Source organism: Intestinimonas timonensis (assembly GCF_900626145.1).
GTDB lineage: Bacteria > Bacillota > Clostridia > Oscillospirales > Oscillospiraceae > Intestinimonas > Intestinimonas aquisgranensis.
Genome location: NZ_LR130817.1, coordinates 861,409 through 973,055 on the forward strand (window position 1 = coordinate 861,409; position 111,647 = coordinate 973,055).

General features: G+C 57.2%; 117 protein-coding genes, 2 tRNA genes, 5 pseudogenes and 2 other annotated features (2 of these 126 only partly in view). Of the genes and pseudogenes, 67 read left to right on the forward strand and 57 right to left on the reverse strand.

The window, feature by feature from the left end; genetic code table 11:
- The 14 genes from E0E29_RS10870 to E0E29_RS10935 form a co-directional block, all read right to left on the reverse strand.
- Positions 1 to 349 carry the 5' portion of a gamma-glutamylcyclotransferase family protein gene (locus tag E0E29_RS10870; protein ID WP_130849874.1) on the reverse strand. 155 nt of this gene lie to the left of the window's left edge, so only the first 349 of its 504 coding nucleotides appear in the window; its start codon is at positions 347 to 349; its stop codon lies off the left edge, out of view.
- A 1-nt stretch (position 350) separates the two neighbouring features.
- The gene (locus E0E29_RS10875) at positions 351 to 599 is read right to left on the reverse strand and encodes a hypothetical protein (protein ID WP_116722042.1); all 249 of its coding nucleotides are present in this window, start codon (positions 597 to 599) and stop codon (positions 351 to 353) included.
- Between the two features lie 5 nt (positions 600 to 604).
- Complete coding sequence (locus E0E29_RS10880; RefSeq protein WP_118624466.1) at positions 605 to 1,567, reverse strand: amidoligase family protein; 963 nt, start codon at positions 1,565 to 1,567, stop codon at positions 605 to 607.
- On the reverse strand, positions 1,564 to 2,709 hold the full coding sequence (gene dcm, locus E0E29_RS10885) for a DNA (cytosine-5-)-methyltransferase (protein WP_130849875.1): 1,146 nt from the start codon (positions 2,707 to 2,709) through the stop codon (positions 1,564 to 1,566). Before dcm ends, E0E29_RS10880 begins: the two co-directional genes overlap by 4 nt.
- A gap of 14 nt (positions 2,710 to 2,723) precedes the next feature.
- Positions 2,724 to 3,026, reverse strand: a complete 303-nt coding sequence (locus tag E0E29_RS18740) for a hypothetical protein (protein WP_242622462.1) — start codon at positions 3,024 to 3,026, stop codon at positions 2,724 to 2,726.
- Entirely contained in the window at positions 3,016 to 3,942 is a 927-nt protein-coding gene (locus E0E29_RS10895; RefSeq protein WP_130849876.1) for a ParM/StbA family protein, read from the reverse strand. Before E0E29_RS10895 ends, E0E29_RS18740 begins: the two co-directional genes overlap by 11 nt.
- The gene (locus E0E29_RS10900; protein ID WP_242622463.1) at positions 3,939 to 4,994 is read right to left on the reverse strand and encodes a DUF4240 domain-containing protein; all 1,056 of its coding nucleotides are present in this window, start codon (positions 4,992 to 4,994) and stop codon (positions 3,939 to 3,941) included. The genes E0E29_RS10895 and E0E29_RS10900 overlap by 4 nt, the downstream gene beginning before the upstream one ends.
- Complete coding sequence (locus tag E0E29_RS10905) at positions 4,981 to 5,409, reverse strand: synapsin-1 (Synapsin I) (RefSeq protein ID WP_130849877.1); 429 nt, start codon at positions 5,407 to 5,409, stop codon at positions 4,981 to 4,983. The genes E0E29_RS10900 and E0E29_RS10905 overlap by 14 nt, the downstream gene beginning before the upstream one ends.
- Entirely contained in the window at positions 5,360 to 6,310 is a 951-nt protein-coding gene (locus E0E29_RS10910; protein WP_242622464.1) for a ParB N-terminal domain-containing protein, read from the reverse strand. Before E0E29_RS10910 ends, E0E29_RS10905 begins: the two co-directional genes overlap by 50 nt.
- Entirely contained in the window at positions 6,310 to 6,684 is a 375-nt protein-coding gene (locus tag E0E29_RS10915) for a single-stranded DNA-binding protein (RefSeq protein WP_130849878.1), read from the reverse strand. Before E0E29_RS10915 ends, E0E29_RS10910 begins: the two co-directional genes overlap by 1 nt.
- A gap of 83 nt (positions 6,685 to 6,767) precedes the next feature.
- Positions 6,768 to 10,034 carry an S-layer homology domain-containing protein gene (locus E0E29_RS10920; RefSeq protein WP_130849879.1) on the reverse strand — a complete coding sequence of 1,089 codons (3,267 nt, stop codon included), beginning with the start codon at positions 10,032 to 10,034 and terminating at the stop codon, positions 6,768 to 6,770.
- A gap of 55 nt (positions 10,035 to 10,089) precedes the next feature.
- Positions 10,090 to 11,007 carry a toprim domain-containing protein gene (locus E0E29_RS10925; protein WP_242622465.1) on the reverse strand — a complete coding sequence of 306 codons (918 nt, stop codon included), beginning with the start codon at positions 11,005 to 11,007 and terminating at the stop codon, positions 10,090 to 10,092.
- Positions 11,008 to 11,123: 116 nt separating this feature from the next.
- Complete coding sequence (locus E0E29_RS10930) at positions 11,124 to 11,555, reverse strand: translation initiation factor 2 (protein ID WP_242622466.1); 432 nt, start codon at positions 11,553 to 11,555, stop codon at positions 11,124 to 11,126.
- Positions 11,556 to 11,940: 385 nt separating this feature from the next.
- Positions 11,941 to 12,017: transfer RNA gene (locus E0E29_RS10935), tRNA-Pro, on the reverse strand.
- A 174-nt stretch (positions 12,018 to 12,191) separates the two neighbouring features.
- Between E0E29_RS10935 and glmS the strand changes: the two genes are divergently transcribed.
- The 28 genes from glmS to E0E29_RS11075 all read left to right on the forward strand — a co-directional run bounded on the left by glmS (position 12,192) and on the right by E0E29_RS11075 (position 37,282).
- A complete protein-coding gene (gene glmS, locus E0E29_RS10940; RefSeq protein ID WP_130849880.1) occupies positions 12,192 to 14,027 on the forward strand; it encodes a glutamine--fructose-6-phosphate transaminase (isomerizing) in 1,836 nt (611 codons plus the stop codon).
- Positions 14,028 to 14,041: 14 nt separating this feature from the next.
- Positions 14,042 to 15,643: an ABC transporter substrate-binding protein gene (locus tag E0E29_RS10945; protein WP_242622467.1), complete on the forward strand. Its 1,602-nt coding sequence runs from the start codon at positions 14,042 to 14,044 to the stop codon at positions 15,641 to 15,643.
- 95 nt (positions 15,644 to 15,738) lie between these two features.
- Positions 15,739 to 16,695, forward strand: a complete 957-nt coding sequence (locus E0E29_RS10950; protein WP_130849882.1) for an ABC transporter permease — start codon at positions 15,739 to 15,741, stop codon at positions 16,693 to 16,695.
- A 4-nt stretch (positions 16,696 to 16,699) separates the two neighbouring features.
- A complete protein-coding gene (locus E0E29_RS10955; protein WP_242622468.1) occupies positions 16,700 to 17,539 on the forward strand; it encodes an ABC transporter permease in 840 nt (279 codons plus the stop codon).
- Positions 17,540 to 17,679: 140 nt separating this feature from the next.
- On the forward strand, positions 17,680 to 18,624 hold the full coding sequence (locus E0E29_RS10960; RefSeq protein ID WP_242622469.1) for a stage III sporulation protein AB: 945 nt from the start codon (positions 17,680 to 17,682) through the stop codon (positions 18,622 to 18,624).
- Positions 18,618 to 19,133 (forward strand): stage III sporulation protein AB, encoded by a 516-nt coding sequence (locus tag E0E29_RS10965; protein ID WP_130849884.1) that lies wholly within the window; start codon positions 18,618 to 18,620, stop codon positions 19,131 to 19,133. Before E0E29_RS10960 ends, E0E29_RS10965 begins: the two co-directional genes overlap by 7 nt.
- A 46-nt stretch (positions 19,134 to 19,179) precedes the next feature.
- On the forward strand, positions 19,180 to 19,374 hold the full coding sequence (spoIIIAC, locus tag E0E29_RS10970) for a stage III sporulation protein AC (RefSeq protein WP_130849885.1): 195 nt from the start codon (positions 19,180 to 19,182) through the stop codon (positions 19,372 to 19,374).
- Between the two features lie 6 nt (positions 19,375 to 19,380).
- Positions 19,381 to 19,767 carry a SpoIIIAC/SpoIIIAD family protein gene (locus E0E29_RS10975; protein WP_130849886.1) on the forward strand — a complete coding sequence of 129 codons (387 nt, stop codon included), beginning with the start codon at positions 19,381 to 19,383 and terminating at the stop codon, positions 19,765 to 19,767.
- An 18-nt stretch (positions 19,768 to 19,785) separates the two neighbouring features.
- A complete protein-coding gene (locus E0E29_RS10980; protein ID WP_242622470.1) occupies positions 19,786 to 20,883 on the forward strand; it encodes a stage III sporulation protein AE in 1,098 nt (365 codons plus the stop codon).
- A complete protein-coding gene (locus tag E0E29_RS10985) occupies positions 20,880 to 21,371 on the forward strand; it encodes a stage III sporulation protein AF (RefSeq protein ID WP_130849887.1) in 492 nt (163 codons plus the stop codon). The genes E0E29_RS10980 and E0E29_RS10985 overlap by 4 nt, the downstream gene beginning before the upstream one ends.
- Entirely contained in the window at positions 21,368 to 21,901 is a 534-nt protein-coding gene (locus tag E0E29_RS10990; protein WP_242622471.1) for a stage III sporulation protein AG, read from the forward strand. The genes E0E29_RS10985 and E0E29_RS10990 overlap by 4 nt, the downstream gene beginning before the upstream one ends.
- 15 nt (positions 21,902 to 21,916) lie before the next feature.
- Positions 21,917 to 22,507 carry a SpoIIIAH-like family protein gene (locus E0E29_RS10995; protein ID WP_130849888.1) on the forward strand — a complete coding sequence of 197 codons (591 nt, stop codon included), beginning with the start codon at positions 21,917 to 21,919 and terminating at the stop codon, positions 22,505 to 22,507.
- Positions 22,508 to 22,614: 107 nt separating this feature from the next.
- On the forward strand, positions 22,615 to 23,001 hold the full coding sequence (locus E0E29_RS11000; protein ID WP_130849889.1) for an Asp23/Gls24 family envelope stress response protein: 387 nt from the start codon (positions 22,615 to 22,617) through the stop codon (positions 22,999 to 23,001).
- A gap of 167 nt (positions 23,002 to 23,168) precedes the next feature.
- A complete protein-coding gene (gene nusB, locus E0E29_RS11005; protein ID WP_130849890.1) occupies positions 23,169 to 23,663 on the forward strand; it encodes a transcription antitermination factor NusB in 495 nt (164 codons plus the stop codon).
- Positions 23,660 to 24,598, forward strand: coding sequence for a Kae1-like domain-containing protein (locus E0E29_RS11010; RefSeq protein WP_130849891.1), 939 nt, complete (start codon positions 23,660 to 23,662; stop codon positions 24,596 to 24,598). Before nusB ends, E0E29_RS11010 begins: the two co-directional genes overlap by 4 nt.
- Entirely contained in the window at positions 24,595 to 25,806 is a 1,212-nt protein-coding gene (xseA, locus tag E0E29_RS11015; protein ID WP_130849892.1) for an exodeoxyribonuclease VII large subunit, read from the forward strand. The genes E0E29_RS11010 and xseA overlap by 4 nt, the downstream gene beginning before the upstream one ends.
- A complete protein-coding gene (gene xseB / locus E0E29_RS11020) occupies positions 25,806 to 26,042 on the forward strand; it encodes an exodeoxyribonuclease VII small subunit (RefSeq protein WP_130849893.1) in 237 nt (78 codons plus the stop codon). The genes xseA and xseB overlap by 1 nt, the downstream gene beginning before the upstream one ends.
- A 4-nt stretch (positions 26,043 to 26,046) precedes the next feature.
- A complete protein-coding gene (locus tag E0E29_RS11025; protein ID WP_130849894.1) occupies positions 26,047 to 26,931 on the forward strand; it encodes a polyprenyl synthetase family protein in 885 nt (294 codons plus the stop codon).
- A gap of 4 nt (positions 26,932 to 26,935) precedes the next feature.
- Positions 26,936 to 27,400, forward strand: a complete 465-nt coding sequence (locus E0E29_RS11030) for a divergent PAP2 family protein (RefSeq protein ID WP_242622472.1) — start codon at positions 26,936 to 26,938, stop codon at positions 27,398 to 27,400.
- Between the two features lie 33 nt (positions 27,401 to 27,433).
- Positions 27,434 to 29,281, forward strand: coding sequence for a 1-deoxy-D-xylulose-5-phosphate synthase (gene dxs / locus E0E29_RS11035; RefSeq protein ID WP_130849895.1), 1,848 nt, complete (start codon positions 27,434 to 27,436; stop codon positions 29,279 to 29,281).
- Positions 29,274 to 30,086, forward strand: a complete 813-nt coding sequence (locus tag E0E29_RS11040) for a TlyA family RNA methyltransferase (protein ID WP_130849896.1) — start codon at positions 29,274 to 29,276, stop codon at positions 30,084 to 30,086. Before dxs ends, E0E29_RS11040 begins: the two co-directional genes overlap by 8 nt.
- Entirely contained in the window at positions 30,083 to 30,949 is an 867-nt protein-coding gene (locus E0E29_RS11045; protein WP_130849897.1) for an NAD(+)/NADH kinase, read from the forward strand. Before E0E29_RS11040 ends, E0E29_RS11045 begins: the two co-directional genes overlap by 4 nt.
- 6 nt (positions 30,950 to 30,955) lie before the next feature.
- On the forward strand, positions 30,956 to 31,408 hold the full coding sequence (locus E0E29_RS11050; RefSeq protein ID WP_130849898.1) for an arginine repressor: 453 nt from the start codon (positions 30,956 to 30,958) through the stop codon (positions 31,406 to 31,408).
- A gap of 18 nt (positions 31,409 to 31,426) precedes the next feature.
- Positions 31,427 to 33,121, forward strand: coding sequence for a DNA repair protein RecN (recN, locus tag E0E29_RS11055; RefSeq protein WP_130849899.1), 1,695 nt, complete (start codon positions 31,427 to 31,429; stop codon positions 33,119 to 33,121).
- On the forward strand, positions 33,118 to 33,651 hold the full coding sequence (locus tag E0E29_RS11060; RefSeq protein WP_130849900.1) for a YcxB family protein: 534 nt from the start codon (positions 33,118 to 33,120) through the stop codon (positions 33,649 to 33,651). Before recN ends, E0E29_RS11060 begins: the two co-directional genes overlap by 4 nt.
- 35 nt (positions 33,652 to 33,686) lie before the next feature.
- Positions 33,687 to 33,924: a binding site (T-box leader), on the forward strand.
- 369 nt (positions 33,925 to 34,293) lie between these two features.
- Complete coding sequence (locus E0E29_RS11065) at positions 34,294 to 34,734, forward strand: NUDIX domain-containing protein (protein ID WP_165449877.1); 441 nt, start codon at positions 34,294 to 34,296, stop codon at positions 34,732 to 34,734.
- On the forward strand, positions 34,731 to 35,957 hold the full coding sequence (gene tyrS, locus E0E29_RS11070) for a tyrosine--tRNA ligase (protein ID WP_130849902.1): 1,227 nt from the start codon (positions 34,731 to 34,733) through the stop codon (positions 35,955 to 35,957). The genes E0E29_RS11065 and tyrS overlap by 4 nt, the downstream gene beginning before the upstream one ends.
- A 134-nt stretch (positions 35,958 to 36,091) precedes the next feature.
- A complete protein-coding gene (locus E0E29_RS11075) occupies positions 36,092 to 37,282 on the forward strand; it encodes an AI-2E family transporter (RefSeq protein WP_423202442.1) in 1,191 nt (396 codons plus the stop codon).
- 46 nt (positions 37,283 to 37,328) lie between these two features.
- Here E0E29_RS11075 and dapB read toward each other — a convergent pair whose 3' ends face one another.
- From dapB to asd, 3 genes are all read right to left on the reverse strand, one after another.
- A complete protein-coding gene (gene dapB, locus E0E29_RS11080; protein ID WP_130849904.1) occupies positions 37,329 to 38,111 on the reverse strand; it encodes a 4-hydroxy-tetrahydrodipicolinate reductase in 783 nt (260 codons plus the stop codon).
- A gap of 73 nt (positions 38,112 to 38,184) precedes the next feature.
- A complete protein-coding gene (gene dapA / locus E0E29_RS11085; RefSeq protein WP_130849905.1) occupies positions 38,185 to 39,093 on the reverse strand; it encodes a 4-hydroxy-tetrahydrodipicolinate synthase in 909 nt (302 codons plus the stop codon).
- 73 nt (positions 39,094 to 39,166) lie between these two features.
- Entirely contained in the window at positions 39,167 to 40,252 is a 1,086-nt protein-coding gene (asd, locus tag E0E29_RS11090) for an aspartate-semialdehyde dehydrogenase (protein WP_130849906.1), read from the reverse strand.
- A 253-nt stretch (positions 40,253 to 40,505) separates the two neighbouring features.
- Between asd and E0E29_RS11095 the strand changes: the two genes are divergently transcribed.
- Together E0E29_RS11095 and queA are read left to right on the forward strand one after the other, a co-directional pair.
- Positions 40,506 to 42,146, forward strand: a complete 1,641-nt coding sequence (locus E0E29_RS11095; protein WP_130849907.1) for a SpoIID/LytB domain-containing protein — start codon at positions 40,506 to 40,508, stop codon at positions 42,144 to 42,146.
- 28 nt (positions 42,147 to 42,174) lie between these two features.
- On the forward strand, positions 42,175 to 43,200 hold the full coding sequence (queA, locus tag E0E29_RS11100) for a tRNA preQ1(34) S-adenosylmethionine ribosyltransferase-isomerase QueA (protein ID WP_130849908.1): 1,026 nt from the start codon (positions 42,175 to 42,177) through the stop codon (positions 43,198 to 43,200).
- 43 nt (positions 43,201 to 43,243) lie between these two features.
- Here the strand turns inward: queA and spoVAE are convergent, their stop codons facing one another.
- Both spoVAE and spoVAD read right to left on the reverse strand, forming a co-directional pair.
- Positions 43,244 to 43,612 (reverse strand): stage V sporulation protein AE, encoded by a 369-nt coding sequence (spoVAE, locus tag E0E29_RS11105; protein ID WP_130849909.1) that lies wholly within the window; start codon positions 43,610 to 43,612, stop codon positions 43,244 to 43,246.
- Positions 43,613 to 43,615: 3 nt separating this feature from the next.
- Positions 43,616 to 44,635 (reverse strand): stage V sporulation protein AD, encoded by a 1,020-nt coding sequence (gene spoVAD, locus E0E29_RS11110; protein WP_130849910.1) that lies wholly within the window; start codon positions 44,633 to 44,635, stop codon positions 43,616 to 43,618.
- A 160-nt stretch (positions 44,636 to 44,795) separates the two neighbouring features.
- Between spoVAD and E0E29_RS11115 the strand changes: the two genes are divergently transcribed.
- The 13 genes from E0E29_RS11115 (at position 44,796) to E0E29_RS11175 (ending at position 62,354) form a co-directional block, all read left to right on the forward strand.
- Positions 44,796 to 45,407, forward strand: a complete 612-nt coding sequence (locus E0E29_RS11115; protein WP_130849911.1) for a hypothetical protein — start codon at positions 44,796 to 44,798, stop codon at positions 45,405 to 45,407.
- Positions 45,408 to 45,410: 3 nt separating this feature from the next.
- A complete protein-coding gene (locus E0E29_RS11120; protein WP_130849912.1) occupies positions 45,411 to 46,166 on the forward strand; it encodes an acyl-[acyl-carrier-protein] thioesterase in 756 nt (251 codons plus the stop codon).
- Between the two features lie 61 nt (positions 46,167 to 46,227).
- Positions 46,228 to 47,703 (forward strand): IMP dehydrogenase, encoded by a 1,476-nt coding sequence (gene guaB, locus E0E29_RS11125; RefSeq protein ID WP_130849913.1) that lies wholly within the window; start codon positions 46,228 to 46,230, stop codon positions 47,701 to 47,703.
- A gap of 65 nt (positions 47,704 to 47,768) precedes the next feature.
- Complete coding sequence (locus tag E0E29_RS11130) at positions 47,769 to 51,113, forward strand: PD-(D/E)XK nuclease family protein (protein ID WP_130849914.1); 3,345 nt, start codon at positions 47,769 to 47,771, stop codon at positions 51,111 to 51,113.
- The gene (addA, locus tag E0E29_RS11135; protein ID WP_242622473.1) at positions 51,106 to 54,717 is read left to right on the forward strand and encodes a helicase-exonuclease AddAB subunit AddA; all 3,612 of its coding nucleotides are present in this window, start codon (positions 51,106 to 51,108) and stop codon (positions 54,715 to 54,717) included. The genes E0E29_RS11130 and addA overlap by 8 nt, the downstream gene beginning before the upstream one ends.
- 144 nt (positions 54,718 to 54,861) lie before the next feature.
- A complete protein-coding gene (gene rpmE, locus E0E29_RS11140; protein WP_130849915.1) occupies positions 54,862 to 55,068 on the forward strand; it encodes a 50S ribosomal protein L31 in 207 nt (68 codons plus the stop codon).
- Positions 55,069 to 55,159: 91 nt separating this feature from the next.
- A complete protein-coding gene (locus E0E29_RS11145; RefSeq protein WP_130849916.1) occupies positions 55,160 to 55,666 on the forward strand; it encodes a flavin reductase family protein in 507 nt (168 codons plus the stop codon).
- A 22-nt stretch (positions 55,667 to 55,688) separates the two neighbouring features.
- Positions 55,689 to 56,948 (forward strand): GTPase HflX, encoded by a 1,260-nt coding sequence (gene hflX, locus E0E29_RS11150; RefSeq protein ID WP_130849917.1) that lies wholly within the window; start codon positions 55,689 to 55,691, stop codon positions 56,946 to 56,948.
- Positions 56,949 to 56,966: 18 nt separating this feature from the next.
- Positions 56,967 to 57,611, forward strand: a complete 645-nt coding sequence (locus E0E29_RS11155; protein ID WP_130849918.1) for a YigZ family protein — start codon at positions 56,967 to 56,969, stop codon at positions 57,609 to 57,611.
- A 125-nt stretch (positions 57,612 to 57,736) separates the two neighbouring features.
- On the forward strand, positions 57,737 to 58,741 hold the full coding sequence (locus E0E29_RS11160) for a deoxyguanosinetriphosphate triphosphohydrolase (protein WP_130849919.1): 1,005 nt from the start codon (positions 57,737 to 57,739) through the stop codon (positions 58,739 to 58,741).
- 59 nt (positions 58,742 to 58,800) lie between these two features.
- Entirely contained in the window at positions 58,801 to 60,555 is a 1,755-nt protein-coding gene (dnaG, locus tag E0E29_RS11165) for a DNA primase (protein WP_130849920.1), read from the forward strand.
- Positions 60,556 to 60,583: 28 nt separating this feature from the next.
- Positions 60,584 to 61,879, forward strand: coding sequence for an RNA polymerase sigma factor RpoD (rpoD, locus tag E0E29_RS11170; RefSeq protein WP_417093068.1), 1,296 nt, complete (start codon positions 60,584 to 60,586; stop codon positions 61,877 to 61,879).
- 10 nt (positions 61,880 to 61,889) lie between these two features.
- Positions 61,890 to 62,354, forward strand: coding sequence for an NUDIX hydrolase (locus tag E0E29_RS11175; RefSeq protein ID WP_130849921.1), 465 nt, complete (start codon positions 61,890 to 61,892; stop codon positions 62,352 to 62,354).
- Positions 62,355 to 62,722: 368 nt separating this feature from the next.
- Here the strand turns inward: E0E29_RS11175 and E0E29_RS11180 are convergent, their stop codons facing one another.
- From E0E29_RS11180 to E0E29_RS11195, 4 genes are all read right to left on the reverse strand, one after another.
- Entirely contained in the window at positions 62,723 to 62,905 is a 183-nt protein-coding gene (locus E0E29_RS11180; RefSeq protein WP_130849922.1) for a hypothetical protein, read from the reverse strand.
- Positions 62,902 to 63,219, reverse strand: a complete 318-nt coding sequence (locus E0E29_RS11185; RefSeq protein ID WP_130849923.1) for a hypothetical protein — start codon at positions 63,217 to 63,219, stop codon at positions 62,902 to 62,904. The genes E0E29_RS11180 and E0E29_RS11185 overlap by 4 nt, the downstream gene beginning before the upstream one ends.
- Before the next feature lie 98 nt (positions 63,220 to 63,317).
- Positions 63,318 to 63,509 carry a hypothetical protein gene (locus E0E29_RS18450; RefSeq protein WP_130849924.1) on the reverse strand — a complete coding sequence of 64 codons (192 nt, stop codon included), beginning with the start codon at positions 63,507 to 63,509 and terminating at the stop codon, positions 63,318 to 63,320.
- Between the two features lie 193 nt (positions 63,510 to 63,702).
- Positions 63,703 to 64,014, reverse strand: coding sequence for a hypothetical protein (locus tag E0E29_RS11195; RefSeq protein WP_130849925.1), 312 nt, complete (start codon positions 64,012 to 64,014; stop codon positions 63,703 to 63,705).
- A gap of 300 nt (positions 64,015 to 64,314) precedes the next feature.
- On the opposite strand from E0E29_RS11195, the gene E0E29_RS18745 reads away from it, so the two are divergent.
- Positions 64,315 to 64,713, forward strand: coding sequence for a hypothetical protein (locus E0E29_RS18745; RefSeq protein WP_242622474.1), 399 nt, complete (start codon positions 64,315 to 64,317; stop codon positions 64,711 to 64,713).
- 4 nt (positions 64,714 to 64,717) lie between these two features.
- Positions 64,718 to 65,293 (forward strand): Uma2 family endonuclease, encoded by a 576-nt coding sequence (locus E0E29_RS11205; protein ID WP_130849926.1) that lies wholly within the window; start codon positions 64,718 to 64,720, stop codon positions 65,291 to 65,293.
- A 343-nt stretch (positions 65,294 to 65,636) separates the two neighbouring features.
- Here E0E29_RS11205 and E0E29_RS11210 read toward each other — a convergent pair whose 3' ends face one another.
- The 5 genes from E0E29_RS11210 to E0E29_RS11230 all read right to left on the reverse strand — a co-directional run bounded on the left by E0E29_RS11210 (position 65,637) and on the right by E0E29_RS11230 (position 68,038).
- Positions 65,637 to 66,038, reverse strand: coding sequence for a terminase small subunit (locus E0E29_RS11210; RefSeq protein ID WP_165449878.1), 402 nt, complete (start codon positions 66,036 to 66,038; stop codon positions 65,637 to 65,639).
- A complete protein-coding gene (locus E0E29_RS11215) occupies positions 66,035 to 66,433 on the reverse strand; it encodes a hypothetical protein (RefSeq protein ID WP_130849928.1) in 399 nt (132 codons plus the stop codon). Before E0E29_RS11215 ends, E0E29_RS11210 begins: the two co-directional genes overlap by 4 nt.
- Before the next feature lie 18 nt (positions 66,434 to 66,451).
- Positions 66,452 to 67,222, reverse strand: coding sequence for a sigma-70 family RNA polymerase sigma factor (locus E0E29_RS11220; RefSeq protein WP_130849929.1), 771 nt, complete (start codon positions 67,220 to 67,222; stop codon positions 66,452 to 66,454).
- Between the two features lie 197 nt (positions 67,223 to 67,419).
- Complete coding sequence (locus E0E29_RS11225; protein ID WP_130849930.1) at positions 67,420 to 67,857, reverse strand: hypothetical protein; 438 nt, start codon at positions 67,855 to 67,857, stop codon at positions 67,420 to 67,422.
- 1 nt (position 67,858) lies between these two features.
- Positions 67,859 to 68,038: a helix-turn-helix domain-containing protein gene (locus E0E29_RS11230; RefSeq protein WP_130849931.1), complete on the reverse strand. Its 180-nt coding sequence runs from the start codon at positions 68,036 to 68,038 to the stop codon at positions 67,859 to 67,861.
- Positions 68,039 to 68,175: 137 nt separating this feature from the next.
- Between E0E29_RS11230 and E0E29_RS11235 the strand changes: the two genes are divergently transcribed.
- Together E0E29_RS11235 and E0E29_RS11240 are read left to right on the forward strand one after the other, a co-directional pair.
- Complete coding sequence (locus E0E29_RS11235; RefSeq protein ID WP_165449879.1) at positions 68,176 to 68,754, forward strand: helix-turn-helix domain-containing protein; 579 nt, start codon at positions 68,176 to 68,178, stop codon at positions 68,752 to 68,754.
- Entirely contained in the window at positions 68,732 to 69,919 is a 1,188-nt protein-coding gene (locus E0E29_RS11240) for a tyrosine-type recombinase/integrase (RefSeq protein WP_130849933.1), read from the forward strand. The genes E0E29_RS11235 and E0E29_RS11240 overlap by 23 nt, the downstream gene beginning before the upstream one ends.
- Before the next feature lie 78 nt (positions 69,920 to 69,997).
- On the opposite strand, the gene E0E29_RS11245 is transcribed toward E0E29_RS11240, so the two are convergent.
- Positions 69,998 to 70,071: transfer RNA gene (locus E0E29_RS11245), tRNA-Gln, on the reverse strand.
- 142 nt (positions 70,072 to 70,213) lie between these two features.
- Positions 70,214 to 70,936 (reverse strand): Bax inhibitor-1/YccA family protein, encoded by a 723-nt coding sequence (locus tag E0E29_RS11250; protein ID WP_242622475.1) that lies wholly within the window; start codon positions 70,934 to 70,936, stop codon positions 70,214 to 70,216.
- Between the two features lie 161 nt (positions 70,937 to 71,097).
- Positions 71,098 to 71,343: a binding site (T-box leader), on the forward strand.
- An 83-nt stretch (positions 71,344 to 71,426) separates the two neighbouring features.
- Between E0E29_RS11250 and leuA the strand changes: the two genes are divergently transcribed.
- Positions 71,427 to 73,112 carry a 2-isopropylmalate synthase gene (gene leuA, locus E0E29_RS11255; protein ID WP_130849934.1) on the forward strand — a complete coding sequence of 562 codons (1,686 nt, stop codon included), beginning with the start codon at positions 71,427 to 71,429 and terminating at the stop codon, positions 73,110 to 73,112.
- Positions 73,113 to 73,298: 186 nt separating this feature from the next.
- On the opposite strand, the gene E0E29_RS18750 is transcribed toward leuA, so the two are convergent.
- Positions 73,299 to 73,664 carry a hypothetical protein gene (locus E0E29_RS18750; protein WP_242622476.1) on the reverse strand — a complete coding sequence of 122 codons (366 nt, stop codon included), beginning with the start codon at positions 73,662 to 73,664 and terminating at the stop codon, positions 73,299 to 73,301.
- 662 nt (positions 73,665 to 74,326) lie between these two features.
- Here E0E29_RS18750 and nrdR point away from each other — a divergent pair.
- A complete protein-coding gene (gene nrdR / locus E0E29_RS11265) occupies positions 74,327 to 74,782 on the forward strand; it encodes a transcriptional regulator NrdR (protein WP_130849935.1) in 456 nt (151 codons plus the stop codon).
- Between the two features lie 375 nt (positions 74,783 to 75,157).
- Here the strand turns inward: nrdR and E0E29_RS11270 are convergent, their stop codons facing one another.
- The 3 genes from E0E29_RS11270 to E0E29_RS11280 form a co-directional block, all read right to left on the reverse strand.
- Entirely contained in the window at positions 75,158 to 77,443 is a 2,286-nt protein-coding gene (locus tag E0E29_RS11270; protein ID WP_165449880.1) for a 5'-nucleotidase C-terminal domain-containing protein, read from the reverse strand.
- 139 nt (positions 77,444 to 77,582) lie between these two features.
- Entirely contained in the window at positions 77,583 to 77,963 is a 381-nt protein-coding gene (locus E0E29_RS11275) for a DUF4363 family protein (protein ID WP_130849937.1), read from the reverse strand.
- 1 nt (position 77,964) lies between these two features.
- Positions 77,965 to 78,642, reverse strand: coding sequence for a DUF421 domain-containing protein (locus tag E0E29_RS11280; RefSeq protein WP_130849938.1), 678 nt, complete (start codon positions 78,640 to 78,642; stop codon positions 77,965 to 77,967).
- A 175-nt stretch (positions 78,643 to 78,817) separates the two neighbouring features.
- Between E0E29_RS11280 and E0E29_RS11285 the strand changes: the two genes are divergently transcribed.
- The 8 genes and pseudogenes from E0E29_RS11285 to guaA all read left to right on the forward strand — a co-directional run bounded on the left by E0E29_RS11285 (position 78,818) and on the right by guaA (position 89,615).
- Complete coding sequence (locus E0E29_RS11285; protein WP_165449881.1) at positions 78,818 to 79,954, forward strand: S-layer homology domain-containing protein; 1,137 nt, start codon at positions 78,818 to 78,820, stop codon at positions 79,952 to 79,954.
- Positions 79,935 to 80,701, forward strand: a pseudogene (locus tag E0E29_RS11290) (IS5 family transposase). Before E0E29_RS11285 ends, E0E29_RS11290 begins: the two are co-directional and overlap by 20 nt.
- Positions 80,702 to 80,897: 196 nt before the next feature.
- Complete coding sequence (locus E0E29_RS11295; RefSeq protein ID WP_130849940.1) at positions 80,898 to 81,596, forward strand: hypothetical protein; 699 nt, start codon at positions 80,898 to 80,900, stop codon at positions 81,594 to 81,596.
- Positions 81,597 to 81,777: 181 nt separating this feature from the next.
- Complete coding sequence (locus E0E29_RS11300) at positions 81,778 to 82,620, forward strand: metallophosphoesterase (protein WP_130849941.1); 843 nt, start codon at positions 81,778 to 81,780, stop codon at positions 82,618 to 82,620.
- 181 nt (positions 82,621 to 82,801) lie between these two features.
- Entirely contained in the window at positions 82,802 to 83,887 is a 1,086-nt protein-coding gene (locus E0E29_RS11305) for a carbamoyl phosphate synthase small subunit (RefSeq protein WP_130849942.1), read from the forward strand.
- Positions 83,887 to 87,156 (forward strand): carbamoyl-phosphate synthase large subunit, encoded by a 3,270-nt coding sequence (gene carB, locus E0E29_RS11310; RefSeq protein ID WP_130849943.1) that lies wholly within the window; start codon positions 83,887 to 83,889, stop codon positions 87,154 to 87,156. Before E0E29_RS11305 ends, carB begins: the two co-directional genes overlap by 1 nt.
- A gap of 13 nt (positions 87,157 to 87,169) precedes the next feature.
- Positions 87,170 to 87,820, forward strand: coding sequence for a hypothetical protein (locus tag E0E29_RS11315; protein WP_130849944.1), 651 nt, complete (start codon positions 87,170 to 87,172; stop codon positions 87,818 to 87,820).
- 253 nt (positions 87,821 to 88,073) lie between these two features.
- Positions 88,074 to 89,615: a glutamine-hydrolyzing GMP synthase gene (gene guaA, locus E0E29_RS11320; RefSeq protein ID WP_130849945.1), complete on the forward strand. Its 1,542-nt coding sequence runs from the start codon at positions 88,074 to 88,076 to the stop codon at positions 89,613 to 89,615.
- 197 nt (positions 89,616 to 89,812) lie between these two features.
- Here guaA and E0E29_RS11325 read toward each other — a convergent pair whose 3' ends face one another.
- Positions 89,813 to 90,301, reverse strand: a complete 489-nt coding sequence (locus E0E29_RS11325; protein ID WP_087232410.1) for a helix-turn-helix domain-containing protein — start codon at positions 90,299 to 90,301, stop codon at positions 89,813 to 89,815.
- A 302-nt stretch (positions 90,302 to 90,603) separates the two neighbouring features.
- Between E0E29_RS11325 and E0E29_RS11330 the strand changes: the two genes are divergently transcribed.
- From E0E29_RS11330 to E0E29_RS11340, 3 genes are all read left to right on the forward strand, one after another.
- A complete protein-coding gene (locus E0E29_RS11330) occupies positions 90,604 to 90,798 on the forward strand; it encodes a helix-turn-helix domain-containing protein (RefSeq protein ID WP_130849946.1) in 195 nt (64 codons plus the stop codon).
- Between the two features lie 78 nt (positions 90,799 to 90,876).
- Positions 90,877 to 91,464 (forward strand): hypothetical protein, encoded by a 588-nt coding sequence (locus tag E0E29_RS11335; protein WP_341273105.1) that lies wholly within the window; start codon positions 90,877 to 90,879, stop codon positions 91,462 to 91,464.
- A gap of 451 nt (positions 91,465 to 91,915) precedes the next feature.
- Positions 91,916 to 92,161: a DUF6061 family protein gene (locus tag E0E29_RS11340; protein ID WP_130849947.1), complete on the forward strand. Its 246-nt coding sequence runs from the start codon at positions 91,916 to 91,918 to the stop codon at positions 92,159 to 92,161.
- 29 nt (positions 92,162 to 92,190) lie between these two features.
- Here the strand turns inward: E0E29_RS11340 and E0E29_RS11345 are convergent.
- A pseudogene (locus tag E0E29_RS11345) lies at positions 92,191 to 92,956 on the reverse strand (IS5 family transposase).
- A 73-nt stretch (positions 92,957 to 93,029) separates the two neighbouring features.
- Between E0E29_RS11345 and E0E29_RS11350 the strand changes: the two are divergent.
- From E0E29_RS11350 to E0E29_RS11370, 5 genes are read left to right on the forward strand one after another with little or no spacing between them, the layout of a single operon-like run.
- The gene (locus tag E0E29_RS11350; RefSeq protein ID WP_207303599.1) at positions 93,030 to 94,196 is read left to right on the forward strand and encodes an AIPR family protein; all 1,167 of its coding nucleotides are present in this window, start codon (positions 93,030 to 93,032) and stop codon (positions 94,194 to 94,196) included.
- A gap of 9 nt (positions 94,197 to 94,205) precedes the next feature.
- Complete coding sequence (locus E0E29_RS11355; RefSeq protein ID WP_130849949.1) at positions 94,206 to 94,406, forward strand: BsuBI/PstI family type II restriction endonuclease; 201 nt, start codon at positions 94,206 to 94,208, stop codon at positions 94,404 to 94,406.
- A 17-nt stretch (positions 94,407 to 94,423) separates the two neighbouring features.
- The gene (locus E0E29_RS11360) at positions 94,424 to 95,569 is read left to right on the forward strand and encodes an SAVED domain-containing protein (RefSeq protein WP_165449882.1); all 1,146 of its coding nucleotides are present in this window, start codon (positions 94,424 to 94,426) and stop codon (positions 95,567 to 95,569) included.
- A complete protein-coding gene (locus E0E29_RS11365; RefSeq protein WP_130849951.1) occupies positions 95,559 to 96,719 on the forward strand; it encodes a nucleotidyltransferase domain-containing protein in 1,161 nt (386 codons plus the stop codon). The genes E0E29_RS11360 and E0E29_RS11365 overlap by 11 nt, the downstream gene beginning before the upstream one ends.
- On the forward strand, positions 96,709 to 97,182 hold the full coding sequence (locus tag E0E29_RS11370) for a type II CBASS E2 protein (protein ID WP_130849952.1): 474 nt from the start codon (positions 96,709 to 96,711) through the stop codon (positions 97,180 to 97,182). The genes E0E29_RS11365 and E0E29_RS11370 overlap by 11 nt, the downstream gene beginning before the upstream one ends.
- Positions 97,183 to 97,525: 343 nt before the next feature.
- Here E0E29_RS11370 and E0E29_RS11375 read toward each other — a convergent pair.
- From E0E29_RS11375 to E0E29_RS18755, 7 genes and pseudogenes are all read right to left on the reverse strand, one after another.
- Positions 97,526 to 97,816 (reverse strand): annotated as a pseudogene (locus E0E29_RS11375) (IS66 family transposase); the annotation flags it as partial.
- A pseudogene (gene mobQ / locus E0E29_RS11380) lies at positions 97,789 to 98,313 on the reverse strand (MobQ family relaxase); the annotation flags it as partial. The pseudogenes E0E29_RS11375 and mobQ, both read right to left, overlap by 28 nt.
- A 115-nt stretch (positions 98,314 to 98,428) precedes the next feature.
- Complete coding sequence (locus E0E29_RS11385) at positions 98,429 to 98,860, reverse strand: DUF6442 family protein (protein ID WP_130849953.1); 432 nt, start codon at positions 98,858 to 98,860, stop codon at positions 98,429 to 98,431.
- The gene (locus E0E29_RS11390) at positions 98,857 to 99,060 is read right to left on the reverse strand and encodes a helix-turn-helix transcriptional regulator (protein WP_005603655.1); all 204 of its coding nucleotides are present in this window, start codon (positions 99,058 to 99,060) and stop codon (positions 98,857 to 98,859) included. The genes E0E29_RS11385 and E0E29_RS11390 overlap by 4 nt, the downstream gene beginning before the upstream one ends.
- 351 nt (positions 99,061 to 99,411) lie before the next feature.
- Entirely contained in the window at positions 99,412 to 99,726 is a 315-nt protein-coding gene (locus tag E0E29_RS11395; RefSeq protein WP_130849954.1) for a DUF3847 domain-containing protein, read from the reverse strand.
- Positions 99,723 to 100,061, reverse strand: a complete 339-nt coding sequence (locus E0E29_RS11400; protein ID WP_130849955.1) for a DeoR family transcriptional regulator — start codon at positions 100,059 to 100,061, stop codon at positions 99,723 to 99,725. Before E0E29_RS11400 ends, E0E29_RS11395 begins: the two co-directional genes overlap by 4 nt.
- A complete protein-coding gene (locus tag E0E29_RS18755; RefSeq protein WP_172455309.1) occupies positions 100,062 to 100,253 on the reverse strand; it encodes a hypothetical protein in 192 nt (63 codons plus the stop codon).
- Positions 100,254 to 100,786: 533 nt separating this feature from the next.
- Between E0E29_RS18755 and E0E29_RS11415 the strand changes: the two genes are divergently transcribed.
- Complete coding sequence (locus E0E29_RS11415; RefSeq protein ID WP_130849956.1) at positions 100,787 to 101,608, forward strand: helix-turn-helix domain-containing protein; 822 nt, start codon at positions 100,787 to 100,789, stop codon at positions 101,606 to 101,608.
- Between the two features lie 66 nt (positions 101,609 to 101,674).
- On the opposite strand, the gene E0E29_RS11420 is transcribed toward E0E29_RS11415, so the two are convergent.
- From E0E29_RS11420 to E0E29_RS11440, 5 genes and pseudogenes are all read right to left on the reverse strand, one after another.
- The gene (locus E0E29_RS11420) at positions 101,675 to 101,941 is read right to left on the reverse strand and encodes a helix-hairpin-helix domain-containing protein (protein ID WP_015527896.1); all 267 of its coding nucleotides are present in this window, start codon (positions 101,939 to 101,941) and stop codon (positions 101,675 to 101,677) included.
- A gap of 3 nt (positions 101,942 to 101,944) precedes the next feature.
- Entirely contained in the window at positions 101,945 to 102,592 is a 648-nt protein-coding gene (locus E0E29_RS11425) for a flavin reductase family protein (protein WP_130849957.1), read from the reverse strand.
- 31 nt (positions 102,593 to 102,623) lie between these two features.
- The gene (locus tag E0E29_RS11430) at positions 102,624 to 103,001 is read right to left on the reverse strand and encodes a GNAT family N-acetyltransferase (protein ID WP_130849958.1); all 378 of its coding nucleotides are present in this window, start codon (positions 102,999 to 103,001) and stop codon (positions 102,624 to 102,626) included.
- 25 nt (positions 103,002 to 103,026) lie between these two features.
- Positions 103,027 to 103,230 (reverse strand): annotated as a pseudogene (locus E0E29_RS11435) (helix-turn-helix domain-containing protein); the annotation flags it as partial.
- Between the two features lie 262 nt (positions 103,231 to 103,492).
- Entirely contained in the window at positions 103,493 to 105,109 is a 1,617-nt protein-coding gene (locus E0E29_RS11440) for a recombinase family protein (RefSeq protein WP_002596236.1), read from the reverse strand.
- A 225-nt stretch (positions 105,110 to 105,334) separates the two neighbouring features.
- Between E0E29_RS11440 and E0E29_RS11445 the strand changes: the two genes are divergently transcribed.
- Positions 105,335 to 105,535 (forward strand): hypothetical protein, encoded by a 201-nt coding sequence (locus E0E29_RS11445; protein ID WP_002596235.1) that lies wholly within the window; start codon positions 105,335 to 105,337, stop codon positions 105,533 to 105,535.
- Positions 105,536 to 105,599: 64 nt separating this feature from the next.
- Here E0E29_RS11445 and E0E29_RS11450 read toward each other — a convergent pair whose 3' ends face one another.
- From E0E29_RS11450 to E0E29_RS11500, 9 genes are all read right to left on the reverse strand, one after another.
- The gene (locus E0E29_RS11450) at positions 105,600 to 105,794 is read right to left on the reverse strand and encodes a transposon-encoded TnpW family protein (protein ID WP_002596234.1); all 195 of its coding nucleotides are present in this window, start codon (positions 105,792 to 105,794) and stop codon (positions 105,600 to 105,602) included.
- Positions 105,795 to 105,808: 14 nt separating this feature from the next.
- The gene (locus E0E29_RS11455) at positions 105,809 to 106,651 is read right to left on the reverse strand and encodes an ATP-binding protein (RefSeq protein ID WP_002596233.1); all 843 of its coding nucleotides are present in this window, start codon (positions 106,649 to 106,651) and stop codon (positions 105,809 to 105,811) included.
- Positions 106,648 to 107,442 (reverse strand): replication initiator protein A, encoded by a 795-nt coding sequence (locus E0E29_RS11460; RefSeq protein ID WP_006356266.1) that lies wholly within the window; start codon positions 107,440 to 107,442, stop codon positions 106,648 to 106,650. Before E0E29_RS11460 ends, E0E29_RS11455 begins: the two co-directional genes overlap by 4 nt.
- Before the next feature lie 72 nt (positions 107,443 to 107,514).
- Entirely contained in the window at positions 107,515 to 107,901 is a 387-nt protein-coding gene (locus tag E0E29_RS11465; RefSeq protein WP_130849960.1) for a cysteine-rich VLP domain-containing protein, read from the reverse strand.
- Positions 107,891 to 109,516: a relaxase/mobilization nuclease domain-containing protein gene (locus tag E0E29_RS11470; RefSeq protein WP_002596230.1), complete on the reverse strand. Its 1,626-nt coding sequence runs from the start codon at positions 109,514 to 109,516 to the stop codon at positions 107,891 to 107,893. Before E0E29_RS11470 ends, E0E29_RS11465 begins: the two co-directional genes overlap by 11 nt.
- On the reverse strand, positions 109,488 to 109,886 hold the full coding sequence (locus E0E29_RS11475) for a plasmid mobilization protein (protein ID WP_002596229.1): 399 nt from the start codon (positions 109,884 to 109,886) through the stop codon (positions 109,488 to 109,490). Before E0E29_RS11475 ends, E0E29_RS11470 begins: the two co-directional genes overlap by 29 nt.
- A 497-nt stretch (positions 109,887 to 110,383) precedes the next feature.
- Positions 110,384 to 110,596, reverse strand: a complete 213-nt coding sequence (locus E0E29_RS11485) for a helix-turn-helix domain-containing protein (RefSeq protein ID WP_002586615.1) — start codon at positions 110,594 to 110,596, stop codon at positions 110,384 to 110,386.
- A complete protein-coding gene (locus tag E0E29_RS11490; RefSeq protein WP_002586616.1) occupies positions 110,589 to 111,011 on the reverse strand; it encodes a sigma-70 RNA polymerase sigma factor region 4 domain-containing protein in 423 nt (140 codons plus the stop codon). Before E0E29_RS11490 ends, E0E29_RS11485 begins: the two co-directional genes overlap by 8 nt.
- A 171-nt stretch (positions 111,012 to 111,182) precedes the next feature.
- Positions 111,183 to 111,647 carry the 3' portion of a class I SAM-dependent methyltransferase gene (locus tag E0E29_RS11500; protein WP_002586626.1) on the reverse strand. 303 nt of this gene lie beyond the right edge of the window, so only the last 465 of its 768 coding nucleotides appear in the window; its start codon lies beyond the right edge, outside the window; its stop codon occupies positions 111,183 to 111,185.

Sequence of the window (111,647 nt, forward strand, 5' to 3'; positions counted from 1 at the left end):
ACGGGGACGGCAGTGCAGGCTGGCGGCAATACGGCTCTGCCATGATATAAACCATGACTGGGATCTCTGCACCGGCCGCGTCTTTAACAGTCACGGTTTCTTTCGTGTAGTGGCGGGGATACCCCTCATACCGATCCAAAGACTGTTCACAGTTTGGCGTGATCTTCCACACCAGTCCGTAGACAACGCTGCCTTTTTTCGGCGCAACGGTAGCAAAGCCGCTGCCGCGGAACCGCAGTTCGTAGTTTTCCAGCCTGACCGGCCCCACGATCTCGGCGTCCGGACAGCGCTGCGCCATCTGCTCCAGATCAAGGTTGCTGCCGTAGGCAAAATACAGGTTTTCCTCCACGTCACACCTCCAGCATCGTTAGAGCGCCAAAGCGTTCCAGATGACGGAGCAGGGCTGCCGCCTGTGTCTCCGCATCGCCATCCGGCAGCGGACAGTCCATTCCCGTGGTGCGGATAACATTGTTCTGTACAAACCAGATGTAGGTCTCCACATCCGGGAACTCTGTGGGATCAAAGCTGAGATCCCGAAGCTGTTCCATGATCCCGGCTGCGGTCCCTTCGTACACGGTATCTTCAATTTGAATCTTCAAAGGCTTCACCTCTCCATTTCTCTGGATTTTTTCTTCTTTTGATTGACTGTATAGCTGTCCTTATCGAAACGCCACGCCCGATCACCGTCCAGATTTGCCAACAGGTGGTCACGGGTATGCTTGAATTCCTCGCCATTGAGCCCCAGCCGCACCAACCAAACCCGAAAGGTAAACAACTCATTGTCGCTGTGGGTCTTGCGCATGACCGTGCTGCGCTGGGCGATAGCCTGGGCGGAGATGGCAAGGCACAGATTCACATAGGCGGCAACTTTTCCCGCATGGAGTGTGGAATTGAAACAGCGCCATTCCACCGTCCCCCGGTAAAAGACCGAATGCAGATTCAGTGCGTAATAGCGGGTCCAGTTATAATGGTCTGCGCTGCCGTTATCTCCCTCATACCAGATATTCTCCAGCTGCGTCAGATCCCTTGTCTCATCCGACGAGAGCCTGCGTGCCTGCTTCAGCATGGGTTCCCGCACCTTCTGACACCAGCGGGACGCCCGGCTTTCATTGACCTGCAGCGCTTTGAACAGGATATCCTCCTTGGAGTACATGATGCCGATGAGGTTTTTCAGACTCTGCCGGTTATGATTGGCTGCGTCCACATGGACATGGATGCCGCAGGAGCTGTTGGCCTTGGCTCCTGCGTGGCGTACCTGCCGGACACACTCCTGCAGCTTGGGCAGTTCCGCATAGGTGAGCTTTGGCGTTACCATCTCCACGCGGTATCTGTAGTCACCCGTTGCACGATAGCCGCTGCCGATCTTCTGCTCCCCGTGGATGCTGGAGTCACTCATGACCGTCCACTCTTTGCCGTCCCGATCCGTCACACACCATTTATCGTAAGCGCCGCCCACATAGCGGGCGTCCGTTGCAAAATACGCGGCCAGCGCTGTTGCCGCCTGCTCACGGGTGATGCCGGTCATTTCAACTTCCACGCCGAAGCACTGGTCCTTCAGCCCGATCATGCGGCAGCACCGGCTTTCAGTTCAGCATCCACCTCCCGGATACGGCGCCCGATGGCTTCAATGACATTGGCGGTGACGCTGTTGCCCGCCTGCTTATACGCCTGTGCATCAGACTGGATGGCGAGGATGCGGTCGATCTGCCACTCATCGAAGCCCTGCAGCCGTAGACACTCCCGCGGCATCAGACGCCGGATGCGTCCGCCACGTTCCACGATGCCCTGGATGCAGCTCGTCTCCAATGTGTGGGCGATATCCTGTCCCACACGACCACGGCGGGTATTGCTCCCGGAAAAGCCGAGATCGACGCTGTCACCGGGATTCGCCTCTTTATAGCCTTTTTTCGTGGCTTCCTTGATGAGCAGAACGCCGGAACGTTCTGCTCTATGATTAGACAGCGTTGTCTGACCATAACGGGCAGTGAGGCAGCGGGCGGCCTCCGTTTGTCTCGCCTCCCCGGCACATAGATCCACAAAGGGTCTGTCCTGCGGAATGATATACAATCCTGTTTTGCCGCCCACACCTCCAGCGCCGGCAGTCTGCGTGCAGGCTATTCCGTCTGCGTCGTAGACACGGGAGCCTTGCGGCCCTCCGAGGACTTGTACAAGAGCTTTTCCACCTGTGCCGAAGACAGGTAATATTTTCCCGGCGCATCGGGGATCAAGATATCCGATAATGAAAAGCCTTCGCCTTGATTGAGGGACTCCAAAATGTTTGCTGTTAAGCACAGACCACTCGACATGATACCCCAGGTCATCCAGTGCGGAGAGGATGACCGAAAAGGTTTTCCCTTTGTCATGCGATAAAAGTCCGGGAACATTTTCAAGCAGCAGATACGCAGGTCGTTTGGCTTGAGCCAATCGGGCAATCTCAAAGAAGAGAGTTCCTCTGGCGTCGGCAAAGCCCCTCCTGCGGCCAGCGTTAGAAAATGCCTGGCAGGGGAATCCTCCGCAGAGCAGGTCGAAGTCCGGCAGGTCTGCGGGGTCAATTTGGGTTGCGTCCGGATAGTATCGTTCCTCCTTTCCCGGTTCGTAGATTGCTTGGTAGCTGGCATTGGCGTATTTGTCGATCTCGCAGTGTCCTACACACCGGAAACCGCCCGCGCGGGTCAGCCCGGAGCGGAAACCGCCAATGCCGGCGAACATATCAAAATATCGGATCAGGTCATCTCATCTCCTTCCTGCAGGGCAAGCAAAAAGCCGAGGACGCTTTCATCTACATCCCCGGCTCTGTCGCTATCCTGCGCTTCTTCTTTGGTGAGCTGCACTCCCCGCAGTTCCTGCCGGATGGTCTGGCGAACGGCGTCCAGCAGTTCCTGCTGCCCTTTATACTCACAGACCATGCGGCAGACCGCAGCGGTGCGCTGTCCTGCGGGGATCTCCGTCAGCTTCTTCCACGCCCTGCGCTGTATGGGTGAGGACATGGAAAAGGACAGATTGATCCGCTTTTTGTTACTGCTCATCGTTCTTTGTGAGCCGCTCTGCCAGCCGCTCATAGCCTTTGGCGTTGAGGGACACATCGTCAAGGATGACTGGACGGCAAAGGCCGTCCGCAGCGGATACATTCCGCTTCAGCAGCGCCGCACCACCGCCCAGAAAAACAGCAGGCATGGCACGGGTATCCAGTCCGCTCTCCGTAATGGCGGAGAGCAGGCGATGGACATAGGCGTCTGCCTGCCGGTCAATAATTTTTCTGGCATCCTCATTGATATGGACAGCATCGCCGCGCAGCACGCTTTCCATCTGTGTCGCCGTCATAGACAGGCCCAGTGCGCGGCGGATCTGCTCGCCGATCTCATCCAGACAGCGGATCATACCGAGTTCCAGACTGCGGCAGGTCGATGCATTGGGGATACGGTTGTCCAAACGCATCAGATCCACTGTCCATCCGCCGATATCCGCCACGATCACAGAAGGCTCATCCAGCAGGATGCTCTGGGTCAAGACTGCGGCATAACCTTGCGGGAACAGCGACACCTTGCGGATGGTGATAGAGTATTCCTGTCCCTCATAGCGGAAACTCACCGTTCTCCCGTCCCGGAGCAGATAGTCCCGGAATGCATTTTTCTCCCGTCCGAAGCTGGTGAGAGGCAGTCCGGCCGCCAGATGGATCTCTGCTGCAGGCTCCGCATGACGGAAGGAGAGCTCCTTTGCGATGGCTGCCAGCGTAAGGAGGTAGTAGTCCTCTGTCTGCGTTTTGTTCTTCTGAAGCGCCTGACGCCCGCTGCCCACCACATAGAATTTTCCGCCGTATTCCAGCACGTCCTTCAGCGTATATGGCTCATGCTCATACGCCACCAGACCGGAGGGGAACGAGAAATGGGCCGTTTTCATAGCGGCATAGCCGTGGTCAACACCAATAATCATGGACTCGCTCATCTTGCCTCACCTCCACGGCTGCGTTTCTTCTTATTTGATGTCTGGTGCCGGTCATAGTCCTTTCCGGCATGGATAAGATCCCGAATCTCCTTCAGCTGCAGATTCCAGCGTGTTTGACCGTCCCACTCCGGATGCTTCGCACAGAGCCGGGGCAGATATTTCTTCAGATCCGCGCCCTCTCTGGGAAACTCGATGCCGCCCTTATAGACGATATCCTGTTCCAGCTTCATCAAAAGCGCTTCATATGCGCTCCAATCTGTCTGATCATAGGCGCTTTTCCCGGTGAGCTGCTCGTAGGCATAGTCCCCGACATAGCTCAACTGCTCAAAGCAGCAATCGCCGTAGGGAACGACATCCGCAAGGCTGTCCGGGTCTGCCAACGCGGCAAAATAGACTTCGCGCCCCTGTGCGATGAGCCAGGCGCGAAAATCGATAAAACCGTCATCGCTGCAGCCGTATTCTTTCATGATCCCTGCCGCGTCCCACAAGCCGAACTTGTCCGCGAGATCTTCATAGGCGTGGATGATGTCGTGGAAATTCTGTGCCTGCGTAGGGCCCATAGAAACCAGCCGGTCTTTCAGATAGGCCAGCATGACGTCCATATCCTGCCCGCAGGCGATTTTTGCATCATGGATCAGGTCCCAGAAGGATTCTTTGTTGATCTCTGAGATCGGTTCCTTCACATTCTTCATCTCCTTCCCAATACGTTTTTTGATGTGCGCTGCCGCACCCGCGCAGATCTTTTGATAAAACGCGCGATACTCCGGTGTGGTTTTATCTACTTCACCGAGAATTGCACGCTCATAGGGCGTGCCGGGGACGATCTCCCAGGTAACGGTCCCAAAGTATGCCGCTTCCAGATACCGCAGCAGCGTGTGTCCGTCTGCCATCTCAAACATTCCATGGTTATCCTCATAGGGAAATTCTTCATAGACCTTGAGCCCGGTGACTTCTTCCGCGGCGGCATACAACGAGAAACCGTCTGTGTCCAGCGTCGGCGCAAGCTGTGCGTACTGTTCCTCCGGGGACAGCATTTCCTCATGCCGCTCCATCTGACCGCTCCTTTCTTACCCAGCCCGCAAAACGCTCTAAAAAGTGAACGCGCCCATGCACCTTCCCGGCAGACACATCCAGCCCATTCATCTGCGCCTGAATGCGGCGCTGGATGGCTTTCAGCTTCTGCGGGTCATTGCAGCAATCTACGATGACATACTCGCCGCCGCTGGTGGAGAGGATTTCCCGCTTGCCGTTCTCGTCCCGGATGCCGGACAGGAGACGCTGTCCCAGCCGTTTCCGGTAGGCGTCCTGGAGCGCATCCATATCTCCGCAGACATCATGCTTTTTCAAGATCTCCGCGATCTCACAGGAAGTGATCTTCGTCTCGGCAGACAGCTTTTGCAAAATCTCCGCCTGCGCGTCAGGCGAGATTCCCGTCCGGCTGGGCATCGTTTTCTTCGCTTTCTGCATCGGCACACCTCCAATCCGCGGGCAGGATCTTCTGCTCGATGATATCCGCAATCGTCCGGAACACCTCCGCCAGCTCGCGGGATTCCTTTACGGTATCCCGCATTTCCTCCGGGGTCATCCGCGTCCCGTCCGTCCAGCAGCGGACATTTTCCTCGGACGGTGTCAGCAGGACGGCTTTTTCATACGCTTTGCAGAAAAGCGCCGCGATCTTTCCTTTTCGGTCGATCTCGGCGTCCTGCTTTTTCAGTTCTTTTTTCGCTTTTTCGTATTCCAGCGCTTCGGCGGCCGCCTGCTCCCGCTGCTCTTCCGGCAGGTCCTGAAGCTGCCGGGTCAGGTCATAACCCTTGTTGATGGACAGTTCCTTCTTATCCAGAGCCTCCTTGATTACCTCCGGGGCATTCTCATCGATCTGCATGACCTTGCCCATGGTGCGCTCACCCAGGCCGACTGCTTCTGCCAGCTCCTTGCGGGTGTCCACAGTATCGGAACTTTCCGGCAATGTTGCCGAAAGGTCTGTGCGTGTCCCTTGGTTTGCCCTGGCTTTTGCCTCGATCTCCGGCTTCAGCTTCAGCGCGATCTTACCCAGCTCCCACTTTTCCAGATTACGGCGTCCCTTCTGGGTATCCAGTGCCCACTGCTTAGCCTCCAGCAGATCCTCAAACGAGAAAACGGCCATCGTGTACGGCAGGCCATGCTTTTCACACAGCTCCTGACGGTTGTGTCCATCGATGATGACCATGTCCTCATTGACGATGATGGGAGAATAACAGCCATTGTTGACCAGATCCGTTTCCAGAGCGTCGAGCTGCTCCGCGCTCAAAGGCGGGAGCAGCTCGGCCATCTCCGGCAGGATCACAGGGCTGCGTTCAGCGCTGGTATATGTGATCCCGGTGTTTTTCATCAGGCGGCGTCCTCACTGGCGGACATATCCTCCACCGCCTGTGCCGCGTCCTCCGCCTTGCGGGGAGACAGGAATTCCACATCGCTGGCTTTGATGAGGAAACCGGGCTGGCGCTCCGGCTCGTCCTCAAAGGTGATGGTCTCAAAATCGCCGGAGGCCGCCAGCTTACAGCCCCTCCAGGCGAATTCGGCGCAGCGCTCGGCCAGAGGGCCGCGCACCTTAATGGAGATAAAGTCGGTGAGCTTGTTGCCATCCTTATCCTTATAGCGGCGGTCCGAGGCGATTCGCAGGATAGCGTAGGGTTTGCCGGTATTCTCGTTCATCTTCAGTTCCACATCGTGGGTCAGATTGCCAATGGCAGTGATTTTCAGCATATTCAGTGCTCCTTTTTTAATGGTTAGGTTTAGTTAAAAAGTGCGGGTGGTCTGCTCTCAGACCACCCGTAGGGGGATACAATTTACTTGCTCCAGCTTTCGCTGTCACCAAGAATGGCGGTATGGGCGTTGGCAGCCTCCATGACTGCGTAGTACGCCCAATGCTTGCGGCTGACATCCGGGAAGGTGTTCAGCTTGCGGAGATTGTCCGCAATGTAGTCCTCGTCCGCTTCGCGGCCCAGCAGGCGGTTGACGATGGTCACAACCTCCGCGCGGTTGATCTCGTCGTCAGCGCGGAAGGAGCCGTCGCCATAGCCGTTGATCCAGCCATGCTTGGCGGCAGCCTTGATGTACGTGGCGGCCCAATAGCCGTCGCTCACATCGTTGAAGTCCTTATACTGCTCCATGATCTCAGCGTCGCCATCGCCGTACACATCAAAGAAACGGACGGCCAGCGTTGTGAACTCGGCGCGGGTAATGGCATCGTCGGGGGCAAAGATGGTCTTGTTCTTACCGTAGGTGACACCGTTGTTATTGAGGTATTTGGCATAACCGGAGTACCAGGCATGGGCGGGAATATCCGTGAACTTGGTATTTGCCGCGGTGGAAATGGTATCGCCGTTCTTCTCCGCCAGCAGGCGGGCGAAGATCGCGGCGGCTTCACTGCGGGTCATGCTGCGGCTGGGGCCGAAGGTCCCGTCCGTGTAGCCGACGATGTAAACGCCGTGGCGCTCGGCCTGCTCCACTTCGGGGACGGTCAGTTCGCCGTTTTTGTCGGTCTTGCCTGCGGCAGACTGACCCAGATCACCCTTGACCGTGACATTTTTGCCCTGCTGGGGAGCCTTCTTGTGGTCGGTCACGATGACCGTCACCTGATGCTTGGCGTCCAGATCTGTGCCGTCCGGCAGTTTCACCGTGATATTGCCGGTCTTGCCGATGGACACCTCGCTGCCAGAGATGGGACGCTTCGTGTCCGTGCGGATGACCTTGACAGTCAGCGTCCAACGGTCACCGTCCGCGTCCTCATAGCCAGTAGTGACCTTGCCGTCCTCGTTGGTCTTACCGCTGCCGGTGGGGACGGTGATCTGACCTGCCTTGTCGGTCTTGCCGGAGGCGTAGTTGTCATTCTTATCCGTGACAGAAATGCTCATACCGGAAACGGCACTCTTGTCCTTGACAAGCTGCACGGTCACGGTGGTCTGGTCGGCGTAGTCCAGCAGGCGGCTATTGGGCAGGCGGATGGAGATGCTGTTGTCCTTATGGAGCGCCACGGCAGCATTGGCAATAGGATTCTTGGTGTCGGTATCGGTGACGGTCACAAGGTATCCGCCCACAATGGCCTCACCCTTGCTGTCCGTGGTGCCGCTGTTGTAGATCTTCTCGATCTCTGCCGTTTCCAGCTTCTCGCCGCAGTTCTCGCACTCCTTGTGCTTGCTGCCCGCATCGTCGGTGGTAGGCTCCTTGTCGATAATCCAGTCACCGGGTTTATGACCGGCAGGCTCGGTATAGTCGGTCTTGGTAGTGTCGCCACAGCGGGCGCAGGTGTTGGTGGTGTAACCCATCTCGGTGCAGGTGGGGGCGGTCACTTCGGACTTGTAATCGTGTCCCAGCGCGTTTTTCAGCACTGCGCCGCACTTGGTACAGAGCTGCGGCTGGGTGCAGGTGGCATCATTGCCAGGAACATGACCTGCCGCCTCGTTGCCCTCGATGCGGTGATAGCCGCAGCGGGTGCAGCGGTATTCCATGACGCCCTCGCCGGTGCAGGTGGCGTTGGTAACGAGGGTTCCCTCATCCCAGCTATGACCAAGCGCGTCGGTGTAGTCTGTGACGAAGCTGCTGCCGCAGCCGTCGCAGCGGTGGATGGTCTTGCCGCCGTTTTCGCAGGTAGCGGCGATGACATGGGATTCGTAATTGTGAGGCAGCGCCGCCGTGATGTCCTCAATGTGACGATCCCCACAGACGGAGCACTCGCGGACGGTATAACCGGGGCTGGTACAGGTGGCGGCCACGGTATAGACCTCATAGCTGTGTTCGCCCTTGGGCGTGGCGGTCTGCTTCATCTGGCCGCAGCGGGAGCAGAGCTCCAGCAGCTTGCCATCGGTTTCGCAGGTGGCGTCACGGATGACGATACCCTGCCATGCGTGGCCCAGGGAGTCCACATAGTCGCGCTTTTCGATTTTGCCGCACTTCGTACAGAGGTAGCGGTCATAGCCAAGGGTGGTGCAGCCGGCTTTGGTGCTGTCCAGCAGAATATACTTGTGGTTTTCACCGCAGCCCTTGTCGGTGCAGCAATTTCCGTTGCAATGCATGTTCTGACAGCCACAGTTGGGGTTAGAGCAGCCACAGCCGCAGTTGCCGTTCTCGTCTGTGGTATCATCCCGCAGCCAGACATAGGCCACGCCGTTTTCCGTCATATCCACACCGTCACAGGTGTAGGTGATCTCGTAATAGACAGTGTACTGACCCTCGTCCGTATAGTTGGGCGCGGAGGTCATGGTACAGCTATCCGCACTGTTGCCGTAGCGGATAGAGGTGCGGACACCGGCTTCGGAGAGGTCGCTGACCGTGATGGTATGGGGCTTGCCGTCCACCACGCCGTAATAGTCTGCAATGACTGCCTTTGCCGCCGTGTAGTCATAGCGGGCGTAGTCGCACAGGCTGCATTTCTCTACCGTAGCGAAGCGTCCGTTTGCCGGCTGGGGCAGGACTTCCGTCACCATGCTGTGGCGCTCCAGCTTGCGGCTGATCGTATGATTGGTACCGTAGCAGAATGCGCAGTAGGTGCCGCCCTTGGTGGTGACAGTGTGATAGGTATCATCCGTATACTCGTAGGAAACGGTTTCGTCCAGTTCCTGCGTAAATGCGGCGGCACAGTCATACAGCCAGTAGACATTTTTCAGATAGCCGTACTCGCTTTTGCTCATATTTGTGTTGATGCCGCCGCAGGTTTCACAGACGGCTTTGGTGTAGTGATATCCGGTATAGGTGGCGTCCTTGCCGGGGATGCCGTCCATGGTATCACCTTTGCCGACGCCATCTACCATCGTGCCGTCCGAATATTTCACATTGCGGCTAAGTGCCGGCTGGCCATTGCGGGTATATTCGGGAACGCGGAACACCTCAAAAGATGTGGCTTTGCCGCACTCACCGCACTTGAAGGTCTCGCGGGTCACAACACTGTTGGCGTCCAGTTCATTGGTTCGACCGGATGCCTGCATCCAGTGTTCTGCGGGGTCGTGGTAGCTGTTCTGCTGGGCGGCAAAGGCGGTGGGGATCATGCCCACGCACATGACCAGCGTCAGAAGCAGCGCCAGCGCTCTGCGGGAATAATGGTTCTTTTTCAGATTCATAGGTCCTCCTTATATTTTTTGTTTTTTATCCGCGTTGAAAACGATGTCCTTTTGGCTATCGCCCCCTTTCCCGGCTGCAAATCTTTCTTTGCAGATACTCGTTCCAATCCTTGCCGCAGCGCGGTTTCTCCACGGTAACGGCATACCCCTGTAACTGATACTTTTCCTGTAATTGCTGGGCGGCTTTCTGCCCAGGCTCGTCCGCGTCCAGACACAGCGCAATACGGCGGATCTCCGGATGCGCCTGCAAATAGGTCTGCAGTGCGCCGTCATAGAGTCCGCACAGAGCAACGGCGTTGGTTGTGTCTCTATGGAGCGTGAGGTAACTCATCAGATCGATGGGTGCCTCAAAGACAAGCACCAGATCTGACTGCGGATCGTGCGGGAGGGAGAAGCCTGTGTTTTTGTCGCTGCCGGGAGCGTCTCCCTTGAAGCCGGGACCGTTCAGATCATAGGTGCCGCGCAGTCCCGCGTACTTTGCCTGTCCGGATTCATCCCTGCCGACGAAGACGCAGTTATGATGTACCACATCCTCATACAGCAGCCCAGCATTCAGAAACTGTCGGATCACCTGGGCAGCGATACCTCGCTTACGGAGATAGGCGAAGACCCTGCGGTCATCCGCATTGCGGGGCGGCAGGGAAAGCGCCTGCTTCTGGCTGATGGGTTTTGGCTCCGGAGCGGGTGCGTCTCTGGCTTTCCCATGGAAGGTCAGAAGGTACTCCACCGCTTCCGGAAAGGATTTTCCGCAAAACTGCTGGAGGAAAGTGATGGCATCCCCGCCGGTATTCTGGGAATACCGGAACCAGGTACGCCGGTCCTTGATCCGCAGGCTGTCCATCTCCGCGGTAGTATGGAAGCGTCCCACGCGCTTGACCTGATAGCCGAGGTGGGAGAGCAGCTCCGGCAGGTCCGTTTCTCTGGCGATCTGCATTTCTGTGTCTGTGAAGCGATTTCTGATCTCGCTTGCCATAATGTGTGCCTCCTTTCTGATGAAACGCAAAAAGCCACCCAGGGCATCCGATATACTCGGATGCCCTGGGTGGCTTTCCCTAAATCGTGTTCTTTTGTTTTGGCTTTTGTGCGGGCTTACACGGCGTTATCTTCGTCGGGGGTGTCCGTGTTCGCTGGAGCGGTCACGTCGGCCACACGAGGCGCGACAGGGGCCTCAGTGGGGATGTTCTGCTCCGCGGTGTTCTCAGCGTCCGCTTCGTCCAGCGCTTGCGTGATCAGGTTCAGCACGAAGTCTCGCTGGGTGAGCTTTTTGCCGGTGCGGAGCGTCTCGCGCTCCAGATGACGCTTGATGCGCTGGAAGAGTTCTTCGGGGATCTGGAATGCCATCGTTCTGCCTTTTTCAGTCATTTGAATGCCGCCTTTCTGATTTTCCATCATGTTGTAATAGTCTTGGATGAGGTTGGCGATGTACTCGCTGGTGGTCTGGCCCAGCCGTTCCCGTTCTTCGCTGACCCGCTCATGTAGGTCGATGGGAATCTGAGCACACAAGTTTTTAGTGGTTGCCATTCTCGGATACCTCCTTCGTTTTTTGTAACGCAAGCATACCCGAAAGGTTACGAGAAAGCTATTACCAACACCACCAAGGAATGGTAGACACACGAAGCGAAAGCAACATAAGCACCAATGAAACGAAAAAGGCCGCCGTCCGCTCCCATAGGGAGCCGAACGGTGGCCTGCCTTCTTATTCTTTTTTAAGCCTCGGTGTTCGAACCACACCAGACCACAAATCTGGCAGGGCGCATCTTCAAAATGTCGCCTCTCGCTGGGCAAAACTGAAATTTTGAAAAATCGAGTTTTTGCAACTTTTTCGTTCTAAAAGTGGCGCATTATATGTGAAAACGCCGCACTTTCGTGCGGCGTTTTCGGCGTTGCATCTTTCATCAACACATTTTGGTCCGAGTGGCGGGATTTGAACCCACGGCCTCTTGGACCCGAACCAAGCGCGATACCAAGCTTCGCCACACCCGGAAATGTGTTACCGAACATTTATTATAGAGGGTTCCAGGCATAATGTCAAGCATGGTTTTATCCATTTCAAGGCGGCGTGAAATTTATGTTGTAGGAGGACAGGGGTGATGATATAATAATTTATCGTCCCATTTCGTTCATTTTTCTATCCAAGAACTGGAGGAGATCTGCCCTATGTGTGGAATCGTTGGATATATCGGCAGGGAAGAGGCAGCGCCCATCCTGCTGGATGGCCTGGAGCGGTTAGAGTACCGCGGCTACGACTCGGCAGGCCTGGCGGTCTATTCTGAGACAGACGGCCTGAAGGTGGTCAAGGCGAAGGGGAGACTGAAAGTACTCTCCGATATCGTAGAGGGTGGCAAAACGATCCACGGAACGGTAGGTCTGGGGCATACCCGCTGGGCCACCCACGGTGAGCCCTCTGATATCAACTCCCATCCCCAGGTAAGTACCTCCGGGCGTATCGCCGTTGTCCACAACGGTATCATTGAGAATTACGCTCGGATCAAGGAATTCCTGGAGTCCAAGGGTGTCACCTTTGTATCTGAGACTGATACCGAAGTGGTGGCACAGCTTCTGGAGTACTACTACCGGGGTGACATCATGGAGGCCGTCACCAAGGTACTCCACCGCATCGAGGGTGCCTACGCCCTGGGCATCATCTGCGCGGATTGCCCAGATCGGCTCATTGCCGCCCGGAAGGACAGTCCGCTGATCCTGGGCCTGGGGGAGGGGTTCCACTTCCTGGCCAGCGACGTCACCGCTGTCATCAAGTACACCCGTGATGTGTACTACCTGGATGATGGAGAGATTGCCGTTCTCACCCGGGATGGCATCCAGGTCTATAACCACCCCTACCTCCAGCCGGTGGAGAAGGAACTCCACCACGTGGACTGGGAGATCTCCGCCGCCGAGAAGGGTGGATATGAGCACTTTATGGCCAAAGAGATCATGGAGCAGCCCAAGGCCTTCCGCGACACCGTCTTCCCCCGCATCCAGAATGGCCGGGTGGTGTTGGATGAGCTGGAGATCACCAGCGAGCAGCTCCAGGCCATGGACAAGATCTACATTATTGCCTGCGGCTCCTCCTACCACGTGGGTATGGTGGCCAAGTATATTCTGGAACGCATCCTGCGTAAGCCTGTGGAGGTCACCCTGGCCTCGGAGTTCCGCTACTGTGAACCGCTGGTGAGTGAGCATACCCTCTGTATCGTCATCAGTCAGTCCGGCGAGACCATTGATACCCTGGCCGCCATGCGGGAGGCCAAGCGCCTGGGCGGCCGGATCCTGTCCATCGTGAACGTGGTGGGGTCCACCATCGCCCGAGAGTCGGACGACGTACTCTATACCTGGGCCGGTCCGGAGATCGCCGTGGCCACTACGAAGGCGTATTCCACCCAGTTGGCGGTGATCTATCTCATCGCCCTGCGATTTGCCGAGCTGCTGGGGACGGTGAGCGAAGAGACCTATCAGGAGATCGTCTCTGAGCTCCTTACCATTCCCACCAAGATGGAAGAGGTGCTGGATCACCGAGAGGCCATCCAGTATTACGCCTCCATCTATTTTAACCACGAGTCCATCTTTTTCATCGGCCGGAACATCGACTACGCCATTGGTTTGGAGGGCTCCCTGAAGCTGAAGGAGATCTCCTACATCCACTCCGAAGCCTACGCAGCCGGCGAACTCAAACACGGCACCATCTCTCTCATTGAGGATGGTACGCTAGTGGTGGCGCTGGCCAGCCGGGTGCAGCTCTTCGACAAGCTCATCAGCAATGTAGTGGAGGTGAAGTCCCGGGGCGCCGATGTGCTGGGTCTCACTGTGGCCTCCAAAGCCAAGGAGATGGAACGGACGGCGGACCATGTGATCACTGTGCCGGATACCCACCCCATGCTGCTGCCCAGCCTGGATGTGATCCCCATGCAGCTGTTTGCCTACTATGTGGCCCTCATGCGTGGCTGCGACATCGATAAACCCCGGAATCTGGCCAAGTCGGTGACGGTGGAATAATGAGGAGGACGCATTTGAAAAGACTGCTCTCTCTGGTTCTGGCTCTGGCCTTGACCCTCGCTCTGGCCGCATGCGGCGGCGGAACATCTGAGGCAGGCACTGTTCCCACCGAAAGTGGTGCTGGAGCGGTGACCATCCACTACGGCATCTCCAACGCCTGGGACGCCCTGATGCCCTACAACAGTGTTTCGGGCAGCAACTATGCCCGGATGGTCTATGACAAGATCTATGACCGACTGGCCTATGTCCACGCGGACGGCACCCTGTCTCCCAGAGCGGCCAAGAGCTGGGAGGGAAGCGAGGATGGCTATACCGCACTCTTCCACTTGGACGAGAAGGCCGCTTTCCACGACGGAACGCCGGTGACAGCGGAGCACTGGGTGGAAACCTTTACCCTTATGACTGATCCCACCTGTCCGGTGCTGGGCCGGGGGAACTTCTCTGTGTTCACCGGGACCGACCAGGATGGCTGCCGGGTGGAGGGGGAGACCTTCGGAGTGGAGGCGACAGACGACTACACCCTGAAGCTCACCTTTAAGAGTCCCACCACGCCGGAGGACTTTTTGCTGGACAAGAACCGGGAGTTTTATGTTCTGCCCACCCACCTGCTGGAGAGGGCCGATCCGGCAACGCTCATGGAATTGGACCTCTGGAAGGCGCCAGTAGGCTCCGGGCCCTGCAAATTCGTGGAAGAGCTGCCCGGCAGCCAGCTTACGCTGGAGGCCAACAAGGACTACCAGCTGGGCGCTCCTGGCTTTGACTATCTGGTCATGACGGTGATGGATAAATCCAATCTCCTCACCGCTCTCATCGCCGGTGATCTGGATTATTATGCCATCGGTGGCAGCTTGTCCGCCGAGGATGCTCCCTTGGCGGAGAGCAGCGGTGTGACGGTACTGGAGGGGACGGTGCCCAATACCTTCTTTGAGCTCATGCTCAACGGAGACAGCATCCACGACGCCCGGGTCCGCCGGGCCATCGAGCTTGCCCTGGACAAGGAGCTGCTGTGCGAGCAGTCCACCCATGGCCTGGGCACGGTGGCAGGGAGCAGCATCAGCCCCGAGAGCCCCTATGCCGGCGCCGCCGTGCCGGCGGGGGAGCGGGACGTGGAGGCGGCCAAAGCCCTGCTGACCGAGGCCGGATACGACGGGCGGAGCTATACCCTGGTGTGCACCTCCAACCGCTCCGGTCTGGCCGCCCTCATGCAGCAGAATCTGGCGGAGGCCGGGATCAATGTCACCATCGAGACGGTGGACTCGGCGGCCATGTTTGCCGGTATGTCCGACGGTACCTACGATATGGGCATTGCCAGCCACACCCCGGGCGCGCTGCCCCTGTGGTTCACCGAGAGCCGCCTGTCCGCCACAAACAACATCTTCCATGTGGCCGACCTGGCGCCCTATACCGACCGCGTCCAGGCCATCCGGGCGGAAACCGATCCGGATGCACGGCTGGCACTGGTGGCCGAGCTGGATGAATACTTGGCTCAGGAGCGTCCCTTTATCCCCCTGTGGTTTGGGACCGCCCTCCACGCCCAGTCGCCCACAGTGGCCAACATCGACTACCCCTCCGCCAGCTTTTCCAATGAGAATGTGTGGGAATGGGTAAAGGAATAAACATTTACAGCTTATAAAGAGAGACCTCCGTAAGGGGACCCCGGTTCCGGGGTCCCCTGTGCCCTGACCGGGCCGGAAGTGCAGGAGGAAACGCAATGGCACAGTATATCCGCAGGCGGCTCATCACCGCCATCCCAGTTTTCTTTGGGATCACCATCCTGGTTTTTCTGCTGGTGGATCTTGCCCCGGGGGACCTGACGGACCTCATGGGGGAGGGCACGTCCAGCACCACGGAACAGACGGCCATGGAGGCCGCTTTTGGACTGGATCAGCCCCTGCCGGCCCGGTATGTCACGTGGCTGGCGGGGCTTTTCCACGGCGATCTGGGGCGCTCCTACCACTATGGTCAGGATGTGTCCGACCTCATCGCCCAGCGGTTGGGGCCCTCTCTCATCCTGACCGGCACCGGCGTGTTGTTGGCAGTGGCCATCGCCGTCCCATTTGGGGTGATGGCGGCCTGGAAACCCAAAGGGCTTTGGGACCGCTTGGCTCATCTCTTCACCATCTCCGGCTCGGCGGTGCCGGGCTTTTTCCTGGCTCTGGTGGCCATCTTCCTCTTTTCCGTCCAGCTTGGATGGCTGCCCTCCTCCGGTATGTACCGGACGGTGGGCGGAGGAGATCTGCCCGATCTGATCCGGCATCTGATCCTGCCCGCCGGTATCATCGGCGTGAGCAATGTGGGGAGCATTCTCCGTCAGACGCAGAGTGCCTGTCTGGAGGTCATGGGGGAGGACTACATCATGACCGCCCGGGCCAAGGGCCTGCGGGAGGGTGCCGTGGTGGTCCGCCACGCCCTGCGCAGTGCCCTCATTCCGGTGCTCACCAGTATCCTGACCCACATCCCCCACATCATCGGGGGCTCGGTGGTGGTGGAGCGGATTTTCGGCTGGCCCGGCATGGGCAGCCTTATGTTCTCCGCCGTCAGCGGTCGGGACTACAACGTGGTCATGGGCGTCACGGTGGTCATGGCCCTGGCAGTGCTGCTAACCAGCCTGCTGCTGGATGTGGTCTACGGCTTCGTGGACCCGAGGGTGCGCTATGGGGGGCGGTAAGCGAGTGTGGCGCCGCCTGCGGTCGGACCGGCGGGCGGTGGTCTGCATGGTCATTTTGGCCTTAGAGATTCTGGGTGTGCTGCTCCTGCCGCCTCTTCTGGGGCTGGAACCGGATGTCACCGACCGAGCGGCGGGCTTCTGGGCCGCTCCTTCGGCGGAGCACTGGCTGGGCACCGACGATGTGGGTCGGGACGTGCTGGCCAGACTCATCTGTGGTGGACGGATCTCGCTGCTGGTGGGGTTTGCCTCGGCGGCCATCAATTTGGCTGTGGGGGTCCCGCTGGGGCTGTTGGCCGGCTACCGACGGGGAGCGTGGGAGTTCTGGATCATGCGGCTTGCCGATGTGTTCCAGTCCTTTCCCAGTATCGTGCTCATCCTGTGTCTGGTGACCCTGGTGGGGGCGTCGGTGCTCAACCTGGTGCTGGTCATCGGCCTGCTGGGATGGCCGGGTATTGCACGGCTGGTCTACGGCAACGTGCTCTCGGTGCGGGAAAAGGAGTACATCCTGGCCGTCCGGGCTCTGGGGGCAAGGACGGGGACCATTTTAACCCGCAACGTGCTGCCAAACGTGGTGGCGCCAGTATGGGCGGCTTTGGGCCAGCGGGTGGGCCGGGCCATTTTGTCCGAGTCCAGCCTCAGCTTTCTGGGGGTGGGTATCCGGGCGCCCCAGGCCTCCTGGGGCAACCTGATGCAGAGTGCCACCAGCTTGGCCGTTCTCACCGGGCGTCCCTGGGTGTGGCTGCCTCCTGGCATTCTTATTATCCTGACGGTGGTCTGTCTCCAGAGCCTGGGCGATGCCTTGCGGGACGCCATGGACCCCAGATGGGGTGCCAGAGGAAAGTAAATAGGACAGTGGATTTCAAAAGCGTGCGGCTTTCAGCCGCACGCTTTTTGCATCTGAAAAGATTTTGGACGGGCAGTCATAGGCGCGGACGACCCCTCATAGAATGGAACATCTGCAAAGGAGAGGGGTGCTGGAAAGTCATGTTGGTACCCAGAATGGAACCGGCCGCGGAGCGTTTTTCTCAAGTGGCGGCGCTGCTGCCCTGGGAGCTGCGGCAGGGGGCGGAGCGGCTGACGGAAGGGGACAAGGCACGGGCGGAGGAGTTGCGGCTCCGGGCGGGACGTTCCCCCACGGCGGTGCTGCCGGAGGGGGAGATACGTCTGCCGGGCTGTGAGGACCGGCCCGTGGTATGTGAGGACCTCCATATGGTGCTGGAGGTAGCCACACAGGCCTCCACCCACGCTGTGCTGGACAGGGTCCGGGACGGATTTGTGACGGTCCGCGGTGGTCATCGGGTCGGCCTGTGCGGCAGCACGGTGTGTGAAAACGGCGTGATCCGCACCATGGGGACCCTGTCGTCCCTCTCCATCCGGGTGGCCAGAGAGGTGCCTGGCGCTGCGGCGGGGGTGCGTCCCCTGCTGCGGGACGGCGGCAGGGCTGGCGGTACCGTGATCCTGTCCCCGCCGGGAGGCGGCAAGACCACCCTTCTTCGAGATTTGATCCGCCGACTCTCCGACGGCATCGAAGGTCCGCCCCTGCGGGTGGGGGTGGCCGATGAGCGTGGGGAGCTGGCCGCTATGTACGACGGCCTTCCCATGAACGACCTGGGTGCCCATACCGACGTGCTGGACGGCTGCCCCAAGGCCGCCGCCCTGGTGATGCTGCTGCGGGCCATGAATCCCCAGGTGTTGGCGGCGGATGAGGTGGCAGGCCCTGAGGACGCCGCTGCTCTGGAGGAGGCGGCGGGCTGCGGGGTGGCTTTGCTGTGCACCGCTCATGCCGCCAGTGCGGAGGACCTCCTTCGGCGCCCTGTATTCCGGCGGCTGGTCCATCGGGGTGTTCTTTCCCAGACGGTGGTGCTGACGGGGCGGGGCAGGGAACGTAGCTGGACCCTGGTGCCGTTGGAGGGGGGAGGACCGTGCTGAAGCTGGTGGGTGCCCTGCTGCTGACGGCGGGGGCGTCCGCTCTGGGACTGTGTGCCGCCGGACAGCTGCGCGACCGGGTGAAGACCCTGCGTTCCCTGGTGGGCGGCCTGGAGGTCCTGGGCCGGGAACTCTCTTTTCGGCGCACTGCCATGCCGGAGCTTATGGAGCGGACGGCCCGACAGGCCGGAGCACCGGCCCGCTACCTCTTTGCCCGCTGCCGGGACCATTTGGAGGAGCTGGGAGAGCGGACCTTTGGGCAGATCTGGACCCAGGCGGTGGAAGAGGAGCCAGAACTGCTGCTGGCGGAGCCGGAGCGGGCCATATTACGGGAGCTGGGCCAAGTGCTTGGACGATACGATGCCGACGATCAGCTGGCGGCCCTGGAACGTGCGGAACGGGAGCTCACCGCCTGCCTGGCACGGGCCGAGGAGGACCGGCGGCGGCTGAGCAGGGTCTACACCGCCCTGGGGGTGGGATCCGGGGCCATGCTGGCTATTTTGCTGCTTTGATGGGCGGCGCACTATCACGATATAGGAGCGGGGAAGTGGAAGGACCATGAATGTTGACCTCATTTTCAAGATTGCCGCCATCGGCATCCTGGTGTCCGTGCTCAATCAGGTGCTCATTCGGTCTGGACGGGATGAGCAGGCTACCATGACCACTCTGGCGGGGCTGGTGGTGGTACTAATGATGGTGGTCCAGGAGATCAGCGACCTCTTCACGCTGGTCAAGGACCTCTTCGGGCTGTGATCAGTTATGCCGGATATGCTGAGACTGGCCGCCATCGCGGTGACAGCAGCCCTGTGCGCCGCGGTGGTCCGCAAGGGGGCGGCCGAACTGGGACTGGTGCTGGCCATGGTGGCGGGTGCCATTCTGCTCAGCGCCTCCCTGGACGCGCTCTCGGCGGTGCGGGACCTCATGGACCTGCTCTCCGATACGGCGGGTCTCTCCCCGGCGGTGGTGGCACCGGTGGTCAAGACCACCGGTATTGCCATCCTTACGAGGCTTGCGGCGGAGCTGTGCCGGGATGCCAAGGAGAGCGGTATCGCCGCCTTTGTAGAGACGGCGGGGGCGGCCTGTGCCCTGTGTGCCGCACTGCCTCTGCTGGAGACAGTGCTTACCATGGTGACAGGACTGCTGTGAAAAAGGACGTGGATGGAAATGAAACGGATGTGTATGCTGCTCCTCTGTCTTCTGTTGACCTTCACCGGGGCATCGGCGGCGTCGGAGGAGCTTTTGGCAGAGCAGTCGGAAGCTCTTGGGCTGGATGGGCTCTCGGATGCCGCCGGGGAATATGGGCCTGGGACCGACGTGTCCGGGGTGGACCTGGATGACGGGCTGCAAGGCATTTTGGAGGAGGGACAGGCTGCCGCCGGCGGAGTGATCCGCAAGGCAGCGCGCAGCGGGGTGCTGCTGCTGGCGGTGGTGCTCCTGGCCTCCCTCGCCCAAGGGACCTGGGAGACGGCGGGGGACGGGATCGGCCTTCAGGTGGTGCCCATGGCGGCGGCCGCTGCCATCACGGTCATCGCCGTCAGTGACGCCAATTCCCTCATCGGTATGGGACGGGAGACGTTGGAGCGGATGGAGACCTTTGGGCAGATCCTGCTGCCCACCATGGCCGCGGCCACCGCGCTGGGCGGCTCACCCGGCGGCGCGGCGGCCCGGCAGTTTGCCGCCATGCTCTTTTCCAATCTGCTGCTCACCGTCATCAACGGCTTTCTGCTGCCCTTGACCTACGGTTACATCGCCGCCTGCGCAGCCTGTGCGGCGGTGGGCAACGAGGGCCTTAAGCGCCTGGCCGGGGTGCTGAAGTGGGTGGTGACTATGGTGCTCACCATCTTGCTCCTCACCTATGTGGGCTACCTCACCGTCAGCGGTGTGGTGGCCGGCACCGCCGATGCCGTGGCTGTGAAGGCAGCTCGCTTTACGGTGTCCAGCATGGTGCCGGTGGTGGGGGGCATCCTCTCCGATGCGGCAGAGACTGTGCTGGCCGGGGCGGGCGTGCTGAAAAACGCGGTGGGAGTCTTTGGGATGCTGACCATCTTGTCCATCTGCCTGGTGCCCTTCCTCCAGCTGGGCATCCATTATCTTACCTATAAGCTCACCGGCGCCCTGGCGGCCACCGTAGCCGATGGCAGGGTGGCCGGGCTCATCGACCAGATCGGAAGCGCCTTTGGACTGGTGCTGGGGATGACAGGGGCCTCCGCCCTGCTGCTTCTGGTGTCCATGGTGTCGGCGGTCTCCATGTCGTCGCCATGATGGAACTGCTGCGTCAATGGCTCACCGGGGTCACCTGCGCCGCCATCATTGTCGCTCTGGCGGACAGCCTGATGGCTGGAGGAACAGTGCGGAAGATCGGCCGCCTGGCCGGCGGTCTGCTGCTGCTGGCGGCGGTAGTAAAGCCGGTGCTGGAGGTCGATCTGGTGGTTCTCTCGTCTTCTTCTATCCGTCTGGAGGCGGAGGCAGTCCCCGCGGCGGAGGAGGCAGGGCTGGACATGATGAAATCCATCATAGGAGAGGAGACCGGCGCATATATTCTGGACAAGGCAGAGGAGTTGGGTATTTCATGCCAGGAGGTCCAGGTTACCTGCGCTGTGGAAGAAAACGGTGTGCCTTACCCGGCATCGGTGGTGGTGCGGGGTGATATGACCCAGGAGGAACAGGCCCTGCTGTCCCGGCGGATCGAGGCCGATCTGGCCATCCCAGCGGAGCGGCAGACCTATGAGAGCGGAGGCGAGGAAGAATGATGGGGGCGGAACGAGCCGCCGCGGCGGTCAAAAAGCTGACAACTGCCCTGGAGAAGTATAAGTTCATTTTGTTGGTGCTGGCAGCGGGACTGCTCCTTTTGCTGCTGCCGACCTCACCGGGAGGAGGAGCGCAGAGCGCCACTACAGAATCCGGAAGCGTGGCGGAGTTCGCCTTCTCCGTCGACGAGCTGGAGGAGAAGCTGGAGGCGACCCTCTCGAAGATCGACGGAGCGGGGGAGGTGACGGTGGCCCTCACGCTCCGCACAGGTGCCAGGCAGGTCCTGGCCCAGGATGTGGCGGTGTCGGATCGGGATGGGGACAGCTCAGAGGAGCGGACCACGGTGGTGATCTCCGGCGGATCCGGACGGGAGGAGGCGGTGGCGCTTCAACAGCTGGCACCTCAGTTTCAGGGAGCGGTAGTGGTCTGCCCCGGCGGGGACGATCCCACGGTACAGCTGCGGCTGGCAGAGGCGGTGTCCGACCTCACTGGTCTGGGCGCTGATAAGATCTCGATCTGTAAAGGTAAGTAAGGAGGAAACATTAGAATGAAACTTTGGAAACGGAACGCAGTGGTGGCCGCCATCGTACTCTTTGTGTGTGCCGCGGTCTATCTGAACTGGTCTTACAGCCAGGAGGGCATGGAGGGCTCCACCGACACAGGAAAGGTGCTGGGGGAGGCGGCCCTTGTAGGCGGACAGGCGGAGGACCCGCTGCTCTCGGAGACGGCGCCGGTGTCCACTGTATCCGGCGATGAGGAGGCAACGGCGTCTGGGGAGAGCTCCAGCAGCTACTTTGACAGCGCCCGGCTCAACCGGCAGCAGGCCAGGGACAGCGCCCTGTCGCTCCTCCAGGAGGCGGCGGCCGATGAGAAGGCCGACCAGGCTTCAGTGGATCAGGCCAATGAGGCCATCCAGTCCATGGCTGCCTTCACCCTAGCTGAGGCCAACATCGAGAATCTGGTCACCGCCAAAGGGTATGCCGACTGTGTGGCCTTCCTCAGCGAGGACAGCATCAGCGTGGTGGTCTCCAACAACGCACAGCCCCTCTCCCAGACGGACACAGCCAAGATCAGCGAGATCGTCATGGAGGAGACCGGACTCTCTGCCAGCCAGATCAAGATCATAGAAGCGAGCTGAGTGAAAAGGGCGGATGCGCAGGCATCCGCCCTTTTCTAAAAATCAGATTGTAAATCCGGGACCGTTGTGGTAAAATACACTCAAACCATAAAAGGAGCGTGACCACTGTGGGAGAAGGTAAGGAATATGTTTCCCGGTCCGACGAGCTGGGAAGTATCCATATATCGGAAGAAGTCCTGGCGGTGATCGCTGCCGCCGCCGTCCTGGAGGTGGAGGGCATCGGGGGCCTGGCTGCCAATCTGGGTACCGATCTGGCTGAGCTTCTGGGCAAGAAGAACCTGAGCCGCGGCATTCATATCCAGGTGGAGGATGGGAATGTTACCGTTGATCTGAGTATCCTGGTGAAGTACGGCTACACCATCCCCGACGTGGCCCGGGCGGTGCAGGAGGCAGTCGCCGGAAGCGTCGAAGCTACAAGCGGCCTGACGGTCGCCGCTGTCAACGTGAATGTGGGCGGCGTGGTCTTTGAGAAAGAGCCGAAAAAGGCTCCGTAAATTGTATTGCCCTCAAAGAGCATTGAGCCATCATCCGGTATGCGCTCAATGCTCTTTTTGCCGTTTTAGACCGGAAATTAGGGGTTTATTTTCCGTAGAAAACTGTATATAATGAATATGCATCATATACATCAGAATCAGAAAGAGAATTTTGGGAGGAACCGACCATGATCAGGAGCAACGCCCGGGAGATCGCAGTCCATCTGGCCTTTGCGCTGGGCTTTTCCAACGAGAGCGCAGACGAGCTGCTCAAAGAATCTCTGACCCGAGAGAACTTCCAGCAGCTCAGTGAGGAGGATCCTCTTTACCAGGAGTTCCCCAATGAGAAGCAGCGCCAGTACATCCAGACCCTGGTGAAGGGGGTCTATGAGCATGGCGCAGAGCTGGACGGCTACATTTCCAAGTACGCCATCGGCTGGTCCTTTTCCCGGATCTCCCGCATGGCGGCTACGGTGATGCGGGTGGCCATGTATGAGATCCTCTACATGCCCGACATTCCCCCGGCGGCGGCCATCAATGAGGCCGTTGATCTCTCCAAACACTATGAGACTCAGGAGACCGCCTCCTTCATCAACGGTATCCTGGGTGCCTTTGTCCGTGGCGAACTGCCTCCGGAGCGGGCTGCTGCTCCGGCTCAGCCGCAGACGGAGGACGAGCAGTGACTGCGAAGCGCTGCCTGGGGCTGGACACCAGCAACTACACCACCTCTACGGCCCTCTTTGACGGCGCGGACGGCTACCAGCTTGGACGTCTGCTGGATGTGGAGTCAGGGAGCCTGGGCCTCCGTCAGAGTGACGCTCTCTTCCAGCATGTAAAACGTCTGCCTGAGCTCTTCGACCGACTCCGGTCAGAGGACCGGCTGGAGGGGATTGCCGCCGTGGGGGCCAGCATCAAGCCCAGATGGGTGGAGGGCTCCTATATGCCCTGTTTCCTGGCGGGAGAGACTGCCGGACGCATCCTGGCGGACACCCTTGGGGTGCCCTTCTTTCCCTGCGCCCATCAACAGGGACACATTGCCGCTGTGGCCTGGGGGGCCGGGCGGCTGGAGCTGTTGGACAAGCCTCTGCTGGCCTGGCACCTCTCCGGCGGCACCACCGAGCTGCTGTACGTGGAGCCGGACGGGACCGGGGTTCTGCCCCGGAAGATCGGCGGTACCAGCGACATCTCCGCCGGACAGCTCGTCGACCGCACCGGTGTGGCCCTGGGTCTGGATTTCCCGGCGGGAAAGGCCCTGGATGCCTTGAGCCGGGAGGGAAAGCCAGTTCCTGGTTTTACTGTAAAACTCAATGACCTTACATTCTCGCTCTCCGGTATGGAGAACAAGGTAAAGGACATGGCGGCATCCGGAGCGTCCGCCGCCGATGTGGCCCGGTTCGCCGTGGCCACGGTGGCCAGGACCATCCGCCGGGTCACCGACCGGGCCCTGGAGCAGTACCCCGGTCTGCCGGTGCTATGCTCCGGCGGCGTGGCCTCCAACAGCCTGCTGCGGGAGGCCCTGTCCGACGCCGTTTTTGCCCCGCCGGTCTGCTCCGCCGACAATGCCCTGGGGGTGGCGGTGCTGACTCACCGGGCCCTGACCATGGGAGGCACCAGATGAGCGGTGAGCGTCAGATCTATACCGTCAGCCAGGTCAACGGCTACCTGAAGGAGCTGCTGGACCGGGACGGTTTCCTCAGCGGGGTCTTCGTCCGGGGGGAGATCTCCAACTACAAGACCTATCCCTCCGGACACCACTATTTTTCCATGAAGGATGAGGGGGGCGCCATCCGATGCGTTATGTTCCGCCGGGAGGCTTCCCGCCTGCGTTTCCGACCGGAAAACGGCATGAAGGTCATCGCCTTTGGCCGGGTGGCCGTCTTTCCCCGGGACGGACAGTATCAGCTCTACTGCGCCGAGCTCTCTCCCGACGGGGTGGGAGACCTCCACGTGGCTTTCGAGCAGTGCAAGGAAAAGCTCTACCGGGAGGGGCTCTTTGACCCCGCCCACAAAAAGCCCATGCCCAGATACCCGGAGCGCATCGCCCTGGTGACCTCTCCGGTGGGGGCGGCGGTGCGGGACATGCTCCGCATCCTGAAGGCCCGCTGGCCCGTGGCCGAGGTGCTGCTGCTGCCGGTACGGGTCCAGGGGGCGGAGGCTGCCCGCGAGATCGCCGGCGCCATCCGCTACGCCAGTGCCCACCGGCTGGCCGATATCCTCATCACCGGCCGAGGCGGCGGCTCCATGGAGGACCTGTGGTGCTTCAATGACGAGGGCGTGGCCCGGGCCATCTACGACTGTACCATCCCGGTGATCTCCGCTGTAGGCCACGAACCCGATGTGACCATTGCCGATTTTGTGGCCGACCTGCGGGCGGCCACACCCTCCAATGCCGCTGAGCTGGCTGTCCCCGACCAAAGCGAGGTGGCGGCGGAGCTGGCCCACCGGAGCGAGCGCATGACGGCCCTGCTGGAGAGCAGGCTGGACCGTGGCCGCCGGGATCTGGCCCGACTGGGGGCATGTCGGTCCCTGCGGGACCCCATGGTTGCCATTCAGGACCGGAGGATGCTCCTGGACTACCAAAGCCGTCGGCTGGCTCACGGGCTTACCGGCGCCATGGCCGGCAAACGGGAGCACTTTGCTAGGCTGGCGGCCACCCTGGATGCACTGAGTCCCCTGAAGGTGCTGGGGCGGGGCTACAGCTTGGCCAGAACCGAGGCGGGGGAGATCTTATCCTCCGTGGACCAGGTCCAGGAAGAAGACAGTTTCACCCTGCGTCTCTCCGACGGCACACTGGACTGCCGCGTGGAGGGGAAGAGGAGGCAGTAATGGCAGAAAAAAAGAAGACCTTTGAGGAGGCCATGTCTCGATTGGACGAGATCGTGACCCGTCTGGAGAAAGGGGACACGCCTCTGGAGGAGTCCCTGAAGCTCTTCGAGGAGGGGACCAAGCTCATGAAGCAGTGCTCCGGTCTGCTGGATAAAGCCGAGCAGAAGGTGCAGCAGCTTACAGCCGGTGCCGATGGGGCGCCTGTTGAGGTGCCCTTTATGACGGAGGGGGAGTGAGTCTATGGAGGAGAAAGCCCGCCTGAGGGAGATCCAGGGCCAGGTGGAGACCGCCCTTCGGACTTGCTTCCGGGGCCGTGAGCCCAGAGGGGACATCTATGACGCAATGGAATACAGTCTCCTGGCCGGAGGAAAGCGGATCCGGCCGGTACTTACCTTGGAGACCTGCCGCATGTGCGGCGGTGATCCGGCGCTGGCCATGCCCTTCGCCTGCGCGGTGGAAATGGTCCACACCTACTCATTGATCCACGATGATCTGCCCTGCATGGATAACGACGATCTGCGCCGGGGCAAGCCCACCAACCACAAGATTTATGGTGAGGCCACCGCTGTGCTGGCGGGGGACGGGCTGCTGACCGCTGCCTTTGAGACTGCCCTGGCGGCAGATGAACAGCTGCCGCCCCAGCGGGTGGTGGAGGCCGCCGCCTGTCTGGCCCGTGCGGCGGGTGCCCAAGGTATGGTAGGTGGACAGGTGCTGGATATGGCCGCGGAGGGGAGGGCTGTATCCCGCAGCGATGTGGAGCAGCTCCAAAAGCTGAAGACAGGCGCTCTCCTCAGCGCCGCTGCCGAGATGGGCTGCATTGTGGCCGGCGGGTCGGAGGAGGAGAAAAAGGCGGTCCGCCGCTATGCCCAGAAGCTGGGGCTGGCCTTCCAGGTCCGGGACGACATGCTGGATGTGGAAGGGGATCAGGCCACGCTGGGCAAGCCGGTGGGCTCCGATCAGGCCAATGAGAAAACCACCTTTGTGACCCTGTTGGGGATCGACGGCTGCCGGTCCCTCGTAGAAAAACTGACCGAAGAGGCGGTGGAAGCCCTGTCGCCCTTTGGGGAGGAGAAAGCGGGCTTCCTTTGCTGGCTCGCCCGAGAGCTGGCCGGACGGGAGAACTGATAGCATGGAATACGATCTGTTTGAGCGCCGTATGGGGATTTGGATCCTGGTGCTGGCAGTGATCGCCTGGGCGGCTGCCCAGCTCATCAAGCTGCTGCTGACCTATTGCAGGGAGCGCCGGTTGGATCTGGACCGGGCTTTGGGGAGCGGCGGCATGCCCAGCTCCCATTCTGCCTTCGTCTGTGCCTGTGCCAGCGCCACCGGCCGGCTGTGCGGGTGGTCATCGGCACTCTTCGCCATCACCGCGGTGATCGCCATCGTGGTGATGTACGACGCTGCCAACATCCGCCACGCGGCGGGTGAGCACGCGAAGATCCTCAATTACCTGATGGACCAGTGGGCGCAGGAGGGCCATACGCCCTTTGGAACACGGCTCAAGGAGCTGCTGGGCCACACACCGATCCAGGTGTTGGCCGGTGCGGCGCTGGGCATTGTGATCGGCCTGCTGGGTGCATACTTTGTGACATGATTCCGGTCTGTCTGCCGGGAGGGATGGTTTGCTTTGATAGAGTTCGATGAGATTCCGGATCTGAAAACGATAACGGATGGCGAGGCAGAGGCGCTTTGTGCCCGCCTGCGCTCCAGCGTGGTGGATATGGTGTCCCGAACCGGCGGCCATCTGGCCTCCAACCTGGGAGTTGTGGAGCTTACCGTGGCCCTTCACCGGGTCTTTGACACAGGGCGAGATCGATTGGTCTTCGATGTGGGCCACCAGTGCTATATCCACAAGATCCTCACCAGACGGGGGAGCGCCATGGATACCCTGCGCTCCTTTGGCGGCATCTCCGGCTTCCCAAAGCCAAAGGAGAGCGTACACGACGCCTTTATCGCCGGTCATGCCTCCAACTCGGTGTCCGTAGCGCTTGGCATGGCCCGGGCACGGACCCTGCTGGGGGAGGACTACCATGTCATAGCTCTCATTGGTGACGGTGCCCTTACCGGCGGCCTGGCCTATGAGGGACTGTCCAATGCCGGACTCAGCCGGGAGCCTCTGCTGGTCATCCTCAATGACAACGGCATGTCTATCACCAAAAATGTGGGTGGCGTGGCCCAACACTTGGCCCATCAGCGACTCAAACCGCAATATCTGCGTTTCAAAAAGGGCTACCGCAAGGTAATGTCGGTCCTGCCGGGCGGCAAGACCTTTTACCGGGTGACCCACAAGGTGAAAACGGCGGTGAAGGAGACCCTGCTCCCGTGCAGCATGTTTGAGGACATGGGCTTCACTTACCTGGGACCGGTGGATGGAAACGACGTTCGGGGGCTGACTCGACTTCTCCGCTATGCCAAGGACATATCAGGTCCAGTCCTGCTCCACATCAGGACTGTAAAGGGGAAAGGCTATCCGCCTGCAGAACAAAATCCGGACGCTTACCACGGGGTGTCCAAGTTTTGCGTCCAGACCGGTGCGCCCCTGCACGCCTCCGGACCGTCTTATTCCGGCGCCTTTGGGGCGGCGCTCTGTGAGCTGGCGGAGAAAGACCGACGGGTGTGTGCCATCACGGCAGCCATGCGGGATGGAACTGGTCTCAAGCAATTTGAAGCGCAATTTCCGGAACGCTTTTTTGATGTAGGAATCTCCGAGGGCCATGCCGTGGCTATGGCGGCGGGAATGGCCAAACAGGGATGTGTCCCCGTCTTCGCGGTCTATTCCTCCTTCCTCCAGCGCGGCTATGATATGCTCATCCACGATGTGGCACTTCTGGGGCTTCATGTGGTGTTTGGAGTGGACCGGGCTGGCTTGGTAGGGGAGGATGGTGAGACACACCATGGCCTGTTCGATGTGGCTTATCTCTCTACGGTACCGGGCATGAACTTGTATGCGCCGTCCAGCTTTGCCGAGGTGGGCACCATGCTGCGCCATGCTTTGCAGGAGGTGAAGGGACCGGTAGCCCTGCGTTATCCTCGCGGAGGAGAGGGGAGCTACCACGGCGATGCCGGAACCACGCCGTCTTTGATTACCAAAGAGGGACAAGGAGTTACACTTGTCACATATGGAGCGACCTATCCCGATATTCTGGCTGTTGCAGAGCGGCTGGAGGAGGCAGGCTGTCAGCCTGAGGTCATTAAACTGAACCGTCTGTGTCCGCTGGATTTGGAACCCGTGTGCCGTTCCGTGGCGAAGACGGGCCGTCTGTTGGTGGCTGAGGAGGTGATGGCCATGGGTTCCATTGGAGAAAAACTGTGTGCCGGACTGGCCGAGGCCGGCGTTCCTCTGAAGGCGGTGCGGCTATGCACCACCGGACGGGATTTTGTGCCCCAGGGCACCGTGGACCAACTCAGACGCCTGTGCGGGCTGGACAGCGAGTCTCTATACCGGGCGGCGATGGAGGTATGGAAGCATGAGTAAAAAGCGGTTGGACGTCCTGCTGCATGAGCGGGGACTTTCGGAGAGCCGCCAGCGCGCCCAGGCCGATATCATGGGCGGTTGGGTCTATGTGGATGGGCAGCAGGTGCTGAAGGCTGGGACGGCTGTCTCCGAGGATGCCGTCATTGAGGTCCGTGGACAGGCGATCCCCTACGTAAGTCGGGGCGGCCTGAAGTTGGCCAAGGCCATGGACGTCTTTGGCCTGGACCTCACCGGCATGATCTGTGCCGACATCGGCGCCTCCACCGGCGGGTTTTCCGACTGTATGCTCCAGCATGGCGCCTCCAAGGTGTACGCCGTGGATACGGGCTACGGCAAGCTGGCTTGGAAGCTGCGTACCGATGAGCGGGTAGTACCCCTGGAGCGGACCAACGCCCGATACCTCACCCATGAGCAGATCCCGGAGGAGCTGGATCTGGCCAGCGTGGACGTCTCCTTCATCTCCCTTCGGCTCATCCTGCCTGCCCTGCGGGGCATTTTGGCCCCCAATGGTCAGGTGGTCTGTCTGGTAAAGCCACAGTTTGAAGCGGGAAAGGAGAAGGTGGGCAAAAAGGGTGTGGTCCGGGACCCCAAGGTCCATCTGGAGGTGCTGGAGCACTTCTTGACTCACGCTGATGAGGCTGACTTTACTGTAAAGGATATGACCTTTTCACCAATTCGCGGACCGGAAGGTAACATTGAATACCTGGGTCACCTGACGGTGGGGCGGGGGCCGGCCTACACCGGGGATCTGGCCGCTCTGGTGGAACAGTCCCATGCCGAGCTGGAGGGGGGGCGGCATCCGTGAAGGTGGTGCTCAGTCCCAACCCCTACCGAGACCGGGGCCTGAAAGCGGCCCTCCGGGCCCGGGATATCCTCCGTGCCGCCGGGGCGGAGACCGCATTGTGTCTCCCTTTTGCCCTGGAGCAGGGGAGCCACGTGGAACTTCCCAAGGGCCAGGATTATCGGAACATGCAGGAGGAGCTGAAAAACGCCGACCTGCTCCTTTGCTTCGGTGGTGATGGTACCATTCTCCACGCCGCTAAGGATGCCAATGCGCACAATATCCCTATTTTAGGGGTGAATCTGGGCAGTGTGGGCTTTATGGCGGAGCTGGAGCAGGGTGAACTGGACATGCTTGCCCGCCTGCCGGAGCGGAAATTCTCCATTGAGCACCGCATGATGCTGGATGTGACGGTGCGCCGTGGACGGGAGATCCTCTCACGGGACGTGGCCCTCAATGACGCTGTCATTACCAAGGGGGCGGTGGCCCGGGTCATTGACCTCACGCTTCGTGGTGATGGCGTGCCCATATATTCGTTTTCGGGAGATGGCATTATTTTGGCCACGCCCACCGGCTCCACCGCCTACTCTATGTCGGCGGGGGGACCCATCGTAGAGCCAACGGCGGAAAATGTTTTGGTTACGCCGATTTGTGCCCACTCCCTCCAGGCGAAGCCCCTGGTCATGGGACGGGACCGGGTGGTATCTGTTCGAATGGGGAAACTGTCAAGGAAAACTGCTTACCTGTCTGTGGATGGTGGGAGAGCCTTCAAGCTCTGCGGCGGTGACACCGTGGAGGTGCGCCGGTCCCGGAGCGTGACCCGGCTGGTGCGGCTCACCGACCATAGCTTCTATGAGATCATCGATCAAAAATTAGGAAAGGCGTGATGGGGAATGAAATCCAAGCGACAGGCAGAGATCTTGCGGATTATTGAAGATGTGGACGTGGAGACTCAGGACCAGCTGCTCTCCGAGCTCAAGGCCAGAGGGCTCACCTCCACTCAGGCGACCATTTCCCGGGATATCAAGGAACTCCACCTCATCAAGGAGCTCACCGGCTATGGAACCTATAAATACGCTGTGTCCGGCCGTAAGACCAGTATGAACATCGCCGGACGTCTGCGGACCATTTTCAAGGAGGGCGTTACCTCTTTCGACCGCGCCCAGAACATTGTGGTCCTCAAGACCATGCCTGGCTTGGCCTCGGCGGCCTGTGCCGCCATCGACGGCATGGAAATCAGCGATTTGGTGGGCAGCCTGGCAGGCGATGACACCGCGGTCCTTATCATGCGTGACAGCGAGAAGGCGGAGGCCTTCTGCGACGAGATTCACAAGATGCTCCAGTAAGACAGGGAGGTGGAGAGGATGCTCTCGCTGCTTCATATTGAGAATATCGCGGTGATCCAGGCGGCGGACATCCGATTCGACCAGGGCTTCAATGCCCTCACCGGCGAAACCGGTGCTGGTAAATCCATTGTGGTGGATGCCATCGGGGCGGTGATCGGGGAGCGGACTTCCCGGGAACTGATCCGAACCGGTGCCAAGGCCGCAGTGGTGAGTGCTCAATTCACACGGCTGCCGGCACTTCCCTGGTTTGCTGAGAATGGCATAGGGCCGGATGAGAACGGGGAGATATTGATCCAGCGGGAGATTTTGTCCGATGGTCGGAACGTCTGCAGGCTTAATGGACGTCCTCTGACGGTCTCCCAGCTTCGGGGGTTGGGACGGCAGTTGCTGAACATCCACGGACAGCACGACGGTCAGCAGCTGCTGGACCCTACCTGCCATTTGGATTACCTGGACCGGTTCGGTGAGCTGGAGGGCCCCAGAGCTGCTTTTAAGGCAGCTTATGACGCCATGTCTGCCCTGCGGCGAGAGATGTCTGCCCTGCGGATGGACGAGGCGGAAAAGGCACGGCGCATCGACAGTCTGACCTTTCAAATTGGAGAACTGGAGCGAGCCGACCTGAAGCCGGGGGAGGAGGAGGAACTTACCCAGCGGCGGAAGGTGCTGCGCAATGCCGGCAAGCTCATTGATGCCGTGGAGGGTGCCCACATGGCGCTCTCCGGGGACGAGGAGAGCGAGGGAGCGGTTTCCCTCATCATGTCGGCGGAGCAGTCTCTCTCCGGAGCCAGAGGGGTCAGCGACCAGATCGCCGACCTGGCCCAGCGCCTTACTGAGCTGCGCTGTGCCGCAGACGACGCCGCCGAGCTGGTCCGGGATCTTCGGGACAGCCTGGACTTCGAGCCAGGGGAGCTGGACGAGCTGGAGAGTCGTCTGGATGTGATCTACCGGCTGCGGAAGAAGTACGGCGCTACGGTGGAGGACATGCTGGACTATCTGGCCAAATGCAAGGCGGAGCTGGAGCAGATCGAGGACTCCAGTGAGACCCTGGCCCGGCTGGAGAAGAAGCTCTCTGCCGCGCTGGAAAAAGCCCGTGGGGAGGGCGCAAAGCTCACGGCGGCCCGAAAGAAGGCGGCGGCGGCCCTGGAGAAGCTGATTCAGGAGGAGCTGCGGCAGCTGGACATGCCCAAGGTGCGTTTCCAGGTGGACTTCGCCCCCAAGGGTGGGGAGAACGCCATGGACGAGACGGGTATGGATGAGGTGCAGTTCCTCATGTCGGCCAACGTGGGTGAGGACCTGAAACCCATCCACAAGATCGCCTCCGGCGGCGAGCTCTCCCGTATCATGCTGGCGCTGAAGAATGTGTTGGCGGAGAACGATGACGTGAGCACCCTGGTCTTTGACGAAGTGGATACCGGTGTCAGCGGCCGGGCAGCCCAGAAAGTGGCCGAAAAGATGGCACAGGTGGCCCGCCGGAAACAGGTCCTGTGCGTCACCCATCTGCCCCAGATCGCCGCCATGGCGGATACCCACTTCTCGGTGGAGAAGGGGGAGCGGGACGGACGGACCTACACGGCGGTAGAGCGGTTGGAGTCCGCACGTCGTCGTGAGGAACTGGCACGGCTTACCGGCGGTGCCCATATCACACCCGCCATGCTGGCGGGGGCCGGGGAGCTTTTGGACAGCGCAGAGGCCTATAAACGGGGGTTGACATGAGACAGGACAAAGGACCGGAGGAGGTGCGGGTCACCTTCTCCCTCAGCCGGGCGGAATACGTACGGGCGGCGCGCTATTACCTGCGCAAAAGCCATCTGGTAAGCTGGATCCAGGTGCTGGTCATCCTCATCGCCCTGGGCGCCGCGGCAGTTATGGGGATCTTGATGGAGCGGATGAGCTTTCTCTGTACCCTCCTGGTGGTCCTCTCCGTCATGGTGGCCTTCTACGGTCTGTGGCTGTATGTGATTCAGCCGGGGCGGATTTACGATAAAAATCCGGCTCTGGGCCGGCAGGTATCCTTCCTCTTCAACCGTGAGGATCTGTCCCGGCAGGATGAACAGACAGCGGTACTGCTGGACTGGGATCTGAAAAAGCTTTGGCGGGGCAAAGAGTTTTACTACCTCTTCCGCGGAGAGGAGGGCTATCTCTTGTTGCCTAGGTCCGCTTTTCGGAGCGAGGAGGACCGGCTCCAGTTCGAGTTCCTGGCCCAGACCGCCTGTCCGGAGGTAAAGGTAAAACATTTTGATTGACAATGTATGCGGGCTGTGCTAGAATGCCCGTTGTATACAATGCGAGGATGAGGAAAAGTAGTCTTTGGACACCCTGCGCAGAGAGCCCCCGGTGTGGTGGAAGGGGGAGAGGGCCTGAGGACGAATACCCCTCGGAGCGGCCGCCTGAACCGAAAGCAGTAGGGCGTGTCGGGAGCGCCCGTTATTGCGCAGCCGTGTGATGGCACGGCGTGAGGTCCTTTCCCGTGAGGGAGGGACGAACCAGAGGTGGTACCGCGTATCTACGCCCTCTGTCCAAAAAGGACAGGGGGCGTTTTTTATCGTACGGTAGAAAGAGGGAAAAACACGATGGAACAGTCACTGATATGTCTGCGCTGCGGGGCTGAAATGGTCAGTCTGGGTACGCGTGATTTTCAGCTGGGTCGTGAAACGATGTTTTTTGACTCTCATCTGTGGGAAGGGGCGCTGGAACTGAAGATCTTCGGCTGCCCTTCCTGCGGAAAGGTGGAGTTCTTCTCGGAAAAAGTCCGGGAATGGGCCGCCGAGTATGAGTGCCCTGTCTGCCACGCGAGATACCCAAGGGACGCGGAGCGATGCCCCAAATGCCTCACCAAACGGGAAAAGTAGGGAAACGACATGGAGCACAGGAGCTTTGGACAAAGGGTGCCTGAAGCGGTCTACCGAGACCGGGCAGGCGCCTATGCGGTGATCCTGGATGATGACGGAAATGTTGCCCTGGTGGAGGCACCGGCGGCTGGCGGACCGGAACGGGGACTCTTCCTGCCAGGTGGTGGCATCGAGCCAGGGGAGACCCCAGAGGGATGCCTCCGGCGGGAGTGCCTGGAGGAGCTGGGCCGAGAGATCGAATTGAAAGGTCTGCTCTGTGCCGGCGACGAGTATCTGTTTGCTCCCAGCGACCGGTGTTATCTCCATGTGTCGGGCCGCTGTTACCGGGCGGTCCTGGGTCCACAGGTGCAGGAGCCCATTGAGCACGATCATGTGCTCCGTTGGGTGCCGGCGGAGTGGGCCGCTGAACATATGTTTTTAAATTATCAGGCTTGGGCCGTTCGGCTGGCCTGGGAAGAAAGGATGCAAGAAAAATGACCTGTTATGAAGAACTGAAGGCCCGTGGCCTCATTGCCCAGGTGACCAACGAGGAGGAGATCTCCAAGATGATCAACGAGGGCAAGGCGGTGTTCTACATCGGCTTCGACCCCACCGCCGACTCCCTTCATGTGGGCCACTTCATGGCTCTGTGCCTGATGAAGCGGCTCCAGATGGCGGGCAACCGTCCCATCGCCCTCATCGGCGGCGGTACCGGCTACATTGGAGATCCCTCCGGCCGTACCGACATGCGTAACATGATGACTCCGGAGACCATCCAGCACAACTGCGACTGCTTTAAAAAGCAGATGGAGCGGTTCATCGAGTTCGGCGAGGGCAAGGCCCAGATGGTGAACAACGCCGACTGGCTCCTGAAGCTCAACTATGTGGAGCTCCTCCGTGAGGTGGGTGCCTGCTTCAGCGTAAACAACATGCTCCGGGCTGAGTGCTACAAGCAGCGCATGGAGAAGGGCCTCTCCTTCCTGGAGTTTAACTATATGATCATGCAGTCCTACGACTTCTACCACCTCTTCCAGCACTACGGCTGCAACATGCAGTTCGGCGGCGACGACCAGTGGTCCAACATGCTGGGCGGCACCGAGCTCATCCGCCGCAAACTGGGCAAGGACGCCCACGCCATGACCATCACCCTGCTTCTGAACTCTGAGGGCAAGAAGATGGGCAAGACCCAGTCTGGCGCTGTGTGGCTGGACCCCAACAAGACCAGCCCCTACGACTTCTACCAGTACTGGCGCAACGTGGGCGACGCCGACGTGCTCAAGTGCCTGCGCATGCTCACCTTCCTGCCTCTGGAGCAGATCGATGAGATGGACAAGTGGGAGGGTGCTCAGCTCAACACTGCCAAGGAGATCCTGGCTTTCGAGCTCACGCAGCTGGTTCATGGCACGGAGGAGGCACACAAGGCCCAGGACGCTGCCCGGGCCCTGTTCTCCACCGGCGGAGACAAGAGCAATATGCCCACCACCGAGCTCACCGCCGGAGACCTCACCGATGGTCAGATCACCGTGGTGGACCTGATGGTGAAGTGCGGTCTCACTCCCTCCAAGGGCGAGGCCCGGCGGCTCATCCAGCAGGGCGGCGTGGAGCTCAACGGTGAGAAGGTGACAGATACTGCCGCTGTGGTAACCGCCTCCGCCCTGGAAGGGGAGGGTACCACCATCAAGAAGGGCAAAAAGGTCTTCCACCGGGCCGTGCTTGCTTAAGCAGAAAAAGGCGGGTGCCAATTCGGCACTCGCCTTTTTGGAATCTTTTGATTTTCTTAAGGAAGAATGTTAGACATCGAAATAAGAGCATGGTACAATGAGAGTGACCATATACGAGGGGAGAGCTGATGGCCGTGCAGAAAAAACCATGGCCGCTGGACACGAGGACTGTTTCAAATCTGATCGTCGTGCTCATCGGTATCCTGTTCTACTTTGTGCTCTACCGCTTTTCTGAGGTGAGGGAAAAGATCTCGATGGTGACGGGAGTGCTCTCTCCCTTTATCATCGGCTTTGCCATCGCCTATCTGCTGAATACACCCACTACCTTTTTTGAAGAGAAGGTCTACAATAAGCACAGACACGGACGGGCATTGGCCATCGTTACGGTCTATGTCCTGGCCGCGGCTGTGCTGGCCATCCTGCTCAACCTCATTCTGCCCCAGGTGTGGAGCAGCGCGGTGGAACTGGTCAACAATATGTCTACCTATATGCGGGGGCTGGACGCACTGGTCCAGGAAATCATCAACCGCTTCAATCTGGAAGGAGAAGGCATCAATGAGATGCTGGCAGCCTACCAGAACCTGGTTCAGACTCTGACCGATCTGGCCATTGAGAAGGTGAGTTCTTCTCTGCCGCAGATCTGGAATCTGGGTGTGGCCCTTGGCAGCGGTGTTGTCTCCGCGCTTACGGCGCTGATTTCCTCGATCTACATGCTCTCCGGTAAAAACCGCCTGGTTCCCCAGCTCAAAAAGCTCATCTACGCCATTATTCCCAAGAAAAAGGCGGCTTGGTTCCTGGGGGTGTGTAGTCAGGCCAACCGTATCTTCGTGGGATTCATCAACGGCAAAATCATTGACTCCGCCATCATTGGCGTGCTCTGCTTCATCCTCAACCTGATCCTCCAGATCCCCTACAATATCCTCATCGCCGTCATTATCGGCGTTACCAACGTGATCCCTTTCTTCGGACCCATCATTGGTGCCGTGCCCTGTATTATGATCCTCATCATCGTGGACCCTTGGGCGGCGCTGCGTTTCGCCGTTCTGGTGCTGGCGCTCCAGCAGTTCGACGGCAATATTTTGGGCCCAAAGATCCTGGGCGACAGCACAGGCCTCTCCGCCATCTGGGTGCTGGTGTCCATCGTGGTGTGCGGTGGACTCTTTGGCTTCCCGGGGATGCTTCTGGGCGTGCCCACCTTCGCCGTGCTCTACGCCTTGGTCCGGGAGTGGGTGAACCACCGGCTGAGGGAGAAGGGCATCGACGGAGACGGAAATCCGCTCCTGCCGTCCGCAGAGGATGCATGCAAGTCCGAATCCGACCAATGAAAAAACGGTCTCCGGCATCAATGCCGGAGACCGTTTTTCTATTACTCTATTCAACCTCTGCCGGTGCCTGGAGCCAATCCAGAAGATCGTCCATGTTGTAGAGACCGGGTGCCTGGCACTGGGCCAGGAATTTGGCTGCCTTTAGGGCACCGGAGGCAAAAACCTCCCGGGACTGGGCGGAGTGGCGCAGCTCGATGAGCTCGTCCCGGCCGGCGAAGAGGATCTCGTGGTCTCCGGCAATGGTGCCGCCCCGGACAGAGGAAATCCCGATCTCCCGATGTTCCCTGGGCTTCCGCACGGTGTGGCGGTCCCACACATATTCCGGCTCATAGGGCAGGGCGGGGGAGAGGGCGTCGGCCAGTAGCAGGGCAGTTCCGCTGGGGGCGTCCACCTTTTTGTTGTGGTGGCGCTCCACGATCTCAATATCGAAGTCCTCACCCAACAGATGGGCCGCCTGACGGGCCAGCTTGGCCAGTACGTTGATGCCCAGGGAAAAGTTGGCGGAGCGGAAGACGGGAATGGTCCGGGCCGCAGATTCGATCTCCAGAAGCTGGTCCTCCGAGTAGCCGGTGGTGGCCAGCACCACGGGCAGCTCCCGCTTGACGCAGTACCCCAGAAGGCCGGTGAGGGCGGCGGGGTGGGAGAAGTCCACCACCACCTGGGCGGGGACCGTACATTCGGCAGGGGAGGAGAAAACGGGGAAATCCCGGTGGTTATCGCCCAGAATATCGAAGCCGGCGGCAATGTGGAGGTCGGGTTGATCGGCACACAGGGCCTCCAGCACCCGGCCCATTCGGCCGTTGCAGCCGGAGAGGATCAGATCCAGCATGATGGTTCCTCCTTTTTATCGTTCCGTGAAAAGACAGACGGCCGTGGGGAAGCACGGCCGTCTGATGTTGGGTTTACTGAGCGGCGCCAGAGGCCGGGAGCAGGCCGGTCCGCTCCATAGCGGCCCGGAGGACCTCCAGGTTGGCGGGGGAGATGTCGCACAGGGGGAGGCGCAGCCCACCCACATCCTTGCCCATGAGGTTGAGGGCAGCCTTGACAGGGATAGGGTTGACCTCACAGAACAGGGCGTCGATAAGATCCATGTGCTCCAGTTGGAGCCGGGCGGCCTCCTCGAACTGACCCTCCAGGCAGCGGTGGGTGATGTCTACCATGAGCTTGGGGTTAATGTTGGCCACCACGGAGATGACGCCCTTGGCGCCCAGAGACATCATGGGGACCACCTGGTCGTCGTTGCCGGACCAGATGGAAAAGTCGTCGCCGCAGAGGTAGCGGGTGTGAGTGATCAGGCTCAGGTTGCCGCTGGCCTCCTTCACGCCGTTGATCTTGGGATTCTGTGAAAGGACCTTGTAGGTCTCAGCGGTGAAGGAAACGCCGGTCCGGGAGGGCACATTATAAAGGATGATGGGCAGCTCGGTCCGATCGGCGATGTACTCATAGTGGCGGATGAGGCCCTCCTGGGAGCACTTGTTGTAATAGGGGGTAACGTGGAGGAGGGCGTCTGCGCCGGAGTCCTCGGCGTGCTGGGAGAGGTACACGGCGGCAGAGGTGTCGTTGCTGCCGGCGCCTGCGATGACCTTCACACGATGGTTCACATACTTGACGCAGAAGTTGACGGCGGCAATGTGCTCCCGCAGGGTAAGGGTGGAGCACTCACCGGTGGTGCCCACAGCACAGATGGCATCCACACCGGCGGCGATCTGCTCGTCGATGAGCTGGGCGAAGCGGTCGTAGTTGATGGCGCCGCTCTGGTCGAAGGGCGTGACGATGGCGGGGCAGGCACCGGTGAAAATGGGCTCTCTCATTCTTGAATTACCTCCTGATCAGACAGGTGTGCTGTCCACGGAGGCGCAAAAGCAAATCTATCTCTATTGTTTCTTACGCCTTGACGATATAGCCCTCGGCGCACAGCAGCTCGGCGAGTTCGACTGCGCCGCCCGCCGCGCCCCGAAGGGTGTTGTGGGACAGACACACGAATTTGTAATCGTACTGGGTATCCGGGCGGAGACGTCCAATGGAGATAGTCATTCCATTGCCCAGGCCGCGGTCAAGTCTGACCTGGGGACGATCGGGCTCCTCGAAGTAGTGGAGGAACTGCTCAGGGGCAGAGGGGAGCTTGAGCTCCTGAGCACGTCCCCGGTATTCCGCCCAGATGGCCTTCATCTCATCCATCGGGGGCACTTTTTCAAAATCAACGAAGACGGCGGCAGTATGCCCGTTGGATACGGGAACACGGAGACACTGGGCGGTAATGGCGGGCTTGACGGCGTTGACGATGACACCGTTTTCCACCCGGCCCCAGACCTTCATGGGCTCCTGCTCGGATTTCTCCTCCTCGCCGCCGATATAGGGGATCACATTGTCCACCATATCGGGCCAGGACTCGAACGTCTTCCCGGCGCCGGAGATGGCCTGGTAAGTGCAAACCAGGATCCGCTCCAGGCCGAAGCCGCGCAGGGGATGGAGGGCGGGCACATAGCTCTGGATGGAGCAGTTGGACTTGACCGCGATGAGCCCGCGCTTCATCCCCAGTCGCTTTCGTTGTGCCTCTATCACTTTGATATGCTCCGGGTTCACCTCAGGGATGACCATGGGAACATCCTCCGTCCAGCGGTGGGCGGAATTGTTGGAGATCACCGGACACTCATGGCGGGCGTAGGCTTCCTCAAGAGCCTTGATTTCCTCTTTCTTCATATCAACGGCGGAGAAGACGAAGTCAACCATAGAGGCGATCTTCTCCACGTCAGCTTCAGCGTTCATGACCACCATGTTTTTGGCCTGCTGGGGGATGGGGGTATCCATGGCCCAACGCCCACCCACGGCCCCTTCATAGGTCTTGCCAGCGGAGCGGGGACTGGCCGCAATGACTGCCAGTTCGAACCAGGGGTGGTTCTCCATCAGAGTCACAAAGCGCTGGCCAACCATGCCAGTACCGCCGATCACGCCAACCTTGTATTTTTCCATGCCGCAGACCTCCATTTATCGTACGCTCACCCGTATTCTATCCGGGAAAAGCTCCCAACTTGCCTGTCCGCCGGAAAAACGGCGGTTGCAATGGTGTCGGGTTTTGTACTATAATGTCTCCTGTATCCGCGCGTTCCGTGGCATGCGAGAAGATGCCCGGGCCCTTTTGGGGGGGACGCGGAGGGTATTTCCGATAGTGTAGCACAATTCTTTTCCAATGTAAACCGCTAATTCGCAGAAATGGAGCTTCCTCATGGGCAAAAGTTTGATTCGATTTGCAGCAGTCCTCCTGGCTGCCGCCCTCTGTATCGGGTGTGTGACCTTTGCCGCGGGTTCTGAGACAAAGGAAACCCTGCGTGTGGGTCTCTTTTACGGCAGCACCGCACTGCCGGGTGCCAACCTGGAAAACAGCGTGGGGAGCGGCTACCGCTTCGGCTGGTATGACGACGATCTGACCTTCCACCAGCTGGGAAGCTCTTCAGAGACCCAGATCTCCGTGGTCAAGACCCAGAATGTTACCCTCTCCGGCGGGAATTATGTGGACGGTACCGGTTCGGTGATGGTGGGCTGTTTTCACCTCCAGCTCCCCACAACTTATACCAGCTTCGAGGAGGCCCAGACCGCTGCATCGACGGTGAGCAATGGGTTTCCTGCCTGGATCGAGGGGACATACTATGTGCGGGTGGGTGTCTACACCAGCAAGGAGGAGGCACTCTCAGCCCAGACTGCACTGGGCCTTTCCAATGCCACGGTGGTAGGTACCAGCGGCTACGCTGTGACAGTGGTGGTCACCAAGACGGGAAAACCGATCTTTCAGTTTGACGGAGGACAGGGGTACAGCCTGGGCATCCAGCCTGGATTGGATGACAGCGTCAAGACGGTCACCTGGTTTAAGGGCTATCGCTATTATGGCGGATTCCAGTACCGCCGCAGCGGCGGGAACATCACCGTCATCAATATTGTGGACCTGGAGGACTATATCAAGGGTGTCCTGCCCTATGAGATGAACAACACCTGGCCCCTGGAGGCCCTGAAGGCCCAGGCAGTGTGTGCCAGGACCTATGCCGCCACTATCTCCTCCAGCCATGCCAGCAGCGGCTTCGACGTGTGCAACAACACCCACTGCCAGATGTATCAGGGTCTGAATCTGGCCAACGACCGGACGGACCAGGCCGTGGAGGAGACGGCGGGAGAATATGTGCGCTACCAGGACAAGCCGGCCGTTACCTACTATTCGGCCAGCGACGGCGGTGCCACCGAGGATGTACGGAACATCTGGGACTCCACCGCCAATCTGCCCCACCTCAAGGGGGTCATTGATCCCTATGAGGCCGACCTGGCCGACAGCATCTCCCAGTACAACTGGTCGGTCACTGTCTCCAAATCTGAGATTGCCTCCAAGCTCCAGAGCAAGGGCTATAACTGCGGAACCATCGTAGACGCCTATGTGGCGGAACTCAGTGAGACGGGGAATCCCAAGACCGTTACCTTTGTGGATTCTAACGGAAAGAAGTGGTCCTTTGGGCCGGAGACCCTGCGGATCTGGTTTAGCCTGCGCTCCAACCGCTTTACGGTGGGCGGCGGCAGCGGCAGCAACAGCTATTATGTCAATGGCACCTCCGATACCCTGAGCTCCGTCAGCGGAGCGTATGTGGTAAACGGAGACGGCACTGTGAGTGCCATCTCCGGGACTCCTTATGTGGCGACCTCTTCCGGTACGGAGATCCTGGGGAGCTCCTCCTCCACCTCCTCCGGGAGCAGCGTCACCTTTACCGGCTCCGGCTATGGCCACAACGTGGGTATGAGCCAGCAGGGTGCCCGTGCCATGGCATTGCGGGGGATGGATTACATCGATATTCTGACCTTCTATTTCACCGACGTTACGGTGGGTTGACAAACGACAAGGAAAGCGGGAACTTGATTTGAAGACATCAGATTTTTACTATGATCTGCCCCAGGAGCTTATCGCTCAGACACCTCTAGACCGGCGGGACGGGTCCCGGCTGATGGTGCTGGACAAGGATACCGGCGCAGTAAAGCATATGCACTTTTATGATCTGCCCAGTCTGCTGCGCCCCGGCGACTGCTTGGTGCTCAACGACTCCCGGGTGCTGCCCGCCCGTCTGTTGGGCCACCGGGAGCCCGGCGGCGGAGCGGCGGAGGTGCTGCTCCTCAACGACAAGGGGGACAAGACGTGGGAGTGCCTGGTCCGGCCGGGCAAGAAGATGAAGCCGGGAACGAAGCTCTCCTTCGGCGACGGGCTGCTCACCGCCGAGGTCACCGAGACCCTGGAAGGCGGCAACCGGCTGGTCCGTTTCCACTACGACGGCATTTTCCTGGAGCTGCTGGAGCAGCTGGGCAAGATGCCTCTTCCGCCCTACATCAAGGCGGAGCTTCAGGACCCGGAGCGTTACCAGACGGTATACTCCCGTGAGGTGGGATCGGCGGCAGCCCCCACAGCCGGCCTTCACTTCACCAAGGAGCTGCTGGAGCAGATCCAGGCTATGGGGGTCTCCCTGGCCTATGTGACCCTCCATGTGGGCCTGGGCACCTTCCGGCCCGTGAAGGAGGAGGAGATCACCGACCACGAGATGCACTCGGAGTACTGCATGATCTCCAAAGAGACGGCGGAGACCATCAACGAGACCCGCCGGAAGGGGGGACGGGTGATTTGTGTGGGTACCACCTCCTGTCGCACCATCGAGTCCTGGGCTGCCGAGGACGGCACCCTGAAGGAGTCCGCCGGTTGGACCAATATCTACATCTACCCCGGCTACCGGTTCAAGGTGCTGGATGCTCTGATCACCAACTTCCACCTACCGGAGTCCACCTTAGTGATGCTGGTCTCGGCTCTGGCCGGGCGGGAGCACATCCTGGCAGCCTATGAGGAGGCAGTCCGGGAGAAATACCGGTTTTTCTCCTTCGGAGACGCCATGTTCATCTGTTAAACGGACAAAAGGTCCGGCGTACATGCTGTACGCCGGACCTTTTTCATCCCTTGGGCTTTGGTTTAAAGAGGAGAGCTACGATACAGCCGAAAAAGATGGCGGCAGCAATACCGCCCGCGGCAGCCGTGACCCCACCGGTGAAGGCGCCCAGCAGGCCGTCCTTGGCCACCGCCTCCTTTACCCCCTTGGAGAGCAGATAGCCGAAACCGGTGAGAGGGACGGTGGCGCCGGCGCCGCCAAAGTCGACGATGTGCTGGTAGATGCCCAGACCGCCCAGAACCACGCCGGAGACCACATAGAGCACCAGGATCTTGGCGGGGGTCAGCTTGGTCCGGTCGATGAGGATCTGTCCGATGAGGCAAAAGGTCCCTCCGCAGAGGAAGGCACGCAGATAGGGGAGAAATCCATCCATTTTTTATACTCCTTTCTCCGTGGAGATGGCCACAGCGTGACATATGCCGGGGATGCTCTCCCCCTGAAGAGAGGATATGGGGGAGAGGAGAGCACCGGTGCCGCAGAAGAGGATGTTTTTCCAGCGCCCCTCGGCCATGCCACGGAGCAGATATCCACCCAGCACCACGGCGGAGCAGCCGCAGCCGGACCCGCCGCAGTGTACGTCCTGGGCGGGAAGGTCAAAGACCATCACACCGCAGTCGTCATAGTTGCCCAGTTCCACTCCGTCGGTGCGGAAGAGGTCCAGTACAATGGATTTGCCCAGCTCTCCTAGATCTCCGGTGACAATCAGGTCATAGTAGGAGGGCTTGCGCCCGGTTTCTGCAAAGTGAGCGGTGAGCGTACTGTACGCCGCGGGGGCCATGGCTGCCCCCATGTTGTTGGCATCCTTGATACCCTTGTCCACCACCTTGCCGATGGTGGCGTGGGTGATATAGGGGCCGTTTCCTTCACGACAAAGGACGGCAGAACCGGCGCCGGTTACCGTCCACTGCGCGGTGGGGGTGCGCTGACCACCATATTCAAGGGGTGTGCGGTACTGCCGCTCAGCAGAACAGAAGTGGGAAGAGGCCACCGCCGCCGCCCAGGTGCCGAAGCCGCCGTCCAGCGCCATCGAGGCCATGACCAGCCCCTCCGCCATGGTGGAGCAGGCGCCGTAAAGCCCGAGGAAAGGCACATCCTGGCCACGCACGGCAAAGGAGGAGGCGATACACTGGTTGAGCAGGTCGCCGGCGAAGAGCATATCCAGGGAAGAGGGAGCCTGCCCCGTCTTGTCCAGGGCGCTCTGAAGGGCCAGCCGCTGCATGGCGCTCTCCGCCTTCTCCCAGCTGGACTCTCCAAAGCTGTCATCCTGATTGATGAGGTCGAAGAAGGCGGCCAGAGGGCCATCACCCTCCTTTTTACCCACCACGCTGGCATACCCGGCAATGGCGGGCGGATTGGCAAAGGCCAAAGTCTGCCGGCCCAGCTTTTTTACGGTCATTCGGCTTCCTCCCATCTGTACACAGCGTGTTTGAACGGAATTAGTTTGAACAGATTTCCGCAAAATATCAGGACGCATTTTGGCGGGGGAACTGCTGGTCAAATGTGGGAAGATGCGATATAATAAATACATATTTTTCACTTGATGGAGTTTGATCGATATGGTAGAAGAAGCCAAGCGCACCATCGCTTACCTCTGTCCGGCCTGTCATCAGGCTGTTGTGGCGGAAAAGACTGTCTTCTCTCTGGCCGCGGCGCCGGGGAAGATTCCCTGCCCCTGCGGGAAGTCAGCGCTCAAGACGGAGATCGTGGGAGACCGGGTCAAGCTGACGGTGCCCTGTCTTTTCTGTGAGAAAGAGCACACCGTGACCTGCTCCACCCACGCCTTCCTCCACGAGAAGGCTCTGGCCTTTGCCTGCGCTGCCTCCGGGCTGGACTGCTGCTATGTAGGAGAAGAGGGACCGGTCTTTGCCGCCATGGAGCGTCTGGAGGAGGCGGTGGACAAGCTGGAGGCCGCCGCCGGAGAGAAGGGAACCTTCCTGGACGAGATCATCATGCATGAGATCCTCTCCGAGTTGCGGGACATCGCCCAGCGGGGCGGGATCTCCTGTACCTGCGGCTCCAAGGAGTGGCGACTCCAGGTGAACTTCAGCTCTGTGGACCTCATCTGCGGCCACTGCGGCCGGGCGCTGCGCATTCCCGCCGCCACTGCTGACGACCTGGAGGACCTGTGCTGTAAAAACACCCTTCTCATCAAGGGAAAGGAGGGGTAACTCATGTATCATGAGGCCTCGTTTCAGGTTGGGGCACGGGATGTCGATCCCTTCAACCTGTGCCGACCCTCCTCCATGATGGACTTTCTTCAGGAGGCAGCTACCGGCGCGGCCGTGGAGCTCCATGTTTCCCGGGAGGAGATGCTTCGAAGCTACAACGTCTTCTGGATGCTGGCCCGGATCTGGTATCGTCTGGATACACCTGTCTTTTGGGATGACAAGCTCACTGTTCAAACCTGGCACCGGGGGAGCGGCCATGGCGCCTCCATGTACCGGGATTTTGATATCTTCCGAAATGGTAAAACCATTGGAGAAGGGGTCAGTCTGTGGGTCCTGGCCGATGTAGAGACCCGGAAGCTGCGGCGGGTATCTGATCTTCCGGAGTTTGACGGAACCTCTGGCGGCGACCGCTGCAAAAGCCGGATGCTTCCCAAGCTCCGCATGCCGGTCCCCCTGGAAACAGCGGGAGAGCGGCGGCTCTGGTACAGCGACTGCGATGTGAACGGCCATGTCAATAATGTCCACTACGCCGACTATGCCTGTGACGCCATCGGGCTGGAGGAGGTGGGCCGGGGGCAGTTTGTCTCTCAGGTCCAGATTGGCTACCTGAAGGAGTGCAGGGCGGGGGAGACCATTCGCCTGTCCGCGGGCCGTCAGGGTGATACCTTCTATGTTCAGGGAGACGGTGGGGAGGGAAAGCCCAGGTTCGATGCGGCTTTGACCTTGTCCCCTCTTGACAACCCTCACCTTGGGGCATAGAATATATCAAATATGTTTTCCAGCGTTGGATACGATGAAATAAAATGAAGGAGTGGAGTCCATGTTCAATACGGATGCCGCCAGCAAGTTCGTGCGGCAGGGCCTGACTTTTGACGACGTACTGCTGATCCCCGCCGAGAGCAACGTCCTGCCTGCTGACATCGATCTGCATACCCAGCTCACCAAGAAGATCCGCCTGAATATCCCCGTGATGAGTGCCGCCATGGATACGGTCACCGAGTATCGGATGGCCATCGCCATCGCCCGTGAGGGCGGCATCGGCATCATCCATAAGAACATGTCCATCGGCCAGCAGGCCGAGCAGGTGGACATGGTGAAGCGCAGTGAGAACGGCGTCATCACCAACCCCTTCTGGCTGGCCCCCGGCCATACCCTGGCCGAGGCCGACGAGCTCATGGCCAAGTACCGCATCTCCGGCGTGCCCATCTGCGACCATGGCAAGCTCATCGGCATCATCACCAACCGTGATATGAAGTTCGAAGAGGACATGGACCAGCTCATCGACAACGTGATGACCAAGGACCATCTGGTCACCTCTAAGGAGGGCACTACCTTGGAGGAGGCCAAGCAGATCCTCCGCAAGCATAAGATCGAGAAGCTGCCCATCGTGGACGACGAGTTCCACCTCAAGGGCCTCATCACTATCAAGGACATTGAGAAGGCCGAGGTCTATCCCAACTCCGCCCGTGACGAGAAGGGCCGGCTGCTGGTGGGCGCCGCCATTGGTGTCACCTCCGACGTGATGGATCGTGTGGCCGCTCTGGTGGAGGCCGGTGCCGATGTGCTGTGCCTGGATTCCGCCCACGGTCACTCCCACAACATCCTGGAGTGCGTCAAGCGCATCAAGGCTCTCTATCCCGACGTGCAGCTCATTGCCGGTAACGTGGCCACTGCCGAAGGCACCAGGGCCCTCATCGAGGCCGGTGCCGACTGCGTGAAGATCGGTATCGGTCCCGGCTCCATCTGCACCACCCGCGTGGTGGCCGGTATCGGCGTGCCTCAGATCACCGCCGTCTATGACGCCGCCTGCGTGGCTGCAGAGTATGGCATCCCCATCATCGCCGACGGCGGCATCAAGTACTCCGGCGACATCGTCAAGGCCATCGCCGCCGGCGGCAACGTGGTCATGCTGGGCTCCCTGCTGGCTGGCTGTGAGGAGTCCCCCGGAGATACCGAGGTCTATCAGGGCCGTCAGTTCAAGGTTTACCGCGGCATGGGCTCCCTGGGCGCCATGGCCAAGGGCTCCAAGGACCGGTACTTCCAGGAGAACAACAAAAAGCTGGTGCCTGAGGGCGTGGAAGGCCGTGTCCCCTATAAGGGAGGCCTGAGTGAGACCATTTACCAGATGATGGGCGGCCTGCGGGCCGGTATGGGTTACTGCGGCTGCGCTACTGTCGAGGACCTGCGTACCAAGGGCCAGTTCATTCAGATCACCAGCGCCGGCCTCAAGGAGAGCCATCCCCATGATATTTATATCACCAGAGAGGCTCCCAACTACACCGTCAATCCCCAGTAACTATGATAAAAGGCCCGCGCCGACAGCGCGGGCCTTTTTGTCTCACGCAGAAAGGAAGGATCGCTGTGCTCAAGCTCCTGCTGGGTCGGGCCGGAACCGGAAAGACAGCTGAAGTTTTGAAGCGGATCGCCGCTGGGGGAGGGAGGCGGCAGCTGCTCATTGTACCTGAGCAGGCCTCCCATGAGACGGAGCGTCGGCTATGTGCAGTGGCGGGTAATCAGGCCTCCCTCTACGCCGAAGTCCTCTCTTTTACCCGACTGACCAGCAGGGTGTTGGCTCAGTCAGGAGGACTTGCGGCACCGGCCCTAGACCCAGGCGGACGGGTACTCCTTATGTGTGCCGCCCGGAAGGCAGTCTCCAGCGCCCTCACGGTCTATGCCCGGCCCTCCCAGAAGCCCGCCTTCCTCTCCGGCCTACTGGCCACTCTGGACGAGTGCAAGCAGTACTGTGTCTCCCCGGAAGACCTGACCAAAGCTGGGGAGGAGCTGGAGGGGCAGGAGGGGGAGAAACTCCGGGACCTGGGGCTCATCTTCGGTGCCTATGACGCCCTGACTGCTCAGGTGGCTGCCGACCCCCGAGACCGCCTCACCAGGCTGGCCGAGGGCCTGGCTGAAAGTGGCTGGGCCAGAGGAATATCTGTCTATGTAGATGGCTTTACAGACTTTACACCCCAGCAGATTCAAGTCTTGCGCCAGTTGTGGAAGCAGGCCAGGGAGGTCACGGTGGTCCTCACCTGTGCGCCGGAGGAGGAGGGGGAGAGCGGCATCTTTGCTCCGGCGCGGAGAACCATTGCCCATCTGAACCGGGCAGCCATAGCCGATCATGTTGAGGTGGAGGTTGAGACCTTACATGACCGAAATAGCTGTAAAGTAAAAGAGCTTTCTTATGTTGAGAAATACTTATTTTCTGAGGAGGTTCAGCCCTGGAAAGGACCGGCGGAAGGAGTGCGCCTGTTTACGGCAGTCACCCCACGGTCCGAGGTGGAGTGGACGGCTGCTGAGATCCTGCGTCTGGTTCGGGAGGAGGGACTCCGCTATCGGGAAATCAGCGTGGTGGCCCGAGGCTTTGACGCCTATGCCCCGCTCATCGAGGAGGTTTTTGGGCGCTATGGCATACCGGTTTTTCTGGACAGCATGACCGATATCCTCCAAAAACCGGTCTTTGCCGTGGTCACCGGTGCCCTGGACGTGGTGGCGGGGGACTACGACAGCGGGGATGTGTTCCGCTACTTGAAAACGGGGCTCACCGGTGTGGCCCGGTCGGATTGCGACCTGCTGGAGAACTACGTGCTGAAATGGGACCTGAAGGGGAGTCGCTGGACGGCGTCGGCTGCCTGGGATATGCACCCCCGGGGGTATGGCTTCCCCATGACAGAGGAGGACCAGGCCCTGCTGGACCGCCTGAACGAGGTGCGCCGGCAGATCACGGAGCCGCTGGAGATGCTCCGGCGCAACACCGACGAGACCGGCGAGGGCCAGGCTGTGGCCCTGTACCGCTTCCTGGAGGAGATTCGACTGCCCCAGCGGCTGGAGGAGCGGGCCCAGGTGCTCCGAGAGCGGGGCGAGCTCAAACGGGCGGAAGAGTATGGTCAGCTGTGGGAGATCCTCTGCGGAGGTCTGGAGCAGTGTGCGGCCATCTTGGGTCGGGCGCCCTTGGGGCTGGAGGAGTTTGCCCAGCTGCTCAAGCTGGTGCTCTCCCAGTATGATGTGGGTGCCATCCCCGTCTCCCTGGATCGTGTAACGGCAGGGGATGCCGCCCGTCAGGGGGACCGGCAGTGCTCCGCCCTCTTCTTTCTGGGTGCCGATGACGGCGCACTGCCTCAGGTTGCGCCTGCGCCGGGACTCTTCACCGATGACGACCGCAGCCTGCTGGCCTCCATGGGCCTGGAGCTCTCCCCCCAGCTCACCGACAAGCTGGACCGGGAGATGACCATTGTCTACGCCGCCTGTGCCCGTCCAGACCGCCATCTGACGGTGAGCTGGGCCGCCCTGGGACCTCAGGGAGAGGAGCGGCGGCCCTCCTTCCTTTGGGAGCGGCTGCGGCGGCTTTTTCCGGAGGTCCTGCCCATCCGGGAGCAGGCCCTGGGGGATGATTTCCGCCTGGCGGCGCCCCGTCCCGCTCTGGAGCTGGCGGGGGAGCACCCGGAGGTCCTGAGCCTGCTCCGTGACCAGGAGGAGCTGGCGCCCCTGGCCCGGCGGCTGGAGCGGGGGGCGGGTCTGGAGCGGGGACGCCTCTGCCCGGACTCAGTGGCCCGGCTTTACGGTCGGAAGGTGCCCATGTCGGCCTCACGAATGGATAAGTACCGATCCTGCCACTTCTCCTACTTCATGAAGTTCGGGCTGAAGGCCAAGGCCCGGCAGACCGCCGGATTCCAGGCGCCGGAATACGGCACCTTCGTCCACTATGTGCTGGAGCATATCCTCAAGGACACTGCCTGGAAGGTGGAGGACGGAAATGGAGGCTGGACCTGGGACAAGAGCGTGGTCCGCAAGCAGATCAAATCCATCATGGAGACCTACATCGCCCAGGAGCTAGGCGGGCTGGAGAACAAGACTCCACGGTTTGCCTACCTCTTCAACCGGCTCATCCGGCCGGTGACTCAGGTGGTGGAGAATGTGCTGGAGGAGCTCTCCGTTTCCAGCTTCCAGCCCATCTCCTTTGAGCTGGGCTTCGGCGACCGGGGGGACCTGCCCCCGGTGGAGCTGACGGTGGACGGAGTCACCGTCAGCGTCTCCGGCTTTGTGGACCGGGTGGACGGCTGGGTCCACGACGGACGGCTCTACCTCCGGGTGGTGGACTACAAGACGGGCCGCAAATCCTTCGACCTCACCGAGGTGTGGAACGGCCTGGGGCTCCAGATGCTCCTCTATCTCTTTACCTTGGAGGAGAAGGGAGAATCCCTTTACAATTATGCTATCACACCGGCTGGCGTCCTCTACCTGCCTGCCCGGGCGGCGGTGGCCAAGGGCAGCCGAGGCATGACGGAGGCGGAGCGGCAGAAGCAGACCGACGCCGAGCTGCGGCGTCACGGTCTCCTCCTGGACGATCCAGAGGTGCTGGAGGCCATGGAGGCAATAAACGAGGGCGGTCCCCGTTTCTTGCCTGTAAAGGTATCTAGCCGTACAGGCGCGATCACTGGAGAGGCGCTGGTGACGGCGGAGCGGCTTGGTAAGCTGAAAACACACACCCAGCACATCCTGGCTGAGATTGCCGGGGAGCTCTCTTCCGGCATCATCGACGCCGACCCCTACTGGCGGGGACCGGAGAAGAACGCCTGCCTCTACTGCGACTATGCCGCCGCCTGTCACTTTGAGGACGGATGCGGAACTGACAGGCGAAGATACTTGCCTACAATTGACAGCGAGACCTTCTGGACCTCTGTGGCCAATGAGGAGGACGGAGATGTGTGACCGGATGAGAAAGGGGGGAGAAGCTATGGGCTTTCCGCTGACCGAGGAACAGCGGGCAGTGGTGGAGGACCGGGGCGGCGGGCTGCTGGTGGCTGCCGCCGCCGGTTCCGGCAAGACCCGGGTGTTGGTGGAGCGGCTGCTGCGCCGGGTCCAGGAGGAGGGGGCGGATATTGACCGCTTCCTGGTCATCACCTACACCAAGGCGGCGGCGGCGGAGCTGCGGGGCCGTATCGCCCAGGAACTGTCTGTCCGACTGGCGGAGACGCCGGGGGACCGCCACCTGCGGCGGCAAGCCATGCTGCTCTATAAGACCCAGATCTCCACCATCCACGCCTTCTGCGCCCAGCTCCTGCGGGAGCACGGCCACCTGCTGGACCTGGAGGCCGATCTGCGGCTGTGCGACGAGAGCGAGGCGGGAGCGCTGATGCTCCAGGCTATGGACCAGGTGCTGGAGGAGCGGTACGACGCCATCCAGCCCGGGAGTGACTTTGCCAGCCTACTGGACACCATGTCCGCCGGACGGGATGACAGTCGTTTGGTGGAGATTGCTCTGGACATTTATAATAAGGTGCAGAGCCATCCCGATCCTCACGCCTGGCTGGAGTCCCAGGGCCGGGCCTTCGACCTGGAGGGTGTCACCGACGCGGGGGAGACCGTCTGGGGCAGACTGCTGCTGGGCCAGGCCAGGGAGCAGGTGGGTTACTGGCGGGCCCGGATGGGGGAGGCCCTGGCCCTTTGCGAAGGGGACGAGAAGCTCAGCCGGGGCTACGCCCCAAGTCTGGCCGAAACCCTGGCCGATTTGGAGGCCTTTGAGACGGCCCTAAGCCAGGGCTGGGACCGGGCGGCGGAGAAGTCCGCTGTCTCCTTCCCCCGTCTGGGCGCGGTGCGGGGCTGTGAAGACCCCGCCGCCCAGGAGCGGATCAAGGCCATCCGGGAGGCCTGCAAGAAACGGTTGGGCAAGCTGGCGGAGCGTTTTGCCGACGGTAGCGGCCAGCTTCTGGAGGACCTGCGGGCGGTGGCGTCGGCGGTGCGGGGGCTGTTCGCCCTGGTGGAGGATTTTTCGGCCGCCTATACCGCCCTCAAGCGCCGTCGCCGGCTGCTGGACTTCTCCGACCTGGAGCATCTGGCCATCCGGCTCCTGCGGGAGAGCGACGGTTCCCCCACAGAGCTGGCCCAACTGGTGGGCAGCCGGTACATTGAGGTCATGGTGGACGAGTACCAGGACACCAACGAGGCACAGAACGCCATTTTCGACGCCATCTCCAAGGGGGGCAGGCGGCTTTTTATGGTGGGCGACGTAAAGCAGTCTATCTACCGCTTCCGGCTGGCCGACCCCACCATCTTTCTGGGCAAGTACCGCACCTTCAAGCCCCGGGAAGAGGCTTCAGAGGGGGAAAACCGCCGGATTCTGTTGACCCGGAACTTCCGCTCCCGTCCCCAGGTGCTGGAGGGAGCCAACTTCCTCTTCCGCAACATCATGTCCGTACCCTTCGGGGAGATGGACTACACCGCCGATGAGGCCCTCTATCCGGGGGCAGAGTTCCCCGGCCGGCAGGAGGACTATGCCGTGGAGCTGGACGCCCTGGACCTCTCCGGCGTGGAGCCGGAGGGAGAGGGGGAGAAGGTGCCCCGGGATCTGCTGGAGGCCCGCTTCGCCGCCCGGCGTATCCGGGCGCTGCTGGACAGCGGCTTCCAGGTGGCCGACGGGGAGGGGGGCACCCGACCCCTGGAGCAGGGGGACGTGGTAATTCTTCTGCGCTCCCCCAATACCGTCCTGCGCCACTACGCCCGGGCCCTGGGGGAGCAGGGCCTGGCCTGGGAGGCCGAGGGCGGGGAGGACTTCCTCACCTCCACCGAGGTGTCGGTGGCCCTGTCCTGCCTGCGCATCGTGGACAACCCCCGGCAGGATGTGCCTCTCATCTCGGTGCTCCGTTCCCCGGTATGGGGCTTTTCGGCGGACCGGCTCTCCCAGATCCGCTCCGCCGCTCCCGACACCGACTTCTACGGCGCCCTCCTGGCCGACGGCGGCGCCGATGTGAAGGAGTTTCTGGAGGAACTGGACCGGCTGCGGGACCTCTCCTGCGACATGAGCTGCCACCAGCTCCTGTGGGAGATTTATGACCGCTTCGGCATGCTGGGCATTTTCAGCGCCATGGGGGACGGAGAGACCCGGCGGGGAAATCTTCTGGCTCTGGCAGAGTGTGCCCGGCAGTTCGAGTCCGCCGGCCACAAGGGCCTCTACGGCTTCCTCTCCTATCTGGACCGGGTGATGAACGCCGGCGGACGGCTGTCCTCACCCAGCCCGGCGGGGGAGGGCAGCGGTGTGCGCATCCTGAGCATCCACCGCTCCAAGGGCCTGGAGTTCCCGGTGGTCTTTCTGTGTGGCCTGGCCCGTCGGCTCAACCGGGAGGACATGCAGAAGCCCATGCTCTTCCACCCCAAGCTGGGGGTGGGCCCCAAGGGTCTGGACCCGGAGCGGATGGTGGAATACACCACCCTGGCCCGGCAGGCGGTGGCCGCCCAGCTGGAGCGGGAGATGATGGCGGAGGAGCTGCGGCTCCTCTATGTAGCCATGACCCGGGCCAAGGAGAAGCTGGTCCTCACCTGTGCCCTCACCGGCGGGGCCAGGGACCTGCGCAAGCTGGCGGAGGATGCCGCCTGTCCGGTGGACCCCCAGGCCCTTCTGTCCACCCAGTCGGCGGCCCAGTGGGTGCTGCTGCCGGTGCTGGCCCGGCCCGACGCGGGGGCGCTCCGGCGGGCTATGGAGCGGGACGTGCCCCTCACCGCCGCCGACTGTGGTCCGGCGTGGGACATCCGGTGGGTGGACGGCGGCGATCTTGGTGCCTCTCCGCTATTTCGTAGACCTGAAGAGCAAGGAGGAGCGCCGGAAACTGCCCGGCTGGATCTGGAGGACCTGGCCCGGCGCCTTAGCTGGCGGTATCCCCACCAGGATGACACCATCATCCCCTCCAAGCTCACCGCCACCCAGCTCAAGGGTCGGGACCTGGACCAGGAGGCGGCGGAGGCCGCCCCACAACCGCCACGGCCCATCCAGTTCCCACGTCCCCGATTTGCGGCGGAGGAGCTGGGGCTGACGGCGGCCCAGAAGGGCACTGCACTTCATCTGGTCATGCAGTTTATCGACTTCGACAAGTCTACTACCAAGCGGGGAGCGGCGGCTGAGATCCAGCGGCTGGTCCAAAAGCAGATCATTACCCCCCAGCAGGGGGAGGCCGCCGACCCCGCCCGCATCGCCGCGCTCTTTTCCTCCCCTCTGGGCCGGGAGCTTCTGGCCTCGGATACCCTCCAGCGGGAGTTCAAGTTCTCCATCCTGGTGCCCGCCCGGGACTATTATCCCCAGGCGGGAGAGGGGGAGAGGGTGCTCCTTCAAGGTGTGGTGGATTGTTGGTTCGAGACTCTGGAGGGCATCACGGTGGTGGACTTCAAGACCGACCGGATCAGGGAGACCGACCTTCCGGCACGGGTGGAGTCCTACCGGTCCCAGCTCATGGCGTACAGCCGCGCGCTGGAGGAGGTCACCGGCCGAAAGGTGGTCCGGAAGGTGCTGTGGTTCTTCCGATTGGACAAAGCGGTGGAGCTCTGACAGAGCGGTGGGAGAGAATTTGCGACAAAATAAGAAAAAAATACTTGCATTATCTTATTACCTGTGCTATTATATTCTAGCGTTTGTAAGGCGTGGAGGTTTGCTGCGCCGTCTCATCCGGAACGAGAAAGAGGTGAAACAGCAATGAAGGAAGGTATTCATCCCAATTATCAGCAGACCACTATTAAGTGCGCCTGTGGTAATGTGATCGAGACCGGTTCTACCAAAAAGGACATCCGCGTGGAAGTTTGCTCCAAGTGTCACCCCTTTTTCACCGGCAAGCAGAAGATGGTGGACACCGGTGGTCGCGTGAGCCGCTTCAACAAGAAGTTCGGCCTGGACAAGAAGTAAGCACGATACTCAAGAGGCCCGCGTCGGTTTCGGCGCGGGTCTTTTCGCATATACTGCTTTACACAAGAACAAGAAGTAGGAGGGCGCAGACATGTTGGAAAAATGCGATGTGAAGAGCCTGGACCAGAATGTATTCTCCCTCATTGGAGAGCAGTGGATGCTCATTACCGCGGGGACGGCGGAGCACTGCAATACCATGACCGCCAGTTGGGGCGGCCTGGGGGTGCTGTGGGGCAGCGACGTGGCCACCTGCTACATCCGTCCCCAGCGGTACACCTATGAGTTTGTGGAGGGGAGCGACTATTTTACCCTCTCCTTCTTTGGGCCGGAGTACCGGAAGGCGCTGGCTCTCTGCGGTTCCAAAAGCGGCCGTGAGGTAGATAAGGTAAAGGAATGCGGCTTTACGGTCTGCACCGGGGAAGGCGGCGCCCCCTACTTCGCTGAGGCGGAGCTGGTGCTGGTGTGCCGGAAGGTGTATTGGCAGGATATAGATCCCACCCACTTCCTGGACCCCGAGACCGATGAAAAGTGGTATCCTGAGAAGGACTACCACCGGATGTATATCGGTAAGATCGTGGAGGCCTATCGAAAGAAATAAGGGACGCAGTCCCGGAGGTACTATGACTGACCATACCGAAGAAAAAATCGACCGGGCCGTCCTGGTGGGACTCAACGCCGGCTGCCTGAGCCGGGAGGAGAACGCCAGCGAGTCCTCCATGGAGGAGCTCGCTGCCCTGCTGGAGACGGCGGGAGGGGTGTGCGTGGGCACGGTCCTCCAGAACAAGGATACCCCAGACCCCCGCACCTTCATCGGCGAGGGCAAGGTGGCCGAGGTGAAGGAGCTGGTCCAGGGGACCGGTGCCACCATGGTCATCTTTGATAACGCGCTCTCGCCCTCCCAGCAGCGGGTGCTCTCTGACGAGCTGGGAGTGGGAGTCCTGGACCGCTCCGCTCTGATTCTGGATATCTTCGCTCAGCGGGCCCGAACCAAAGAGGGCCGGCTCCAGGTGGAGCTGGCCCAGTACCAGTATCTGCTGCCCCGGCTGCTGGGCATGTGGACCCATCTGGAGCGGCAGGAGGGCGCCATCGGCACTAGAGGCCCTGGTGAGACTCAGCTGGAGACCGACCGGCGGCACATCCGCAGAAAAATCCAGAAGCTGCGGGAGGAGCTGGAACAGGTGCGCCGGGTCCGTGCCACCCAGCGCACCCGCCGGGAGAAGAACGAGGTGCCGGTGGTGGCCATCGTGGGCTACACCAACGCGGGGAAATCCACCCTGCTCAATACCCTCACCGGTTCCGATATCCCTGCCAACAACCGGCTCTTCGACACCCTGGACACCACCACCCGCACCCTGGAGATCTCGGATACCTGCACAGTGCTCATCTCGGATACGGTGGGTTTCATCTCCAAGCTGCCCCATCACCTGGTGGAGGCCTTCAAGGCCACCCTGGAGGAGCTCTCCTTCGCCGACCTGCTCCTCCACGTCATTGACTCCTCCAACCCGGAGTGGCGGGAGCAGGCGGCGGTGGTGGAATCTCTCATCTATGAGCTGGGAGCCTCGGAGACGCCCCGGATCGATGTTTTCAACAAGTGCGACCGATACAGCGGCGACATCCTGCCCCACGGGGAGGACATCGTCACCGTCTCCGCCAAGACGGGGGAGGGGCTGGACCGGCTCCGCAGCATGATCGGCGACCGTCTGGACGCTGGCGCCCACCGTGTGACATTATCCCTGCCTTATGACAAGGGCGGGCTGCTGGACACCCTGTATAAGGAAGCCAAGGTGGAGTCAGTGGAGTACGGCGAGACCATCCTGGTCACGGCGATTTGCACGCCCAAGCTCCTGGGTCAGATGAGCCAGTTCCTGACGGACAACTGACAGAAATGAGGACCGGCCATGACAGAGTATTATATCCCCACAGCATCCTCCGAGACCGAGCTGGTGGAAAAACGCTCCCGCTTCATCGGCCATGTATGGCATGTGCAGAGCGAGGAGGAGGCCAGGGCTCGGATCGAGGAGACCAAGAAAAAGCACTATGATGCCCGCCATAACTGCTGGTGCTACCGGCTCAAGGACGGCACCGAGCGCTACTCCGACGACGGAGAGCCCCAGGGCACGGCGGGCCAGCCCATGCTCAACGTCTTTCAGCGGGAGGGCGTGGTGGACGAGGTCTGCGTGGTGACCCGGTACTTTGGCGGCATATTGCTGGGGGCCGGTGGGCTGGTGCGGGCCTATACCCAAAGTGCCAAGGACGCCCTGGATGCCGCCGGTATCTCGGTGGTCCGCCAGTGGTCCCGGCTCGAGCTGCGTTTTCCCTATCATCTCCTGGAGCGGATTAAGCTGGAGGCGGAGGAGGCCGGAGGTCTCCTGGGGGAGACCGACTATGCCGCCGACGTGGGCCTCACTGTTTTCCTGCCCGAGGGCGGGGAGGCGGCCTTTGTAGACCGGGTGGTGGAGCTCACCGCCGGGGCGGTGACGCCCGCTGTTACCGGACAGGACTTCCGGGCGGCGCCTCTGATCCCCCCGAAGGAGAGGGACTGAATGAAGCTCCGCCCCCAGACCGGAGCCGATGATGAATAATCTATTAATTTTTCTCGGACAAGCAGGATTTTTCCCTGCCCGCGGCGTATAACACCTCAGAACTTTTTCTAGGGAGGTGAGACGCCTTGACGGAACGAGAGCGACGGGAGGCCCAGGAAATGCGGTTCCTCTCGCCCTATGCCTGCCTGTCTGCCGACTCCAGGGGCCGGGCTCGACCGGTGGAACCCTGCCCAGTGCGGACCTGCTTTCAGCGGGACATCGACCGCATTGTCCACTCCAAGGCCTTTCGGCGGCTGATGCACAAGACACAGGTTTTCCTGCACCCTGAGGGTGACCACTACCGTACCCGTATGACCCACACCATCGAGGTGGTCCGTATCGCCCGTACCCTGGCCCGTGGGCTGCAGCTCAATGAGGACCTGACCGAGGCGGCCGCCTACGGCCACGACCTGGGACACACTCCCTTTGGTCACGCCGGTGAGCGGGTGCTCAACGAGATCATGCCCGGCGGCTTTGAGCACAACGTCCAATCCCTGCGAGTGGTGGACCGTCTGGAAAACGACGGGGACGGCCTGAACCTCACCTATGAGGTGCGGCGGGGCATTTTGTGTCATACTGGTCCCGACCGGGCTGAGACTCTGGAGGGACAAATCCTGCGTCTGGCGGACAAGATCGCCTATATCAACGCCGACATTGACGACGCCATGCGGGGCGGGATCATCTATCCCATGGATATTCCGCTGGAAATTTCCAACGTGCTGGGCTTTACTTACTCCGAGCGCATTGACACCCTCACCACGGATATTATCCGGGAGAGCGCCGACATTGGCGCCCTGCGTCAGTCGGACGCCTGCCGGGAGGCCATGGATAACCTGCGGGAGTTCATGTTCGAGCACGTCTACCGTAACCCGGTGGCGAAGGGGGAGGAGTCTAAAGCGCAGGGCATGCTCATGCGGCTGTTTGAATACTACTGCCACGATCCGGACATGCTTCCCCCGGAGTTCCAGGACATCCGTGAGCGGGAGAGCGTAGAGCGGGCGGTGTGCGATTATATCGCCGGCATGACCGACAATTACGCGGTGGAGAAGTATTCCGCGGCCTTTATCCCCATGTCCTGGGGCGTCAAGTGAGGTCCGGACGGTATGAATCCGCCGTATGGCGGTAAAAATAGCCTGAAAGGGGGAGAAACATGGCCGTCCCGGCACAATTCATCGATGAATTGATGGCGCGGTGCGACATCGCGGACGTGGTGGCCGACTACGTTCCCCTGACCCGGAAGGGGGGCAGCCTCTGGGGCTGCTGTCCCTTCCACAGCGAGCGCACCCCGTCCTTCCATGTGGTGCCGGAGCGTCAGATGTACAAGTGCTTCGGCTGCGGCAAAGGCGGAGGCGTGATCAACTTCATCATGGAGATCGAGAACCTCTCCTACCCGGACGCCGTGCGGTTTCTGGCCAAACGTGCGGGGCTGCAGGTGCCGGAGGAGAGGGGAGATGGGGGCTTTCGCAAAAAGCGGGAGCGGCTGCTCTCCCTCAACAAGGAGGCCGCCCGATACTTTCACAGCGTGCTCCACAGCCCAGCCGGGCAGGCCGGCGTGGAGTATCTCTTCGGCAAGCGGAAGCTCTCCAAGGCCACAGTGACCAGGTTCGGTCTGGGCATGGCGCCGGAGGGGTGGGACAAGCTCATCACCGCAATGGCCGCCAAGGGGTATGAGAAGGGTGAACTGCTGGAGGCCGGACTGGTGGTCCGCAGCAAGGAGGGCCGGGTCTATGACCGGTTCCGGAATCGTGTCATGTTCCCCATCATAGACCTGCGGGGCGATGTGATCGGGTTTGGCGGACGTGTACTGGACGACTCCACACCCAAATACCTCAACTCGCCGGACACCCCGGTCTTCAATAAGGGCCGCAATCTCTTTGCCCTGAACATCGCCAAAAGGACCCGCCTGGGCCGCATCATCCTGACCGAGGGCTATATGGACACCCTGTCCCTCCACCAGGCTGGATTTGACTGCGCTGTGGCCTCTCTGGGCACCGCCCTGACACCAGACCACGCACAGCTTCTCTCCCGGTACACCAAAGAGGTGGTCATCGCCTACGATGGCGACGGCGCCGGTGTCTCGGCGGCCCAGCGTGCCATCGGGCTGCTGGAAAAGACGGGGATGAAGGTCCGGGTCCTGCGGATGAAGGGGGCTAAAGATCCAGACGAGTTTATCGGCAAATACGGCCCGGAGGCCTTTGCCAAGCTCCTGGACCAGAGTGAGAACCACATTGAATACCGCATCGACCAGGTAAAGGGGAAATATGACCTCACCGACGATGCCCAGCGAGTGGAGTTTTTGAAGGAGGCTGTCCCCATTTTGGCCCAGCTGCCCAGCCCGGCGGAGCGGGAGATCTACGGCGCCCGATGCGCCGAGATGGCGGGAGTCACCGCCGAGGTGGTGGCCCAGGAGGTCAAGCGGGAGCGCTCCCGCTTGAGCTGGAAGGCGAAAAAGCAGCAGGAGCGCCGGGACCTGACGCCGGCGGTCCAGCTCCAGCCCAAGGAGCGGGCACTGCGTTATGACAACCTCCGCTCTGCACGGGCGGAGGAGGGCGTCCTGCGGCTGGTGATCCTGGACCCGGAGCTTTTCGGCAGCACGGCCGCCCTGGACCCGGAGCATTTCTCTGCGCCGCTTCTGGGAAAGGTTTTTCGTTTGCTCCGGGAGCGCTGGACCAACGGGCTTACCGTCAGCCTGGCCGCTCTGGCCGGCGAGCTGGAGCCCACCGAAATGAGCCACCTGAGCGGTGTGCTGACACAACCGGAATCTCTCCAGAATGGCGCGCGCGCCATGAGGGATTACATAGAGATTATAGAGACAGAAGCGGAAAAACGCAGGCTGGCAGGGGAGTCCGATGAACTGCTGGCCATGCAGAAAAAGCTGCTTGAGAAAAAAGCATATGGAGGATGAGTCCATGAGTGGAAAGAGAATACTGGATATGCCTGCTGAGCTTCCCAAGAAGGCCCAGGTCACCAGTGGAGAGAAGATCGAGGCCGGCAAGGCGGAGCTGATGAAGGTCGTTGAGGGCGTTCAGGGTGCCGAAAAGCTGGCGGAGCTGCTGGATAAGGGAAAGAAGAAGGGCAAGCTGTCCTCCAGCGAGCTCATGGACGTCCTGGAAGAGATGGACCTGGAAAGCGAGCAGCTGGATAAGATTTATGATGCCATGGAGAACATGGGGATCGACACCGCGGGGGAGGACTATCTGCCTGAGCTGGTGGATGAGGTCCCCAGCCTGGAGGAGATCGAGGATATTCCCGAAGAGGAGATCGTGGACCCCAATACCCTGGTGGACTCCTTCGGCATCGACGACCCGGTGCGCATGTACCTCAAAGAGATCGGCAAGGTAAACCTGCTGACTCCTGACGAGGAGGTACGTCTGGCTCAGGACATGGGTGCCGGCGATGCCGCCAAGGAGCGCATGGCGGAGATCGAGAGCGCAAAGAAGAAGGGCGAGGAGATCGTCCTCACACCGGAGGAAGAGAAAGAGCTTAAGCGTGCCATCAAGCGTGGTGAGGCTGCCAAGCAGCGCCTGGCTGAGGCAAACCTCCGTCTGGTTGTCTCCATTGCCAAGCGCTATGTGGGCCGCGGTATGCTCTTCCTGGATCTGATTCAGGAAGGCAACCTGGGCCTCATCAAGGCCGTGGAGAAGTTTGATTACACCAAGGGCTACAAGTTCTCTACCTACGCTACCTGGTGGATTCGCCAGGCCATTACCCGCGCCATTGCCGACCAGGCCCGTACCATCCGTATCCCTGTCCACATGGTGGAGACCATCAATAAGGTCATCCGGGTCTCCCGTCAGCTGCTCCAGGAGCTGGGCCACGACCCCAGCCCCGAGGAGATCTCTGAGGAGATGAATATGCCGGTGGATAAGGTCCGGGAGATCCTGAAGATCGCCCAGGAGCCTGTAAGCCTGGAAACTCCCATCGGTGAGGAGGAGGACTCCCATCTGGGTGACTTCATTCCCGATGAGGACGCTTCCGAGCCCTCTGAGGCCGCCAGCTACACCCTGCTCAAGGAGCAGCTCATTGACGTACTGGACACCCTCACCCCCAGGGAGGAGAAAGTCCTCAAGCTGCGCTTCGGCCTGGAGGACGGCCGTACCCGCACCCTGGAAGAGGTGGGTAAGGAGTTTAATGTAACCCGTGAGCGTATCCGTCAGATCGAGGCCAAGGCCCTGAGAAAGCTCCGCCACCCCAGCCGGAGCAAGAAGCTCAAGGACTTCCTGAACTGAGGGGCGCAGCATGAAAATCAAATTCTATGACCAGGCGCTGGACAGTGACCTAAAATATGCGGTCATCTGTGCCAGGGTAGGGGAGAAGTGGCTCTTGTGCCGCCATAGGGAGCGGCAGACCTGGGAGCTGCCCGGCGGACACCGGGAGCCCGGAGAGGATATCCACGAGACCGCAGCCCGGGAGCTCCGGGAGGAGACTGGTGTTACCGAGTGTCAGATGGAGCCTGTGGCTGCCTACGGTGTGTTTCAGGATGAGGAGGACCCTTCCTTTGGTGCTCTCTTTTTTGCCGATGTGTGGGAGCTGAATGAGCTTCCTGAGGGCAGTGAGATGGCAGAGTGCCGCTTGATGGAGGCTCTGCCAGAGGCGCTGACCTACCCGGAGATCCAGCCTCTCCTGCTGGAGCAGGTACAGCGGTGGCTGGATGGCGGAAATTTCCGTTCCGTCCAGGATGATATTTTTGAGCTGATGATGTGAGTGAAGCCGTTCATATTTTATTTACAAGCTATTTAAAATCTGTCCATTCCTGCCGGGCGGAGAGGTGCTAAAATAAAACCGTGGTCGGGAGATCACAATTCAAAACCTCCTCCTCTCTCTCAAAAGAAAACGCGGGTCCGTGAAATCGGACCCGCGTTTCTTATTGTTGTTTAGCGGCACGTAAAAATAAAAAGAGCAAGCGCATTGCGCTTGCTCTTTTTGGCAGCGGGAGAAGGATTCGAATTATAGGTTTGTCTACGATTTAGATTAAAACACGTTATTTTGCGTTATAATTTTCAGAAAATTTCATTCTTTTGTGCAAGCAAGTATTATTGTAGGCAACCAAATCTTATTGACTAAGGGGTATTTTAAGGGGTGGAAAATGGCTTTCGGTGCTCCGGTCCGGTCGTGGTTCCCATGGGGAATACAAAGGGCGTAATGTCAATAGGCGGGAGCTTGGAATATGCCTCCCAGAACTGCTCCATGGTTTCAATCCCGTAGTCCTCCCGCAGGATTTTCCATAGTTCCGATACACGCTCTTGTTGGGTCATGCAGTTTCCCTCCTGGCTTTTCTCCGTTCCTTTTGGCTGGCAAGAATCCTCTCTCGGTTGGCCTGGTACCACGCCTTCTTCCTGGCCGCAACTTCCTCACGGTGAGCGGCCTGGTATGCCTGAGCGTATGCCTTGGCCTGATCCTTCCGGCGCTGATACCGGCGGTGAGCTTCCGCCCGCTGCTTTTCCAGTTCCGGGAAGAGTATGTCTTCGATAAAGTCCGAAATGATATAGTCCTTGTAGGTCATCGGGGAGGCATCTATCAGGGCATCAAACCGCCGCAGCTCTTCAAGCTCTTTTTCGGTGAAGGCCATATCTGTTCCCCCTTCCTTGCGTCCGGCGGACAGTCCGCAGGATTATCCATGGATTTTCCATAGATAATCCTGTGGAGCCTCCACCGGATAAAATAGCATCAGCACACATTCTTGTCTATCCCACACACCGGGAAATCGGAAGCGGCCAGCTTCACGCCGTCCTGGAGACCAACACGGTAAAAGAAATGAGCTTGCAGGTCACACAGGCGGCGAGCGGCTTGCAATGCCCGCTCGGCGTTTGCAGTGTCTTTCACTTGAGAGAGCGCAGCTTCCAGGGCGGCCTCCTCCACCGCCCGCCGCTTCTGTGTGGCGTAAAAAAGCGGCTCCCGGCGGGCCACTACCCCGCCGGGAGCCTTACCAAAATGGACGGCAAGCCTATGAACACCCAGAGTATAACACAACGCCGTTGAAAGTCAAGCGGCGAACACATACAGGAAGGAATACTTGAACTATGGATTTCTATGAGTCTATCACACACGCCCTTTACTGCCGCATGGAGGAACGGGAGGAATCCCTTACTGCTCCCCTAGAGCAGACGGAGGCATACCACGAACAGGACTTTGTGAACCGCTCCACCAGCTCAGGGGCGGCGGCCTTCAGGGCTTTGCTGTCCAGCCTGGAAGAGGTCACGGGCTTCCAGGTGATCTTATACTCCCCGGCCCGCATTTCCTCAGCCTCACCCATGTGAGCTTTGATCTGGTCCTTAATGGCCTCCGCCTCTGCCTGGGCCTCCTCAATCAATTGCTGGAGCTGGCGCAGCTCCCGAGCCTTCGCCTCGATTTCACGAATACTCATACTGTCCACCTTTCCACCCCTCCTGGGGCTTTTTGCTTTTTTGGGGAGCCCGGCGGCGGGGGGCGTTATGTGCGCCTCACGGGGTCGTCTTACCATATCCCTGTCCGCTCTTCTGTGGTGTTCTTGCTGTTACCCGTCCACCTTCGCCGGGGCTGTTCTCCCCTGATATGGTCTTATTGTAGCATACTGTACCCAGTATGTAAATTGACAACAATAACAAATGTACCCAGTATGATTTGTTAAATTTACATACTGTACCCAGTGCGCTGATTCTGATATAATAACTGTGGAGGTGATGACATGGGGAGAACATCCAGCATAGTTAAAGACCGTTATAACGCAAAAGCATATGATGAAATTAAAGTGCGTGTAGACAAGGGCCATAAGGTAGAAATCCAGGCGCACGCCGCTGCCTTGGGTGAAAGCCTGAATGGCTTCATAGGTCGGGCCATAGATGAAGCTATGGAGCGGGATGGCTCTGGAAACCCTGCAAAAGCCCATGGAGTTGTGCAGGATAGTGTTGGGGTATCTCTTGTCCCCGATACGCTGGAGACTGCGCAGAAAGCCGCAGAAGCCACAGGGGAGACCCTGGAGCAATTTATGGAGCGAGCTGTGGTTACTCAGACGGAGCGGGATCACAATTCCCTGCGCCTGGGTATCAATCCGGCAGCCGGTGGCAAACTGGAAAAGGAGGCGTGATTTTATGGCATTACCGGCGGAGAACATGAGATACACTTTTGCGGACTGTCTGTCATGGGAAGGCGAGGGGCGTATAGAAATCATCAACGGGGAACCGTTCATGATGGCCCCACCGTCCAGGATCCACCAGGAAATCAGCGGCGAGCTGTTCCGGCAGTTGGCTAATTTTTTGGACGGCAAGAAGTGCCGGGTATATGCTGCTCCCTTTGCTGTCCGCCTGTTTGAGAAGGACGGGGACAGGCCGGAAGATGTTGATACAATGGTCGAGCCTGACTTGTCCGTGGTCTGTGACGGTGACAAATTAGATAAACACGGGTGCAAGGGTGCGCCGGATCTGGTTGTGGAAATCCTCTCTCCCTCCACACGGCGACATGACCGGCTAGTGAAGCTGGATCTGTACCAGCGGGCCGGGGTTCGGGAATACTGGATTGTTGATACCGAAAACAAGGCCGTACAGGTGTTTTTACAGAATGGCGGCGGGCTGCTTCGCCTCTGTGAGGACTACGGGCGGGAGGATGTGGCAAAAGTCAATGTGCTGGATGGTTGCTTCGTGGAGCTGAGCAAGGTTTTCTCTGAATAGGCAGTATAAGGGCCGGGGGCTGTTCCCCCGGCCTTTTTCTGCTCTTTGCTGTATTGGCCCCTGCAAGCCCCGTTGTGGGCTTTTAATGCTTTTGCGTGTCTTTTCCTGCCTTTAACTTTAAAATCGCTTATAGGCGGTTTCTATGGCCTCCCGTGGGGAGTTCCGCTTTCTGTCTCTTCCTTTCTGCAATACTGGCGCAAAATGGACAGCAAACACCCCCGGAAGGCGGCGGCCTATCCGGGGGTATTGCTTGGCACATACATCTGCAAGTGGCTCGATGCGTATAGATATCATATCACGCTGGGAAAAATATGGCAAGGTGCAGAAAAGGCCGGTGGAGGGGTCACCATTCCCCATCGAGCTGGGCAAGTGCACGGAGTTCTTCCTCTGTCATTCCGGACATGAGCTCCCGGGTCTTTACCTCTGCGTCAACCTCCACACGATCCAAGAAGGCACCATAGGTCTTTGCCAGAAGTTCAGATGCTTTCAGCCGGTCCCCGGTCTTTGCCCCCTGGTCCCTCATGGTAGCAGACCAGAACTGGCGGATCTCCTCTACCTGGGCGGTACTGGCGGCGCTGATCTCCTGGTTCCGCTCCGCAAGGTATTCTTGCACGTCCGCAAAAGTCAACAGGCGTTGCCCCTGGCTCCGGGCGCTCTGGGGGCTGTACCCGGCTTTCCTGGCCGCCTCCGTGGCATTCCCGCTCGCAAGGTAGGCTTCACAGAAGGCTTGCCGTCTCTGGTTCATGCTCCGTTCTCCCCTCGGCCGGCCCTGTCCTGGAATACGCCGTAAATCCCGAACACATGAGCAAGAAGAGCTTCCATCACCCGGCGGTTGTGTCTGTGGACGGTGCATATATCCATGTGCAGCCGCCGCCCAATCTTACGGGCGCTCTCCCGCTGGTCTCCGTCCAGGTAACAGGCCCGGAAGGTCTCTACCTCAGATGGCAGGGAGTGGGCCACACCCACAAGCCGCCGCTCCAGGTATTCACGGGCTACGCTATTCTCTCGGGCAAGCTCTGCCAGAGCCCGGACGATTGCCACAAGCTCACGCCGCCGCTCCGGGCCTATTTCCTCCATGCTGTCCAGCAGGTGCTGGGCCTCCGCCATTTGTTTCAGTTCTTCCACTGTGAAATGTTCCATGTCAATGGCTGTCCTCCTTCAGCTGTTAACCAGGGCCGCCGCCTCTGTCCGGCTGATCCTGGCTGTTTTCCATTTCTCATACCTTGCCGCCTCATGGTATTGCTCGAAGTCCTCGAAGGCTGTCAAGCATTCCTGTAATTCTCTCCGGTGCTTTCCCCGTTCCAGGCGGCGCAAGGCCCGCTCCTCCGCTTCACTTGCTGTCTGCTTCGATGAAAAGCCGCACAAGGGGGCCGCTGTCTCCAGCGTTTGGCCCTCCAGGTAGTGCAGCCTAAGCAAAGCCGCATATTCCGGCGGCAGTGCGTCCAGGGCTGCCCGGATCTCCCGGCGGCAGTAGTCCAGAAAATCCGCATACTCAACACCCATGAAGGCAAGGGCCGCTCCATCATCCGGCAGCAGGTCCCCAACGGTCTCCCCTTCTGGGTCGTCCCGGTGCGCTGCTACCTCCGTACTGTCCGCATATTGCAAGGCATCCCGCCGGGTTGTCCTGATCCCCTCTTCGGCAGCAAAAGCCTTCAGTAGTGAAAACGAGAGGGCAGAGAGAAAGCTCTTTCCTTCGCCTGGCTCATACTGTGCCGCCGTTTCGAGCATAGCCAGAAATCCGGCTTGTGTGAGGTCGTCAGTCTGGGAACGGCAACCGGGGGCGGCAGCTCTCTTCCGGGCCTTCAGCTCTACGAACCGCCGCACAGCCTCCCACAGCTCCAGGGCGGCCCCCGGCTCCCGCTCTCTTACTCTGAGGGCCAAGGCGTCAAGCTCTGTAGCGGTTACAACACCTTGGCCCTTTCTGCTCATACTTTCATCTCCAGAAATCAGAATATTACCGAAACAGTAAGTAAAAAATAGTTGTCCTATTTTCCGGGAAATTTCGTTGTTGCCCACCGGATACTCCACTGGATTCTCTGGTGGAGCATCCGTATCTCCCCCCTGTACCCCCGTTCTCCATGTTGGTTCTGTTATGGTACTGGTTGTGGTTACGGTTATGGTTACGGTTACACCGGATTTTCCCCGGATGTTCCTACGGACTGTCCGTCAGGACCGTCCGGTGGACATTGACCGTTTCTTTTTTCCCTCTTCCGTTTGGCGTCATAGGCTTTGCGGTTTAGAAACTTATACCATTGCTCCTGCCATTCGTCCCAGTCGTGGAGAAACAGGGCTCCGTCCACTTCATCAATCCATCCAGTAGAAATGAGAGTTTTTACAAGTTGCTCGCTGTCAACACCATCTGAAAGCATATCAGATGGTATTGCCGCCGATATTGTTTTTATGTCGGCATCCTGGATTTCTCCGGTACTGTTAGCATTATTAAGTCCCCATAGCCAGAGTGTAACGAGAGTCCCCAGCGCCTCAGCTTTGGATATTCCCGCCGACTTTGCAAATTTCCGCAATTTGGGGCCGTTCACCCCATTATGTACGCTCACCCATGCCATTTTAACCAACCGCCCCAGCCTGTTCCTCCAACCATCGCTTAAGGCTGTCGAGCGGGATCACGATACGCCTCCCAATACGGACAGTGGGGAATCCCTCCTTGTGGATCAGCTCATAAGCCGTCGGGCGGCTAACCCCAACGATTTTCGCCATTTCATCCACGGTAACGGTCAATTTTTCCATGCCAACACCTCCATTACACGAAATTCAATCCTGTATTCTCTTGACTTATTGCAATCAAATAATTACAATAATATTATATTTGTAATATATCGAAGCGTCAAGGGCGTGCAACAATGACAAACTATATTGGAGGTATTATGAGTACGAAGGAAACATTTGGGGCAAGGTTAAAGAAATTAAGATTAAAAAGTCAGTATGATTCACAAGATAGCCTCTCTGAAGCCGTTGGAATTGCGAGACAAACCTTAGGAAATTATGAAAATGATAGCCGCAAGCCCGATAGTGAAATTATCATAAGACTTTCTCGAACGCTGGGAGTATCCGCAGATTATCTATTGGGCCTTACAGAAGTAGAAACCCCAAGTCAGACTATACAGGCCATACATAAAACAACGGGCCTGTCGGAGGAGGCAATCAGGCATCTTCATATTGACTACTCTATGGGTGAAGGGTATTTTTCGCTTTTAAGTGCCATTATCTCCAACCATTTGCTTCCTCAGCTTATATCTATTTTAGAAAACTATATGTCCGCTGATGAATATTTAAGCGGATGTGCTGAGACATTCATATCTGAACTAACTTGTTATGATTCAAATATAGACAGTAGTTTCACTCGAAAAGCTATTATTAAAAAAGTAGCTGAAGAATACTTCTGGAAAATTGTTGATGAATGCAGTGTAAAGGGGGATGGAGATGGCACGAAAGGCAACCCGTAATGCACAGGGCGCCGGCAGCATACGGCAACGAGCGGACGGTACATGGGAGGCCCGCTACACTGTGGGCCGTGATCCCGGTACAGGTAAGCAGCTTAGAAAATCTGTGTATGGGAAAACTCAAAAAGAAGTCAGACAGAAATTATCTCAGGCGGTGGCCGCCCTGGATAATGGGGACTATTTTCAGCCTTCCAAAATGACATTGTCTCGGTGGGTAGAAATATGGCTCCAGGAGTACACCGGGGACAAAAAGTATCTGACCGTCAAGCACTACAAGGCACAATGCAAAACTCACATTGTCCCCAGCCTAGGTGCAGTGAAGCTGTCAGAGCTGGCACCTCCTCAGATACAGGCGTTTTATAACGGCCTCCAGCGGGATGGACTGGCCGCAAAGTCTGTGCGCAACATTCATGGTATCCTTACTAAATGCCTGTCTACCGCCGTTCAGGTGGGTTATCTTCGAAGCAATCCCGCTTCGATGGTCACGCTGCCAAAGATAGAGAAAAAAGAAATTCACCCGCTCACAGATGAACAGGTGAAAGACTTTCTCCGGGTATCTGCCGGGGATGAGTATGAAATTCTCTTGAAGGTGATCCTTTTCACCGGCTTGCGGGAGTCGGAAGCAATCGGCCTAACCTGGGATTGCATAGATTTTAAGGCGGGGGCTGTGAAGGTCTGCAAGCAGCTCCAGAAGCGCCCGCTTTCTGACGGCGGCTTTACCTTCGCCCCTCTGAAAAATGACAAGTCACGCTCGCTCAGGCCCGCCCACTTCGTCCTGGATCTGCTGGAGCGCCGCAAACGGGAGCAGGCAGCGCAGCGCCTCAAGGCGGGGGAGCTGTGGGAGGGCTGGCATACGGCAGAGGAGCAGAAAAGCGCCCTGGTATTCACCACGGCGACAGGAGGCAACCTCAGCCCTCAGACGGTCTACAATCACTACAAGAAACTGGCCGTCAAAATCGGCGCACCAGATAGCCGGGTGCACGATCTCCGCCACACTTTCGCCGTCCTCTCCCTCCAGAATGGGAACGATGTGAAAACTGTCCAAGGTAACCTGGGACACGCCACGGCGGCTTTTACCCTGGATGTTTATGGTCATGTGTCGGAGCGCATGAAAGAGGATAGCGCGGCCCGTATGGAAGAGTACATAAAGGGCCTTGTAAACCTGTGAGGGGTAAAAATAGGGGTATTTATCACTTTCATTGCATGACAAAAGCCCTGAAACCGTTGTGGTTTCAGGGCTTCTCTTTGGCAGCGGGAGAAGGATTCGAACCCTCACAAACAGAGTCAGAGTCTGTCGTGCTACCCTTACACAATCCCGCTATCTTGTTTTGTGCTCTTGGCTTTTTGTTTTGCTCTCTCGTGAGCACGAATGTTATTATATCAGGTTTGCGGGGAAAGTCAAGCATATTTTCCGAATTTCAGAAAAAATTTGGGGACGGTCATTTGACCGTCCCCTGTGGACTCAGCGCTTGCTCTTTCCCATAAAGCGGAGCAGATAGAGGAAGAGGTTGATGAAGTCCAGATAAAGCTGAAGCGCAGAATAGATGGAAGCTTTTTGGGCCAGTTGAGCATCATGGCCAAAGGCGTAGTAATTGGCCTTGATCTGCTGGGTGTCATAGGCGGTGAGGCCCAGGAAGATGGCGATGCCGATGAGGCAGTAGATCCGTTCCAGGCCGGAGAAGAAGGGGAGGAAAAGGGAGAGCAGGCCAAAGAGGATCAGGAAGATGAGACCGCCCGTCAGGATGGGGCGCAGCCGGGTGAGATCACTCTTTGTGAAGTAACCGTACAGAGCCAGCGCCCCAAAGTAGAGGGCGGTGACAGCGAAGATAAGCACCAGACTGGCCAAGTCAAAGATCAGAAAATAGGTGGAAAAGACTACGCCGGTCAGCGCGGCGTACGCAAAGAACAAAAGCGTGGCGCCTGGTACTGAGAGACGGTGGATACAGGCGCTGAGAATCAGAACCACTGCCAGCTCGGCTACCAGGACGATGACATGGAAGGCGGGAATACTGAGGAAGGCGTAGATGGTAAGTCCGCTCACATAGCCGCCCACAGCCACACCAAAGGTGATCAGCAGGCCAAAGAACATCCAAAGGAAGGTTTTCGCAGCGTAGGTCGACAGGGATCCAGTAAATATGTTTTGCTCCTGCCGGCGCTCATTCTGGTAAAAATCGTTGTAATCCAAAGATCATCACTCCAATCATATCGGTCGGATCCAGTCGGACAGGTATAGACGGGCCGAACCTTTATGGTCACACTATAACGTATGTTACCCCAAAAAGAAAGAGATAAAATATGAATTTTTTGTGCTTGACAACCGGACCAGAATCTTCTACAATGTAACTCATAAAAGCAATGATGGGAAGAAGACCCGTATTGCCCGTTCAGAGAGCCGGTGAATGGTGTGAACCGGTACGGCGCATACAGGTGGATACTGATCCCTGAGCCGCTTTCCTGAACCGCCGGTGGCGCAGTAGGGAGAGCCGCGTGGCCGCGTTACCGGCCAGGGCCTTGCTGGAGGCCGACGAGGACCGTACGGGTGACCGGCGGTCGAATCAGGGTGGTACCGCGTATGAGTTATACGCCCCTGACCGTTGAGGTCGGGGGCGTTTTTCATTTGTCCGGCATGCGTCCCCGTACACCAGACCATTGGAATCATAAGGAGGAAGACGGACATGATTAAAAATCCCGAGAACAAGTATATCCCTTTTGTGCCGCTGAAAATGGAGCATCGCGCTTGGCCCGATAAGGAAATCACGCAGCCCCCTATTTGGTGCTCAGTAGACCTGCGGGATGGCAACCAGGCGCTGGTGGACCCCATGAATCTGGAGGAAAAGCTGGAGTACTTCCATACCCTGGTAGACATTGGTGTCAAGGAGATCGAGATCGGCTTTCCCTCCGCCTCTGAGACGGAATATGAGATCTGCCGGGAGCTGATCGATGGTGGCCATATCCCTGACGATGTGACCATCCAGGTGCTGGTCCAGGCCCGCCCCCATCTCATCAAGAAAACTTTTGAGGCCATCCAGGGCGCCAAGAATGTGATCCTCCACTTCTATAACTCCACCTCGACGCTCCAGCGGAAGGTGGTCTTCCATATGGACATGGACGGCATCACTAAGATCGCCACCGACGCTGCGGATCTCATCTATGAGATGAGCAAGCCTATGCTGGAGCAGGGCATGAACCTGCGCTATCAGTACTCTCCGGAGTCCTTTATGGGTACAGAGATGGACTATGCAGTCGAGATTTGTCAGGCGGTGCTGGAGCACCTCCATGCTACCCCGGAGAACAAGGTCATTCTGAACCTTCCCACCACCGTGGAGAACTGCATGCCCAACTACTTTGCCGACGAGATCGAGTACTTCATCTCTAAGCTGACCAGCCGGGACTGTGCCATCATCTCCCTCCACCCCCACAATGACCGTGGTGAGGGTGTGGCCACCGCCGAGATGGGCATGCTGGCCGGCGCCGAGCGCATCGAGGCTACCCTCTTCGGCAACGGCGAGCGCACCGGCAACGTGGACATGGTCACTCTGGCCATGAACATGTATATCCAGGGTGTGGACCCCAAGCTGGACTTCTCCAATATCAACAAGATCAAAGAGATGTATGAGCGCTGCACAAAGATGAAGGTGGGAGAGCGGCAGCCCTACGCCGGCGAGCTGGTCTTCACTGCCTTCTCCGGGTCCCATCAGGACGCCATCAATAAGGGCACTCAGTACATGGAGGAGAGCCACAGCGACAAATGGGAGATTCCCTATCTGCCCATCGATCCGGCTGACGTGGGCCGGGAGTACGAGCCCATTATCCGTATCAACTCCCAGTCCGGCAAGGGCGGTGCCGCCTTTGTCATGCAGCATACCTTTGGCTTCGATCTGCCCAAAGCGATGCACCCCGAGTTCGGCAATATCGTCCAGGTGGAGACGGATCGAGTGGGCACGGAGCTCAAGCCGGAGCGCATCTTTGAATTGTTCCGGGAAAATTACATAGATGCCACCAAGCCCTATGAGCTGGTGCGTCACTCCTTTGCAGAGTTCACCGATGAGGAGGGCCACTCTCACGTCACCTTTGCCGGTACACTCCGGCATACGGATACCACCTTCCAGGTCCAGGGTTCCGGCAATGGACCTATCGACGCTTTCTTCAATGCAATCCATGGCCAGAAGATGGATCGTTTTACTTTCGTAGACTACAAAGAGCACGCCATCAAGCAGGGCTCTGACTCTCAGGCGGTGGCCTACATCCACCTTCAGGACGAGGATGGTAAAGACTGGTTTGGTGTGGGTATGAGTCACAATATCAACCTGGCACCGCTGAAAGGCATCCTTTCCGCCATTAATCGCGCTGCCAAGGACTAAGAGTCCATATAAAAAAGCGGACGTATCACCACTGGTGATACGTCCGCTTTCCTTATGTGTGTATCCCGGGATCAGCTCTTCCCAAGGATACCGGCATTTTGCAGAGACTGGATCAGGCTATTGAACTGATTGATCACATCGGTTAGTGTGGCGCTGGTTGCCAGTGTACTCACTGCGGCAGCAGCCTCAATGGGACCAGTGGGACCAGTAGGACCGGTGGGGCCAGTAGGGCCGGTGGGGCCAGTAGGGCCGGTGGGGCCAGTAGGACCAGTGAGACCAGTAGGACCAGTGAGACCAGTAGGACCAGTGGGACCAGTAGGACCAGTGGGACCGGTAGGACCAGTGGGACCGGTGGGACCAGTAGGACCAGTGGGACCGGTAGGACCAGTGGGACCGGTGGGACCAGTAGGACCGGTGGGGCCAGTAGGGCCAGTAGGACCACCGGAAGGACCAGTGGCACCGGTGGGGCCGGTAGCGCCTGTGACACCTGTCATGCCAGTGGGGCCAGTGGGGCCGGTAGGACCCTGAGGCCCGGGGCAGCAGCAGCGGCATTCGGGGATGGGTGGGCAGCAATTGGGCCAGGGAGAAGGGGGACAGACAGGCGGACGGCTGTGATGACAGCAGCGAACGCTACCGGTCTGAGGTTCCGCCGTCTCATTGCAGTACCCCTGACCGGCCCGAAGAGACGCAGCATACTCAGCAGCGTCCATGGACTTGCGGGGAGAAAAATTCATCATGCTCATGACCTCCAACCCAGCCTATGCCGGATGTACCGGGACTGTGACGGAATGGAGAACAAAGAAAGAGACGCCGGAGAGGAGTCTCTCCGGCGTCTCGTACCTGTTGACTATGTCTGCTCAGGAGCGGGTCTGGTCAGACTTCTTCTGCTCCTTCTTACGGTTCTGTGCAGGCTGCTCCTCCTTACGGGCCTGGGGCTCGGTGCGGGTGGGCTTCTGATCGTCCTTCATGGTGTAATCACCTCTTTTCCAGCCGGGCACAGGCTGAAGCGGATGGTTTCCGCCGGACCTCTGCCGTTCTGAGACTAGTATGGCGCACCTCGTATCAAACTATACACACTTTTTCCGTCAGAGGATATTTTTACATCTTGAGCCCCCAAGTTTTTCAAAAAAATATACCATCTCTACAGGTACTGTGGTATAATGCGTGCAAGAGAAATTTTGGACCAGCAGGACTGAAAGAAGGAGGCGGTACCCGTGAAGTGCCCGTTCTGCGGAAATCTGGAGAGCAAGGTTGTAGATTCACGACCCTCTGACGAGGGCACCAGCATTCGGCGCAGGAGGGAGTGCCTGGAGTGCCATAAGCGTTTCACCACTTATGAGACGATGGAAAGCCTGCCGCTGGTTGTAATTAAAAAAGACGGTAGCCGTCAGACCTTTGATAAGGACAAGTTGTTGGGAAGTATGCTCAAGGCCTGCGAGAAGCGTTCGGTCCCTATGTCCAAGCTGGAAAAAATCGCAGTGGAGATCGAGCAGGCCCTCCAAAACGACATGGAGCGGGAGGTCAACTCTTCGGTCATCGGCGAGTTGGTAATGGAAAAGCTCAAGGATGTGGACGAGGTGGCCTATGTGCGCTTCGCTTCGGTTTACCGCCAATTCAAGGACATTGGTACCTTTATGGAAGAGTTAAGCAAACTCATCGACAGCAAATAATGATGACCCCGTCCCCCGAAAAATGGCACATCGTCCCATGATTTTGACCCAAATTTGAAGCGAGAGTGCGTTGGAAATATCCAGCGCGCCCTCGCTTTTTTCATGCCCTGAAACAGGATATAGAATGAAATAAGGGTTAAGAATCGTTTGAATTTCTTTGCGGATTGGATGCAATACTGCTGTAAATGCGGTGTAATTGTTGCAAACGGCGGAGCGTGTTCGGACGGTGAGGGGAGCGTGGTTGGGAGCAGGAGTGGCGCGTCAAAATGATGCGGACAAGCGACGGAAATAAAATGGACGGGGACAAATAAAAAAGCTGGCCCGGACAAATGTCCGGGCCAGCCTTTTGCTGTTTAATAGGGAATGAGGGAAGGCTTATGCCGCAGCCTCAACAGCGGTGAGGGCGGCGATCATGGCGTCGGCCTCAGTGCTGGTGATGGTGCCCTGAGGATTAAAGGCGTTGTCCTCGCCAACGGTGATGTACTGGGCGATGACGTTCCACATGACACCGTCGGCAGCCCAACCGGAGATGGAGGCAGCGTCGGTGTAGGGGATCTGGACAGCCCAGGCACCGGTGGGGCCCTTCTCCAGAGCGGTGGCGGCGTTCATCAGCATGATGGCGGCCTGCTCACGGGTGATGGCCTGATCGGGCAGGAACTTGCCGGTACCGTCGCCGGAAATGATACCCTGGTCGGCGGCCCAGTCCGCGGCGTAGCTGTCGGTCACATCGATGAAGGCAGCGGGGGAAACCTCCACGGAGGCATCGCCCACGATAGCGGTGTAGAGCTTCTCCACAAAGTCCTGACGGGTGATGGTGTCGGCCACCTCAGTGCTCTCGCTGGCGCCGGCATTGAGCGTCCAGTGGCTCTTGGCCTCGGGCGGGGTGATGTCCTTGCCCTCGGCGGTCATGGCCTTGATGTACTCAGCGATAACCAGGGTGACGGAGCCGCCGATGGAGCCGAACTCCTCAGAGACAGAGCCATCCCACAGCACAGCGTCGGTGCCCATGGTGATGCCGGTGGTGGCGTACCAGCCAAATTCATCGCCGGCGGCGTTGGCGGACAGCCGGTAGGAGTTGAGGGCCACGGTAAAGGTCTGGTCGTCGGTGACGGGCTGACCCTGATAGGTCAGATTGACCACGCGGCTGCCCTCGGGGTTGCCCATGTAGATGTCATAATCCATGCCGTAGAGCTGGTCGGTGCCGAAGCCGCCGCCGGTGATGGTGCCGTCGGCCTCCACGGTGAAGTCCTTGGTGCAGTCCTCCAGCCAGTCCTTGATCTGCTTGCCGGTCATCTGGATCATGTAGATGAGGTTGTTATCGTACTTGTAGAAGGAGTAGCAGTCCTTCAGGCTGATGGGGGCGGTCTCTGCATCGCCAAGGAGCTGGCCGATGCAGAAATCCTTGTTGGCCACGGGGGAGGCCAGGGACAGCTGGGCGCCGGTGGCCCACAGCTGGGCCTCGTGGACCAGGTTCATAGTGTCGCTCTGGACATGGAAGAGATCCGTCTCGTCGTCCCAGTCGCCGGAGAGGGTGCCGATCTGCTCAGTGATGAAGGGCAGGGTCCGGTCATAGTAGGGCTGCATGAGCTCCTTAAGGCCGGCGTCGTTCTCATAGGCATTCAGGTCCAGGTTTTCACTCTGGCCGATGGTGAAGGTGCCGTCGGCGGCGATGGTGACCACGGTCTTGGTCAGGGTGGAGGTGCCGCCGTTGACGCAGGGGACGGTCTGGCCGTCGGCGTTCTTCATCTCGGTCACACCCACGGTGTGGTTGTGACCGGCGATGACCATATCAATACCGGTGGTGTTCTCCACCATGTGGCGAACCTGGTTCTCGGGGGAGAAGTCGGTCTTGCCGGTATCCACGGCGTCGCCGTCACCGGCGCCCACCAGGCCACTGTCTTCGCCGGAGTGGCAGGAGACGATGACAAAGTCGCAGCCCTCATCCTCGCGGAGGGCCTTCTGCCAGTAGTTCACCCACTCATAGGCGTAGGTCCGGTCGGTGTTGTCCTTGTGGACGAAGTCGGAGCCCTCATAGTGGGTGGGCAGATCCCAGTTGGGGACGTTCACATTCTCGAAGCCAAGAATGCCTACCTTGAACTCCTTGCCGCCAACATCAAAGGTCATGACCTTGTAGGGGGTGAGGTTGGGCTCCTGGGTCTCGATGTTGATGTAGTTGGCGCACAGGGCGCTTACCGGGGTGCCGGGGTACTTGTCGGTGGTATCGGCCAGCATGTCATAGAAAATCTGCTGGGTCTCCATGTCGAAATTGAACTCGTGGTTGCCGGGGATGAAGGCGTCGTAGCCGATGTACCGGAGGCAGATGGCCATGGGGTTGTCCACGCCGCCCTCCATGTTCATGTTGTAGCTGATGATGGAGCTGCCCTGGATGATGTCACCGTTGTCGATGAGAATGGTGCCGTCCATGGCCGCCCGCTCTTCCTTCATGGCGGTGGCCACCTTCAGGTAGCTGTTCTTGACTTCCTTGCCGTCAATGGGATTGAGGTCGTAGCACTTTCCGTGCATGTCGGTGGTGGAGTAGATGCCGAGGGTAAAGGCATCGTCCTCAGCGGCGAAGGCGGTGACACCAGCGCAGCCGACCAGCATGACAGCGGCCAGCGTTCCGGCCGCCACACGGCGCAGGGTGGGGTGATGCTGTTCCATGTGATCTCCTCTTTTCCTTTTATTGGCGTCAGGACAAACCTGAGTCACCCCCATTATACTCTCTTCGTCATAAGGTGACAAGGGGGAGGAGCTAAAGCAGAGGCTTTGCGATGGAACAGGAAAGGCCCACCCTGTGGGATCACAGAAGATTTTGCAGGTTGAACTGCTCCATGGAGGCTACTAGCTCCAGCCGGGCGATAAGACGGGCGTTGGAGGCGGCGTACTCCTGGGGCTCCCGGGTGCGAAGAAAGCCCTCTACCTCCCGGAAGCTGGTATAGACCTCATCGGTGTCGGCGTGGCGAAGGGTGGTATAAAGGTAGAGCTCCCGGGCTTGCCAGTGCTTCAGTGCCTCCCGGGTCAGAGCATCCGCCTCCTCCCAGTCTTCCTGCTGAGCCAGGATCTGGGCCTCCTCCAACAGGTCAGTGATGGTCCCGGTGAGGTGCTTGAGATAGAGGGAGTTGCCCACGGTGGCGGCGAAAATCAATACCAGCAGGGCCAGGGAGATCCAAAGCCGCCGCATCTCACACCGCCTCCCGGGCCACGAAGCAGATGCCGCCCGCCTCGTCCACAGTGAGCAGGAAGACCTGGGAGGGTGAGCACACCCCATGCTCAGCCAGCCGCTGGTCCAGCCAATTCCGGTCCAAGCCCTGGGCCTTTAGGGCCTTTTCCATGAGACGGCCATCGTTGATGAGCACCACCGGCAGGCCGGGTTCCTGAGGGGAGAGGCCCATCTGACCGGCGGTCACCGGCTGTTCGGCGGCCTTGGGCAGGACGGACACCCGACCGCTGGTCTCCAGGATGGCGTATTTGACGGTATTGAGGTCGGTAATGCCCTGAGCACGGAGTTCCTCATGTAGTTCGTCCACAGTGAAACGGTTGCGGCGCATCTCCTGCTGATCCACCTTGCCGTCTCTGACGATAACGCTGGGACGGCCGCAAAGCACAGCACGGAAGCGGACGCTGCGCATGGTAAGCACCGAGAGAATCATGGTAACACAGAGCAGGGCGAGGATGGGGAGTACACCGGAGAGCAGCGGAATTCCAAAGTCCTGCATGGGCACGGCGGCGAGATCCGCGATGATGAGATCCAGCACCAGCTCCGAGGGCTCCAGTTCTCCCACTTGGCGCTTACCCATGAGTCGGATCCCCAAAATGATGAGAAGATAGAGGATGACGGTGCGCACCACGCCAATGACCATGATCAGGACCTCCAGAGAAATAAAGTAGTCTCATCAGTATGAACTCAAAAAGGACATTTTATTCCCATAATGGGCACATCTGGCGGGAAAAAGACGATGCAGCCAGCATATTTTCCCAGGGATGGTTTTGTGGTATCCTTTTTCCAGTAACCAAACTGTAAGGAGGAGTGGCAACATGAAAAAACGCATCCTGTCCCTGGTGCTGGCCAGCGCCCTGTGCCTGAGCCTGACAGCCCCGGCCCTGGCCGCCGGGCTGGACAACTTCGACAAGGTGAATACCTATACCACCGGGCAGTTCACCGACGTCCCTGCCGACGCCTGGTTTGCTCCCAACGTCCAAACCGCCTATGAACTGGACCTGATGACCGGCAGTAGCGAGACCACCTTCAACCCCAACGGCAACCTGACCGTTGCCGAGGCCCTGGTCCTGGCCTGCCGCCTCCACAGCACCTATGTGGGGGACGGGGAGACCTTCGCCGTTGACGGCGGCACCTGGTATCAGCCCTATGTGGACTACGCTGTGGCCAGCGGGATCATTGCCGCCAACGCCTACACCGACTACACAGCCACCGCCACCCGGGCCCAGTTCGCCGCTATTCTGGCCGCCGCTCTGCCAGACGAGGCCCTGCCCGCCATCAACTCGGTGACCGCTCTGCCCGACCTGGACGGCAGCGCCGCCTACGCCGCCGCCGTGCTGAAGCTCTACAACGCCGGCATCCTCACCGGCAGCGACGCCGCCGGGTCCTTCAAGCCCACCAGCACCATCCAGCGCTCCGAGGTGGCCACCATCGTCACCCGCATGGCCGACAAGAGTCTGCGTAAGACCTTCACCCTCTCTGCCGCCCCCAGTACACCTAATGTTCCCGCCTCCACCAAGAAGTTCGACGGCCCCATCACCCTGGATGATCTGCAGGGTGTTTGGTATGCGGAATCGTATAATTACGGTGCGCTGACGATGAAGTCTGAGCTTATCTTCAATGGAGATAACCTTACACTCATCAGATATCACGCTGACAGCGAAAGATATAACGCCTGGAAAGGCACGGTCACCGTACATTCTGAGATGCTGGCCTCGGACCCCAACGTGTGCCACATGGTGCTGGAGATGTCGGATTACCTGTATGTTTCCGTTATAAACGGAAACGGCCGTGTAGATGAGGGCGTCGAATGTCCGTCCTTGAATTATGATTCCAATATTATGCTGGAGGAGGATTGTTTTAAGCAGGGCTCGAGCACGTTTAGGCCTTGTTTGAAAAATAAAAGTTGCACAAGAAACCAAGTTATGCGAAGCTATGAGCATGAAACGATATGAATTAACAAAAGAACAATGGGAACGAATCAAGCCGCTGCTGCCACCGGAAGAAACGGGAAAGCGGGGTCGTCCCCGGAAGGATAACGGGATCATGTTCAACGGAATGCTCTGAATCGTCCGGAGCGGTGCGCAGTGGCGTGAGCTGCCGGCGACCTATGGTCCTTGGCAGTCTATATACGCAAGATTCGCCAAATGGCGGAATGAGGGCACTCTGGAAGCGGTATTCCACACACGGTCTGCGGACGCGGATATGGAGAACCTGAGCATGGACTCCACTTGCGTAAAGGTGCATGAAAGCGCAAATGGCGGGGAAAAAAAACGGCGGATAAGGCGGTTGGCCGTACCAAAGGCGGGTGGAACACAAAGCTCCACGCTGTCGTAGACGGTCTGGGAAACCCGGTGGAGTTCCTTCTCTCCGCTGGAAATGACCACGATTCGGTTCACGCTGTTGAACTGCTGAAAAAGGTCAGAATCGGCGGGAGTGCCGTGCTGGCAGACCGGGCCTATGGTGCCCGGACGATTCGGGAATATATCTCAGCGCACGGGGCCAGCTATGTGATCCCGCCGCAAAGCAACGTTTCCGATCCCTGGCCGGTTGACTGGCATCTGTATAAAGAACGCCATCTGGTGGAGTGTTTTTTCCAGAAAATCAAGTGGTTTCGCAGAATCGCCACCAGATATGACAAGTCGGATGCTTCCTTCCTAGCCTTTGTGTATCTTGCCTCCATCGCTATTTTGTTGCTTTAGCACAATCTCCGCCTTTTTTCAAACAAGCCCTATTCTGCCTCAGAAGTAATGTGCATTGTTACATACCTGACTATCCGGCCAGCGGCCTCTACTTGCTGACCGCTTTTGGTATGCCCTTTTTCTTTCCTCAATTTTTCTTTATTTCCCTATTGACTTTTTATTTGCAGACTTCCAGATCTACGACGGAACATACACCATGACCTCAGAGCCCATCAACGAGGATGAAAATGTCAGAAAGCTTACGCTGAATACGACCTATGAGCAGGTGGATGGCAATTCTAAAGACGGCTTTAAGGTCACGGGAAACGATACCCGCACCATTGAATTTACCACCAACCTGTTGGTCCCCGAGGACTGCTTCATCTGGTCTGGGGCTACTTTCTACCGTGCCGAGCCGACGGTCAAGCAGGAGTATGAGACGGTGCTGGCCAACTTCGGCGGCATCAAAGACCCGGCAGACGCCGGATATCCCATGTATGCGGAGTTTCCTTCCATTCCGGACTTCGGGGCTATTTATGGTTTGGAGCGAATCCCGGCTCCCGATGAGGAAGACGTGCGGCTCCCTGCCGAGATGGAGGAAATTTTTGATGCCGCAGACGCCTATACCTCTGATGTGACCACATATTATTACAGCGCCTACGACTTCCAGAAAAGGGAAAACTCCTTTTTCCCGCCTTATCTGGATATCGGCTTCTTTTATGACTATGAGGACGCCATGGAGGCCTGTGGATTTGAAGGAAAATTTCTGTCGAACATTTTGGGAGAAAAGAAGTTTTATTATGAAGGTTACGGATATTTGGTTTCCTATACCATCCTTCATGTAGACCTCTCCTTTGCGACGGGACACGAAGACTACACAGGAGATAAAATTGCGATCTACATCCAACCCGCCTGACCGGGTTTCCTGATACATTGCGCGGGCCCTCAGGTACTCCGGGGGGCCCGCATTCGTTTATCAATCCGGCACAGGATGGGCAAAGCGGCTTTTTCGCTTCAGATCTATCTGTTTGCCTTTTGCCACCACCGTTCCTATGCTATAATAGAGGAAAATCCGTCAGGAGTACCCGGAGGTCCCCATGAAGAAAAAGCACCTGCGCATCCTGCTGCCGGCAGCGGCGGCCATCGCGGTGGCGGCTGCCGCCCTCAATACCCGCCTCACCCTGCGTCACTATACGGTGGAGTCCGCTAAGGTCTCTCAATCCGTCCGAGTGGTGCTGCTCACCGACCTCCACGCCTGCGATTACGGTGAGGGTCAGCGGGAGCTGCTGGGCATGGTGGAGGAACAGCACCCTGATCTGGTGCTGCTGGGAGGCGACATTCTGGACGACGACCCGACTCTGCCGGAGGAGAACGCCTGGACCGTCATCGAGACTCTGGGCCGGGCTTATCCCACCTTCTATGTGACCGGCAACCATGAGTTCTGGAGCGGCCGTGCGGAGGAGATGAAAGCCCGCATCGCGGAAAGCGGCGTTACCGTGCTGGAAGGTGAGGGGCAGACCGTAGTCTTTCAGGGCCAGCCCATCCACATCTGCGGCATTGACGATCCGGCGGTTGGGACAGACGTCTGGCAGGCGCAGCTTGCCAGCGCCGCCCATGGGGCAGCGGGGGAGGGGTTCTCCATCCTCCTCACCCACCGGCCGGAGCGGACCAGCGCCTACGAGGGGCAGGGCTTCGACCTCATCCTGGCCGGCCATGCCCATGGGGGACAGTGGCGCATCCCATTCCTCCTCAACGGGCTCCTGGCTCCCAACCAGGGCTTTTTCCCCGCTTTTGCCGGTGGCCGGTACGAGCTGGGGGAGAGCACCCTCATCGTCAGCCGTGGCCTGGCTAGAGAGTCCACCCGGGTACCCCGGATCTTCAACCCACCGGAAGTGGTGGTTATCGACGTGGTCCCACTCAAAAATGCACCAGAAAAATAATTAGGAAAACTGCATGTTTTTTAGCATTTGATGCGGAATGACTGCATAAAAGGATGGAATATACATATAATTTGTCCAAAAACACGTTTTTGCAATTCTGCAAGAAAATGCAGTTGTCAAGGGCATGGATTTGGGTTAAAATCGAACGGATAAACTGGAAGAGAAAGGCGGGCTGTGATAGATGAAGGCGACCTTGATCCTGGAAAACGGCATGACCTTTACAGGGGAGAGCATCGGCTCCACGGCGGACCGGATCTGTGAGATGGTGTTCAACACCTCCATGGTTGGCTACCAGGAGATCCTCACCGACCCCTCCTACGCCGGACAGGGCATCGTGATGTCCTATCCCCTCATCGGCAATTACGGCGTCAATTCGGAAGACAACGAGTCCTCTCGTCCCTGGGGCGAGGCCTTTGTGGTGCGGCACCTGTCCCGGCGCGGCAGCAATTTCCGCTGTGAAGGCGATTTGGATGATTATTTAAAGGAACACGGTATCACGGGCATCCAGGGCGTGGACACCCGTGCCATCACCCGTATACTCCGCAGTCAGGGTACCATGAACGGTATGATCACCTGTGCGGAGCATTTTTCTATCCAGGACCTGCTGGAGCCCATCCGGGCCTACCGGGTCCAGGGCACCGTGGAGCGGGTGAGCAGGGAGGAGGTCCAGGTCTATCCCTCCATCCCCCGGCAGAAGCTGCGGGTGGCCCTGCTGGACTTCGGCGTGAAGGAGAACATGATCCGCTGCCTCCAGGAGCGGGGCTGTGAGGTCACTGTGTTCCCCGCCCACACCACCGCCGTGGAGATTCTCTCCGGGAAGTTTGACGGCGTGATGCTCTCCAATGGCCCCGGCGACCCCGCTGACAATGTGGCCATCATTGCCGAGATCAAGGAGCTCTACGCCTCCGGTATTCCCATTTTCGCCGTCTGCCTGGGTCACCAGCTCATGGCCCTGGCCACCGGTGCCGAGACCCGGAAGATGCGCTTCGGTCACCGGGGCGCCAACCACCCGGTGAAGGATCTGGACGCCGGCCGGGTCTTCATCACCAGCCAGAATCACGGCTATGTGGTCACCGCCGAGAGCGTGAAGCCCGAGGTGGCCCAGGTCTCCCACATCAACGTCAATGAGGGCAGCGTGGAGGGACTGCGCTATACCAACGGCAACGTCTATACCGTACAGTTCCACCCCGAAGCAAGCCCGGGACCCAAGGACACGGAATATCTCTTTGACCGGTTCGTTCGCCGGATGGAAGGAGGCGCCTGGTAATGCCCAAGAATCCAAATATCAAAAAGGTGCTGGTGCTGGGCTCCGGCCCCATCGTCATCGGACAGGCCGCCGAGTTCGACTACGCCGGAACTCAGGCCTGCCGCGCCCTGAAGGAAGAGGGCGTGGAGGTGGTGCTGGTCAATTCCAACCCCGCCACCATTATGACCGACAAGGACATCGCCGACCACGTCTACATCGAGCCCCTGAACATCGCCTCGGTGACTCAGGTCATTCAGAAGGAGCGGCCCGACTCCATCCTGCCCACCCTGGGCGGTCAGACCGGCCTCAACCTGGCCATGAACCTCCACGAGCAGGGCATTTTAGCCGAGTACAATGTGAAGCTGCTGGGCACTAGCCCCGAGTCCATCCGCAAGGCGGAGGACCGCCAGGGCTTCAAGGACGCCATGGAAGAGATCGGCCAGCCCTGCGTCACCTCCGACGTGGTGGAGAGCGTGGAGGACGCCGTGAACTTTGCCAACTCCATCGGCTATCCCGTCATTGTACGCCCCGCCTACACCCTGGGCGGCACCGGCGGCGGCATCGCCTATGACGAGCCCTCTCTCCGTGAGATCGCCGACCGGGGTATCCACCTCTCCCGGGTGGGGCAGGTCCTCATCGAGCGCTCTATCGCCGGCTGGAAGGAAATCGAGTTCGAGGTCATGCGGGACTCCGCCGGCAACGTCATTCAGATCTGCTCCATGGAGAACATCGACCCTGTGGGTGTCCACACCGGCGACTCCATCGTGGTGGCCCCCACCCAGACCTTGGCCAACAAGGAGTACCAGATGCTCCGCACCGCCTCCCTGGATATCATCTCCGCCCTGAAGATCGAGGGTGGCTGCAACGTCCAGCTGGCGTTGAACCCCGACAGCTATGAGTATGCCGTCATCGAGGTCAACCCCCGCGTGAGCCGCTCCTCCGCCCTGGCCTCTAAGGCCACCGGCTACCCCATCGCCAAGGTGGCCGCCAAGGTGGCCCTGGGCTACACCCTGGACGAGATCCCCAACGCTGTCACCGGCAAGACCACTGCCTGCTTTGAGCCTACACTGGACTACTGTGTCCTGAAGCTGCCCCGTCTGCCCTTTGACAAGTTCACCACCGCCAGCCGCACTCTGGGTACCCAGATGAAGGCCACGGGCGAGGTCATGGCCATCGGCAACTCTTTTGAGGGTGCCCTTATGAAGGCCATCCGCTCCCTGGAGCTGCCGGTGAAGTCCCTGCGCATGGACGGTCTGGAGGACCTCTACACCGAGGAGATCGAGGACCGTCTGGTCAACGTGGACGACCAGCGGCTCTTTGTGGTGGCCGAGGCCCTGCGCCGCGGCTTCTCCCCGGAGAAGATCAACAAGATCACCAAGATGGACATCTGGTTCCTGGATCGGTTCAAGAATATCGTGGACATGGAGGACAAGCTGGACCGCGGTCACCTGGACGAGCGCACCCTGCGTCAGGCCAAGGAGATGGGCTTCTCCGATGCCTGGATCGCCGCCCTCTCCGGTAAGACTGCGCCCGAGATCAAGGCGCTCCGGGAGTCCATGGGCATTATTCCCGCCTTCAAGATGGTGGACACCTGCGCCGCCGAGTTCGAGGCCCAGACCCCCTATTACTACTCCACCTATGACCAGGAGAACGAGGCCGCCATGCCCCACGAGTGGGGCGACGCCCCGGTGTGCGAGTCTCTGTCCGCCGCTCCCGCCCACGCCTACACCGCCGACCCGGAGAAGAAAAAGGTGCTGGTGCTGGGCTCCGGCCCCATCCGCATCGGTCAGGGCATCGAGTTCGACTACTGTTCGGTCCACTCCGTCTGGGCCTTCAAGCGCCTGGGCTACGAGACCATCATCATCAACAACAACCCCGAGACCGTCTCCACCGACTTCGATGTGGCCGACAAGCTCTACTTTGAGCCCCTGACCCCCGAGGACGTGCAGAATGTGGTGGAGCTGGAGAAGCCCTGGGGCGCCGTGGTCCAGTTCGGCGGCCAGACCGCCATCAAGCTGGCCAAGGCCCTCACCGACATGGGCGTGCCCATCCTGGGCACCTCTTCTGACGGCGTGGACGCCGCCGAGGACCGGGAGCGGTTCGACGAGATCCTGCAGCAGTGTAGCATCCCCCGTGCCGCAGGAAATACCGTCTTCACCACCGAGGAGGCTCTCGCCGCCGCCAACGAGGTGGGCTACCCCGTGCTGGTGCGGCCCTCCTATGTGCTGGGCGGCCAGGGCATGGAGATTGCCTATAACGACCGGAACATCGTGGAGTTTATGCGCATCATCAACCAGACGGTCCAGGAGCATCCCATTCTGGTGGACAAGTACCTCATGGGCCGCGAGGTAGAGGTGGATGGCGTCTTTGACGGCGAGGATATTCTCATTCCCGGCATCATGGAGCACGTGGAGCGGGCCGGTGTCCATTCCGGAGATTCCATCTCGGTGTATCCGCCCCTCCACATCGAGGAAAAGCACAAGGAGACCATCCTCAAATACACCTATGATCTTGCCAAGGCCCTGGGGGTCATCGGCCTCATCAATATTCAGTTCATCCTCTACAACGACCAGGTCTACGTCATCGAGGTCAACCCCCGTTCCTCCCGCACCATCCCCTATATCTCCAAGGTGACCGGTGTGCCCATTATCGACCTGGCCACCAAGGTCATGCTGGGCCAGAAGCTCAAGGACCTGGGCTACGGCACCGGCATCTACCCCGAGGCCGACTACTATGCCGTCAAGATGCCTGTCTTCTCCTTTGAGAAGCTCACCGACGTGGACACCGGCCTCGGGCCCGAAATGAAGTCCACCGGCGAGTGCCTGGGCCTGGCCGAGTCCTTCCCCCAGGCCTTGCTGAAGGCATTCAAGGGCGCCAATATGAAGGTGCCCAAGAAGGGCGGCCGGGTCATCATCACCGTGAAGGACGAGGACAAGGGCGAGATGATCGGCATCGCCCGGGGTCTGGAGGATATGGGCATCGAGATTCTGGCTACCTCCGGTACCTGCAACGCCCTCAATGCCGCTGGTGTCCCCGCCCGGAAGGTGGCACGTGTCTCCCAGGCCCACCCCAACATTCTGGACATGATCGCCTCCGGCTCCATCGACCTCATCATCAACACCCCCACCAAGGGCCGCAAGCACGACACCGACGGCTTTAAGATCCGCCGGGCCGCCGTGGAGCACTCCGTGGCCTGTGTCACCGCCATCGATACCGCTCACGCCATCCTCACCGTCCGGGAGCAGGGCCGCAGCGCCGACCTCAGACCCATCGACATCACCGAGATCTGAGGGGGGAGAGGCGATGCGGCTTCGCCGGAGACTGCGTTTTGACATCTGGCTGTGCATTCTCCTGTCCTATCTCGTGTCACTGGGTACGGCGTCTGTAACGGCCTCCATCAGCGCGGCCACCTATGCTGACTATGCAGCGGCTCATACTGCATTGCCCGGAGAACCGGGGAGCATGGCGGATGAGGACGTCCCCCGAGCGGAGAGTGTGGAGGATCTGCTGACAATGGATACCTTTACCGTTGTCTCCGAGGGAATCTCTTACCGCAACGAGGGAGCAGGCTACTACGAGGATATGTACCTTTATAATCTGCGCCTCCCCTCCGGGGAACGGGTGGCCGCCTGGATCAACCTGGAGAACGTCCAGAACCAGGGAGATATTTACTCCGGAGCGGCAATTCTCCCTGTGGGACAGGTGGTGTGGGCCGATCTGGAGGAAAACGCTTCCTTTATGGACCAGATTACCGCTGGATACCCCTTGGACCGCACCGACTTTTATGTGGACATGACAGGGAACGCCGCCAAGTATAGTGAGGAATACCGTACAGAGAACTATACCCTGTGGGTCCAGGGCATCACCCTCCTGATCTGTTTTCCGCTCTTCCACGGGCTGGGTTCTCATTTCGGGGTGTTTCCCGCCTTTTTCCCTTCCAGACGGAGGGAGTGAGAGGAGCAATTCTGAGCCTGCCTGGAGTCATGTTGGCGGACTGCTGCGCGCAAATTAACCAAATCATAAATACAGCCGCCCTAGAGTTTCTGGGGCGGCTGTATTATTGCTACAAAAGAAGGATGGTCCGTGGCAGTCTTTTTCAGAAGCCTTTTTACTTGCGCGCGGGGGTTAAATTGTGATATTCTAAACTATAAAAATTCCCTTCCGGAAGGAAAGGAACGATTCCACAAAAGAGAAAGAAGGCTGGATGATGTCCCATCAGACTGTCATCGTTTTGGATTTTGGCGGCCAGTACAATCAGCTGATCGCCCGGCGTGTCCGTGAGTGTGGCGTGTACTGCGAGGTCAAGCCCTACACCACCTCCCTGGAGACCCTGAAGGATATGGAGCCCATTGGCTTCATTTTCACCGGCGGCCCAAACAGTGTTTACGATGAGAAGGCGCCTCATGTGGACCCGGCTATTTTTGAGCTGGGGGTACCTGTGCTGGGTATCTGCTACGGCTGCCAGCTCATGGCCCATACTCTGGGAGGACGGGTCACCGCGGCTCAGGATGATACTGCCCGGGAGTATGGCAAGACGGAGACCTATTATGACACCGCCTGCAAGCTCTTCAAGGGCCTGCCTGCTGAGGGTGTGTCCTGGATGAGCCACGGCGACTATATGGAGAAGGTGCCCACTGGATTTACTCTGGTGGCTCACTCTGACAACTGCCCCAATGTGGCCATCGCCGACGAAATCCGCGGTTTCTACGGTGTCCAGTTCCACCCCGAGGTCAACCACACCCAGCATGGCACCGACATGATTCACAACTTCCTTTACGAGGTCTGCGGCGCGGTGGGCGACTGGTCCATGGGGGACTACAAGAACACTGCCATCCGTGCCATCCGAGAGAAAGTGGGGGATGGCAAGGTGCTTCTGGCCCTCTCTGGCGGCGTGGACTCCTCTGTGGCTGCCGCCCTGCTGGCTGAGGCGGTAGGGAATCAGCTCACCTGTGTCTTCGTGGATCACGGTCTTATGCGGAAAAATGAAGGCGATGAGGTGGAAGCGGCTTTCTCCAAGTGGGATATCAACTTTGTACGGGTGGATGCCGAGACCCGGTTCCTGCTGAAGCTGGCCGGTGTGGCCGAGCCGGAGCACAAGCGGAAGATTATCGGCGAGGAGTTTATCCGGGTCTTTGAAGAGGAGGCCAAGAAGATCGGCCGGGTGGACTATCTGGTCCAGGGCACTATCTACCCAGATGTCATCGAGTCCGGCGCCGGTGATGCCGCTGTCATCAAGAGCCATCACAATGTGGGTGGTCTGCCTGACTACGTGGATTTCAAAGAGATCATCGAGCCGCTGCGGCTGCTGTTCAAGGATGAGGTGCGGCAGCTGGGCCGGGAGCTGGGCCTGCCCGAGTACCTGGTCATGCGTCAACCTTTCCCGGGGCCGGGCCTGGCCATCCGGGTCATCGGCGACCTCACCAAAGAGAAGCTGGATACCCTCCGGGATGCCGATGCCATCTACCGGGAGGAGATCGCTGCCGCTGGTGAGGACAAGAGTATTAACCAGTATTTTGCCGTCCTCACCAACACCCGCTCGGTGGGTGTCATGGGCGATGGCCGCACTTACGATTACACTCTGGCCCTCCGTGCGGTGACTACCAGCGACTTCATGACCGCCGACTGGGCTCGAATCCCCTATGACGTGCTGGACAGGATCTCCACCCGCATTGTCAACGAGGTCCCCGGCATTAACCGCATCGTCTACGACATCACTTCTAAGCCCCCCGCAACCATCGAGTGGGAATGATTTCAGAGGCCCAGAAAAGCCTGATATGACTGGGTTTTTGATGGGTTAATGCCCTTTGTGGCAACGATTTGGCAACATTTTTTCATTATTCATAAAAAGAGAGCTAACTGATTTTGATTAGTCAGTTAGCTCTCTTTTTCTTTTTATTATTATTTTGTGCAACAAACGGCCTCTCCCGTGGCCTGCAAGTGAGAGGATCAAAAGAGGTCCTGGGGCGGCACCTTCACATAGTTCTGGGACTTGTCAAATTCAGGGTAATGGTAGCGCCACTTGTCGTAATCCTCTTTGGAGATTTCGCCCGCCTCCAGCATGGCAGCGGCCTGCTGCCAGGAACAGAGCATCTCGTGCAGTCGGGCGGCGTCCTTGTTCTTACGCACATCGACCTTCAAGCAGACTTCTCCATCCATCTCGCTGATCTTGAGCCCGTAGTTGTCCTCCAGGGTAAACAGGGTGTGCATCAGCCCCACATAGGAGTCTATATCCGGGACAGAGAGGGCATGGGGCGAGACATCCAGTACCTGGGCTAAGGCGGCAGTAAGGTCTGCTTTGGGGGTTCTTGATCCTGTTTCGTACTGAGCCAGGCGCACATCAGCAGACTTCTCCGGAAAACCCAGCGCCATGCCGAGATACTTCTGTGTCATCCCCCGCAGGAGACGGAAAAAGTGAATCCGTTCGCCAATTGCCATATCATCAACTCCAATCGTTGGTTTTCCTTAAGAAAAGCGTAGCAGAAATGCTTAGTAAAGTCAAGAGAATACTAAATAATTTTATTTAATTTATTTTGCGTACTCCGATTGACACAAGCTATTATGCTTAGTATAATGACAATATACTAAGCATAATAGATTAGAATCGATAAAATAAAAAAGAACTGCCGCAATCTCTGGTTATACATCCGGGAAAAAGTGGCGGACGAAAGTGAGGAGGCATTTATGGAACACAATATCCAGCTGCAGCAGCCATCAACGAAGAAAGGAAGGTATTTTCAATGCAGGCACAAAACTTTATGCGCGTGGAGGAAGTGGCCCAGGAGCTGGGCATCTCCAAGTCCCACGCCTACAAGGTGATCCATAAGCTCAACGCTGAGCTCCGGGAGAAGGGCTATCTGACCATCTCCGGGCGGGTCAATCGGAACTTTTTCATGGAAAAGTTTTGCTATGGCAGGACGGGAAAGGAGGGCTAATCATGGCAGTCTATAAGGAAGAAAAGACAAACACCTGGCGGGCGGTCTACCGCTACCCTGCAAAAAGTCCGGGAGGCAGTGAGCGATAGTTACAGCTACTCCAGCGACTATGAGGTGATCGGCAAGCTGAAGCAATTTGCTGACCGATATGGCGTCTGCGTCCTGATTGTCCACCACACCAGAAAGCAACCTGCGGGAGATAGCTTTGAAATGATTTCCGGCACCACGGGCTTGCTGGGCTGTGCGGATGGTGCGCTCCTGATGCAGAAGGAAAAGCGGACAGATAGCAGGGCAACCTTGGAAGTGGTAGGCAGAGACCAGCCGGATCAGCGGTTGTATCTGAGCAAAGAACAAGAGAGCCTAGTTTGGGGTCTTGACCATGCAGAGAATGAGCTTTGGAAGCAGCCTCCAGACCCGGTACTGGAAGCCGTAGCAAAGATTGTATCTGCTGACAACCGCGAATGGGAAGGCAGTCCCACCGAGCTGGCCCAGGCGATTCAGACTGATATGGCGGTAAACCGGCTCACCAAGCATCTGAATGTGAATGCCAACCGTCTGTTGGAAGAACATCAGGTAAAGTACGAGAACAAAACCAAACACGCCGGACGGCGTATTCGGCTGGCCTACATGGTGGTGGAAGCACCCGCGTTTGAAGTAATCGAGTAAAGCGCGACGCTCGCAACGGTCGCGACGGTGTTTTGAGGGGTACTCCCAGCACCGTTGCGACCGTCGCCACCGTCGCGGGAAGAAAACTTGGGATGGTATTTTACCACCCCATTTTCCAGGAGGGTGCCTCATTTTAGGGTGCCCTAAAAGTACCATAGGATGTCGCGTTTCACGACACCCTATGCCCCGAAACGGGGCGCCGGGTACAGACAAAAAGCGTTCGCAGAACGCGCAGCCACAGAATGAAATTCTGTGTTCAGAAGGGGCTTGGGGGCGTTGCCCTCAACAAGCAAACGGCAGGAAATGTGAGTGTGTATTAACACTCGCATTGCTTGCCGGATTTGTGTGTGGCTATCCACACGCATTGCTTGCCTGTATCTAAAACAACCGAAACGGCCCTTGTGCCGCTGCGGAAAATCAACTGAAATTCAAGTATTGGGAGGTAACGAGTATGAGAAAGATTTTGTTCTGTGAGTTCAACCCGGACACTGCCTGCGTGGAGCTGTGCATGGAAGATGGAACCCCGTTGTCCATCGACTGCACCGCCGTGGAGAACGAGGTAGCGAACAGTATGTACCAACGGTCAGAACTGGACTGGCTGATCTATAATGATCCGCTGTCCTATGCCGAACTGATTTTGAATGGGGACCCTGAATTGTATTTAAAAACAGTAACAAAGAAAACTCCCTTGGACTAGGGCTTGTTTGAAAAAAGGCGGAGATTGTGCTAAAGCAACAAAATAGCGATGGAGGCAAGATACACAAAGGCTAGGAAGGAAGCATCCGACTTGTCATATCTGGTGGCGATTCTGCGAAACCACTTGATTTTCTGGAAAAAACACTCCACCAGATGGCGTTCTTTATACAGATGCCAGTCAACCGGCCAGGGATCGGAAACGTTGCTTTGCGGCGGGATCACATAGCTGGCCCCGTGCGCTGAGATATATTCCCGAATCGTCCGGGCACCATAGGCCCGGTCTGCCAGCACGGCACTCCCGCCGATTCTGACCTTTTTCAGCAGTTCAACAGCGTGAACCGAATCGTGGTCATTTCCAGCGGAGAGAAGGAACTCCACCGGGTTTCCCAGACCGTCTACGACAGCGTGGAGCTTTGTGTTCCACCCGCCTTTGGTACGGCCAACCGCCTTATCCGCCGTTTTTTTCCCCGCCATTTGCGCTTTCATGCACCTTTACGCAAGTGGAGTCCATGCTCAGGTTCTCCATATCCGCGTCCGCAGACAGTGTGTGGAATACCGCTTCCAGAGTGCCCTCATTCCGCCATTTGGCGAATCTTGCGTATATAGACTGCCAAGGACCATAGGTCGCCGGCAGCTCACGCCACTGCGCACCGCTCCGGACGATCCAGAGCATTCCGTTGAACATGATCCGGTTATCCTTCCGGGGACGACCCCGCTTTCCCGTTTCTTCCGGTGGCAGCAGCGGCTTGATTCGTTCCCATTGTTCTTTTGTTAATTCATATCGTTTCATGCTCATAGCTTCGCATAACTTGGTTTCTTGTGTAACTTTTATTTTTCAAACAAGGCCTAACCTCGAAGAGGGAAAATATATGGAACTGATGATTGATGGAACAAAAGCCGTGGTTGCTGCGCTTCCACTAAAAGATTGCGTCAAAATACCCGGAATTAAAGATGGGAGCTTGTTCCGAAAAAATGTGCGGCAATCGTTAGGATCGAGCAACAAAGTCAACAAAGGAATTGCACGGACAATTAAGAACAATGCAGGTGATTTTTTCTTCTTACATAATGGAATTACGGCAATCTGTTCCCAGATGTCGGTTCATAATAGGATACTGTCGGTTAAAGAATTGAATGTTGTTAATGGATGTCAGTCTCTAAGTACGATATTTAGTTGTAGCGAGTTAGCTAAAAAAGCTGATAATGCATACATATTGTTCCGATTTTATGAAATCAGTGACGCTGAAAGAGCGGATAGTATTAGTACTTCTACAAATAGCCAAAGCGCAGTTAAAGCCCGTGATTTGCGGAGTAATGATAAAGCAGTCTTGGCAATGAAAAAAGCCTATGAGCAGTTCTATCCTGATGGTTACTTTGTGACCAAGCGGGGAGAAAAAGTTGATAGTGTCAAATATAACACAGCCCATGTAGTAAACTTAACCGATCTCGGTAAACAGCTAATAGCTTGGCATTCACAACGGCCGAACCTTTCTTACGGTGAAACAAAAATTTTTGATAAATATTTTGATCAATTGTTCCGCCGCGAGTATGCACCTGAAAATATTCAAGCATTGAATGTGCTGTTCAGTACACTATATGCAAAATGGGATAAGGACAATCCGATGGGGCTAAATGAAACCCTGTTGGCTATGAAATCCTATGCACCATACCACCAGCTGTACGCAATTTCGGTAATCTTTTGTGAAATCAATAAAATGAATGATTCTGTTCCAAGTCCAGCTGTAGTATTGAAGAAATTGAATGCTGGTGGATTACTGGACACAGTTGTTGAAACTGCTGGTAGTTGTTTGAATATGGCATTGGAGACTGCGTCCTCTGAAGCAACGGATAGTGGTAAGATGTTTGTGCCACAGAACTGGATTAAGTCAAAGACATCTTTGAAGGATCTAAGGACTGCTATTAAACAATATCTAGCATCCTTGAAAATGATGCCAGGCGGGAAGCAAGTTTTAAGTCAGCTGAATGCTAACTTGGAAATGAATAAGGAAGATTTTGATTCCAGATGGACGGCTGACTAATGTTGGCCGATGGAACCGAAACATATCAAAGAGATTGAAGAAATGACCACCGGCGTAACTGCGGGGAAAATTTATGTTACAGCTTTTCTGAATTTTAAGACATTCAAGAAGTTTTCTGAGACGCTTACTTGGGAAACTGAAGTTTGGATTGCAGATATGCCGGATCACATGATTCATTTGAATGGCGACAAGTTTTTAGGGCCGAGATGATGGAGGGTGCAATTAGGATGGGACGAAATAAGGCACCATCAGAAAACACTATTCGAATGCTGTGCAGTAAAGCCGCAGGAATGTGTGAATTTGAGGGGTGTAACAAAAGGCTTTTTTTCGACGGAGTTACTTTAGCTGAGTTTAATAATGCTTATGTCGCACATATTGTTGCTTCAAGCGTTAAAGGGCCTCGCGGGGATAAAACGCTGTCACCATTGCTTTCGGATAAGTTAGAAAATCTTATGCTGATGTGCGCAGATCATCACAAATTAATTGACAATCCTACAACCGGCCCGAGAGACTATCCTGTAGAGCGGTTAAAGGACATGAAAAAAGCGCACGAAGGGAAAATCGAGAAAGTTTGTAGTCTATTTAATGTCCCAAAGACGGAAGTTGTATGCTTTTCATCTCCAATCAAAGGTGTTACAGATGTTAACGTTGATTATAAATTAGCAGCAAAAGCCGTCCTTCCAGATAAGCAGCCAGGTTCATCTTACGGCGTTAATATTCAGGTTAAGTCCTTTCATCCATATACTTCAAAAGAGTATTGGAGTGATTGCTGGAATCAGTTGCAAATCCTATTTAACTCATATATACGCAATCCAGCCATTCAGTTTAGAGACGCTAACTTTTCTGTATTTCCCATAGCTCCCATTCCACTAATTGCAAAGCTCGGCGAATTGTTTGGAGATAAACTGTCCTGTGATGTTTATCAGAAAACACGCTTTCCCGACACATGGGAGTGGCAAGCAAAAGAACTTACAAATAGGTTCACTGTGGAAGTTTTGAAAACTAATACATCTAATGGTATAATTGCACTCAATATATCCTTAACCAATGATGTGCAAAATGATCGTGTTTTCAGTGCAGGAGAATACGAAGCCGTATATAAAATCAAAGCAGATGTTACCGGAGTTGATTGTATCAAAAGCCCACAAGATTTAAGCGAATTTTGGCATATATACCAAAATACACTTGATGAAATCTTAAATAACCATGGTGGTAGATGTAAGATCCATCTGTTCCCGGCTGTTCCGGTTTCAGCGGCATTTGAGATTGGCAGAAGGTACATGATTAATACATATCCGATCATGATAATTTATGACGAATATAACGGTTTCTTTGAAACATTAAAGATTGGGGAGGAGAATGATGACAGATAAAGAAAAGTTACTAGATAAATACCTTTTTAATATAGCCGAGAACTTGGATATATCAGCCACGATGAGAGAAAAAGCCGAGAGAAGCTATCGTGCCGTTGGAGAGTGGCTTGGTGATTGCGATGCTACAACCTCTGAGGTAAAAATTATGCCTCAAGGATCGTTTTATTTAGGCACAGTTATTCGTCCAGTGTCTGATGCAGATGAATACGACATAGATTTGGTTTGCTTGCTAAAAAATGCTATTTTAATGAGCGAGGCTGAAATTAAAAAAACGGTCGGTGATAGGTTGCAGCAACACAAAACATATTCGGCGATGCTTGAACCTGAAGGAAAACGTTGTTGGACTCTTTGCTATGACGAATTTCATATGGACATACTTCCTTGTGTTCCAAATAATCGATATTATGTTGAGCCGTATTTAACTGAGATCAAACTTACGCATAAACTTGATGACGGAAGATATATCCCCAAATTTAGCAATCCGTATAGATATCATGATTGGTTTGAAGAAAGAATGCGAACCAGACTTGATGAAGTTAGAAAGGACTTTTCTATAAAAAATCAAGTTGAAATTAGTAAAATTCCGTTATATAAGGTGAAAACTCCTCTGCAACGTGCAATTCAGTTGTTAAAGCGGCATAGAGATATTATGTATGATGCTTTGCCGGAGGCTCGAAAGGACAATGCCCCAATATCAATTATCATCACTACACTGGCTGCTCATGCGTATAACAATGAATCTAGCGTTTATGAAGCTCTCAGCAACATTGTAGAAAATATGCCAAAGTATATCGATAAGGTAGGCGATTCCTTCGTTATCAAGAACCCTGTTATGCCTGAGGAGAATTTTGCCGATAAATGGAATGAGAATCCAGAGAAAGCACAGGAGTTTTATAAGTGGTTGCAATCTGCCAGAACAGATATTTTAATTTCTCCAATAAAAGCCCAGGGCCTTCACAATGTTTCGGAGTCTCTAGAGTGCTGTTTTGGACGAAATGTTGTGAAACGGTCTTTTGTTGATGATGGGAATGCTACTAAAATCGCTCGTGATAATAAGTCATTGTATGCAGATGGTTTAACTGGTGGATTAAAAACTACATCCTCACAAACGAGCAAAAAGGTAGGAGGACATACTTTCTTTGGCAAGTAAAGGTCACTATTATAAAAGATCATCATTCACATTAATACAGCAAAAAGTTGCATTATGTGCAGCATATAGAGAGGCAAACTGCAGCATTGATAAAAAGAAAAATCAATTGTTTTGGACGGGAAAAATACGGCCTACAGCCCTTTCCAAGGAGTACAGAGTCATCTTAGTATATCAGCCCGGGAAAAGTCCGAGAGTCTGGGTTATCGGCGATGAGCTAGAAAAACTAGATGACATTAATTTTCCGCACAAGTTTGACGTAGACTCCGAAAATAAAATGGTGCGAATTTGCCTATATAGATATTCAGAGTTTAATTCGTCTCAATTATTAGCCAATACCATCATCCCCTGGACAATAGAATGGTTATATTACTATGAACTTTGGCTCGCAACAGGAGAATGGTTGGGGGGTGGTGAACATCCCGATGTCGGAAAACTAAAAACAGAAGATTCTAGCACGGATTAATAGTACAATTTTCCCGAGACTAAGCATAATTTCTTATCTGTGGTGGCAACATCATGGCAACAAAAAATCAGATAGCCTCTACTATCTGAATAATGGAAATAATGCCAATACCTTGAGTTAAATTCCATAAGCAAATCTGTTTAGAAAACTTCTAACAGGAGCGAGTGGGAATAACAATAGGTTTTCTGAACTCGCAAAATTAGTTTAGAAATCAGAAGAAAATAAAAGAAAAACCACGAAACACGGAAGAAAATGTTCTGTGTTTGTAACCGTCAAATCTCCCTGCGCATAAAAAGGCCGCCATCTCAGTGCCTGTGCATTGAGATGGCGGCCTGCAGTTCTATTATGATTTAGGACTTCTGCATTCCTGGGGTGCGTTCACCGGGAGGAAAGATTCGGCCCAGGCTTCATCCGTCTGGCTCATGTCAGGCGCGTTGTGCAGGAGCCAAACCAGGTAGCGGTAGGGATTCAGGTCGTTCTCCTTTGCGGTCTCAATCAGGCTGTAGATCACAGCGCTGGACTGGGCGCCGGCCGGGGTGTTGGAAAAGAGCCAGTTCTTCCGGCCTATGACAAAGGGCTTAATGCTGCGCTCGGCACGGTTGTTGGAGAGTTCCAGCCTGCCGTCCTCCAGATACGCTCGCCGTTCTCGTCAAGGTCGTAGACCTTCCGGCTCTTTGGGAGCCACTTTCCCTGTTCGTCCATCCCCCGCATGGTAAAGAGGATATGGGCGTGGGGGTTGCCGTCCCCCTTGTCATGGATGGCAAAGTCGGCAATCATGCCTTTGGAAACAAAAAACTCCCGGCAGTAGTCCCGGATAAGGTCGGCTTGCTGCGCCGGGGGAATATCCCTCGGTATGGCAAGCACTAATCTTCGGGCAAGCTGGGAGTTCCATTGTTTTTCAATCGCTTCGGCGGCGTTCCACAAGGTATTGCGGTCTGCGTACTCCGGCGGGGCGTGGGGCGGCAGCATGATTTCGGTGTGGACGATTTCGCTTTTATGGGAATAGTATTTCTGCTTCTGGTCGTATTCGGAAAACAGCCGTTCCCCGCTCTGATAGGCGGCGGCAGCAACGGCAGACTGGCGCTTGCTGCGCTGGACGATTTTTAAGTCAAAGTGCGGGCATGGTGGCATGACGGATTGTGGCCTCCTTTCTCCCGGCGTCCGGGCATAGAAAAAGCAGGAAACCGTTCCATGATTTCCTGCTCGGTGGTGCCGCCGGTGGGCGGCTGGTATTTAATTGGTTGTTTTACATTTCTTTATCAAACTTGAAACGGTAGTAAAGAGCAAAACCGTGAACAAAAAGATAAGCGAAAACGAGAAGGAGAACAGCAATCATGTCAATCCCCATGAGGGCGAATGATACCATTAAAGCACCATAAACAAAAGTCATCATATCATATGCTTTTCCTTTGGCTCGATTGGCGATTGCAATATTGCGTTCATCATTTTTTTCGATTTCTAACTTCTTTTGTATTTCCGGGTTACTACGAACAGCCCGTTCGGAAATTATATTTCCCATGCCCTGACCAAACAGGCCACATCCAATACCAATACATACATAAGGCAACGCAAGCATAATACCCTGTGGATCGCCATTCATTTTTAACAAACACAACCCTGCCGCCAATAGCAGCAATCCAATAATAGTAACTGCATATCCCGTTATCTTAGTTTTCATTTTTCTTCCTCCTCATATATAAAAATTTCTTCAATGCTCATGTTAAAATATTTTGCGATTTTAAATGCTAACTGAATTGACGGGTTGTAGCGCCCATTTTCTAAAGAGCCGATTGTTTGCCGTGATACTTCCAATGCATTTGCTAATTCTTCTTGCTTGATTCCTCTCTGTTTTCGGAGTTCTTCCAGTCTGTTTTTCATGCGAACCTCCTTTCTAATGGAAAGTTTACTTTCCGTATCTTCATTATAGCATAGCAAGCCCAAATGTCAAGTATGCTTTCCATATTGCTGAAATTAAATTTTGAAACTTGCTGAACGGGAACAGCTTGCAGCGCAAGGTGTTCCCGGGCGGCAAGTCCACAAAGGGGTAGCTGGCGGCCAGCGCAGGGGAAGTGTAGCTTCCCCTGTGATGATTGGAACAGATTGAAAATCTGCGGAAATCATCTGCTCCCTGCGAGGGGCTTCCGGCAGGACGCAACGCACCGGCTTGACCGGTGTATAGTTGCGCCCTCTTTCAGAGGGGCAGTCCACGGGCTGCGGCTCTGGAAGCCATCATGGCCGTTTCCGGCCTGCGTCCTCTCCCTGAAAATTACCGTTTCCGGCAAATACTTTTTCCATAAGCTGACGGGTGCTGTCTTTGTGGAATAGCAGCTTCAAGAACAAACTGACCTGTTCATCCGTGATGGCTTCCGGGTGGGGGAGGTAGCTTTCCAGCATGGCGGCTCTGGTGCAAAGCCGGTGTGTCCGTTCCTTCCGTGTCAGCGTCTTTATCTGGTGTTCCAACATCTTTTCTTCATGCTGCGCCCTCCGCAGCTTCTTTTCCGTTTTTTCTATCTCCTGATTGAGTACTTCCAGTTTTTCATTCATAGGCGGCTGTCCTCCTTCCCCGGAATGAGTACATATATCTTGTTGGGTTCCCCGAAGCCCTGACGCACCCGCAGTATCAGTCCGGCGTCCTCCAATTCATTCAGGGAACGCTTCACGGTCATGGTGCTGCGGGTAAGTGCCGCCGCCAGTTCCACGATGGGGAAATGGATAAATAAAATCCCGTTGGCGTCCTCTATGCCGGACAGGAAAACAATATCCAACATCCGGGCGTACATGACCTTTGCGGTGCTGCTGATCGGGAGCCGCAGCATGGCTCTCGGCAGCGGCATACAGGGCGGCAGGGCGGTGTCTGCGGTCATAAATTCAACTTCCATTCAATCGGTGTCCTCCTTTACTTTTCGTTTTGAGCGTTTGGAAAGATAATGGGGGCAGTCCACAATGACCGCCCGGAAACTCTGCTTACAAGTGCGCTGGCATTTCCGGCAAAGGTCGTTGTACGTTACCCGCCCCCGTTCATTGAGGAAGAAGGACAGTTCCAGCTTCCTCTTTTTCGGCATTCTCGGCATGGTGCCTCCTTAAACAAAAATCCGCCCATTTCAGCCGTAACAGCCGCAATAGACGGATAGCAGATTTCAGTGTCGTGTTTCGGGGCGATTTTCAGGGAAAAAGCGGCCATAGAACCGCCCGGAAATCCCCCGTAGTATTACGGATAGGGTAGACTACGCCCTATCGGATTGTTGTGTTTCGGTATCAATTCGGTGTTCATTTTCGCCGGTTCACCCTGATGTCGTTCCTGCCCCTGGCTCTCACAACGGCGTTTCGCTCCCTTTGGTACGCTCGTTGCGGTCAGGGTTCCTCCATTTCCCTGCCGCAAGTCGTTGCGCTACATCGCCGGGGAGCATATCCCATACAGGCCGGTCATTCGATTGGAATAATCCATCGATGAACTAAGCCCATTATGGCACATTTTTGAGCCTTCTCCCGTATATCCACAAAGTAGGAAAACCGCCCCAAAATCGAAAATTTCCACGATTGCGGAACGGGTATGGTATAATGGGATTGACGGCGGCAGCCAGCCGCAGGAAGGAGCGATGTATCTATGAAAACCCGCATTTCCGTACAGGAACGCCTGAAAGATTTACGGGTGGAACGGGGCTTAAATCTGGAAGAACTGGCGCAGGAAACCGGCATTTCAAAATCAGCCCTCGGCAGCTATGAAAACGACAACGATGAATACAAGGAAATCAATCACGGCAGCCTGTTGAAGCTGGCAGACTTCTATAAAGTGTCCGTTGACTATCTGCTCGGCCTTACCAACAATCGGAAATATGAAAACACGCCGATAGAAGAACTGCATTTGAGTGATGAAGTCGTGGAACTGCTGAAAAGTGAACGCTTCAACAACCGGCTGCTGTGTGAGATTATCTCCCATGAAAAATTCAAGGAACTGCTGGCAGACGCAGAAATCTATGTGGACGGGATAGCAACCATGCACTTCCATGACACAAACAGCTCACTGGCTGCTTTACGGGCTATGATACTGGAAGAACATCCCGAAGCTATGGCAGACCGGGCAATCAAAATATTGGAAGCCTGTCAGGTAGAGGAAGAAGATTTCTTTTGCCATGTGACGCACAAAACATGGGACGTCATTCTCCACGACATACGCAAGGCGCACGAAAATGACAGCGAAAGTGCGCCGGATACCACGCCCGCCGATGAACTGATACGGGAAGTACAAAAAGCCATGCAATCGCCGGGGGACAGGGTTCAGCAATTCACGGAGATATTCTGCAAGGCGTTCCGGCTCAAATATAAGCGGCTCTCACAAGAGGAACGAAGCCTTTTGAAGAAGCTGTTCAAGAAATCCCCGCTAATAAAGCAGTCTGGTATGAACTTCCGGCGCAGACCGTGGAAATGAAAAACTGCCGTTGTGGGAATGAGTGTTCCTGCAACGGCAATTAGTTTAGGGGATGATATTCACTTTTTATTCTTTGCCCGGATATTCTTTATCTTTCCAATACCACCATTTTAATTTTTCTGCTTCATGGGTTTCATGTTCGGCAAAATACACGGCAAGGCGGAAAACATAAAGCTGGCACTTATCTTCCTGAAATCCTTTGTATAGACAATCCTGCAAATACAATTCTTCTGGCTTCTTTCCTTTTAAGTCGGAAATCTCTCGTATGCCAATGTTTATTAAATCTTGTTCAATATTTTTTCCAACTCCGGGAATTTCCTGCAATTTACCCATTTTCTAATCTAACCTTTCTATCTTTACCGTAGCAATCGCAGATTGGTTTGGTTCCCCGGTGACAAGGTTTTGTGGTGCCGGTATTAGCATCATAAAACCATCTTTTCCATATCTCTGCTCATAGCCTTGTGCATATTCTTTCTCAACAGAAATGTGTTGCACTTGGCCGATAACCATAGCTGCTATTCCTGCGCCGCTTAAATCCTGTGTTTCCTTCAAGGTACATTCCATATTGATAAATGCCTCTTGAATGACTGGTGCATGAATGGTTTTTGCATTGGAAAGCGTAAAATGACCTACTGCAAATTCGTCTGTTTCCATATCGTTGTGTTTGATTGTGTCTACCAACTTATCATAATAGCTTATCGGGAGAAAGTTGATACAAAAGCATTTTTCCCTTTTGATATTGGCATAGGTGTGGGTATGCTGATATAGATTTCCCATTACTGCGAAGAAAGCAGTTTTATCTCCATGAAAGCAACTCCATGAATGGAAACAGACATTCGGTTTCCCGTTTTCTTTCCATGTAGTGATTGCAAACAAAACTGTTGGTATTCCTGCGGATACTTCAAAATGTGAAAACAACTCAAATTCTTCTGGATATGAAGGTTTGAAATACCGTGGAAAATCTTTCCCAATCTCTATCTTCATTACAGTACCTCCTTGAATTTGTGCTATCCCATCATTCCTTTTCTATGATGTAGGACTGTAAACTTCTCTGACAACCATTCTTTTCATAAAACGCTTCAATTCCCGGCTGTGAACCAAAATACAGCATGGTGGGAGTATTCTCCTTGGCAAGTTGGATAAGTCGGCTTCCTATCCCTTGCTTTTGATACTCTGGAAGTATAAGTAGTTCGGTAATTGTTCCGAAGAAATATCCGTCTGAAAGAATACGCAGACAACCCACAAGTCTTTTCTCATCATAAACAGTTATATTCAAAGTTTTAGATAAAGCGTCCTGTGTTTTGCTTATATCATAATTTCCCGGCCATACCTTATTTACAAATTCAATAAATTGGGATGCCTTTAGCCCTTTATCATCAATCTTGTATTCCATTGTCCAACTACCTTTCCTGTTGAGCGTCATCCTGTTCCAACTCAATCACATCCAAAATTCCACAATTCAAGGTTTCGCAGATACGAACCAGCGTTTCCATGCTAATGTTTTTGCCTTTACCCATGTTGGCAATCATATTTGTGGTAAGACCGGCGGCAATCCGCAAGTCCTCTTTCCTCATATTGCGCTCAACCAGCGTGTGCCAGAGGGGTTTATAGCTTATGTGCATTTATCCTCCTGCCTTTCTCCCGGTTCCGGGGTTTCTGTTCCCATTATATCAAAGTTCTTGCTATTCCACAAATATTTCTTGATACAACCGCCGGTTCCGTCTGGATTGTGCTTTTCCTTTCTTTTCTTGATTACATCTACTTAGCCATAAGCTGCTTCATGCCCTAGGACTTTGCTTATGTGTGATAAAGAAGCAATAGAAGTGCAAAAAATTTTGCCGTTCCTATCCGACACTTGGCCATTGTGTCGGATAGGTCGGGCGGTTATTCGGGCAAGTCAATCTTGCCGACAAAGCTGTAATAAATCTCAATGTCCTGCCTGCGGGTGCCGTTCTCATCATAGCTGCACTCATGCACCACAATTTTCTCGATCATTTCCCGCAAGAGAGTGGGGGTCAGTTCTTCAAAGGCAAGGTGCTTGCGGACAATGCCCATAAATTTCTCGGCGTTGACGGTAGCTGCCTGTGACTTGTCCAGTTCGGCTTGCAGGGCGGCGGCTCTCTTTTTCAGCTCCGCTTGCTCGGCTTCGTAGTCAGCCGACAGTTCCATGAAACGCTCATCGCTGATTTTGCCGTTTACATTGTCCTCATACAGCCGCTTGATAATGCGGCTGATTTCAGAAATGCGTTCCTGCGCCTGTTCAAGCTGCTTGATGGCTGCGGCGGTCTTTCGCTTGCCGCCGATCTCGTTCTGCTGGACAAGTAGTTTCACAAACCGGCTCTCATGCTTGGCTGCGTATTCGGTCACTTGCCGGAGATTTGCCAGGACACCAGCGGTCAACAGATCGGTGCGGATAAAGTGCGCCGTACAGTTGCGGGTGCGCTTCTTGTAGCTGCCGCAGATGTAGCAGTCCTGTTTGCGGTCTTTGTTCTGATACCGCTGCTGATACAGCACATGGCCGCAGTCGGCGCAGAACAAAATCCCGGAGAACAGCCCCACTTCATCGTAGCGGTTCGGGCGTTTGCGCTGTTTGCGTAACTCCTGCACCCGTTCCCATGTTTCCTTGTCGATGATCGGCTCATGGTGGTTCTCGAAAATGGCCTGCTTCTCGACGGGGTTCTCTATGCTGTGCTTGACCTTATAAGAAGGCTTTTCCGTTTTGAAGTTCACCAGACATCCGGTGTACTCTCGGTTTTCGAGGATATGAACGACGGTGTTGGTCGCCCATTTGCACTCATAGCCTGGGTGATAACGGCGGGTGCTGCCTGTCCGCTGATATTCCAGCGTCCCCGGCGTGGGGATTTGCTGCTCCGTCAGCATACGGGCAATCTTGGTCGGGCCGTTCCCGGCAAGGCAAAGCTGGTAAATCTGCTGCACCACCGGGGCGGCTTCCTCGTCTATAATAAAATTCTCGTCCTCGTCCATCACATAGCCGTAAACCGGCTTGCTGGTAACAGGCTTGCCGCTCATGCCTTTTGACTTTTTCACTGCCTTGATTTTCTTGCTCGTATCTCTCACCAGCCATTCATTGAACAGATTTCGCAGCGGGGTAAAATCGTTGTCCATGCCCTCGCTGGCACTGTCCACATTATCGTTGACAGCGATAAAACGCACACCCTTTTGAGGGAACAGCATTTCCGTGTAAAACCCTACCTGCAAGTAGTTTCGCCCTAACCGGCTCATGTCCTTGACGATGACCGTACCCACTTTCCCGGCTTCAATGTCCGCAAGCATGGCTTGAAATCCGGGCCGCTGGAAGTTCGCGCCGGAAAAACCGTCGTCGGTGTACCAGCGCAGATTGGTAAAGCCGTTCTGTTTTGCGTAGGTTTCGAGTATCCTTTTTTGGTTCGATATGGAATTACTCTCGCCTTGCAATTCATCCTCGTGGGACAATCTCGGATAAAGGGCGGTAATGAGGTTTTGGGTGGCTTGTCTTAACATAAAATCCTCCGTTTCCGACAGCCAGCCCCACTATTCCGTGGTTTCATTGTACCACGGAACGGCGGGGGCTGTACAGCGGCAAAAGCGTTAAATTTGCTTCTTTACAGCTTTTCAATTTTCCGATTTTTATGGTATGGGTTGTCGTCCCATATTTGCAGTAGAAAAGTTCATAACTCCGTGGTATACTCTGATTTAACAAAAAAATCAGAAGTTAAAGGAGAAAACATGAAGTATACAATAGATGAATTAACCGCGGCCAAAAGGCAAATTGATTCAACTCTGCACAAGCTAAGAGAAACAGTAAAAACATTTGAATCAAAGGATAATTCCGAGCGTTATAAATCACAAATCACATTGGCAAAGAGAAGAATAAAAGCCTTTGAAATTGCAAATTATTTTATAGAGAATGAGATTAAGAATTGCTAAAGCACTTCCGATTTTCGTTCCAGCGGTCATGCTCCCTGGCATGGCCGCTTTTCCATGCCCCGGTTCACGCCGGATAAGTCGGCTCCTGTGTAGCAGCGGCTTCCGCTTCCAGTACCCGCGCCATTTTGTCGGCGGCTGTGGTTGTGGTGTCTTTCTTGAAATAGCCGGACACGACAAGGACGGAATTGCCCATGCGGATTTCCGTCACACAGTCAGGGCGGCGGGTGGTGCGGGTGTCGTGCTGCTTGTTATCTGCCATAGGCAATACTCCTTTCAGTCGGTAATCAGTTTCTTCATGCTCTCCATTTTCCGCTTGGCGGTTTCCTGCCGGAAGTTGTCGCCGGTAAAGCGTACCGGGACGCACATGGAAAGCAGGCGGTCATAAATCCGGGAATGGGCGGTGTCCTCCGGGTTGTGCAGGTCGTCCAGCGTAAGGTTGGTCGTGACGATCAGCGGCTTGCCGCTGCGGTAACGGCTGTCAATCACATTGAACACCTGTTCCAGCCCGTATTCCGTCCCGCGTTCCATGCCGAAGTCGTCAAGGATCAGCAGCGGATAACGACAAAGGCGGGAAATGTACTCGTTGCGCCCCTCAAAGCTGGCGGCAAGGTCATTGAGGATAAGAGCAAAGTTCGTCATGCGGACGGGGATTTCTTTCTCCATGAGGGCGTTTGCGATACAGCCTGCAAGGTAGCTTTTGCCGGTGCCTACGCCGCCCCAGAACAGGCAGCCGATATTGTCTGTCCGCATATCTTCCCAATGCTCCACATACCGGCGGGCAAGCCCGGTCTGCGGGTTCCTGCCGTTGTCGTTCTCGAAAGTCCAGTCCCGCATGGTGGGGTCGGTAAAGCCCCGGCGTTTCAGTTCTTCCACGGTGTCAAGGTGTCTGCGCCGCTTTTCGGCGGCTTCCCGTTCCTCGCGGGCGGTTCTCTGGCAGTCGCACTCTGCCGGGTGGCGGTCGCGCCCGAAGATAGCGGCCTTATCCGGCGCAAAATAGGCTTCTTTCGGCTTGCGGCACTTGCCGCAGTACAGTAAACCGTCCTCGCCGGTGTAGTCCTCCGGCTCCGGGATGGTGGTCGTCATATTCTCCAAAACCGCGTTGATTTCATTCTTCATAAACTCTCGCCCTCCTTGCATGAGTAGTCTGGTATGCCCTTTTTAGGGGCTTCCTTTTTGTCGTTCCCCGCCCATATCCGCAGGGCGGCGGCATAGTTCTGGTAGCTTTTCCCGTTGGCGGCAAGGTAGCGGCTCATTTCCTCGATGAACCGTTCCAGCCTGTCAGGGTACTCTGCCTGCAACTCGTCGTATTCGGTCTGTGACAGAAAAATATTTCCATATCGGCCATAGGGCGCGGACGGCCCCCCACTCACTCCCTTTGTTTGGCTCTCTGTAAGGTTGTTTATAGTAGTTTGGTTAGGGGACGGTTTTCCGACCATCATAAGGTCGGTTTTCTGACCATCAGTAGGACGGTTTTCCGGCTCTATGAGGGGCGGACTTCCGGCCATCAGTTGGTCTGAAAACTGTACCTGTGGCACTGGCGGTACTTTGACATAAAGCCGGTTCGGTGCGGAGAAGCCGCCCCGTTCCCGTTCCAACAGCCCCGCCGTGTCCAGTTCATTAAGCGCCCCCTTGATGGTGGTGCTGCCTTTATCCAGTATTTCTGCTATCTCCGCGATGGGATAGATAATATAAATCCTGCCCTCGTCGTCCAGCCACTTGTTTTTCTGGGAGAGGGTGGAACGGTCTAACAGCAGCGAATACAGCAGCTTGGCGGTCTGTGAAATCTCCATTTTCAGCAGGAAACGGGGATACGGCAGATAGGCGGGCAGCCGCGTGTCTGCCCTGATATAATCAGCGATAGGATCACCTCCCTGTGTTCGGGTTGATTTTGGCGTATTGTCACGCATTAAAACGCCGTTTCCGGGGGAAAAGGATAAATGTATCGCGTACCCTTTGACACCCACGAAAAAAGCCTTGATTTATGCGGGTTTGAAAGGCTCTAAAGCTTGACATCTCTGCCTTTGTTTCCGCTTTCTCTCGGCGGCTTTGATTTTCTTCATGCGCCCGGCGCAGTCGGGGCAGTATTTTCCCCGGTTGGATTTGGGGACAAAGGCCGCCCCGCAGACGGCACACCGTTTCCGGCTTCCCCGGCACAAGAGGGCTGCGGCCAGCTCCCCGTCAAGGGGCAGGACAGCCACACGGAACCAGTGGCACATGAGGGAAAAGGAAATGCTCTGGACGCACACGCAAGGCTCCCCGTCGTCCAATAGCAGGCAGTTCCCCTCATCGTAGTTACAGCACTCATGTACCAGCCGCCGCGCCCGCCGGTGCTGGCGGTAGTCCATGTGGGGCAGGTTATCGCTCATGGCTCTGCTCCTTTCTGCGGTGCGGCTCGTCCCGGCGCAAAATCTGGTCGATGTTCCGCTTGACGGTCTGCAACTCCTTGAACCGCTGTTTCTGTTCGTGATAGGTGTTATACAGGCCGTCTTTCTCGGAGATAAGCTGCTCGATCTCGGCCTGCAACGCTTTCCGGGCGGGCAGCTTGGTAATGCCATGCGCCTTGAAATACCGGGCTGCTGCGTCGGCTATGATAAAATCGCTCTCATGGGCCTGCCGGTATGCGGCGCGGGCTTTCTCGGATTTCTGTGCCCGCAGCCCGTCGCGGGCGGCCTTGGTCTGGGCGTAGGCCAACACCTGCCGCTGCAACTTCTTTTTCCCTTGCAGCTTCGTTTCCAGTGCTTTCAGTTCGCCGCTGGTCTGGCGCATTTTCTGATAGGCGGTGTCAACGGCGGCTTCTAACTGCTCCGGGGAAGTAAAGCCGTATTGCTGGTAGACGGACAGCGTTTTGGCGGCCTGCTTCAGATTGTGTATCTTCGCCCAGCGTTCATAGCCCCGGCCTTTGCCCTCGGCCATTTTCTGCTCAATGTCCACAAGCCGCTGCACTCCGTCCTGTTTCGGGGCGGCTATCTCGGCTCTGGCAACCTGCAAGCGGTCTTTTATGGTGCGTGGGGGATCGGGGGATCTGGCTGGCGCTTCGGCTGCTCTGGCGGCGTTTTGCTCTAAAACGGCAAAGACAGCGGCGCGGTCAAAATCGTCGCCCAGCTTCCGGGCGGTAATTGGCTTTGTCCTGTCCGGCGTGAGGTAGGAAAGCCGCCCCCGGCTCTCCTTGACGGTCACACCCTCCTGCAGCAACAGAGAGGAAAACTCGTCAAAGCTGGCGGCGGTGGCAAGGGCTTTCCGTAGGGTCTGCCGCAGCTTCTCCTTGTTCGTTTCAAACTTGGTCTGCCGGGGCGTGATACTATCGGCAATCATGGGGGCGTTCTGCTTGTCCAGCGCGGCCTGTCCCTTTTTCTGCGCCCAATACTCCCGGTCGGTGACGCGGTTCTTGCTGCCGTTCAAGAGGTCGATTTGATAAAGCCCCTCCCGGTGGCACATCTCCATGACTTCGGATTTGAAGTAGCGCAGGGCAGCGTCGGTACATCGGTGCTTGCAGCCGACTTTCGTATCGGCCGGCCTGTCCATGTAGGGCAGGAACGGCACTTCCTCAATCCGCAGGCTGTTTATGACGATATGCACATGAATGTTGCCGCTGTGGTTATGCCCGTCCGGGTGGGTGCAGACAAGGGCCTGGTGGCCGGGAAAATGCTCTTTACAGAATTGTTCCCCCAACGCCTGCGCCCGGTCTACGGTCAGGCCGTTGTCCGGCCCGTCCCGCGGGTCAAAGCTGATGATGTAGTGGTGGCTTTTCACATCTTCCCGCCGCTGGTTTTTCTGATAGCGGAGATTGGCCCGCATACACGCAACGGCAAAATCCTCCCCGTCGCAGTTCAGCGTGGACAGCCGGTAGTCCTCGCGGGGGATAAGCCTGCCGGTTTCATCAAGGACGGGCTTCATGGTAAACTCGTCATGCTCAAAGAGAAGATATTGCTCGGCGGCTCCGTAGTCGGCGTTTTTAGAGTTGATATGCTTGAGTGTTGCCAACCGCGTCACCTACTTTCTTGAGGACTTCATACTTGAGGACGGCAAGGTCGGATATGGCGGCGCGTACCTCGCCGGAAAGGGTGTTGTAGGGTACGCCGTATTCGTTCAGATACCGGGCAATCTGATTGAGGTTGCCGCCGATCCTGCCGTACTCGGCTGTCAGCTTCCCGACAGCGGAAAGCAACTCGTCATTGACCGACGACACATGGACAACCGGGCGTATGGTCGCCCGCCGTATCGCCTGCCGGAGAAATTCGGACTGGCTGATACCATAGGGCGCAAGCCGCGCTGTGAAGTCGGCATACTCATCTTCGGACAGCCGGGTTTTCACAACGCGGCTGCGGTGGGGCGTGTTGTATTTCTTTCGCATGGTGTGACCTCCTTTCTCGCCCGTAAGGGCGCATGAGCAGGGTTTGGGGAAGGCACTCCCCAACAAGTTTCCCGCGAGGGGCAAAACTGCAGAATTGCGGATTTTGGCACCGTGGTAGAAACTTGCTCTCCGTGACTGCAAACTTTCTCTCACTTCCGTCCGCCACTTTTTTGGAAAACTGCAACCACAAAAGTTTGTTTCTCTTTTTCTGCTACTACTAATCCTGTAAAGGGCATTCCTGCCCGCTTTCGCTAAAATGACACCGGACGCAGTGGTTTCTACCCGGTGTTGGAGAAATCCTTTCTCTTTGCCCTCTACTACGGGTAAATGCTCCAAATGCCAAACACCAGGGCAGAAAAATTCCCTCCTCGCTTACTACTACAACCGGCAGGGGGCAAAATGGCCGGGAGCGGAGCCGGACAACAAAAAAAGCAGTAAATCTTTTTCAAGACTTACTGCTTTCGCTGGCCGCGTCGGTGGCGGCTGGTATTCAGTTTTTATGACTTGTCCGGTGGTTCGTCAAGCCGGAACTTGAATTGACAGTCAATTAACCGCTGCTTTACATAGTCCTCCACCTCGGCGTTGACCTGCCCGTTCACTTTTGAGAAATAGCGGATATATCCGGCGTAGTGGAGCAGGACAGCGTTCACGGCTTCTGGGTCGCCCTCACGGGCTTTGAGGATTGTTTCATAGGGGAGAAGTCTACTCATACCGGCTCACCCCCATTTCTTCGCGTAGCCGCTGCAAGGCAAGCTGGATATGCCGCCCCGCTGTGCTGCGTGACCGGCCAATACACGCGCCGATCACGCGCTGCGGCTGGCGCAGAAAGTAATAGCGCAGGATTTCTTCCCGCGTCTGCTCCGGCAAAACAGAGATCGCGTCGGCAAGGGCGGCGTTGCAGAGCAGGACGGTCTGACCGCAGACGGTAAATGGGTATTCCTCGTCCGGCTCCGACGCGGCAAACTGGACAAACTTCTCGTTCATCAGATAGTCAAGGGAAACTTGCCGTTCCCATTGCCGTTTAAGCTTCAAAATCTTGTCCAAGGCGGCACAGCGGATAACAGTCTTGCAAAAGGCGTTGTACCTGCGCTGGATATATTCTTGATAGGCTATCTGGTCGGTCATGGAAATTCCCCTTTCTGAATAATAGTGCGGGGCGGTGGCACTTCTTGCTGTCGCCCCTTGATTGCCTACCAGCAAAGGCGGGCGGGGCTGTCAACGGCTGCGCATATGCGCCGTTCATCTTGACCGTTGACTGGCTCGGCTGGGTTTGCTATTTACCCGACAAACTTGAATTTATTTTAAGCTATCACGTTTTACCTTCTTAAGCCTTACTATCATTACCATAGGAATTTCTTTGTTGGTTTTAAAACATTCTTCATAAAATCCATCAATGACAAATCCAGCTCTAAAACAAAGGTTAAAAATATCTTGTATGGAACGATGATAATAAATCTGCTCTTTCGGTTGCCCTTCAATCGCTATATCATAGTAACTGTGCGGTGTCATATATTTTTCAGTCAACGTGACAAAACAAGGGTGTTGCGTTGCAAAGACAAAAATTCCGCTTTCCTGCAACAGTTCATAAACAGCCATAAGAAGTGGTTCAATATCCGTAATATCCATAATTGCCATATTAGAAACTGCTTTCGTAAAGGCTCGATTTCTTTTTAATTCTAATATACTTTTTCTATCGGTCGCATCCGCCACACAAAATTCAATTTGTTTTGCATATTGTGATTGCCGTCTTTTAGCCAATTC

Excerpts from the sequence above, each read along its gene's own strand:
- E0E29_RS10880 (WP_118624466.1), bottom strand. The coding sequence starts at position 1,567 with ATGATCGGGCTGAAGGACCAGTGCTTCGGCGTGGAAGTTGAAATGACC.
- dcm (WP_130849875.1), bottom strand. The coding sequence starts at position 2,709 with ATGTTCGCCGGCATTGGCGGTTTCCGCTCCGGGCTGACCCGCGCGGGC.
- E0E29_RS18740 (WP_242622462.1), bottom strand. The coding sequence starts at position 3,026 with ATGAGCAGTAACAAAAAGCGGATCAATCTGTCCTTTTCCATGTCCTCA.
- E0E29_RS10895 (WP_130849876.1), bottom strand. The coding sequence starts at position 3,942 with ATGAGCGAGTCCATGATTATTGGTGTTGACCACGGCTATGCCGCTATG.
- E0E29_RS10900 (WP_242622463.1), bottom strand. The coding sequence starts at position 4,994 with ATGGAGCGGCATGAGGAAATGCTGTCCCCGGAGGAACAGTACGCACAG.
- E0E29_RS10905 (WP_130849877.1), bottom strand. The coding sequence starts at position 5,409 with ATGCAGAAAGCGAAGAAAACGATGCCCAGCCGGACGGGAATCTCGCCT.
- E0E29_RS10910 (WP_242622464.1), bottom strand. The coding sequence starts at position 6,310 with ATGAAAAACACCGGGATCACATATACCAGCGCTGAACGCAGCCCTGTG.
- E0E29_RS10915 (WP_130849878.1), bottom strand. The coding sequence starts at position 6,684 with ATGCTGAAAATCACTGCCATTGGCAATCTGACCCACGATGTGGAACTG.
- E0E29_RS10920 (WP_130849879.1), bottom strand. The coding sequence starts at position 10,034 with ATGAATCTGAAAAAGAACCATTATTCCCGCAGAGCGCTGGCGCTGCTT.
- E0E29_RS10925 (WP_242622465.1), bottom strand. The coding sequence starts at position 11,007 with ATGGCAAGCGAGATCAGAAATCGCTTCACAGACACAGAAATGCAGATC.
- E0E29_RS10930 (WP_242622466.1), bottom strand. The coding sequence starts at position 11,555 with ATGGCAACCACTAAAAACTTGTGTGCTCAGATTCCCATCGACCTACAT.
- glmS (WP_130849880.1), top strand. The coding sequence starts at position 12,192 with ATGTGTGGAATCGTTGGATATATCGGCAGGGAAGAGGCAGCGCCCATC.
- E0E29_RS10950 (WP_130849882.1), top strand. The coding sequence starts at position 15,739 with ATGGCACAGTATATCCGCAGGCGGCTCATCACCGCCATCCCAGTTTTC.
- E0E29_RS10960 (WP_242622469.1), top strand. The coding sequence starts at position 17,680 with ATGTTGGTACCCAGAATGGAACCGGCCGCGGAGCGTTTTTCTCAAGTG.
- spoIIIAC (WP_130849885.1), top strand. The coding sequence starts at position 19,180 with ATGAATGTTGACCTCATTTTCAAGATTGCCGCCATCGGCATCCTGGTG.
- E0E29_RS10975 (WP_130849886.1), top strand. The coding sequence starts at position 19,381 with ATGCCGGATATGCTGAGACTGGCCGCCATCGCGGTGACAGCAGCCCTG.
- E0E29_RS10980 (WP_242622470.1), top strand. The coding sequence starts at position 19,786 with ATGAAACGGATGTGTATGCTGCTCCTCTGTCTTCTGTTGACCTTCACC.
- E0E29_RS10985 (WP_130849887.1), top strand. The coding sequence starts at position 20,880 with ATGATGGAACTGCTGCGTCAATGGCTCACCGGGGTCACCTGCGCCGCC.
- E0E29_RS10990 (WP_242622471.1), top strand. The coding sequence starts at position 21,368 with ATGATGGGGGCGGAACGAGCCGCCGCGGCGGTCAAAAAGCTGACAACT.
- E0E29_RS10995 (WP_130849888.1), top strand. The coding sequence starts at position 21,917 with ATGAAACTTTGGAAACGGAACGCAGTGGTGGCCGCCATCGTACTCTTT.
- nusB (WP_130849890.1), top strand. The coding sequence starts at position 23,169 with ATGATCAGGAGCAACGCCCGGGAGATCGCAGTCCATCTGGCCTTTGCG.
- xseA (WP_130849892.1), top strand. The coding sequence starts at position 24,595 with ATGAGCGGTGAGCGTCAGATCTATACCGTCAGCCAGGTCAACGGCTAC.
- xseB (WP_130849893.1), top strand. The coding sequence starts at position 25,806 with ATGGCAGAAAAAAAGAAGACCTTTGAGGAGGCCATGTCTCGATTGGAC.
- E0E29_RS11025 (WP_130849894.1), top strand. The coding sequence starts at position 26,047 with ATGGAGGAGAAAGCCCGCCTGAGGGAGATCCAGGGCCAGGTGGAGACC.
- E0E29_RS11030 (WP_242622472.1), top strand. The coding sequence starts at position 26,936 with ATGGAATACGATCTGTTTGAGCGCCGTATGGGGATTTGGATCCTGGTG.
- E0E29_RS11040 (WP_130849896.1), top strand. The coding sequence starts at position 29,274 with ATGAGTAAAAAGCGGTTGGACGTCCTGCTGCATGAGCGGGGACTTTCG.
- E0E29_RS11050 (WP_130849898.1), top strand. The coding sequence starts at position 30,956 with ATGAAATCCAAGCGACAGGCAGAGATCTTGCGGATTATTGAAGATGTG.
- recN (WP_130849899.1), top strand. The coding sequence starts at position 31,427 with ATGCTCTCGCTGCTTCATATTGAGAATATCGCGGTGATCCAGGCGGCG.
- E0E29_RS11060 (WP_130849900.1), top strand. The coding sequence starts at position 33,118 with ATGAGACAGGACAAAGGACCGGAGGAGGTGCGGGTCACCTTCTCCCTC.
- tyrS (WP_130849902.1), top strand. The coding sequence starts at position 34,731 with ATGACCTGTTATGAAGAACTGAAGGCCCGTGGCCTCATTGCCCAGGTG.
- dapB (WP_130849904.1), bottom strand. The coding sequence starts at position 38,111 with ATGCTGGATCTGATCCTCTCCGGCTGCAACGGCCGAATGGGCCGGGTG.
- dapA (WP_130849905.1), bottom strand. The coding sequence starts at position 39,093 with ATGAGAGAGCCCATTTTCACCGGTGCCTGCCCCGCCATCGTCACGCCC.
- asd (WP_130849906.1), bottom strand. The coding sequence starts at position 40,252 with ATGGAAAAATACAAGGTTGGCGTGATCGGCGGTACTGGCATGGTTGGC.
- E0E29_RS11095 (WP_130849907.1), top strand. The coding sequence starts at position 40,506 with ATGGGCAAAAGTTTGATTCGATTTGCAGCAGTCCTCCTGGCTGCCGCC.
- spoVAE (WP_130849909.1), bottom strand. The coding sequence starts at position 43,612 with ATGGATGGATTTCTCCCCTATCTGCGTGCCTTCCTCTGCGGAGGGACC.
- spoVAD (WP_130849910.1), bottom strand. The coding sequence starts at position 44,635 with ATGACCGTAAAAAAGCTGGGCCGGCAGACTTTGGCCTTTGCCAATCCG.
- E0E29_RS11115 (WP_130849911.1), top strand. The coding sequence starts at position 44,796 with ATGGTAGAAGAAGCCAAGCGCACCATCGCTTACCTCTGTCCGGCCTGT.
- E0E29_RS11120 (WP_130849912.1), top strand. The coding sequence starts at position 45,411 with ATGTATCATGAGGCCTCGTTTCAGGTTGGGGCACGGGATGTCGATCCC.
- guaB (WP_130849913.1), top strand. The coding sequence starts at position 46,228 with ATGTTCAATACGGATGCCGCCAGCAAGTTCGTGCGGCAGGGCCTGACT.
- addA (WP_242622473.1), top strand. The coding sequence starts at position 51,106 with ATGTGTGACCGGATGAGAAAGGGGGGAGAAGCTATGGGCTTTCCGCTG.
- rpmE (WP_130849915.1), top strand. The coding sequence starts at position 54,862 with ATGAAGGAAGGTATTCATCCCAATTATCAGCAGACCACTATTAAGTGC.
- E0E29_RS11145 (WP_130849916.1), top strand. The coding sequence starts at position 55,160 with ATGTTGGAAAAATGCGATGTGAAGAGCCTGGACCAGAATGTATTCTCC.
- hflX (WP_130849917.1), top strand. The coding sequence starts at position 55,689 with ATGACTGACCATACCGAAGAAAAAATCGACCGGGCCGTCCTGGTGGGA.
- E0E29_RS11155 (WP_130849918.1), top strand. The coding sequence starts at position 56,967 with ATGACAGAGTATTATATCCCCACAGCATCCTCCGAGACCGAGCTGGTG.
- dnaG (WP_130849920.1), top strand. The coding sequence starts at position 58,801 with ATGGCCGTCCCGGCACAATTCATCGATGAATTGATGGCGCGGTGCGAC.
- rpoD (WP_417093068.1), top strand. The coding sequence starts at position 60,584 with ATGCCTGCTGAGCTTCCCAAGAAGGCCCAGGTCACCAGTGGAGAGAAG.
- E0E29_RS11175 (WP_130849921.1), top strand. The coding sequence starts at position 61,890 with ATGAAAATCAAATTCTATGACCAGGCGCTGGACAGTGACCTAAAATAT.
- E0E29_RS11180 (WP_130849922.1), bottom strand. The coding sequence starts at position 62,905 with ATGACCCAACAAGAGCGTGTATCGGAACTATGGAAAATCCTGCGGGAG.
- E0E29_RS11185 (WP_130849923.1), bottom strand. The coding sequence starts at position 63,219 with ATGGCCTTCACCGAAAAAGAGCTTGAAGAGCTGCGGCGGTTTGATGCC.
- E0E29_RS11195 (WP_130849925.1), bottom strand. The coding sequence starts at position 64,014 with ATGAGTATTCGTGAAATCGAGGCGAAGGCTCGGGAGCTGCGCCAGCTC.
- E0E29_RS18745 (WP_242622474.1), top strand. The coding sequence starts at position 64,315 with ATGGGGAGAACATCCAGCATAGTTAAAGACCGTTATAACGCAAAAGCA.
- E0E29_RS11205 (WP_130849926.1), top strand. The coding sequence starts at position 64,718 with ATGGCATTACCGGCGGAGAACATGAGATACACTTTTGCGGACTGTCTG.
- E0E29_RS11210 (WP_165449878.1), bottom strand. The coding sequence starts at position 66,038 with ATGAACCAGAGACGGCAAGCCTTCTGTGAAGCCTACCTTGCGAGCGGG.
- E0E29_RS11215 (WP_130849928.1), bottom strand. The coding sequence starts at position 66,433 with ATGGAACATTTCACAGTGGAAGAACTGAAACAAATGGCGGAGGCCCAG.
- E0E29_RS11220 (WP_130849929.1), bottom strand. The coding sequence starts at position 67,222 with ATGAGCAGAAAGGGCCAAGGTGTTGTAACCGCTACAGAGCTTGACGCC.
- E0E29_RS11225 (WP_130849930.1), bottom strand. The coding sequence starts at position 67,857 with ATGGCATGGGTGAGCGTACATAATGGGGTGAACGGCCCCAAATTGCGG.
- E0E29_RS11230 (WP_130849931.1), bottom strand. The coding sequence starts at position 68,038 with ATGGAAAAATTGACCGTTACCGTGGATGAAATGGCGAAAATCGTTGGG.
- E0E29_RS11235 (WP_165449879.1), top strand. The coding sequence starts at position 68,176 with ATGAGTACGAAGGAAACATTTGGGGCAAGGTTAAAGAAATTAAGATTA.
- E0E29_RS11240 (WP_130849933.1), top strand. The coding sequence starts at position 68,732 with ATGGCACGAAAGGCAACCCGTAATGCACAGGGCGCCGGCAGCATACGG.
- leuA (WP_130849934.1), top strand. The coding sequence starts at position 71,427 with ATGATTAAAAATCCCGAGAACAAGTATATCCCTTTTGTGCCGCTGAAA.
- E0E29_RS18750 (WP_242622476.1), bottom strand. The coding sequence starts at position 73,664 with ATGCCGCTGCTGCTGCCCCGGGCCTCAGGGTCCTACCGGCCCCACTGG.
- E0E29_RS11270 (WP_165449880.1), bottom strand. The coding sequence starts at position 77,443 with ATGGAACAGCATCACCCCACCCTGCGCCGTGTGGCGGCCGGAACGCTG.
- E0E29_RS11275 (WP_130849937.1), bottom strand. The coding sequence starts at position 77,963 with ATGCGGCGGCTTTGGATCTCCCTGGCCCTGCTGGTATTGATTTTCGCC.
- E0E29_RS11280 (WP_130849938.1), bottom strand. The coding sequence starts at position 78,642 with ATGGTCATTGGCGTGGTGCGCACCGTCATCCTCTATCTTCTCATCATT.
- E0E29_RS11285 (WP_165449881.1), top strand. The coding sequence starts at position 78,818 with ATGAAAAAACGCATCCTGTCCCTGGTGCTGGCCAGCGCCCTGTGCCTG.
- E0E29_RS11295 (WP_130849940.1), top strand. The coding sequence starts at position 80,898 with ATGACCTCAGAGCCCATCAACGAGGATGAAAATGTCAGAAAGCTTACG.
- E0E29_RS11300 (WP_130849941.1), top strand. The coding sequence starts at position 81,778 with ATGAAGAAAAAGCACCTGCGCATCCTGCTGCCGGCAGCGGCGGCCATC.
- E0E29_RS11305 (WP_130849942.1), top strand. The coding sequence starts at position 82,802 with ATGAAGGCGACCTTGATCCTGGAAAACGGCATGACCTTTACAGGGGAG.
- carB (WP_130849943.1), top strand. The coding sequence starts at position 83,887 with ATGCCCAAGAATCCAAATATCAAAAAGGTGCTGGTGCTGGGCTCCGGC.
- E0E29_RS11315 (WP_130849944.1), top strand. The coding sequence starts at position 87,170 with ATGCGGCTTCGCCGGAGACTGCGTTTTGACATCTGGCTGTGCATTCTC.
- guaA (WP_130849945.1), top strand. The coding sequence starts at position 88,074 with ATGTCCCATCAGACTGTCATCGTTTTGGATTTTGGCGGCCAGTACAAT.
- E0E29_RS11325 (WP_087232410.1), bottom strand. The coding sequence starts at position 90,301 with ATGGCAATTGGCGAACGGATTCACTTTTTCCGTCTCCTGCGGGGGATG.
- E0E29_RS11330 (WP_130849946.1), top strand. The coding sequence starts at position 90,604 with ATGCAGGCACAAAACTTTATGCGCGTGGAGGAAGTGGCCCAGGAGCTG.
- E0E29_RS11340 (WP_130849947.1), top strand. The coding sequence starts at position 91,916 with ATGAGAAAGATTTTGTTCTGTGAGTTCAACCCGGACACTGCCTGCGTG.
- E0E29_RS11350 (WP_207303599.1), top strand. The coding sequence starts at position 93,030 with ATGGAACTGATGATTGATGGAACAAAAGCCGTGGTTGCTGCGCTTCCA.
- E0E29_RS11355 (WP_130849949.1), top strand. The coding sequence starts at position 94,206 with ATGGAACCGAAACATATCAAAGAGATTGAAGAAATGACCACCGGCGTA.
- E0E29_RS11360 (WP_165449882.1), top strand. The coding sequence starts at position 94,424 with ATGGGACGAAATAAGGCACCATCAGAAAACACTATTCGAATGCTGTGC.
- E0E29_RS11365 (WP_130849951.1), top strand. The coding sequence starts at position 95,559 with ATGACAGATAAAGAAAAGTTACTAGATAAATACCTTTTTAATATAGCC.
- E0E29_RS11385 (WP_130849953.1), bottom strand. The coding sequence starts at position 98,860 with ATGAAAACTAAGATAACGGGATATGCAGTTACTATTATTGGATTGCTG.
- E0E29_RS11390 (WP_005603655.1), bottom strand. The coding sequence starts at position 99,060 with ATGAAAAACAGACTGGAAGAACTCCGAAAACAGAGAGGAATCAAGCAA.
- E0E29_RS11395 (WP_130849954.1), bottom strand. The coding sequence starts at position 99,726 with ATGAATGAAAAACTGGAAGTACTCAATCAGGAGATAGAAAAAACGGAA.
- E0E29_RS11400 (WP_130849955.1), bottom strand. The coding sequence starts at position 100,061 with ATGGAAGTTGAATTTATGACCGCAGACACCGCCCTGCCGCCCTGTATG.
- E0E29_RS18755 (WP_172455309.1), bottom strand. The coding sequence starts at position 100,253 with ATGCCGAGAATGCCGAAAAAGAGGAAGCTGGAACTGTCCTTCTTCCTC.
- E0E29_RS11415 (WP_130849956.1), top strand. The coding sequence starts at position 100,787 with ATGAAAACCCGCATTTCCGTACAGGAACGCCTGAAAGATTTACGGGTG.
- E0E29_RS11420 (WP_015527896.1), bottom strand. The coding sequence starts at position 101,941 with ATGGGTAAATTGCAGGAAATTCCCGGAGTTGGAAAAAATATTGAACAA.
- E0E29_RS11425 (WP_130849957.1), bottom strand. The coding sequence starts at position 102,592 with ATGAAGATAGAGATTGGGAAAGATTTTCCACGGTATTTCAAACCTTCA.
- E0E29_RS11430 (WP_130849958.1), bottom strand. The coding sequence starts at position 103,001 with ATGGAATACAAGATTGATGATAAAGGGCTAAAGGCATCCCAATTTATT.
- E0E29_RS11440 (WP_002596236.1), bottom strand. The coding sequence starts at position 105,109 with ATGTTAAGACAAGCCACCCAAAACCTCATTACCGCCCTTTATCCGAGA.
- E0E29_RS11445 (WP_002596235.1), top strand. The coding sequence starts at position 105,335 with ATGAAGTATACAATAGATGAATTAACCGCGGCCAAAAGGCAAATTGAT.
- E0E29_RS11450 (WP_002596234.1), bottom strand. The coding sequence starts at position 105,794 with ATGGCAGATAACAAGCAGCACGACACCCGCACCACCCGCCGCCCTGAC.
- E0E29_RS11455 (WP_002596233.1), bottom strand. The coding sequence starts at position 106,651 with ATGAAGAATGAAATCAACGCGGTTTTGGAGAATATGACGACCACCATC.
- E0E29_RS11460 (WP_006356266.1), bottom strand. The coding sequence starts at position 107,442 with ATGCGTGACAATACGCCAAAATCAACCCGAACACAGGGAGGTGATCCT.
- E0E29_RS11465 (WP_130849960.1), bottom strand. The coding sequence starts at position 107,901 with ATGAGCGATAACCTGCCCCACATGGACTACCGCCAGCACCGGCGGGCG.
- E0E29_RS11475 (WP_002596229.1), bottom strand. The coding sequence starts at position 109,886 with ATGCGAAAGAAATACAACACGCCCCACCGCAGCCGCGTTGTGAAAACC.
- E0E29_RS11485 (WP_002586615.1), bottom strand. The coding sequence starts at position 110,596 with ATGAGTAGACTTCTCCCCTATGAAACAATCCTCAAAGCCCGTGAGGGC.
- E0E29_RS11490 (WP_002586616.1), bottom strand. The coding sequence starts at position 111,011 with ATGACCGACCAGATAGCCTATCAAGAATATATCCAGCGCAGGTACAAC.